The organism is Streptomyces phaeolivaceus (assembly GCF_009184865.1).
Lineage (GTDB): Bacteria > Actinomycetota > Actinomycetes > Streptomycetales > Streptomycetaceae > Streptomyces > Streptomyces phaeolivaceus.
Genome location: NZ_CP045096.1, coordinates 9,410,762 through 9,524,238, shown reverse-complemented (window position 1 = coordinate 9,524,238; position 113,477 = coordinate 9,410,762). Strand labels below are relative to the sequence as shown.

General features: G+C 72.3%; 96 protein-coding genes, 7 pseudogenes and 1 riboswitch (2 of these 104 running past the window's edge). Of the genes and pseudogenes, 49 read left to right on the top strand and 54 right to left on the bottom strand.

Features of this window, described 5'->3' with window-relative positions; all coding sequences use genetic code 11:
- The 3 genes from F9278_RS43370 to F9278_RS43360 form a co-directional block, all read right to left on the bottom strand.
- Positions 1-147 carry the 5' portion of an ABC transporter permease subunit gene (locus F9278_RS43370; RefSeq protein ID WP_226967386.1) on the bottom strand. 1,323 nt of this gene lie to the left of the window's left edge, so 147 of the gene's 1,470 nt are visible here — the first part of the coding sequence; its start codon is at positions 145-147; its stop codon lies off the left edge, out of view.
- Positions 148-446: 299 nt separating this feature from the next.
- On the bottom strand, positions 447-1,940 hold the full coding sequence (locus tag F9278_RS43365) for an ABC transporter substrate-binding protein (RefSeq protein ID WP_152173218.1): 1,494 nt from the start codon (positions 1,938-1,940) through the stop codon (positions 447-449).
- A 74-nt stretch (positions 1,941-2,014) separates the two neighbouring features.
- Positions 2,015-2,569: a GNAT family N-acetyltransferase gene (locus tag F9278_RS43360; protein WP_152173217.1), complete on the bottom strand. Its 555-nt coding sequence runs from the start codon at positions 2,567-2,569 to the stop codon at positions 2,015-2,017.
- A 188-nt stretch (positions 2,570-2,757) separates the two neighbouring features.
- Here F9278_RS43360 and F9278_RS43355 point away from each other — a divergent pair, with 188 nt between their 5' ends.
- The 3 genes from F9278_RS43355 (at position 2,758) to F9278_RS43345 (ending at position 4,720) form a co-directional block, all read left to right on the top strand.
- Positions 2,758-3,780, top strand: coding sequence for a Ppx/GppA phosphatase family protein (locus tag F9278_RS43355; RefSeq protein ID WP_152173216.1), 1,023 nt, complete (start codon positions 2,758-2,760; stop codon positions 3,778-3,780).
- 167 nt (positions 3,781-3,947) lie between these two features.
- Positions 3,948-4,430: an STAS domain-containing protein gene (locus F9278_RS43350; RefSeq protein ID WP_152173215.1), complete on the top strand. Its 483-nt coding sequence runs from the start codon at positions 3,948-3,950 to the stop codon at positions 4,428-4,430.
- Between the two features lie 98 nt (positions 4,431-4,528).
- Positions 4,529-4,720 carry a hypothetical protein gene (locus F9278_RS43345; protein WP_152173214.1) on the top strand — a complete coding sequence of 64 codons (192 nt, stop codon included), beginning with the start codon at positions 4,529-4,531 and terminating at the stop codon, positions 4,718-4,720.
- 35 nt (positions 4,721-4,755) lie between these two features.
- On the opposite strand, the gene F9278_RS43340 is transcribed toward F9278_RS43345, so the two are convergent.
- Positions 4,756-5,967, bottom strand: a complete 1,212-nt coding sequence (locus F9278_RS43340) for an RNA-guided endonuclease InsQ/TnpB family protein (protein WP_152174496.1) — start codon at positions 5,965-5,967, stop codon at positions 4,756-4,758.
- Positions 5,968-6,459: 492 nt separating this feature from the next.
- Positions 6,460-6,894, bottom strand: coding sequence for a protease inhibitor (locus F9278_RS43335; protein WP_193241903.1), 435 nt, complete (start codon positions 6,892-6,894; stop codon positions 6,460-6,462).
- Between the two features lie 621 nt (positions 6,895-7,515).
- Here F9278_RS43335 and F9278_RS43330 point away from each other — a divergent pair.
- A pseudogene (locus tag F9278_RS43330) lies at positions 7,516-8,448 on the top strand (purine-cytosine permease family protein); the annotation flags it as partial.
- Between the two features lie 118 nt (positions 8,449-8,566).
- A complete protein-coding gene (locus F9278_RS43325; RefSeq protein WP_152173212.1) occupies positions 8,567-9,742 on the top strand; it encodes an alpha-hydroxy-acid oxidizing protein in 1,176 nt (391 codons plus the stop codon).
- Between the two features lie 192 nt (positions 9,743-9,934).
- On the opposite strand, the gene F9278_RS43320 is transcribed toward F9278_RS43325, so the two are convergent.
- From F9278_RS43320 to F9278_RS43300, 5 genes are all read right to left on the bottom strand, one after another.
- On the bottom strand, positions 9,935-11,770 hold the full coding sequence (locus F9278_RS43320) for an RICIN domain-containing protein (protein ID WP_152173211.1): 1,836 nt from the start codon (positions 11,768-11,770) through the stop codon (positions 9,935-9,937).
- A 553-nt stretch (positions 11,771-12,323) separates the two neighbouring features.
- Positions 12,324-12,701 (bottom strand): toxin Doc, encoded by a 378-nt coding sequence (locus F9278_RS43315; protein ID WP_152173210.1) that lies wholly within the window; start codon positions 12,699-12,701, stop codon positions 12,324-12,326.
- 3 nt (positions 12,702-12,704) lie between these two features.
- The gene (locus F9278_RS43310) at positions 12,705-12,950 is read right to left on the bottom strand and encodes a hypothetical protein (RefSeq protein WP_152173209.1); all 246 of its coding nucleotides are present in this window, start codon (positions 12,948-12,950) and stop codon (positions 12,705-12,707) included.
- A gap of 83 nt (positions 12,951-13,033) precedes the next feature.
- On the bottom strand, positions 13,034-15,277 hold the full coding sequence (locus F9278_RS43305; protein ID WP_152173208.1) for a glycoside hydrolase family 9 protein: 2,244 nt from the start codon (positions 15,275-15,277) through the stop codon (positions 13,034-13,036).
- Positions 15,278-15,487: 210 nt separating this feature from the next.
- The gene (locus tag F9278_RS43300; RefSeq protein ID WP_152173207.1) at positions 15,488-18,577 is read right to left on the bottom strand and encodes a glycoside hydrolase family 2 TIM barrel-domain containing protein; all 3,090 of its coding nucleotides are present in this window, start codon (positions 18,575-18,577) and stop codon (positions 15,488-15,490) included.
- A gap of 260 nt (positions 18,578-18,837) precedes the next feature.
- Between F9278_RS43300 and F9278_RS43295 the strand changes: the two genes are divergently transcribed.
- Together F9278_RS43295 and F9278_RS43290 are read left to right on the top strand one after the other, a co-directional pair.
- Positions 18,838-21,252 (top strand): SpoIIE family protein phosphatase, encoded by a 2,415-nt coding sequence (locus F9278_RS43295; RefSeq protein WP_152173206.1) that lies wholly within the window; start codon positions 18,838-18,840, stop codon positions 21,250-21,252.
- Between the two features lie 171 nt (positions 21,253-21,423).
- Complete coding sequence (locus F9278_RS43290) at positions 21,424-22,683, top strand: SLC13 family permease (protein ID WP_152173205.1); 1,260 nt, start codon at positions 21,424-21,426, stop codon at positions 22,681-22,683.
- Positions 22,684-22,698: 15 nt separating this feature from the next.
- On the opposite strand, the gene F9278_RS43285 is transcribed toward F9278_RS43290, so the two are convergent.
- On the bottom strand, positions 22,699-23,109 hold the full coding sequence (locus F9278_RS43285) for a cupin domain-containing protein (RefSeq protein WP_152173204.1): 411 nt from the start codon (positions 23,107-23,109) through the stop codon (positions 22,699-22,701).
- A gap of 62 nt (positions 23,110-23,171) precedes the next feature.
- Positions 23,172-24,068, bottom strand: a complete 897-nt coding sequence (locus F9278_RS43280) for an alpha/beta hydrolase (RefSeq protein ID WP_152173203.1) — start codon at positions 24,066-24,068, stop codon at positions 23,172-23,174.
- Between the two features lie 119 nt (positions 24,069-24,187).
- On the opposite strand from F9278_RS43280, the gene F9278_RS43275 reads away from it, so the two are divergent.
- Positions 24,188-25,222: a helix-turn-helix domain-containing protein gene (locus F9278_RS43275; RefSeq protein ID WP_152173202.1), complete on the top strand. Its 1,035-nt coding sequence runs from the start codon at positions 24,188-24,190 to the stop codon at positions 25,220-25,222.
- Positions 25,223-25,258: 36 nt separating this feature from the next.
- Here F9278_RS43275 and F9278_RS43270 read toward each other — a convergent pair whose 3' ends face one another.
- A complete protein-coding gene (locus F9278_RS43270) occupies positions 25,259-26,176 on the bottom strand; it encodes a helix-turn-helix domain-containing protein (RefSeq protein WP_152173201.1) in 918 nt (305 codons plus the stop codon).
- Positions 26,177-26,240: 64 nt separating this feature from the next.
- Here F9278_RS43270 and F9278_RS43265 point away from each other — a divergent pair, with 64 nt between their 5' ends.
- Positions 26,241-27,065 (top strand): phytanoyl-CoA dioxygenase family protein, encoded by an 825-nt coding sequence (locus F9278_RS43265; protein ID WP_152173200.1) that lies wholly within the window; start codon positions 26,241-26,243, stop codon positions 27,063-27,065.
- 40 nt (positions 27,066-27,105) lie between these two features.
- Here the strand turns inward: F9278_RS43265 and F9278_RS43260 are convergent, their stop codons facing one another.
- The 3 genes from F9278_RS43260 to F9278_RS43250 all read right to left on the bottom strand — a co-directional run bounded on the left by F9278_RS43260 (position 27,106) and on the right by F9278_RS43250 (position 30,302).
- The gene (locus F9278_RS43260) at positions 27,106-27,780 is read right to left on the bottom strand and encodes a response regulator transcription factor (protein ID WP_152173199.1); all 675 of its coding nucleotides are present in this window, start codon (positions 27,778-27,780) and stop codon (positions 27,106-27,108) included.
- Entirely contained in the window at positions 27,777-28,982 is a 1,206-nt protein-coding gene (locus tag F9278_RS43255) for a sensor histidine kinase (protein WP_226967188.1), read from the bottom strand. Before F9278_RS43255 ends, F9278_RS43260 begins: the two co-directional genes overlap by 4 nt.
- A gap of 144 nt (positions 28,983-29,126) precedes the next feature.
- Entirely contained in the window at positions 29,127-30,302 is a 1,176-nt protein-coding gene (locus tag F9278_RS43250; protein WP_152173197.1) for an ABC transporter substrate-binding protein, read from the bottom strand.
- 260 nt (positions 30,303-30,562) lie between these two features.
- Between F9278_RS43250 and F9278_RS43245 the strand changes: the two genes are divergently transcribed.
- From F9278_RS43245 to F9278_RS43225, 5 genes and pseudogenes are all read left to right on the top strand, one after another.
- Positions 30,563-33,325, top strand: coding sequence for an ATP-binding protein (locus F9278_RS43245; RefSeq protein WP_226967187.1), 2,763 nt, complete (start codon positions 30,563-30,565; stop codon positions 33,323-33,325).
- A gap of 222 nt (positions 33,326-33,547) precedes the next feature.
- Positions 33,548-34,372 (top strand): alpha/beta fold hydrolase, encoded by an 825-nt coding sequence (locus F9278_RS43240; protein ID WP_152173196.1) that lies wholly within the window; start codon positions 33,548-33,550, stop codon positions 34,370-34,372.
- 81 nt (positions 34,373-34,453) lie between these two features.
- Positions 34,454-35,251 (top strand): alpha/beta hydrolase, encoded by a 798-nt coding sequence (locus F9278_RS43235; RefSeq protein WP_152173195.1) that lies wholly within the window; start codon positions 34,454-34,456, stop codon positions 35,249-35,251.
- Positions 35,252-35,312: 61 nt separating this feature from the next.
- Positions 35,313-36,104 (top strand): MBL fold metallo-hydrolase, encoded by a 792-nt coding sequence (locus tag F9278_RS43230; RefSeq protein WP_152173194.1) that lies wholly within the window; start codon positions 35,313-35,315, stop codon positions 36,102-36,104.
- 148 nt (positions 36,105-36,252) lie between these two features.
- Positions 36,253-36,735: pseudogene (locus F9278_RS43225) on the top strand (amidohydrolase family protein); the annotation flags it as partial.
- A 57-nt stretch (positions 36,736-36,792) separates the two neighbouring features.
- Here the strand turns inward: F9278_RS43225 and F9278_RS43220 are convergent.
- Positions 36,793-37,743: an LLM class flavin-dependent oxidoreductase gene (locus tag F9278_RS43220; RefSeq protein ID WP_226967385.1), complete on the bottom strand. Its 951-nt coding sequence runs from the start codon at positions 37,741-37,743 to the stop codon at positions 36,793-36,795.
- A gap of 137 nt (positions 37,744-37,880) precedes the next feature.
- Between F9278_RS43220 and F9278_RS43215 the strand changes: the two genes are divergently transcribed.
- The 3 genes from F9278_RS43215 to F9278_RS43205 all read left to right on the top strand — a co-directional run bounded on the left by F9278_RS43215 (position 37,881) and on the right by F9278_RS43205 (position 39,847).
- Positions 37,881-38,453 (top strand): MarR family winged helix-turn-helix transcriptional regulator, encoded by a 573-nt coding sequence (locus tag F9278_RS43215; protein WP_152173193.1) that lies wholly within the window; start codon positions 37,881-37,883, stop codon positions 38,451-38,453.
- A 246-nt stretch (positions 38,454-38,699) separates the two neighbouring features.
- On the top strand, positions 38,700-39,320 hold the full coding sequence (locus tag F9278_RS43210) for a LysE family transporter (RefSeq protein ID WP_193242097.1): 621 nt from the start codon (positions 38,700-38,702) through the stop codon (positions 39,318-39,320).
- A gap of 80 nt (positions 39,321-39,400) precedes the next feature.
- The gene (locus F9278_RS43205; protein WP_152173191.1) at positions 39,401-39,847 is read left to right on the top strand and encodes a nitroreductase family deazaflavin-dependent oxidoreductase; all 447 of its coding nucleotides are present in this window, start codon (positions 39,401-39,403) and stop codon (positions 39,845-39,847) included.
- A gap of 91 nt (positions 39,848-39,938) precedes the next feature.
- On the opposite strand, the gene F9278_RS43200 is transcribed toward F9278_RS43205, so the two are convergent.
- The gene (locus tag F9278_RS43200; RefSeq protein ID WP_226967384.1) at positions 39,939-40,955 is read right to left on the bottom strand and encodes a cation diffusion facilitator family transporter; all 1,017 of its coding nucleotides are present in this window, start codon (positions 40,953-40,955) and stop codon (positions 39,939-39,941) included.
- A 157-nt stretch (positions 40,956-41,112) separates the two neighbouring features.
- On the opposite strand from F9278_RS43200, the gene F9278_RS43195 reads away from it, so the two are divergent.
- The gene (locus tag F9278_RS43195) at positions 41,113-42,102 is read left to right on the top strand and encodes a glutathione S-transferase family protein (protein ID WP_152173189.1); all 990 of its coding nucleotides are present in this window, start codon (positions 41,113-41,115) and stop codon (positions 42,100-42,102) included.
- Between the two features lie 26 nt (positions 42,103-42,128).
- On the top strand, positions 42,129-42,431 hold the full coding sequence (locus F9278_RS43190; protein ID WP_152173188.1) for a DUF4235 domain-containing protein: 303 nt from the start codon (positions 42,129-42,131) through the stop codon (positions 42,429-42,431).
- Positions 42,432-42,473: 42 nt separating this feature from the next.
- On the opposite strand, the gene F9278_RS43185 is transcribed toward F9278_RS43190, so the two are convergent.
- Positions 42,474-42,866 (bottom strand): VOC family protein, encoded by a 393-nt coding sequence (locus F9278_RS43185; RefSeq protein ID WP_152173187.1) that lies wholly within the window; start codon positions 42,864-42,866, stop codon positions 42,474-42,476.
- Positions 42,867-42,938: 72 nt separating this feature from the next.
- On the bottom strand, positions 42,939-43,445 hold the full coding sequence (locus tag F9278_RS43180) for a GNAT family N-acetyltransferase (protein ID WP_226967186.1): 507 nt from the start codon (positions 43,443-43,445) through the stop codon (positions 42,939-42,941).
- Between the two features lie 146 nt (positions 43,446-43,591).
- On the opposite strand from F9278_RS43180, the gene F9278_RS43175 reads away from it, so the two are divergent.
- A complete protein-coding gene (locus F9278_RS43175) occupies positions 43,592-43,954 on the top strand; it encodes a DUF1304 domain-containing protein (protein WP_152174493.1) in 363 nt (120 codons plus the stop codon).
- Complete coding sequence (locus F9278_RS43170) at positions 43,951-44,523, top strand: TetR/AcrR family transcriptional regulator (protein ID WP_152173186.1); 573 nt, start codon at positions 43,951-43,953, stop codon at positions 44,521-44,523. Before F9278_RS43175 ends, F9278_RS43170 begins: the two co-directional genes overlap by 4 nt.
- 13 nt (positions 44,524-44,536) lie before the next feature.
- Here F9278_RS43170 and F9278_RS43165 read toward each other — a convergent pair whose 3' ends face one another.
- The 3 genes from F9278_RS43165 to F9278_RS43155 form a co-directional block, all read right to left on the bottom strand.
- Positions 44,537-45,403 carry a hypothetical protein gene (locus F9278_RS43165; RefSeq protein WP_152173185.1) on the bottom strand — a complete coding sequence of 289 codons (867 nt, stop codon included), beginning with the start codon at positions 45,401-45,403 and terminating at the stop codon, positions 44,537-44,539.
- 159 nt (positions 45,404-45,562) lie between these two features.
- A complete protein-coding gene (locus F9278_RS43160) occupies positions 45,563-46,672 on the bottom strand; it encodes an NAD(P)-dependent alcohol dehydrogenase (protein ID WP_152173184.1) in 1,110 nt (369 codons plus the stop codon).
- A gap of 32 nt (positions 46,673-46,704) precedes the next feature.
- On the bottom strand, positions 46,705-48,162 hold the full coding sequence (locus tag F9278_RS43155) for an aldehyde dehydrogenase family protein (RefSeq protein WP_152173183.1): 1,458 nt from the start codon (positions 48,160-48,162) through the stop codon (positions 46,705-46,707).
- Between the two features lie 127 nt (positions 48,163-48,289).
- On the opposite strand from F9278_RS43155, the gene F9278_RS43150 reads away from it, so the two are divergent.
- The gene (locus tag F9278_RS43150) at positions 48,290-48,718 is read left to right on the top strand and encodes a MarR family winged helix-turn-helix transcriptional regulator (RefSeq protein WP_152173182.1); all 429 of its coding nucleotides are present in this window, start codon (positions 48,290-48,292) and stop codon (positions 48,716-48,718) included.
- A gap of 159 nt (positions 48,719-48,877) precedes the next feature.
- Positions 48,878-49,282, top strand: coding sequence for an anti-sigma factor antagonist (locus F9278_RS43145; RefSeq protein ID WP_152173181.1), 405 nt, complete (start codon positions 48,878-48,880; stop codon positions 49,280-49,282).
- Positions 49,283-49,318: 36 nt separating this feature from the next.
- Here the strand turns inward: F9278_RS43145 and F9278_RS43140 are convergent, their stop codons facing one another.
- Entirely contained in the window at positions 49,319-50,272 is a 954-nt protein-coding gene (locus F9278_RS43140) for a ribose-phosphate diphosphokinase (protein WP_152173180.1), read from the bottom strand.
- A 196-nt stretch (positions 50,273-50,468) separates the two neighbouring features.
- On the opposite strand from F9278_RS43140, the gene F9278_RS43135 reads away from it, so the two are divergent.
- A complete protein-coding gene (locus tag F9278_RS43135) occupies positions 50,469-51,125 on the top strand; it encodes a DUF4230 domain-containing protein (RefSeq protein WP_152173179.1) in 657 nt (218 codons plus the stop codon).
- Between the two features lie 62 nt (positions 51,126-51,187).
- Complete coding sequence (locus F9278_RS43130) at positions 51,188-51,934, top strand: VanZ family protein (protein ID WP_152173178.1); 747 nt, start codon at positions 51,188-51,190, stop codon at positions 51,932-51,934.
- Here F9278_RS43130 and F9278_RS43125 read toward each other — a convergent pair.
- Entirely contained in the window at positions 51,915-52,151 is a 237-nt protein-coding gene (locus tag F9278_RS43125; protein WP_152173177.1) for a hypothetical protein, read from the bottom strand. The genes F9278_RS43130 and F9278_RS43125 overlap by 20 nt on opposite strands.
- A gap of 179 nt (positions 52,152-52,330) precedes the next feature.
- Between F9278_RS43125 and F9278_RS43120 the strand changes: the two genes are divergently transcribed.
- Positions 52,331-53,389 (top strand): PHP domain-containing protein, encoded by a 1,059-nt coding sequence (locus tag F9278_RS43120; protein WP_152173176.1) that lies wholly within the window; start codon positions 52,331-52,333, stop codon positions 53,387-53,389.
- A 323-nt stretch (positions 53,390-53,712) separates the two neighbouring features.
- Here F9278_RS43120 and F9278_RS43115 read toward each other — a convergent pair whose 3' ends face one another.
- The 4 genes and pseudogenes from F9278_RS43115 to F9278_RS43100 form a co-directional block, all read right to left on the bottom strand.
- Entirely contained in the window at positions 53,713-54,378 is a 666-nt protein-coding gene (locus tag F9278_RS43115; RefSeq protein ID WP_152173175.1) for a M15 family metallopeptidase, read from the bottom strand.
- A gap of 93 nt (positions 54,379-54,471) precedes the next feature.
- On the bottom strand, positions 54,472-54,756 hold the full coding sequence (locus F9278_RS43110; protein WP_152173174.1) for a hypothetical protein: 285 nt from the start codon (positions 54,754-54,756) through the stop codon (positions 54,472-54,474).
- 92 nt (positions 54,757-54,848) lie between these two features.
- Positions 54,849-55,823, bottom strand: coding sequence for a phosphotransferase family protein (locus tag F9278_RS43105; RefSeq protein WP_152174492.1), 975 nt, complete (start codon positions 55,821-55,823; stop codon positions 54,849-54,851).
- 107 nt (positions 55,824-55,930) lie between these two features.
- Positions 55,931-56,483 (bottom strand): annotated as a pseudogene (locus F9278_RS43100) (reductase); the annotation flags it as partial.
- A 313-nt stretch (positions 56,484-56,796) separates the two neighbouring features.
- On the opposite strand from F9278_RS43100, the gene F9278_RS47850 reads away from it, so the two are divergent.
- From F9278_RS47850 to F9278_RS43085, 3 genes are all read left to right on the top strand, one after another.
- Positions 56,797-57,360, top strand: coding sequence for a PAS domain S-box protein (locus tag F9278_RS47850; protein WP_226967185.1), 564 nt, complete (start codon positions 56,797-56,799; stop codon positions 57,358-57,360).
- Positions 57,330-58,586, top strand: coding sequence for an FUSC family protein (locus F9278_RS43090; RefSeq protein WP_152173173.1), 1,257 nt, complete (start codon positions 57,330-57,332; stop codon positions 58,584-58,586). The genes F9278_RS47850 and F9278_RS43090 overlap by 31 nt, the downstream gene beginning before the upstream one ends.
- A 120-nt stretch (positions 58,587-58,706) precedes the next feature.
- A complete protein-coding gene (locus F9278_RS43085) occupies positions 58,707-59,960 on the top strand; it encodes a lactonase family protein (protein ID WP_152173172.1) in 1,254 nt (417 codons plus the stop codon).
- Here F9278_RS43085 and F9278_RS43080 read toward each other — a convergent pair.
- The gene (locus F9278_RS43080; protein WP_152173171.1) at positions 59,928-60,653 is read right to left on the bottom strand and encodes a DUF2470 domain-containing protein; all 726 of its coding nucleotides are present in this window, start codon (positions 60,651-60,653) and stop codon (positions 59,928-59,930) included. The genes F9278_RS43085 and F9278_RS43080 overlap by 33 nt on opposite strands.
- 154 nt (positions 60,654-60,807) lie before the next feature.
- Complete coding sequence (locus F9278_RS43075) at positions 60,808-61,416, bottom strand: TetR/AcrR family transcriptional regulator (protein ID WP_152173170.1); 609 nt, start codon at positions 61,414-61,416, stop codon at positions 60,808-60,810.
- 116 nt (positions 61,417-61,532) lie between these two features.
- On the opposite strand from F9278_RS43075, the gene F9278_RS43070 reads away from it, so the two are divergent.
- Positions 61,533-63,035, top strand: coding sequence for a cytochrome P450 (locus F9278_RS43070; protein WP_152173169.1), 1,503 nt, complete (start codon positions 61,533-61,535; stop codon positions 63,033-63,035).
- Here the strand turns inward: F9278_RS43070 and F9278_RS43065 are convergent.
- The 11 genes from F9278_RS43065 to F9278_RS43015 all read right to left on the bottom strand — a co-directional run bounded on the left by F9278_RS43065 (position 63,003) and on the right by F9278_RS43015 (position 74,256).
- Positions 63,003-63,842 (bottom strand): pentapeptide repeat-containing protein, encoded by an 840-nt coding sequence (locus F9278_RS43065; protein ID WP_193241902.1) that lies wholly within the window; start codon positions 63,840-63,842, stop codon positions 63,003-63,005. The two genes, F9278_RS43070 and F9278_RS43065, sit on opposite strands and share 33 nt — an antisense overlap.
- 36 nt (positions 63,843-63,878) lie before the next feature.
- Positions 63,879-64,397 (bottom strand): GNAT family N-acetyltransferase, encoded by a 519-nt coding sequence (locus F9278_RS43060; protein WP_152173168.1) that lies wholly within the window; start codon positions 64,395-64,397, stop codon positions 63,879-63,881.
- Positions 64,394-65,146 (bottom strand): PIG-L deacetylase family protein, encoded by a 753-nt coding sequence (locus F9278_RS43055; protein ID WP_152173167.1) that lies wholly within the window; start codon positions 65,144-65,146, stop codon positions 64,394-64,396. Before F9278_RS43055 ends, F9278_RS43060 begins: the two co-directional genes overlap by 4 nt.
- Before the next feature lie 40 nt (positions 65,147-65,186).
- Positions 65,187-66,488, bottom strand: a complete 1,302-nt coding sequence (locus F9278_RS43050; RefSeq protein ID WP_152174490.1) for an alpha/beta fold hydrolase — start codon at positions 66,486-66,488, stop codon at positions 65,187-65,189.
- 132 nt (positions 66,489-66,620) lie between these two features.
- The gene (locus tag F9278_RS43045) at positions 66,621-67,652 is read right to left on the bottom strand and encodes a LacI family DNA-binding transcriptional regulator (RefSeq protein ID WP_152173166.1); all 1,032 of its coding nucleotides are present in this window, start codon (positions 67,650-67,652) and stop codon (positions 66,621-66,623) included.
- A gap of 113 nt (positions 67,653-67,765) precedes the next feature.
- Positions 67,766-69,190 carry a BNR repeat-containing protein gene (locus tag F9278_RS43040; RefSeq protein WP_152173165.1) on the bottom strand — a complete coding sequence of 475 codons (1,425 nt, stop codon included), beginning with the start codon at positions 69,188-69,190 and terminating at the stop codon, positions 67,766-67,768.
- Between the two features lie 59 nt (positions 69,191-69,249).
- Positions 69,250-69,570, bottom strand: a complete 321-nt coding sequence (locus F9278_RS43035; RefSeq protein WP_152173164.1) for an L-rhamnose mutarotase — start codon at positions 69,568-69,570, stop codon at positions 69,250-69,252.
- 17 nt (positions 69,571-69,587) lie between these two features.
- The gene (gene rhaS, locus F9278_RS43030) at positions 69,588-70,670 is read right to left on the bottom strand and encodes a rhamnose ABC transporter substrate-binding protein (RefSeq protein WP_152173163.1); all 1,083 of its coding nucleotides are present in this window, start codon (positions 70,668-70,670) and stop codon (positions 69,588-69,590) included.
- Between the two features lie 64 nt (positions 70,671-70,734).
- Positions 70,735-71,709 (bottom strand): ABC transporter permease, encoded by a 975-nt coding sequence (locus tag F9278_RS43025; protein ID WP_152173162.1) that lies wholly within the window; start codon positions 71,707-71,709, stop codon positions 70,735-70,737.
- The gene (locus F9278_RS43020; protein WP_152173161.1) at positions 71,702-72,742 is read right to left on the bottom strand and encodes an ABC transporter permease; all 1,041 of its coding nucleotides are present in this window, start codon (positions 72,740-72,742) and stop codon (positions 71,702-71,704) included. Before F9278_RS43020 ends, F9278_RS43025 begins: the two co-directional genes overlap by 8 nt.
- A complete protein-coding gene (locus tag F9278_RS43015; protein ID WP_152173160.1) occupies positions 72,739-74,256 on the bottom strand; it encodes a sugar ABC transporter ATP-binding protein in 1,518 nt (505 codons plus the stop codon). Before F9278_RS43015 ends, F9278_RS43020 begins: the two co-directional genes overlap by 4 nt.
- Positions 74,257-74,514: 258 nt before the next feature.
- Here F9278_RS43015 and rhaI point away from each other — a divergent pair, with 258 nt between their 5' ends.
- From rhaI to F9278_RS42960, 10 genes and pseudogenes are all read left to right on the top strand, one after another.
- A complete protein-coding gene (gene rhaI, locus F9278_RS43010; protein WP_152173159.1) occupies positions 74,515-75,684 on the top strand; it encodes an L-rhamnose isomerase in 1,170 nt (389 codons plus the stop codon).
- A 276-nt stretch (positions 75,685-75,960) separates the two neighbouring features.
- Positions 75,961-78,000 carry a bifunctional aldolase/short-chain dehydrogenase gene (locus tag F9278_RS43005; protein WP_152173158.1) on the top strand — a complete coding sequence of 680 codons (2,040 nt, stop codon included), beginning with the start codon at positions 75,961-75,963 and terminating at the stop codon, positions 77,998-78,000.
- 38 nt (positions 78,001-78,038) lie between these two features.
- Complete coding sequence (locus F9278_RS43000) at positions 78,039-79,478, top strand: rhamnulokinase (protein ID WP_152174489.1); 1,440 nt, start codon at positions 78,039-78,041, stop codon at positions 79,476-79,478.
- A gap of 88 nt (positions 79,479-79,566) precedes the next feature.
- A complete protein-coding gene (locus F9278_RS42995) occupies positions 79,567-80,322 on the top strand; it encodes a (Fe-S)-binding protein (RefSeq protein WP_152173157.1) in 756 nt (251 codons plus the stop codon).
- Entirely contained in the window at positions 80,319-81,797 is a 1,479-nt protein-coding gene (locus F9278_RS42990) for a LutB/LldF family L-lactate oxidation iron-sulfur protein (RefSeq protein ID WP_193241901.1), read from the top strand. Before F9278_RS42995 ends, F9278_RS42990 begins: the two co-directional genes overlap by 4 nt.
- Positions 81,794-82,486 carry a LutC/YkgG family protein gene (locus F9278_RS42985; protein ID WP_152173156.1) on the top strand — a complete coding sequence of 231 codons (693 nt, stop codon included), beginning with the start codon at positions 81,794-81,796 and terminating at the stop codon, positions 82,484-82,486. The genes F9278_RS42990 and F9278_RS42985 overlap by 4 nt, the downstream gene beginning before the upstream one ends.
- 209 nt (positions 82,487-82,695) lie before the next feature.
- Entirely contained in the window at positions 82,696-83,139 is a 444-nt protein-coding gene (locus tag F9278_RS42980) for a Fur family transcriptional regulator (RefSeq protein WP_152173155.1), read from the top strand.
- 31 nt (positions 83,140-83,170) lie between these two features.
- Complete coding sequence (gene katG / locus F9278_RS42975; RefSeq protein WP_152173154.1) at positions 83,171-85,384, top strand: catalase/peroxidase HPI; 2,214 nt, start codon at positions 83,171-83,173, stop codon at positions 85,382-85,384.
- A gap of 170 nt (positions 85,385-85,554) precedes the next feature.
- Positions 85,555-86,496: pseudogene (locus tag F9278_RS42965) on the top strand (2-hydroxyacid dehydrogenase); the annotation flags it as partial.
- A gap of 120 nt (positions 86,497-86,616) precedes the next feature.
- Positions 86,617-87,003, top strand: a pseudogene (locus F9278_RS42960) (alcohol dehydrogenase catalytic domain-containing protein); the annotation flags it as partial.
- An 814-nt stretch (positions 87,004-87,817) separates the two neighbouring features.
- Here F9278_RS42960 and F9278_RS42945 read toward each other — a convergent pair.
- Complete coding sequence (locus F9278_RS42945) at positions 87,818-88,993, bottom strand: FAD-dependent monooxygenase (protein ID WP_152173152.1); 1,176 nt, start codon at positions 88,991-88,993, stop codon at positions 87,818-87,820.
- A gap of 92 nt (positions 88,994-89,085) precedes the next feature.
- Complete coding sequence (locus F9278_RS42940; protein ID WP_152174486.1) at positions 89,086-89,952, bottom strand: AraC family transcriptional regulator; 867 nt, start codon at positions 89,950-89,952, stop codon at positions 89,086-89,088.
- A gap of 163 nt (positions 89,953-90,115) precedes the next feature.
- Here F9278_RS42940 and F9278_RS42935 point away from each other — a divergent pair.
- The 3 genes and pseudogenes from F9278_RS42935 to F9278_RS42925 all read left to right on the top strand — a co-directional run.
- A pseudogene (locus F9278_RS42935) lies at positions 90,116-90,643 on the top strand (sugar phosphate isomerase/epimerase family protein); the annotation flags it as partial.
- A pseudogene (locus F9278_RS42930) lies at positions 90,639-91,349 on the top strand (gamma-glutamyl-gamma-aminobutyrate hydrolase family protein); the annotation flags it as partial. The pseudogenes F9278_RS42935 and F9278_RS42930, both read left to right, overlap by 5 nt.
- 102 nt (positions 91,350-91,451) lie before the next feature.
- Positions 91,452-92,867 carry a M1 family metallopeptidase gene (locus F9278_RS42925; RefSeq protein WP_152173151.1) on the top strand — a complete coding sequence of 472 codons (1,416 nt, stop codon included), beginning with the start codon at positions 91,452-91,454 and terminating at the stop codon, positions 92,865-92,867.
- A 141-nt stretch (positions 92,868-93,008) separates the two neighbouring features.
- On the opposite strand, the gene cobN is transcribed toward F9278_RS42925, so the two are convergent.
- Entirely contained in the window at positions 93,009-96,635 is a 3,627-nt protein-coding gene (gene cobN / locus F9278_RS42920) for a cobaltochelatase subunit CobN (protein WP_152173150.1), read from the bottom strand.
- Positions 96,636-96,728: 93 nt separating this feature from the next.
- Positions 96,729-96,804, bottom strand: a riboswitch (cobalamin riboswitch).
- 289 nt (positions 96,805-97,093) lie between these two features.
- Here cobN and cobG point away from each other — a divergent pair.
- The 3 genes from cobG to F9278_RS42900 are packed head-to-tail and all read left to right on the top strand — an operon-like array spanning position 97,094 to position 100,667.
- Positions 97,094-98,425 carry a precorrin-3B synthase gene (cobG, locus tag F9278_RS42910; protein WP_226967184.1) on the top strand — a complete coding sequence of 444 codons (1,332 nt, stop codon included), beginning with the start codon at positions 97,094-97,096 and terminating at the stop codon, positions 98,423-98,425.
- A gap of 14 nt (positions 98,426-98,439) precedes the next feature.
- Positions 98,440-99,135 (top strand): precorrin-8X methylmutase, encoded by a 696-nt coding sequence (locus F9278_RS42905; RefSeq protein ID WP_226967383.1) that lies wholly within the window; start codon positions 98,440-98,442, stop codon positions 99,133-99,135.
- A gap of 41 nt (positions 99,136-99,176) precedes the next feature.
- Positions 99,177-100,667, top strand: coding sequence for a precorrin-2 C(20)-methyltransferase (locus tag F9278_RS42900; RefSeq protein ID WP_152174482.1), 1,491 nt, complete (start codon positions 99,177-99,179; stop codon positions 100,665-100,667).
- On the opposite strand, the gene F9278_RS42895 is transcribed toward F9278_RS42900, so the two are convergent.
- Positions 100,652-101,422: a cobalt-precorrin-6A reductase gene (locus F9278_RS42895; RefSeq protein ID WP_152173148.1), complete on the bottom strand. Its 771-nt coding sequence runs from the start codon at positions 101,420-101,422 to the stop codon at positions 100,652-100,654. The genes F9278_RS42900 and F9278_RS42895 overlap by 16 nt on opposite strands.
- An 18-nt stretch (positions 101,423-101,440) precedes the next feature.
- Here F9278_RS42895 and F9278_RS42890 point away from each other — a divergent pair, with 18 nt between their 5' ends.
- Positions 101,441-102,631 (top strand): cobalt-precorrin-5B (C(1))-methyltransferase, encoded by a 1,191-nt coding sequence (locus tag F9278_RS42890; RefSeq protein ID WP_152173147.1) that lies wholly within the window; start codon positions 101,441-101,443, stop codon positions 102,629-102,631.
- 2 nt (positions 102,632-102,633) lie between these two features.
- On the opposite strand, the gene F9278_RS42885 is transcribed toward F9278_RS42890, so the two are convergent.
- The 7 genes from F9278_RS42885 to F9278_RS47845 all read right to left on the bottom strand — a co-directional run bounded on the left by F9278_RS42885 (position 102,634) and on the right by F9278_RS47845 (position 109,136).
- The gene (locus F9278_RS42885; protein ID WP_152173146.1) at positions 102,634-103,647 is read right to left on the bottom strand and encodes an ABC transporter substrate-binding protein; all 1,014 of its coding nucleotides are present in this window, start codon (positions 103,645-103,647) and stop codon (positions 102,634-102,636) included.
- Between the two features lie 8 nt (positions 103,648-103,655).
- Positions 103,656-104,426: an ABC transporter ATP-binding protein gene (locus F9278_RS42880; protein ID WP_152173145.1), complete on the bottom strand. Its 771-nt coding sequence runs from the start codon at positions 104,424-104,426 to the stop codon at positions 103,656-103,658.
- A 2-nt stretch (positions 104,427-104,428) separates the two neighbouring features.
- Positions 104,429-105,478, bottom strand: a complete 1,050-nt coding sequence (locus F9278_RS42875) for a FecCD family ABC transporter permease (protein ID WP_152173144.1) — start codon at positions 105,476-105,478, stop codon at positions 104,429-104,431.
- A 407-nt stretch (positions 105,479-105,885) separates the two neighbouring features.
- On the bottom strand, positions 105,886-106,635 hold the full coding sequence (gene cobM / locus F9278_RS42870) for a precorrin-4 C(11)-methyltransferase (protein ID WP_152173143.1): 750 nt from the start codon (positions 106,633-106,635) through the stop codon (positions 105,886-105,888).
- Positions 106,632-107,939 carry a precorrin-6y C5,15-methyltransferase (decarboxylating) subunit CbiE gene (gene cbiE / locus F9278_RS42865; protein WP_152173142.1) on the bottom strand — a complete coding sequence of 436 codons (1,308 nt, stop codon included), beginning with the start codon at positions 107,937-107,939 and terminating at the stop codon, positions 106,632-106,634. The genes cobM and cbiE overlap by 4 nt, the downstream gene beginning before the upstream one ends.
- 139 nt (positions 107,940-108,078) lie before the next feature.
- Positions 108,079-108,750 carry a cinnamyl alcohol dehydrogenase gene (locus F9278_RS42860; RefSeq protein WP_152173141.1) on the bottom strand — a complete coding sequence of 224 codons (672 nt, stop codon included), beginning with the start codon at positions 108,748-108,750 and terminating at the stop codon, positions 108,079-108,081.
- A gap of 212 nt (positions 108,751-108,962) precedes the next feature.
- Positions 108,963-109,136 carry a hypothetical protein gene (locus tag F9278_RS47845; RefSeq protein ID WP_226967183.1) on the bottom strand — a complete coding sequence of 58 codons (174 nt, stop codon included), beginning with the start codon at positions 109,134-109,136 and terminating at the stop codon, positions 108,963-108,965.
- Between F9278_RS47845 and F9278_RS42855 the strand changes: the two genes are divergently transcribed.
- Both F9278_RS42855 and F9278_RS42850 read left to right on the top strand, forming a co-directional pair.
- Positions 109,135-111,303: a glycosyl hydrolase family 95 catalytic domain-containing protein gene (locus F9278_RS42855; RefSeq protein ID WP_226967182.1), complete on the top strand. Its 2,169-nt coding sequence runs from the start codon at positions 109,135-109,137 to the stop codon at positions 111,301-111,303. The genes F9278_RS47845 and F9278_RS42855 overlap by 2 nt on opposite strands.
- Before the next feature lie 99 nt (positions 111,304-111,402).
- Positions 111,403-113,337, top strand: a complete 1,935-nt coding sequence (locus F9278_RS42850) for a glycoside hydrolase family 97 protein (protein ID WP_193242095.1) — start codon at positions 111,403-111,405, stop codon at positions 113,335-113,337.
- On the opposite strand, the gene F9278_RS42845 is transcribed toward F9278_RS42850, so the two are convergent.
- A protein-coding gene (locus tag F9278_RS42845; protein ID WP_152173140.1) for an ABC transporter ATP-binding protein crosses the window boundary here: on the bottom strand, positions 113,328-113,477 show its end. The gene runs 648 nt beyond the window's last position; only the last 150 of its 798 coding nucleotides appear in the window; its start codon lies off the right edge, out of view; it ends in the stop codon at positions 113,328-113,330. The genes F9278_RS42850 and F9278_RS42845 overlap by 10 nt on opposite strands.

The following is a 113,477-nucleotide window of genomic DNA, read 5'->3' as shown; positions in this document are numbered from 1 at the left end:
GGTGAGGAACTCGGGCAGCGCGGCGAGCATCGCGGCCAGGCTGCCGCCGCCTCGGCGGTCGTCGAGGCGGCGGTGCGCGCCGAGCCACAGGGTGCGGGCGCAGACGGCCGCGGCCGTTGCCGCCGCGACGACGAGCGCGGCGGCCATCAGCAGCACGGAGACGCCGAGGGCGTGGACGACGGACGGGGTGACCTCGGAGCCGGAGATCCACGACCGGCCCGCGTCACCGCGCGCCAGCCCGCCGAACCACTCCCCGAGGAGCTTCAACGGGCCGGCGTCGAGGCCGAGTTCGTCCCGTACGGCCGCCAGGACCTCGGGGGTGGGGTCGCGTTCGGCGGAGCGTGCCTTGAGGACGGTGAGCGCCGGGTCGGTGCGCGACAGCCACGGCAGGAGGCCGATGCCGCACAGCAGCGCGGCGGCGAGCAGGGCCCGCCAGAGTGCCCGTATCAGCGCCGGGTCCCCGTTCCTACCAGCGTGCGCTCGTACGGGTCGAGGATCACGCCCTGGACGGAGTCGGCGACGCCGGTGATGATCTTCTGGTGGACCAGCGGGACGGTGGCGTCGGTGCCGAGGATGGCCGCCTCGGCGTTCATGGCTGCCTGCTGCCGCTTCACGGTGTCGGACTCCTTCGCGGCGGCGGCGACGGCCTGGTCGACCTTCTTGTCGCAGAGCAGGGCGAGGTTGTAGCTGCCGTCACAGGTGAAGTCGCTGGCCATGATGGAGACGGGGTCTCCGGTGTCGAGCAGGGAGTTGCGGGCGCCGACGATCGCGTCGAACTTGCCGGCGAGGGCGTCGCTCTCCAGCCGTGAGTACTCGCGGACCTCCAGCTTCACCTCGAACCCGGCCTTCTGGAGCTGCTGTTGCAGCACCTGGGCGACCTCGGGCAGTTCGGGCCGGTTGTCGTAGGTGGCGATGGTGATCGAGGTGCCGTCGGCGTCGGCGGCCCTCGCGCGGCCGGTCGGCTCGACGCGCTTGCCCGCCGCCCAGGTCACGGCGGGTCCGAAGATGCCCACGCCGGCGTCGGCGTAGCCCTCGTAGACGTCCTTGGCGAGGACGGAGCCGTCGACGGCCTCGCGGGCGGCGGCCCGGAGCTTCGGGTCCTTGAACGCGCCGGTCCTGGTGTTGAGCAGGAGGCTGGTGGTGCGGGTGGTGGCCGTCTCGCGCCGGGCGCCCTTGTCGAGGGTGGGCGCCTGTGACACGGGGACGGCCTCGGCCATGTCGACCTGGTCGGTGCGCAGGGCGTTGGTGCGGGCGGAGCCGTCGGCGATGAACTTGGCGTCGATGCCGCTGGCCTGGGCGCGCCCGCCCCAGTAGCCGTCGAAGCGGTCCAGGGTGGCGGCGGTGGTGCCGGTGACCTTGGTGACCTCGAACGGGCCGGTGGCCGTGCCGACCGGGTTCACGCGCTTGCCGCCGTAGGCCTTGGCGGACAGGATCGCGAGGCCGGGGCTGGTGAGCCGCAGCGGCAGGGCGGGGTCCGGGTCCTCGGTGGTGACGCGCACCTGGCGGTCGTCCTTCGCCTTGGCGGTGAGCTCGATGCCGGAGAGCGCGGCGGTGACGGGCTCGGCCTCGGTGGCCTCGGTGAGGGCGGCGGCGACGGTGGCCGGGGTGACGTCCGTGCCGTCCTGGAACGTGGCCTCGCGCAAGGTGAAAAGCCAGTTCCGGTCGTTCTCACGGGTCCAGGACTCGGCGAGCGCGGGGGCCGCGACACCGTTGGCGTCGAGCTTGGTGAGGCCCTCGGTGACCCCGAGCCTGCTGAGGAGGGTGGCGTCGGCGCCGTAGGGGGAGAAGTTCTCGGCGGGCGGGAACGCGAGGGCCACGCGCAGCCGGGAGCCGTCGGCCGACTTGCCGTCGGAGGTCTCTCCGTTCGAGGCGAAGCAGCCGGTCAGCACGGGAGCGAGGAGCAGGCCGGCGACGACGCGACGGCGGCGGGGAGGGCGCATGGTCCTTGGTTCTCTGTGAGGGACAGGGGGGGTGTGGTCGGTGGCGCGCGACACACCCTACATGAGAATGATTATCATCTGACTGGTGAGGGGTGGGCGTGCTGCGGCACCGGGACCTCGAAGTGCACGACACGTTCCCCGCCCTGCTCGCGCTCGTCGCACACCACCATGCCCTGGGAGCGCCAGAAGTCCTCGGCGCCGGGCACCGCGGGGTCGGTGTGCAGATAGACGGAGCGGTAACCGCCGTCGGCCGCCGCGAAGTCCAGCAGGTCGGCGACCATCCGGCGGGCCAGTCCGCGCCGCCGGTGCTCGGCACGCACATAGACGCGGCGCAGCTGCGCGGTCCCCCCGGAGGGGTAACGCTCCGCCAGCCAGCGGGGGTTGGGGGGATGGGCCGGACCCCGGGAGTCCAGCGCGCCGGTGGCGACGACCACACCGTCCCGCCGGTCGACGGCGACCAGGAGGACATGCCGCTCGGGGGCGACGTACGCGCCGTGGAGGTCGATGATGTCGCCGTGCCAGCGCGGCACATAGCCGGTGCCGAAGTCCCGGTAGACGGTGTCGAGCATCACCGTCCGGGCACCGTCGAGGTCGTCGGGGCCTGCCACCCTGATGTCGTAGTACTGCACCTGCACATCATAAGCAATAAGTCTGATCATTCGACCGGCCGGTCGACCGGCCCGCTTCGCCGGGGTGGTTCGCCGGGGTCCACCGGGGTCGTGGACTACAGCGCGCGGGCGGCCGGTATACGACCGTGCGCCACCGACCGCCGTGCGATATACGCGTGTTGGCGCGCACACCGGGTACTCCGTCGGTCATGCGGATGAGCGTGGTGGATGTGGGATCGAACACCGTTCGGCTCGTGGTGGCGGACGCCGAGGGGGGTGTACCGCTGCCGGTGCACACCGCCAAGTGGCGCCTGCGGTTGTCCGAACAGGTGACACACGGGGGCGAGGTGCCCGACGAGTCCGTACGGCGGTTGTGCGACGCGGTCGCCGCGGCGGCGCGCACGGCGGAGAGATGGGGGGCGTCGACGCCGCTGGCGTTCGCGACCGCCGTGGTGCGGTCCGCGCCGAACTGCCGGGAGGTGCTGCGGACCGTGCGCGCGGAGACCGGGATACCGATCTGCACCCTGCCCGGCGAGGTGGAGGCCGAGCTGACCTTCCTCGGGGCGCGGCGATGGATGGGCTGGCGGTCGGGTCCGCTCGCGCTGCTGGACATCGGGGGCGGCTCGCTGGAGGTGGCGTTCGGCCGGGGCCGGCTGCCGGACTTCGTGGCCTCGCTGCCGCTGGGCGCCAACCGGCTGACCCATGAGTTCTTCCAGGGGCAGGACCCGCCGTCGCCGGACAGCGTCAAGGCGCTGCGGCGCAAGGTCCGCCATCAGCTCCGGGACGTCTCCGCGCGCATCCGCTGGGAGGGGCCCCGCACCGCCGTGGCCACCTCGCGCACCTTCCAGCAGCTCTCCCGGCTGTGCGGATCGGCGCCGGGCCGTCACGGGCCGTTCGTGGAGCGGGAGTTGCGGTGCGCGGATCTGGGCCTCGCCGTCAGCCGCCTCGCCACCCTCCCCGCGGCCGAGCGGTCCGCCCTGCCGGGCATCTCCGCGCCGCGGGCGAACCAGAGCCTCGCCGGGGCGCTGGTCGGGCACACCACGATGAAGCTCACCGGTCTGAAGTCCGTGACGATCTGCCCGTGGGCGATCCGCGAGGGCGTCCTGCTGCGGCACATCGAGGACGGCCCGGCCTGGTGGGCGGAGGTGACGCGGGACATCGAGGACACCGGGCCGGCCGGCGGGAGCCCACCGGGCGCCGTGCCCCTGCGCATCGCCGCGCCGGCCCACTGAACCGAGCACTCCGGCTCGCCCATCCAGCACCATGTCAAGAGACAGCCCGGAATTTCACCTTTTCGAGTGTCGTGGATCTTGCGCCGGGCGCGAAAGGGATGGCCGGCCGCACGCCGGGGTAGCTAACGGGATCGAATGCGCCCTACCCCTGACAAGGCGGAGCCGCCATGACTCCGGACGCCCATGACCGCACCGCCCCTCGGCCCGAGGACGCGGCCACCGGAACCGGGTCCCGGTCCGGATCCGGACCGGTGGCGGAGAACCCGTACGCCCGCACCCGCCGGACCGGCCCGTTCACCGTGATCGAGGTCTCGGGGGAGATCGACATGGCGTCGGCGGATCTCGTGGCCGAGCATCTGACGGCCGCCGTCGACGGGTCCGCCGAGCCGGATCTCCTCGTCGACCTGCGCCATGTCGCCTTCTTCGACTGCTCGGGGCTGCGCGTGCTGTGCCGCGCGGAGGCCGCGGCCAGGGCGCGCGGCGGCCGGCTGCGCCTGGTGTCCGACCAGCCCCGGATGCGGCGACTGCTGCGCGCCGCCCGGCTGCTGGGCCGTTTCCCGCCGCTCCCGGATCTTCCGCCCGCCGCTCCGCCGACTCCCCCGCCATCGGGCCCGCCGCCCCTGCCTCCGCGAGGGCCAAGTCTCAAGTAGCAGTTGAATGAAACGATTGAAGGACCTGCGGCAGGCGCACAGCCGTTCCGGCGACACCGGGACGGAATCCGAGCGACACGGAAGTGGAGACGCGCGAAGTGAAGTTCCTTCTCGAAGTCGACCTGGACAGCACGGACTGGGACGAGGGCACCACCGTCCAGGAGTTGGAGCGCATCCTGCGCTACTGGGGCGGCAATCTCCGGCACTGCGAGATCACCCCCGGGGACGGTCAGCCCCTGTACGACTCCGGCCATCAGGAGGTCGGACGCTGGACCGTCACCACCGATTGACTCCTCCCCTCCCTGAAGGGAAGGGGATTCCTGGCTCAGGCCGCCTCCTGGAGCAGCGCTCCAGGAGGTCTTCCGCCATCAGCACCAGACGGGTTGAGACCAGCCCGGACGAGCATGACGCGTGCGGAGTTCTTGTCCCGTGGGGACACGTTTCCGCACGCGGTGCAGGTGTAGGTGCGCTCACCCAGCGGCAGTGCGTGCTTGGCTCTCGCGTCGCACTGCGCGCAGTCCATCGTGGTGTGCGCGGGGTGGACGAGGCGGATGTCCCGCCCGTGTTTGCGGCCCATCTCGATCAGATCGGCCTTGGTGGCGCCGATGGCGGCGTCGGCGGCCTTGCGGGCCATGGTGGACTTGGCCAGGAACTTCGGGCGGAAGTCCTCGACGGCGATGGCGTCGTGGTCGGTCACGACGCGTTTGGCCCACTTGCGGGCGGTATCCTGGCGCTGCCTGGCGACCTTCTTGTGCGCCTTCGCCCGCAGTTTCTTCGCCTCGCGGTAGCCCTTCGACCCGGGCTTGCCCTTGTTCGGCCTGCGGCGGGCCATCATCCGGTCGTACCGGGTCAGCTGCGCCTTCGCCTTCCTGCCGTGCCCGGCGTGGGGCAGGTCGTGCGCGTCTGACGTGGTGGTCGCGGTCTCCCTCACGCCCCAGTCGACGCCGAGTACACGGCCGGTCTCCGGCAGGGGCTGGACCTGGGCGGGGACGACGAACGAGCCGTGCCAGTGCCCGAGGCTGTCCTGGTACACGCGCACCGAGGACGGCTCGGCGGGCAGGTCCCGTGACCACACCACTGTCAGGACGATGCCGCCCGCCAGGTGCAGCCGGCCGTCCTTCAACCGGAACCCGCGCCGCGTGTAGTTGAGGGTCGCCAGCGCCTCGCGCTTCTGCTTGTACGTGGGCATCCCCGCCCGGCGCGTCATGGGCAGGCGCGCTTCAATGTCCTTGTGCGCTATGGCGCGGGAGCGGCCGAAGTCGCGGATGACCTGCTGCTGGACAACCGAGGAGCCCGCACGCAGCCACGGCGTACGGGCGCGGGCCTCGGTCAGCATCCGGTCGAGCTGAGCCGGGCCGCACGTGGCCTTCTCGCCGGTGGCCTTGTTGTGCAGGTGTACGGCCCTGGACTTGGCGACGCATTCGTTCCACAGCCAGCGGCAGCGGTCCCACTCCGCCGCCAGCGCGGTGCGGGCAGTGGACGACACACGCAGCCGGTACGTGTACCGGGCATGCCCGGCCTCCGCAGCCGCCGTCACCCGCGTCGTCTCGCCCCCCCTCACGGCCCCCTCACGGCCCCCGGCCGGGACACCGTGCCGTCCCGAACCCTGCGAAGGACCATACGTACGACAGCCGCACAAACGCACCCGATCCCCCAGCCACCACCCCGACCAGCGACCACAGGAACACACGTTCGCATCACCTCGCGATGCCGACAGCGGTACGGGCGCTCCGCGCCCTGAACAGGATGCGGCGACGCTCCGCGTCGCGACTCCCCGATGCGATTCCTCCCCGGCGTGAACGCCGGGGCCTCCTCGCAAGAAACAGGTGAACGCCCGAAGGCCCCCGGCAGTTGATGCCGGGGGCCGGCCCTCGGCCCCACTCCGCTCGGCCGGCCCCCGGACGGGGATCGCATGGCACACCGCGACAGGGCTCGCGCTCCCCAGCCACGGGCCCTCGCTCATCACTCACGGGGCCACGCGACCCCGGCCTGTTCGGCCGCCACAAGGCGGCCTCGTCTCAGGGAACGCTCAGAAGGCGTACAGGACGCTCGCGCCCGAGTCCTTCAGACACTCGTTGGCGAAGACGCGCTCGTACGCGATGCGCTTGCCCTGCCAGACACCGTGCACGGTGACGGTCACCGGGTCGTACTGCTTGCTGCACATCGCCCCGGCTCTGCCGCTCAGCGCGTCGAAGTCGCCGCCGCTGTCGCGGAGTTCGGCGCAGGCGTCGAAGGGCGCCGGGTGTGTGCCGGAGGCCTTGGGCGCACAGGTCAGGGTGACCGCGCGCTCGGGGGTGACGGTGGCCGGGTTCTCGCCGTGCCCCACGGTCAGGACCAGGGCCGAGGGGGCGTAGAGCCCGGTCACGGAGGGCTCGGGAGCGGCGAACGCGGACCCCGTGAGGGGACCGCAGACGGCGGTGGCCGCCAGGGTGAGAGTCGCTGCCAGGCGCGCGGTCTTCGGCATGGTGTGCATCCTTCCGCTCTGCGGGAGTGCCCGGACGGCCCCGTCACATCGGTCGCGTGTACGAAGCCGGCCCGGACGGTGCCGGATCGGCGAGCGCGAGTCTGCCGGGTCCTGGGGCGGAACACACATCCACCCCACAGGTTTCAGTAACTTTGAGTATTGAATCAGTGGCTAGAAGTTACAGGAGTCGACCTCGTGAACCCTGATTCTGAGCGGTTCCCGATCGCCCCATGATCACGAATGGCCGGATCTCCATGGCTGAGCAATCGGCCTGAAACATTCCGCTTCCCCTGCGCGATGGTGGACGATTCATCCACTCCGACCCCGGAAAATGGACGAAGCACCCCCTGGTGTCCACTCGACGGGCGCCCTTACCGTCGCCTCACCCCCTGAGGACGGCTTCCGCTCCTGTCGCCCACCCGGCGGCACACCGGCCCCCTCCCGCCCCTCGCGCCACGACACGCACCGCCGCCGGTCCCCCGCCGGAGCCTCCATGCCCGAGACGTCCCCGACCACCGCACCCTCCCCGCCGACCCGCCCGCGCCCCCGTCCCTCACGGAGGTCGAGGCGCACGGCGTCGAGCGCATCCCCGACGCGGACCGCACCGCGAAACCGCTGGACCTGTTCCGGCCGGCGTTCGGCGGCGCGGCGCTGATCGTGCTGTCGAACCCGGTGTCCTTCGGCGCGTTCCTCGGCGACTGGTCGCGCTACATCCCGGCGAGCACCCCGCGCCGCAAGGTGATCGGGGCCGCGTTCCTCTCCCAGATCGCGACGCTGCTGCCGTTCCTGTTCGGGCTGACGACCGCGAGCATCATCGCGGCGAAGGCCCCGGAGTACGTCGATCCGGCGGCCCCCGACTTCGTCGGCGGGCTGCTGGCGATCTCGCCGGGCTGGTTCTTCCTGCCGTTGTGTCTGATCGCGCTGATCGGCGGCATGTCGACCGGTACGACGGCGCTGTACGGCACCGGCCTGGACTTCTCGTCGGTGTTCCCCCGGCTGAGCCGGGTGCGGGCGACGGTGTTCGTGGGCGCGCTGTCGATCGCGTTCATCTTCGTCGGCCGTTTCGGCCTCGACCTCGTCCAGTCCATCCCCACCTTCGCCACGATGATCATCACCTGTACCACGCCGTGGATGGCCGTGATGATCCTGGGCTTCTGGACCCGGCGCGGCTGGTACGACCCCGAGGCCCGCCAGGTCTTCAACCGCCGTCAGCGCGGCGGACGGTACTGGTTCGCGCACGGCTGGAACTGGCGCGGGATGACCGCGTGGTGGGTCTCGGCGCTGCTCGGTGTGCTCTTCACCAACATCCCCGGCCAGTTCGTGGGCCCGCTCGGCGACCTGGCGGGCGGCGTCGACATCAGCCTCCCGCTCTCCCTGGTCGTGTCGGCGGTCCTGTTCCTCACCCTGCTCCGTCTGTTCCCCGAACCACGCGCGGTGTACGGCCCCGAGGGCGCCCGGCTGGTCCGTACGGCCGATGTGCCGGTACCGCCGATCACCGGGCCGGGGGCGCCGACGGACACACCGGCGCCGGCCCTGGCCACGGACGGCGGCTGAGGACCCCGGCCCCTCTTCCGGCCGATCACGCGCGCACGACGGTGGACTGTGCCCGCCCGGCTCGTCAGGATCGTCGGCGACGCGGCGTGTTCTCGACGGCGAGGGGCAGGACGGACGAATGGCCAAGCACTGGGCGGACTTCCAGTACGAGATCTACCTGGGCGGGATGGGCGGCGCGGTGCCCCGGCTGCCCACCGATCTGACCCGGCTGGAGGAGCTGGCCGAACACCGGCTCGGTGCGGGGCCCGTCGGCTATGTGGCGGGCGGCGCCGGGGACGGCGGCACGGCCCGCGCGAACCGGGCCGCGCTGGCAAGGCACCGCATCGTGCCCCGGCTGCTCCGGGACGTCGGCGAACGCGATCTGTCCGTCGAGGTGTTGGGCCGTTCGCTGCCCGCGCCGGTCGCGCTCGCCCCGGTCGGTGTGCTCTCGATCGTGCACCCGGAGGCGGAGTCGGCGGCGGCACGGGCAGCCGCCGCGCAGGGCGTGCCGTACATCCTGTCCTCGGCGTCCAGTACGCCCATGGAGCAGATCGCGGAGGTGCTGGGCGACGCGGAGCGCTGGTTCCAGCTGTACTGGGCGAAGGACCGCGAGGTCACCCGGAGCTTCCTGGAACGGGCCAGGAACTCCGGGTACTCCGTGCTCGTCGTCACCCTCGACACCCCGCTGCTGGGCTGGCGGCCACGCGATCTGGAGCGGGCGTACCTTCCGTTCCTGCACGGTGTCGGCACCGCCAACTACTTCTCCGACCCGGCGTTCCTGGCGGGGCTCGCGAAGCCGGTGCACGAGGATCCGAACGCGGCCGTGCTGCACTTCGCGGGCATGTTCGGGGACCCGGGGAAGACCTGGCCGGATCTGGCGTTCCTGCGCGAACACTGGGACGGGCCGATCGTGTTGAAGGGGATCCAGCATCCGGACGACGCCCGGCTCGCGGCGGACGCGGGGATGGACGGGGTGGTCGTGTCCAACCACGGGGGACGGCAGGTGGCCGGGGCGGTGGGGGCCGCCGATGTGCTGCCGGGGGTCGTGCGGGCCGTGGGAGATCGGCTGGCGGTGCTGTTCGACAGCGGGGTGCGCAGCGGGGACGACGTGTTCAAGGCGCTGGCGCTCGGGGCCCGTGCGGTGCTGCTGGGGCGGCCGTACGTCTACGGCCTCGCCCTCGACGGCCAGGCCGGCGTCGAACACGTCATCCGCTGCCTGCTGGCCGAACTCGACCTCACGCTCGCCCTGTCGGGACACCGGACGCCGGCGTCGGTGGGCCGCGACAGCCTGTACGCCGGCGACGGCGACGCGTGACGGCCTGACAGGTGGGTGGTCGGGTGCGGTCCGGTGGGGCTTCTCGCGCGGTTCCCCGCGCCCCTGAAAAAGCGGGGGCTGCGCCCCCCTGCTTTTTCGGGCCGAAGAGCACGGGGCGCAGCCCCGGCTCTTCAGGGGCGCGGGGAACCGCGCGACCAGTCCCCACCTACCCGCACCCGACCACGCACCCCGCTACAGGCCCAGGTTCGTCAAAAGGCCCGCCACGTCGAGGGACGTCAGCGGCAGTTCCGGCTCCTCCTCGGCCACTTCCTCTGATTCGTCCCCCACGGAGAGGATCGAACCCCTCTGTTCCGCCTCAGCCTCGGGGGTCACCTCCGGCTGGGGGGAGCTGGACTTCTCCGGGCCGGGGGCCGGAGAGGCTCCGTCGGTCTCCGGCTCCGGCTTGCGGGAGACCGGTTCCGTCTCCGGCGTGGGCGCCTCGGAGCCGGAGACGGAGAGGGACTCGGGGCTGGCGGTCACACCGTCGGTGAGCCAGCGCTGGGTGGTGGAGTTGTCCCGGACCTTGACGACGACGTCCGCGTCGGGCTCCCTGGCGACGGGGGCCATGGCGAGCCCCTCGCCCCACCGGGGCAGCAACTCGCCCTGGACGGTGAAGTCGTAGCGCACGTCGTCCCCGCGCTCGGAGTCCTCGTCGGCGCACTTGCCGAGGACGACGACTCCGGCGTCGACCTGGGAGTCCAGGCAGAGTTCGGGGTTGGCGACGCTGCGGAGCAGACCGTCCTCCTCGTAGGACCACTTCTGGGTCCAGCCGGAGTCGCACTCGGCGAGTTCGGTCGAGGCGCCCTTGACGGCCTTGCCGCCCTGGATGTCGATGCACAGGTCGGCGGCCTGGTTGCGCAGCCGCGTCTGCTGGGGTGCCGTGGGCCGTCCGGCCGAGGCGGGCGGGGTCGGTGAAGCCGTGTCGGTGGTGGTGTCGTTGCCGGTGTCCGGCGCGGTGGCGACGCCCCCGGTGGCGCTGGTGGAGGCGGTCGGGTCGGCGCCGCTGCCGTCGTCGGAGAGGAACGCGGCGCCCAGGATGGCCGCGAGCAGGGCGCCCGAGGAGACGCCGACGGTGATCAGGGCTCGGGGGTTGCGCGCTCCGGCGGTGATCCGGCGGCGCTGCGCGGGGATCTGGGAGAGCAGACGGTGCCGGCCGCCGCTCCCCGGGCGTCTCGAACTCGCCTTCTGCGGCATCCGGCCGGGCCGGGAGTCGAGATAGCGCCGGGCGCCCCAGCCGAGCACGGCCTCGGCGATGACGCCGCCGAGTCCGCCCTCGAAATGGCTGAGCTGCTCGGCGGCGTAACGGCAGTAGCGGCACTCCAGCAGATGCTGCTGGACATCCGGCAGCAGGGCGCCGCCGCGGCGAATCGGTACGTCCAGCAGCCGGTTGTAGAAGCGGCAGTCCTTGGACGGCGCGAGTTCCCGATGCGCGCGGACGCAGCCCTCGCGGAATTTGTCGCGCGCCTGCTCCAGGGTGGCCACCGCGCTGTCCGTGTCAAGCCCCAGCAGACCGGTGGGTATGGTTATCGTTTCGGCTTCTACTTCGGTGTGCCACAGCAGGCACTGGGCTACCGCCGGCAGGGCCTGGAAAGAGCGCTCGACGAGCTTGCGATTTTCGGGCGTCATGGACTTCGCCGCCCGCATCCCGCGTCCGCCGGCGGGCTTCCTCAGGTCGGGCAGCACACCGGAGACGCCCCCTTCCGCGGACCATTCCTTGACGGTGTCGCGCGCGGCCACCAGCAGTCGGGGCCGCAGCGCGACGCCCGACTCCCCCCGCATCAGCCCGTCGAGCACCCGGTGGAAGGCGGTCGCGGTCACCATCGAGGCAACCTGGGACTGGGTCGCGAGGCAGATGACGGCGTAGTCGTACGTCGGCTGCCAGTGCCGTGCCATCAGCAGGGCCACGGGGTCGCCTGTGCTGCCTTCCGGCCAGCCGCGCAGCCGGGCGGCGAGAGTCTCGTCGGACTCTCCGGGCACCGGACCGGGAGCGGGCGGATAGGTCGGGCGAGGAGGGTGGGGGGTGTGCACAGAGCGGGTTCCTTCCAAGGCGCAAGATGGCACACGGAGTTGTGGCCGCCGAAAAGGGCCCTGGATTGGTGCGTACCTTTTTGGCGGGCGCCGGGAAAGCGGTCGGGGGCCGAACCGCACGATGACCGTCTTCCTTGAGCCTTTTGGGCCCTTCGGCGACCGGAAGAGCCAAATAGCCTTTCCGGCCGGGCCATTGCCCATGCGCAGGAAGTTCACCCTTGCACAAGTTACTCATGGCTAACAAGGCACTTGGGCAACATCCGCATCACTAAAAGCAGGTCAGATGACCGGTATCAATGCTTCCGCTTCGCAGAACGAAGCCTTCCGCTTCCCGATCGCTCAAGGCTTCAAGCACCCCGTGTGAACCGTACGCACACCCTGGTGTCCCGCGCACGCTCCCGTCGCGCCGAGGGTTCGTTGTTCACTGAGGGCGGCCACCTCGGAAGGCCCCGCGCGGAACGGCGGCTCTCCCGCGCGAAACGGGCCGCCGACCTTGATCCTCCCGCCCTCGGTCGGTGGCCCCCGGGGGGGCGGGCCCACCGTTTTCGGCCAGTCAGATCTGCCAGGACCGCAGCCGGTCCGCCGCCCCGTAGACATCGGTCGTCCCGGAGAGCAGATCGCGCGCGAGATCCACGAGCGCCCCGTACGGCGGGTCGATGCCGACACCGCTGACGAACATGTACGCCACCGCCGTCGCGCAGGCGAAACGGGCGTTGGCGGCCGGCAGGGGCTTGAGCACCGCGAGGGTGTGCAGCAGCGCGGCGGCCCGCCAGGCCGGGTCGGAGTCGACACCGAGGCGCGGCGGGTCCACGCGGTGCCGGGCGACGGCGGCGACGAGCGCGGAGAAGTCGTTGATGGTGGGCTGCTCGGGCATGACCTCTTCATGCCGCTGGAGCAGCCAGGGCACGTCGATATGGATGACGGATGCCATCGGTCAGACGGCCCGCCCCTTCACCTTGGCGGCGGGTTCGTCGTCCGGGAACGCGGCGGCGAACTCGTCGGCGTGCGCGGTGAAGAAGCGGCGGAACGCCTCCGCGCCCTCCTTGAGCGCCCGGTGTCGCACTATGTCGGCCGCGGCGGCCTCGCGCACGAGCGCCTTCATCGACGTACCGCGCTCCTTGGCTATCTGCCGCAGGTCCTCTAGCTCGCGGTCGCTGAACTCCACATTCAGAGCTGGCATGGTCCAACGGTACCGCGCGGGTACTTACCCGTAAATAGTCGCAGGTCACGGGGTGTACCGCGCGGTACCGACGGGTGCGGGAATCAGATCTGGTCCGCCACGAACGACGCCATACGGGCCAGCGCCGCGTTCCAGTTGATCGTGTGTTCGTTGGTCGACCAGGACTGGATGTCGTCGATGTAGCAGAACTGGCCGACGCAGCCCTGGAGTTTGCTCTGTGCGTAGGGGTCCTGGATGGAGGAGTTCGGGCCGCCGGCGAGGGTGCCGACCGGCGGGTTGGGCTGGTTCGGGTCGAGCTGGTGGGCGTACCAGCGGCTGTGCTGGTTGCGGGCGTCGACCTCGCCGTATCCGGTGACGTAGGAGATGTTCAGGGCGTTGCGGCCGAAGAGGTAGTCCATGCTCTGCAGCGCGCCCTCGCGGTACTTCGACGCCCCGCTGATGTCGTACGCCGTGGCGATGACGACCGCGTTGTTGAGGATCTGGTGGTTGGAGCCCCAGTCGTAGAGGTTGCCGCCCGGTGCGTACGGCATGCCGTACGGGTGGGCCTTGAGGGTGGCCAGGTAGCTGTCGGCGGCCTTGATCACGGACTGGCGGACCTTGTCGCGGCCGGGCAGTTTGCTCGGCACGGTCGCGAGGTCGAGGCGTCCCGCGGCGGCGGTGCGGGCCCAGTCGAAGCCGACGGGGCCGAAGATGTCGGCGGTGTGCACGGGTGAGGCGAGGACGTACTCCTGGAAGGCCTTCTCACCGGTGGTCAGATAGAGCTGGGCCGCCGCCCAGTAGAACTCGTCGGTGACGTTGTTGTCGGAGTAGGTGCCGCCGCCGACGCCGTCGCTCTCGGAGGCGTACACGGCCGGGTGCTCCTTGGCCGCCGTCCAGGCCGTGCGGGCCGCGGTGAGGGCCTTGGCGGCGAAGGCGGGGTCGTGGGGGCGGTAGAGGCGGGCCGCCTGGGCGGCGGTCGCGGCCAGGTTCAGGGTGGCGGCGGTGCTCGGCGGGTGCAGTTCGCGCTTCTGCGGGTCGTCGGCGGGCATCAGGGGCAGGCCGGTCCACTGCTCGTCATGGATCTTGTGGTGGGCCATGCCCGCGAGCGGCTTGCCCTGCGGCACCTGCATCCGCAGCAGGAAGTCCAGCTCCCAGCGCACCTCGTCGAGGAGGTCGGGGACCTTGTTGCCGCTCTCCGGGATGTCGAGCGAGCCGTCGCCGAGCTTCCCGGACTTCCCGGTGCGGGCGTACAGGTCGCGCTCGTAGGTGCTCAGCACCTCCCAGGTGGAGATGCCGCCGTTGACGACGTACTTGCCGTGGTCGCCGGCGTCGTACCAGCCGCCGGTCACATCGAGCCGGTAGTCGCAGACACCGGGCTGGCAGGGCACATTTCCGTCGCCCTGGTTGGGCGCGACGTCGACATGGCCCGCGGCGCGGCCGTAGCCGGGGCGCAGGTCGTCGCTGATCGGGGTGCCGCTGCGCTGGGTGTAGTAGTACTTCAGCGAGTCGAGCCGGAGGCGCTCGTAGGCGGCCGGGTCGATGTCGAACGGGCGGCTGGTCTCGCCGTCCACGACCAGCGTGAGACCGGTGCCGCGCTTACGGTACGCGCCGAAGTCGAGCGAGTGGACGTTCTGCCCGGAGGAGGCGTCGAGGCCTCGCGGGACGGTCTGCCCGTGCGCGACCACCGCGCCGGAGGAACTCCTCAGCTGCCAGGGCAGTTTCGCCGTGGCGTCGGTGACCAGCGTGGCGTTCTTCGGCCCGGCGGGCAGATAGGCGACCTGGTTGACGCGCACCCGGGGCCCGGTGTCGGGTTCGTACACCTCCGGCGGCACGCCGCCGAGCAGTGAGATGTCGTCCATGCAGAAGGTGAACGGGTTGGCGTTGCCGCCCACTTGGAAGCCGACCTGGCCCTGTGCGGTGTCGACGGGCGAGGTGAAGGTGTAGGAGTACGAGTCGCCCGAGACGTTCAGCTGCGGGCTGACCTCGAAGTAGGTGTCGTACGGGGCCACCGACAGACCGACGATCGCCCGCAGGATGTTGCCCTGGGGTGTGCCGGAGGCGGAGAAGCTGAACCGGTACGACTCGCCCTTGACGAGGGTGATGTCGTTCTGGCCGACGGCGGCGTCCCAGCGGTTGGTGGTGCCGCCGGGGATCTCGGCGCACAGGCGGCCGTCGGTGAGGCCGGCGGTGACATTGCCGGTCGTCCACCAGGGGGCGGTGGTGGTGTCGAAGCCGCCGTTCTCGACCTGTTCGACCTCCTCGGCCTGGGCCGGGCCGGTGGGCAGCGCGGTGAGCGCCGCCGCCAGGAGGCCCGTCAGGGCGAGCAGGGTGGTTCTGCGTCGTTTCACGTCTGGCTCCTCGGGGAGGTGGGGGCTGGCGTGATGTGGGAGCGCTCCCAGGCAGGGATGTCGGTCATGCTGTTAGAGACATGACAGCCCGTCAACGGTCCGGACAGGACTGGTTTCCCGCGCGCTGTCCGCCGGGGGTCCAGTCCGGTGTCCAGTCCGGTGTCCAGTCCGGTGTCCAGTCCGGACCGAAGGGGCGCCTTCTCGCGCGCGTCAGACCGCGAGAACGTCCAGCCTGCTGATCCGTACCGCGCCGCGTGTCTCGCCCGGATGGCGGCTGGTCAGCGTGAGTCGGATCCGGCTGCCGCGCACCGGGGCGAAGGTGATCGCCGTGGGGGTGTCGGAGGCGGTGGCCCAGTCGGTCTTCACGCCCTCGGCCGGGACGTACCGTCCGCCGTCCCACACCTCGACCGCGACGGTCTCGGGCAGGGTGTGCCCGGCGTCGACGGTGAAGGAGACCTCGACCCGGTCCACCGTCCCGGGCCTCCCCCAGTCGACCGACACCCAGTCCTCGGGCCGCGCCCCGCCGAACACCGGCAGCAGGGCGGTGGCCGCCTTGAGGAAGCCGTTGGACCAGCCGGTGGCGGGGTCGCCGTCGAGCATGGCGGCGGGCAGGGTGTCCGGGCGGCCGGAGTAACTGGCGTCGGCGTAGGGGTGGTTGACGATGGGCGGGTGGTCCGGCTCGAACGCGGTGGCCGGAGTGGTCGACGTGTCGCGCGCCGGCGTGGCCCGGACGCCCACCTTCCCGGTCCGCAGTCCCGCCACCCGGGCCGTCACCTTCACCGGCCCCGGCTCGGTCCCGGCGCGGACGATCGCGAGCGCCTTGCCTCCGAAGGCCGTCCGGGTGGCGGCCTGGTAGCGCTCGGCGCTCTCCTCGCGGCCGTTGTCGAGCCCGGCGAGGGAGCCGCCCCGTACGTCGAAGGCGATCGGATGCTCGGCGTCGGGCACCACCACGCCCCGGGCGTCGACGATCTCGGCGGTGACGAAGACCAGCGAACGTCCGTCCGCCGCCAGGGACTTGCGGTCGGCCGTGAGACGTACGGCGTGCGGCCGGCCGGACGTGCGCAGGACGTCGGTGGCGACGGTCCTGCCGTTCCGGCGCGCCACGGCCTTCAACTCGCCCGGCGCGTAGGGCACTTTCCAGGTGAGGTGGAGCTTGCCCGCGCTGCCGTTGGGGCTGGTGTAACTGCCGGGGTAGGGGCCGTCGGTGAAGGTCTTGTCGTCGCCGGTGGCCTCGGTGGTCTCCAGGTAGGGGCGGCCGTCGAGGGTCTTCTTCTCGTCGAACCTCCTTGTCCCGAGGGACTTTCCGTTGAGGAACAGCTCGACGGTGGCGACGTTGGAGTAGGCCCACACCTCCACGGTGTCGCCCTCGGTGTGGTTCCAGGTCATCGGCAGCAGATGGACCATGGGCTCGTCGATCCACTGGCTCCGGAAGAGGTGGTACATGTCCTTCGGGAAACCGGCCGTGTCGACGGCGCCGAAGAAGGACGCCTTCACCGGGAAGACGTCGTACGGGGTGGGCTCGCCGATGTAGTCGATGCCGGACCAGAGGAACTGCCCGGCGAACCACTTCCGGTCGCGGTCCTTCTTGTGTCCGTACTCGCCGCTCATGGTCCAGGAGGCGAGGTTGTTGTCGTACGAGGAGACGCCCCGTCTGCCGGGGGTGTGGTTCTCGCCGGTGTTGAGGCGCTCCGGCTCCTGGTAGACGCCTCGGGTCGAGGTCTCCGAGGAGGACTCCGACTCGAAGAGGAACAGGTGCGGGTAGCGGGCGTGCAGGGCGTCCACGGACTTGGCGGTGTTGTAGTTGAGGCCGAGGCCGTCGAGCTTGGCGAGGATCAGATCGCCGGGGGTGCCGGGGGCGGGGACGCTGCGATGGCGGTGGGAGCCGATGACGATGGGGCGGGTGTCGTCGGAGGCCTTGACGGCGGCGATCAGCCGGTCCGCCATGGCGAGGCCGGCGGTGGAGGTGAACTCGGAGACCTCGTTGCCGATGGACCACATGAGGACGGCGGGCGAGTTGCGGGCCGCGAGCACCATCTCGGTGACGTCCCGGTCGGCCCACTCGTCGAAGAAACGGCCGTAGTCGTAGCGGGTCTTGGGGCTCCGCCAGCAGTCGAAGGCCTCGACCGTCATCACGATGCCCAGTTCCTCGCAGACCTCGATCATCTCCGGGGAGGGCGGGTTGTGGGAGGTGCGGAAGGCGTTGACGCCCATCGACTTCATGATCGTCATCTGGCGGCGGATCGCGTCGGCGCTGACGGCGGCGCCGAGCGCGCCCAGGTCGTGGTGGAGGTCGACGCCCCTGATCTTGTGGGCGGTGCCGTTGAGGTGGAAGCCCTCTTCGGGGTCGAAGCGGAAGGAGCGGATGCCGAAGGGGGTGCGGTGGATGTCGGTGGTGGTGCCGCCGACGCGCAGCTCGGTCCTGAGGGTGTAGCGGTGCGGGTCCGCGAAGTCCCACAACCTCGGTTCGCGGACGGTCAGTTCATGGGTCTCGGTCGCGGTGCCGGTGACGGCGACCGCGGAGGACGTCCGGGCGACCGTACGGCCGCGGGCGTCGACGATCCGGGAGACGACCTCGACGTCCGCCGTGCCTTCGGAGGCGTTGACGACGCGGGTGCGGACGCGGACGAGGGCGCGCTCCTCGGTGAGGTCCGGTGTGGTGACGTGGGTGCCCCAACGCGGCACGTGCACGGGGTCGGTGACGACGAGGCGGGCCTCGCGGTAGATGCCGCTGCCGGAGTACCAGCGGCTGCTGGGCAGCCGGTTCTGGACCTTGACCGCGATGACGTTCGCGGTGGCGCCGTCGGTGTGCAGCAGGTCGGTGAGGTCGAAGGCGAAGCCGGTGTAGCCGTAGGGGTGGCGGCCGACCTCGGTGCCGTTGCAGTGGACGTACGAGTCCATGTAGACGCCGTCGAACTCCACCGAGATCCGCTTCCCGGCGAGGGCGGGCGGCAGGGTGAACGTGGTGCGGTACCAGCCGAGGCCGCCGGGGAAGAAGCCGGTGCCGCTGGTGGTGCCGTGCCGGGTGGTCGGGGCGAGTTCGATGGACCAGTCGTGCGGGACCGCGACCCGGCGCCACGCGGAGTCGTCGTAGCCGGGCTTCGAGGCGTCGGCGTACTCGCCGGTCGGGTCGGTGATGCCGCCCGGGTCGACGAGGGCGAAGCGCCAGCCGTCGCGGAGCGGGAGGGTCCGGCCGGTGGACGCGGGTCGCGCCCGGGGCGCGGCGGCCGCGGTGCCCGCCGGCGCTCCCACCATCGGGGCGGAGGTGCCCGCGAGGAGTAAGGATCTGCGGGTGACGGTCATGGTGTTCCCTTCGTCGAACGTGCGGGTGAACGTTCCGGGAGCCGTGGCGCACAAGGCCCCACAAGCCATCACAAGGGATCGTGACCAACCAGAATCTGACGACACTCCCCAGGGGCGTCAAGTGCCCCTCGTGCCACTCGACGAACAGGGGTGCGACAAATCCCGCAGGCGTGCGGTTTCCCGTCCGCTTTACCGGCGGAGCGCATAGGGTGGAATTCACCCGTAAGCCCGTTCGGTCCGGCGAAATGGAACTCGCGACGATGAGGAGCCGCAAGGTAACGCACGGTGATGCCCCTGCGTATGCCCTGGACGGTGCCGCCACGGCGCGGGCGGCCATGGACGGCGACGGCACGATCGTCGAATGGAACGAGGGCGCGCGCCGTCTGCTGGGCTGGCCCGCGGCGGAGGTCGTGGGACGCCCCGCCGAGGAGCTGCTCGCCCCGGGGGGCGCTTTCCTGCCGCCCTCGCCGGGCAGCCGCAGCTGGAACGGCACGCTCGCGCTGCGTCACCGCGACGGTCGTACGGTGACCGCGTGGCTGCTCGCCCACCACCGGGGCATGAAGGACGGCGACGGCGGCGGCAGCTGGCTGGTTCTGTGTCCGCTGGACGATCCCGGCCCGCTGGTGCGGGACGATCCGCTCGCGGCGGCCGTCATGGTCCAGTCGCCGTGCGCGATGGCCGTCTTCGACGACCGGCTCAGACTGCGCGGCATCAACGCCGTGATGGCCGACGCCGTGGGCATGCCCGAGGACAACCTCCGGGGCCTGCACATGTCCGAGATCCTGGGCGGTCGCCAGGGCGAGAAGCTGGAGCAGCATCTGCGCGAGGTGCTCGCCCTCGGCCGCCGCAGGGATGTGCAGACCTTCCTGCGGGCCGCCGACGAGGACCGCGCGCACGCCTGGTCGGCGGCGATCGCCCCGATCACGGACGACTCCGGGGTACCGATCGGGGTCTGTGTCACCGGGCACGACATCACCGAGCAGTACCTCGCACGGCAGCGCCTGCAGCTGGTGAACGAGGCGAGCATCCGTATCGGCACCACCCTCGACGTGCGGCGCACCGCGCAGGAGCTGGCCGATGTGTGCGTCCCGGTCCTCGCCGACTTCGTCAGCGTCGACCTCATGCAGTCCCTGGACCACGGCGACGAACCGCACGAGGGCCCGCTCTCCGCGCCCTTCACCCTGCGCCGCGCCGCCCACCGGTCGGTCACCCCGGGCTGCCCCGAGGCGGTCGTCGAGGTGGGCCGCACCGACGTCTACCCGGCCACCTCCCCGCAGGCGGCGTCCCTGGTGGTCGGCCACACCATCGTGGCGACGGACCCGGCCAACACCCTCGTGGACTGGCTGGCCTGGGACCCCATACGCAGCTCACGGGTCAAGGAGCTGGGCGTCCACACCACCATGTCGGTGCCGATCCGGGCCCGGGGCACCACCCTCGGCGTGGCCGTCCTCACCCGCTTCAAGCGGACCGACCCGTACACCGCCGACGACGAGCTGCTCGCCGAGGAGGTGACGGCCAGGGCCGCCGTCTGCATCGACAACGCCCGCCGCTACTCCCGCGAACGCGAGACCGCGCTCGCCCTCCAGCGCAGCCTGCTCCCGCAGACCCTCCCCCGGATGCCCGCCCTGGAGGCCGCCTCCCGGTACCTTCCGGCGGCGCAGGCCGGGGTCGGCGGTGACTGGTTCGACGTGATCCCGCTCTCCGGGATGCGGGTCGCCATGGTCGTCGGCGACGTCGTCGGCCACGGCGTCCAGGCCTCCGCCACCATGGGCCGGCTGCGGACCGCCGTCCGCACCCTCGCCGACGTCGACCTCGCCCCCGACGAACTGCTCACCCACCTCGACGACCTCGTCGTACGGCTGTCCGCGGAGGCCGGCAGCGAGGGCGTCACCGGTGAGGTGGGCGCCACCTGCCTGTACGCCGTGTACGACCCGGTGACCCGCCGCTGCACCTTCGCCCGTGCCGGGCATCCGCCGCCCGTCGTGCTGGACCCGGACGGACGGCCGATGGAGGTGGAAGTGCCGTCGGGACAGCCCCTGGGCCTCGGCGGACTGCCCTTCGAGTCCGCCGAACTGGAACTGCCCGAGGGCACCCTCATCGCCCTCTACACCGACGGTCTGATCGAGACCCGGGACCGGGACATCGACGCCGGTCAGGAACTGCTCGCCGAGGCGCTCTCCGGCCGTACGGGCCCACTGGACGACATCTGCCAGCAGGTCGTCCAGTCCCTGCTGCCCGCGAACGGCGCCCCCGACGACGTGGCGCTGCTGCTGGCCCGGACCCGGGGGCTCAGGGCGGAGCGGGTCGCGACCTGGTCGATACCCGCCGACCCCGCGTTCGTCGCCCGCACCCGCCAGTACGTGCTGACGCAGATGGCGCTCTGGGGCATCAGCGAGTCGGCGTTCACGGCCGAGCTGGTGGTGAGCGAGCTGGTCACCAACGCCATCCGGCACGGCGCCCCGCCGATCCAGCTGCGCCTGATCCACGACGACACCACGCTGATCTGCGAGGTGTCCGACGGCAGCGGCACCGCCCCGCATCTGCGCCGTGCCAAGACCTTCGACGAGGGCGGACGCGGACTGCTGCTGGTGGCCCAGCTGACCCAGCGGTGGGGCAGCCGGCACACCGAGGACGGCAAGACGATCTGGGCGGAGCTGACGCTGTCGGAGGAGTGAGCCGGCGGTGGGAGAGCGGTGAGAGCGGAGTGAGAAGGGCCTCACCGGTGGGCTGACAGGTGCCGGACGGGTGTTCGTGGTGTGTTCCCGGGCAGCTGTAGGGTGCACCAGTCGTGCCGCCCCTCCCCTCCCCCTCGCTCCCCCAGCTCCGAGAACCGTGAAAGTCCTGCCGTGAACACCGCCCTCGCCGAGGTCCTCTCCGTCGTCCTGCTCGTCGTCGTCCTCGGCAGCGCGGTCGCCCGCCCCTTCGGACTGCCGGAGGCGGTGGTCGCCGTACCGGCGGCCGGGATCGTCGTCGCCACCGGTGCCGTCTCCTGGGAGCACGCCCGTGCGGAGGCCGAGCTGCTCGGCCCGGTGCTCGGATTCCTCGCCGCCGTGCTGGTGCTGGCCAAGCTCTGCGACGACGAGGGGCTCTTCCGGGCGTGCGGGGCGTGGATGGCGCGCGCGTCGGCGGGGAGCCCCCGTCGGCTGCTGGGCTCGACGTTCGCGCTGGCCTCCGGGATCACGGCGGTGCTCAGCCTGGACGCGACGGTGGTGCTGCTCACCCCGGTGGTGTTCGCGACGGTGGCCCGGCTGGGCGCCCGCCCCAAGCCGCATGTGTACGCCACCGCGCATCTGTCGAACACGGCCTCGCTGCTGCTGCCCGTCTCCAACCTCACCAACCTGCTGGCGTTCACCGCGAGCGGGCTGAGCTTCACCCGGTTCGCGCTGCTGATGGCGGCGCCCTGGGCGGTGGCCGTGGCCGCCGAGTACGTGGTGTTCCGGCGGTTCTTCGCGGCCGATCTGGACGCCGGGGCACCCGCGCCGAAGGAGACGGTGGAGGCGCCCGAGCTGCCGATGTTCGCGCTGGTCACGGTCGTGTGCACGCTCGCCGGGTTCGTCCTGACGTCCGTGCTCGGCATCGAGCCCGTGTGGGCGGCGCTGGCCGGGGCCGTGGTCCTCGCGGTCCGCGCGCTCGTCCGTCGCACCACGGGCCCGGTCGCCCTTCTCCGCTCCGTCTCCCTGCCCTTCCTCGCGTTCGTGCTGGCGCTGGGCATCGTGGTGCGCGCGGTGGTCGACAACGGCCTCGCCGACGCGCTGGGCCGGGTGATGCCGTCCGGCACCGGCCTGCTCGCCCTCCTCGGCGTCGCCGTCCTCGCCGCCGTGCTCTCCAACGTCATCAACAACCTGCCCGCGGTCCTCGTCCTGGTCCCGCTGGCCGCCCCGCTCGGCACCGGCGCCGTCCTCGCCGTCCTCCTCGGCGTCAACATCGGCCCGAACCTCACCTACGCCGGTTCCCTGGCCACCCTGCTGTGGCGCCGCATCGTCCACCACCACGAACACGATGTGCACCTGGGCGACTTCACCCGCCTCGGCCTCCTCACCGTCCCGGCGGCGCTGCTGTCGTCGGTGGTGGCACTGTGGCTGTCGCTGCTCGTGTTCGGCGGCTGAGACGGGCGGGTCCGGTCAGCCCCCGGCCCGCCTCTCCAGACGGCTGCCCCGAGGGAGGGTGACGGACAGGATGTCGCTGGGGCCGTCCAGCTCCATCCGGTGCAGACGTCCGCGCGGCACGATGGCGGCCGTACCGGCCGTCAGCCTGATCTCCTCCTCGTCCCCCGGCTGCCGCTCGGGGTCCCCCGGCCTGCTCTCCGGACCGAGGTAGAGGCGTATCCCACCCGTGAGACAGGAGACGACCTCCTCCGCCTCGGGGTGGACCTCCCAGTGGTCGGCGTGGACGTCGGCGTCGGTCCGCGCGTGGAAGGCCATCACCTGCCAGCCGTCCCGCCCGGGGTCGAAGACGGGCGGCACGGCGTGGGCGGCGCCGTCCCGCTGAAGGTGGATGAAGGAGGAGAAGAGGTCGATCGGGGTGACGGTCATGTCGGGATGTCCTTCCTGCGGTGCTGTTCGGTCGGGCGGGGGCGTCGCGCTCACTCGGCGGCTCACTCGGCCAGGGCGCGGCGCAGGGCCGCGCCCAGTTCGGCGATCTGGCGCTGGGAGATCTCGGCGGAGAGGATCGCGTGCGAGCCGTGGAACGTGCCGGGCCACTGGTGCAGTTCGACCGAGACGCCCGACTGGAGCAGGCGCAGGGCGTGGACGATGTCCTCGTCCCGGTTCGGGCAGAACTCGGCGGTGGCGACATAGGCGGGCGGCAGCCCGGAGAGATCGGTGGCGCGGGCCGGGGCGGCGTACGGGCCGGCCGGCCGGGAGCCCAGGTAGTGCCCCCAGGCCGCGGTGAGTTTGTCGCGGGTCAGCCAGGGCGTGTCGGTGAAGTTCCGCGCCGACCAGGTCTCCTGGCGGTCGTCCAGCCCCGGCTGGTTGAGCAGTTGGAAGCGGATCGACGGCCCCCGCTCGTCGCGGGCGCGCAGCGCCGTCCCGGCCGCGATGCCCGCGCCCGCGCTGTGGCCGCCGACCGCGATCCGCTCCGGGTCGAGGCCGAGTTCGGCCGCGTGGTCGGCCGCCCAGGTCAGTACGGCGTAGGCGTCGTCCAGGGCGGCCGGGAACGGGTTCTCGGGGGCGAGACGGTACTCCACCGAGATCACGACCGCGCCGGACGCGTCCGCGAGCCGGGCGGCCCACGGGTGCTCGGTGTCCAGGTCGCCCATGACGCCTCCGCCGCCGTGCAGCCAGACGACGGCGCCCTGGGACCGGTGCGGGCGGTAGATCCGCACCGGCACGTCCGGATCGGCGGGCACCGTGCGGTCCTCGACGTCCATGCGCGAGGTGTCCGGTGCCGGGACCGCGGCGGCGAGTTCGGCGAACCGCTTGCGCTCGACGACCGGGTCGGTGAGGTCGGCGCGGGGGAACAGGGCGACGAATGCTTCGAGTTCGGGATCCATGCCGGCCATCCTCACGGTCGCGGTCCCCCGAGGTCATCCGCCGACTGTCGGGCTCACGGCCCGGATCGCGCGCCGATCGGCGCCCCTCCCGGCGGCCGTGGACGCCCTATCCTCCAGACATGGAGGCACTGGCCGCACGGCTGTCGCACCTGGACGCGCAGGCCGAGGGCGCGATCCGCGTCGTCATGTTCTACGACACGCTGATGCGCCGCCGGGTGGATCTCCCCGCGCTCGCCCGTGCCTCGGCGGGCCTCGCCGCCTGCGTGACCGGGCTCCGGCTGCACGGCACGGGACGGGCGATCCGTATGGCGCCCGACGGCAGGGAGACACCCGGCGCGCCCCCGGCCATGTCCTCGTCGCTGCCGATCACCCTCGACGGGGAGGAGATCGGTGTGGTGTGGCTGGAGCGGCCCGAAGCGCCCGGCGCGCTCGACGAGTTGCTGCTCGATCGGCTCGCCATCGCCGCCGCCGCGGTCGTCGAGCGGTACGGGCCGGCCCGCACCACCATGGCCGACCCCGCCCTCGTCGAGCTGGTGATCAGCGGTGACAGCGACGAGGCGGCCCGGAGCCGGGCGTCGCGGCTGCTGGGCTTCGCCGCCGGGCGTCCGGTCCAAGTCGTCGCCGTGCGGACGGAGTTACCGCTCGACCGGGTCGGCGGACTGATCTGTCCGGCGCGTCCGGTGAAGGCCGCGCCGCTCGGCGACCTGGGTGTCCTCCTGGCCACCGCCGTGGACCGGGCCCGGTTCCCGGCGGGTGTCCGCGCGGGTCTCGGTGCCGCCGCGCGACCGGACCGTGCCTGGCAGGAGGCCCGCACCGCGCTCCGCTTCACCACCCCGCGCCGGCCGGTCCTCGCGTACGCCGAGCTGGGGGCGCTGGCGCTGCTCGCGCAGGTGCCCGAGGACGCGGCCCGGGACAACGCCGATGTGGCCGCGATCGCCAAGGTGACCTGCAACCCGGAGGACCTGGACACCCTGGACGTCTACTTCGCGACCGGCTCCCTGCGCCGGGCCGCCGAAATCCTCCATCTGCACCACAGCAGCGTGGCCCGCCGACTCGAACAGATCGGCAGGACCCTGGGCTTCGAACTCACGGACCCGGGTGGGGTGCTGCGGGCCCAACTCGCGCTCGCCGCTTGGCGGTTGCTGGAGGAGTGAGGCACGCCCTCCCCGGTGCGGGGGCGGCGGCGGCGGTCAGCCGTCGTCGCGCAGCCCCTGCCGGTACTCCCCCGGCGGCACCCCGTACCGCTGTCGGAACACCCGGCTGAAGTGGAACGGGCTGCCGAAGCCGGAGGCGGTGGCGACCCGTTCCACGGGCAGGTCGGTGGCTTCCAGGAGGCGGGCGGCGTGGTGGAGGCGGGCGTGGCGCAGGGCGCGCATCGGGGAGTGGCCGAGCTGCTCGGTGAAGAGGTGCGCGAATCGGGACGGGGAGAGGGCGACGCGCTCGGCGAGGGAGCGGACGGTGTGCGGGGCGCCGGGATCGGCGGCGATCAGGTCCTCGGCGCGGCGGATCCTCGGGTCCGCGCCCGACCGGCGTGGCTCGGAGCGGGCGGCGGTGAGCAGCACGACCTCCTCCAGGGAGCAGAGCGCGAGTTCCCGGGCGGCCGTGCCGTGCGCGACGGCCACTTCGGTGTCCTCGGGGGCCGTCGGGGGCACCGGCGGTGTGCCCTCGCCCGTCCAGCGGGCGTCGGCGAGCATTCGGTGGAAGGCCGTGTCGACGCGTGCGCGGATGCCGTCGGGGGCCGAGGGCACGGCGTACAGGCGGTCGCCGGTCCCGTACGGGCGCAGCCAGGACGTCCAGGAGGGGCGCGGCTGGCAGTGCACCCACCAGAACGCCCAGTGCCGGGCGCCGGGCCCGACCGTGTAGTGGTGCGGCGTGTCCGGGCCCAGGACGACCAGGTCGCCGGGGGCGGCCAGTGTCTCGGCGACGCCCTGCCGCAGCAGTCCCGTGCCGCCCGTGGTCCAGGTGAACAGCCAGCTGTCGGCGCCGCGCGGCCGGTGCACGGCGTACGGCGGGCGCTGGTCGAAGCGGCCGATGATGACCTGGCCGGGCGGGGGTGAGGGGTCCTCGGGCGCAGCAGTCCCAGGCAGGTCGTCAGCACGCACAGGCATCCTCCCGAAAGGCGGTCGGACCTAGCGTGGAGTACATCGGTCCACGGTGAGAAGGGACGCGCGGATGGCAGTCACAGGCAAGTCGGAGTCCGGGGCGAGGGGCAGGATGTCGGCGGAGTTCGAGGAGAACGGGTTTCTGGTGGTGCGGGGGCTGTTCTCCCCCGTCGAGATCGAGGAGTTGTGCGACCGGTTCGCGGCCCTTCAGGCCGGTGGTCCGGTGCCGGGGCACTTCCAGCCCCGCCCCGCCGCGCCGGGCGAACCGGCCGACCCGCTGCACGTCCACCCCCGGGTGATGCACCCGCACCGCATCGACGCGCTCTCGCTGCGGGTGCTCCTCGACGCCCGGCTGCGGGACGTCCTCGAAGGGCTGCTCGGGGAGGAGGTGCTGGCCGCGCAGAGCATGTTCTACTTCAAGCCGCCGGGCGCCCGGGGGCAGGCGCTGCACCAGGACAACTTCTATCTGCGGGTCGAGCCGGGCACCTGTGTCGCCGCGTGGATCGCCTGCGATGTGATCGACCGGGACAACGGCGGTCTGGAGGTCGTGCCGGGCACGCACCGCATGGATCTGTTCTGCCCGGAGGAGGCGGACGAGCAGGTGTCGTTCGTCCGGGAGTACGTCCCGCCGCCGCCCGGACTGACCACCGTGCCCGTCGACATGCGGCCGGGCGACGTCCTCTTCTTCAACGGCAGCCTCGTGCACGGCTCCCAGCCCAACCGCACCACCGACCGCTTCCGCCGCTCCTTCATCGGCCACTACGTGGGCCGTTCCACGGAACGCATCGGCCACTACTACGAGACGCTGACGATGAGCGGCACCCCCGTGGCCCTGGCGGAGAGCGAGGGGGCGGGCCCGTGCGGCACCGAGTTCGAGCCGACGGGCGCCCACTGAGCGAGCCCTTCGCCTCGACGGAGCCCCGGTTCAGCCCGGTTCAGCCCAGTTCGAGCAGCCCCCGCCGGACCGCCTCGGACACCGTGCTCGCCCGGTTCTCGGTGCCGAGCTTGCGGTAGACGCGGACCAGATGGGTCTTGATCGTGGCCTCGGTGAGATGGAGGGCGGCGGCGATGGCCCGGTTGCTGTGGCCCAGCGCCAGCAGCCGTACGACCTCGATCTCACGGTCGGTCAGGGCGCCGCCCGGATCGGCCAGATGCCCGGCGAGATGTCCGGCGGCCTCGGGCGCGAGCCCCATCCCGCCGGCCGCCGCGGCACGCACGGCGCGGAAGAGTTCCTCGGGCGGGCCGGCCTTGAGGATGTAGCCGCGGGCGCCGGCCTCCATCGCCCGTACGACGTCCCCCTGGGTGCCGGAGCCGGTGAGGACGACGACCCGGCTGCCGGGGGTGTCGGCGATGATCCGGCGGGTCGCGTCGAGGCCGTTGACGCGGGTGCCGGGGGCGGTGTCGTCGGTCAGCCGGAGGTCCATCAGCACCACGTCGGGGCCCAGTCGCGCGGCGAGGCGGACGGCCTCCTCGCCGTCGCCGGTCTCGCCGACCACCTCGAAGCCGGGTTCGCCGGTGAGCAGGGCGCGCAGTCCGGCGCGTACGACCATGTGGTCGTCCACGATCAGGACGCGCAGCGCGGGGGTGGCGGGGGCGTCGGGGTCGGTCACCGGCCGACCGCCGGGCCGGCCAGGGCGAGGGTGTCCACGGGGAGGCTGGCGCGGGCCAGGGTGCCTCGGCCGGGGGCGCTTCGGACGGTGAGCGAGCCGCCGAGGGCGCGCAGCCGGTCCCGGCCGGCGGCGAGGCCGAGCCCCCGGTCGCCCCGGCGGGCGGTGGTGCGCCCCGCGTCGAAGCCCACGCCGTCGTCGCGCACCTCTACGCGGACGGTCGCGCGGTCGCGGTGGTCGAGGGTGACCCAGACATGGCGGGCGCGGGCGTGCTCCCGGGCGTTGGCCAGCAGGCCCTGGGCGACGCGGAGCAGGGCGGCGGCCCGGTCCCGGGACAGGTCGCCCGGCTCGCCCTCGGTCCGGAACAGCACCCGGGTGGGTGTGGTCGTGTCGCGGGCGCAGAGGGCGCGCAGCGCGGTGGTGAGGTCGCCGTGCTCCAGGGCGGGCGGGGTGAGGTCGCCGATGATGGTGCGGGTCTCGGCGAGATGCGCGCCGAGCGCGTCCACGACCGTGCGGACCTGGGTCCTGGCGAGGTCGGGGCGGCGGTCCCAGTCCCGGTCGGCGGCCTGGAGGAGCATCCGGCTGCCGGCGAGTTCCTGGGCGAGGGTGTCGTGCAGGTCGCGGGCGATGCGGGCGCGCTCGGCGAGCCGGCCGGCCTCGCGCTGGCCGCGCGCCAACTCGGCTCGGGTGCGCCGGAGTTCGCCGAGGAGCCGCTGCTGGGCGCGGTAGAGGGCGACGGTGGCCCAGAGCGCGGCGGTGGGCGGGACGACCAGTTCGGGGTGGAGGGGCGCGGAGGTCCGGGCGATCACCACGACGAGCAGCACGGTGATCCCGCCGACGGCGGCGACCGCCGCAGGGCCGGTGAACATGCGCAGGGCGAGGATGGCCAGCGGCAGGGCCAGCCAGGTGTAGGCGGTGGCGACGGACGCGGGCATCCCCCAGGAGATCGCGCACCACAGGGCCAGCAGGGCGGCGAGCCACAGGGGCCTGCCCCGGCTCCCCAGCCGGTCCCAGAGGGCGAGTCCGCCGACGTATCCGCCCGACAGCAGGGTGATGAGCGGGACCAGTTCCCAGCACAGCGTGGAGTTGACGTCGACGAGGCGGAGCACCCCGCCCACGACGACGGTCAGGAACACCAGGTCGGGCAGCCGCCGGAGCGACAGCGAACCTCGGCGTACGAAGGCGGGGGCGGCGATGGCGGGCACGGCGGCGATTCCCTCTGCGACGGTCCGGACGGGCACGGGCTGGCTGGCACGGGGCCGGCGGGGCCAGCCGAGTGTAGACAGTGGCACGTGTGACCGAGGTAAGGGGACGTGAGGGAGTGCGCCGTGCCCGTCCGGTGCGCGCTGCTACCGCCCGGGGTGCAGGCCGAGGACGCCCGGTGTCGGGTCGCCCTTGACCTCGCCGAAGTAGAGGGCGAAGGTCTGCTTCCAGCGCTCGACCTGGGCGCGGTCCTCCATGAACCGGGGGAAGCCGTCGAGGTGGGCGTTCCGGTAGGTCCACACGGGCTTCAGCCCGCCGGCGGGGGTGACGTCCGTGCGGACGGACCAGCCGTTGAAGGAGCCCTGCTGGCGTTCGGTGGACAGCGCCCAGTTGAGGTACAGCTTGCCGGCGGTGGGGTTGGCGGCCTTCCTGAGGATCGCGGCACGCTGGCCCCAGGCAATGAAGGGGTGTCCGTCGGCCACGGCGAAGCGGGTCGCGGCGGTCGGGGGCGCGGTCAGTGTGCCGGAGCCGCCGACGCCGATGGCCTTCCGCTTGGCGTTGACGGCGACGCCCGGGGTGTGCGAGCCCCGGTTGAACTGCGGCTGCTGGGCGGCGAACTCGGCGATCCAGTCCCAGCCGTAGGCCTCCTGGTAGAGGGAGAAGAGGTACAGCACCGCGTCGTCGTCGTGCGGGTAGGAGGAGGCGATGGCGTCCTTCCAGCGCGGGTCGACCAGCTCGCGGGGCGACTTGGGCGCGTTCCCGGCGACGGCGTCGACGCCGTACATGTAGCTGAAGGCGATGACCTGGACGGCCGTCCAGGCGCCCTGCGGGTCGCGGAAGTCCTTGTACAGCTTGGAGAATCCGGCGGGCCTGTAGTGCAGCAGCCTGCCCTGGCTCTTCCAGCGGGTGAAGTCCTGGAGCGTCTGGAGCTGGACGACGTCGGGGACGAGGGTGCCGGTGGCGAGCTGGTTGTCGACGCGGACGTCGTGGTACTTGCTGTAGTCCACGACCATCGTCAGGTCGATGTCGGGGAAGCGGGCGCGGAACGCCTGGACGGTGAAGTCCTGTTGGGTGGCGGTGTCGCCGCCCGCGTAGATGACGAGCCTGCCGCCCTCGGCGACCGCGTCGCGGTACAGCTCGTCGAGGGAGCGGGTCTCCTCGGCACCCGCCTGCGCGCTCGTTCCCGGACTCCGGTCCGCCGTACGGGAGTTCGACGCCGACGCGGTGGCGGCGGCGTGCGCGGTGCCGGTCGCGGCGAGGCCGCCGAGCGCGGCGCCCGCCCCGGTGGTGAGGATGCGTCGCCTGCTGAAGCTGCTGGCCATGTGGGGGAAGGTCCTTTCAGGGCTGACTCGTACGGCGGTGCCGCTGCGGCGGCACCGTAAGTCTGTGAGCGACGGGGGCCGCGGCGCGTCGCCCGTAGGCCGTCGACGCGTTCAACCGTTCGGTTGAACGCGTGCCTCATCCGTCACGGACGGATCACCCTGTACCGCTCTCGCCCGATGCCCGCGTACGGCGGGCCGCGCGCTGATTGAATGAGGAGGCTTCACCAAAACCTCATACGGCCTACACAGGAGGCCCCCGGTTGAAGGGCGTCGTCGTGGTTCTCAAGGGGCGGGTCAGGGAGCGGGAACGGCTCGACCGGCTGGTGGCGGAGGTACGGCAGGGGCTGAGCGGGGTTGTGCTGCTGCGGGGCGACGCCGGGATCGGCAAGACGGTGCTGCTCGATCACGCGGGCCGGGGGGCCGCCGATCTGCGGGTGTTACGGGTGGCGGGCGTGGAGTCGGAGTCGGGATTCCCGTTCGCCGCGCTGCACCGGCTGCTGGTGCCGTTCCTGGACGGCCTGAAGGAACCCGGTGCGCTGCCGCCGTCGCAGCACGAGGCGCTGAGGGTGGCGTGCGGGCTGGCCGACGGGCCGCCCGCCGACCGGTTCCTGGTGGGGCTCGCGACGCTGACCCTGCTCGCCGAGGCCGCGAAACGACGGCCGGTGCTGGCCTGCGTGGACGACGCGCAGTGGCTCGACGAGGAGTCGCTCGGCGTGCTCGCCTTCGTGGGGCGGCGGGTGCACGCCGAGGGCGTCGGGCTGCTGTTCGCGGCCCGCACCGGGTTCGAGGCGCCCGCAGGTCTGCCGGTCACCGAGATCACCGGCCTGGAGGAGCCGTTCGCCCTGGAACTGCTGCGGGAGGCCGTCACCGGGCCGCTGGACGCCCGGGTGGCCGCGCGGATCGTGGCCGCGACCGCCGGGAATCCGCTCGCCCTTGCCGACCTGGGCCAGGAGCTGACCGCCGACCAGTTCTCCGGCTCCCTCGCGCTGCCCGAGCCGCTGCCCGTGGGCGGCCGGCTGGAGGCGCACTATCTGCGGCGGGTGCGCGAACTGCCGGCGGCGGCCCAGACCTGGCTGCTGCTGGCGGCGGCGGTGCCCGGCGGCGACCTCGGCTATGTCACCGGCGCGGCGCGGCGGCTCGGTGCCGGCCCCGAGGACTCGGGTCCGGCCGAGGCGGCGGGGCTGGTGGTGCTGCGCACGGCCGTCGAGTTCCGGCATCCGCTGGTGCGGTCGGCGGTGTACGGCGGTGCCACCAGCGTGGAGCGGCGGCGGGCGCACCGGGCGCTGGCCGAGGTGACGGACCGGCCCGCCGACTCCGACCGGCGGGCCTGGCATCTGGCGGCGGCCGTCCTCGGGCCGGACGAGGAGGTGGCGGCCGAGGTGGAGCGCTCGGCCGACCGGGCGGGCGCGCGGGGCGGCCACGCGGCCCGCGCCACGTTCCTCGGCAGATCCGCGGAGCTGACCCCGGGAGAGGTCGCGCGGGCCGGCCGGCTGCTGGCGGCGGCGGAGGCCGCGCTGGCGGCCGGGGCGCCGCTCCAGGCGGAGTCGCTGCTCGACGCCATCGACGTGGGCCTGCTCGGCGACGTCGGCCGGGGCCGGGCCCTGCTGGTGCGCTCCCACGCGGTGACGCTCCTCGGCGACGCGGACTCGTTCGCGAGGGCGCCCGCGCTGTGTCTGCGCGCCGCGCGGGCCCTCGCCGAGGGCGCTCCGGAGCTGGCCCGGGAGGCCCTGCTGCGGGCGGTGGAGGGCGCGATCACCTCGGAGCACCTGATGCGGGACGCCACCGTCGCCGACATCGCGCGCGCCGTGGACGACCTGCTGCCCCGCGGCGCGCCCGCGACCGGCGTCGATCTGGTGCTGCGCGCCTTCGCCGTCCTCGTCACCGACGGCTACGAGCGGGCCGTGCCCGCGATGCGGCGGGCCCACACGATGCTGCTGGACCCGCGGACGCCGGACGAGGACGTGCTCCGCGCCTATCTGCCCACCATCACGCTGTCGATGATGCTGTGGGACGAGGAGGTCCAGCGGGCGGTCATGCGCCGGGCCGCCGACGTGGCCCGCGCCACCGGTTCGCTGCCGCAGCTGGACACCGCCCTGTACTGCTCGGTGATGCACGAGACCAACCTCGGCGAGCTGGCCCTCGCGGACGAACTGCACGCCCAGGGCCTCCAGATCCGGGCGGCGATCGGCGCCACCGACGACACCTGGGCCATCTACCGCCACCCCGAACTGCTCGCCTGGCACGCGGACACCGACGGGCTGGAGGATGTCCTGCGGGGCTCCATGGAGGCCGGTACCTGGCTGGGCAACGGCGCGGTGGAGTCCATCGCCCGGATCGGCATGGCGGTCCTCGCGCTCGGCTCCGGGGACTACTCCCGTGCCCGGACGATCACCCAGGAGCTGACCGGCCACGACACGTTCGCCTACCACTCCCGGCTCCTGCCCCACCTGGTCGAGGCCGCCGTGCGCTGCGGCGACCGGGTCCTCGCCACGACGGCCCTGAAGACCCTGGAGTCCCGGGCGACGGCGACCGGCACCGCGTGGGCGCGCGGTCTGCTGGCGCGCTGCCGGGCCCTGCTCGCGCCCGCGGGCGACGCCGACCCGCTGTACCGCGAGGCGATCGCCCTGCTCTCCGGCGGCGGCGCCCGCGCCGACCTGGCCGTGGCCCATCTGCTGTACGGCGAGTGGCTGCGCCGCCGCAAGCGCCGCAGGGACGCCCGGGAGCAGCTGCGTACGGCGCTGGCGATGTTCGACACCATGCGGGCCAGGGGCTACGCGACGCGCGCCGCGCAGGAACTGGCCGCGACCGGTGAGCATCCGCGGCGCGGCCCGGCGGGGACGGGCGGCGCGCTGACCCCGCAGGAGCTGACCATCGCCCGGCTCGCCAGGGACGGCGCGACCAACGCCGAGATCGCCGCCCGGCTGTTCATCAGCGCGAGCACGGTCGACTACCACCTGCGGAAGATCTTCCGGAAGCTCGACGTCACCTCGCGCCGGCAGCTGTCGCGGATCCCGGAGCTGTGAGCCGCTGTGGCGGGGCGGGGAGCCCCGGCTTAGCGTCGAACCACGGCCCGGGTCACGGCCCGGGACACGGCCCGGGACCGTGGGGCGACCACGCGCGGCGCTCACAGGTCACGACCGGGCGTCACGAGCGCGCGTCGCGACTACGCGTTCCACAGGATTCGGGGGCGGTCCGGCCCGTCGGAGGATGCACGGGTCGGAACCGCCCGCAGACGGGAGCACCCCATGCCGTACGTCACCGCAGCCGACGGGGCACAGATCTTTTACAAGGACTGGGGTCAGGGACGCCCGGTCGTGCTGAGCCACGGCTGGCCCCTGAGCTCGGACAGCTGGGAGGCGCAGCAGCTGTTCCTCGCCACCCACGGTTTCCGTGTCGTCGCGCACGACCGGCGCGGACACGGCCGTTCCACCCAGACCTGGCACGGCAACGAGATGAACACCTACGCCGACGACCTGGCCACCCTGATCGACACCCTCGATCTGCGGGACGTCACGCTCGTCGGGTTCTCCACCGGCGGCGGCGAGGTGGCCCGCTACATCGGCAGGCACGGCACCGGCCGGGTCGCGCAGTTGGTGCTGGTCTCCGCCGTACCGCCGTTCATGCTCAGGACCGACGACAACCCCGGCGGTGTGCCCGTCGAGGTGTTCGACTCGATCCGCGCCGGATCGCTGGCCGACCGGTCGCAGCTGTACCGGGACCTCGCCGACGGCCCGTTCTTCGGGAACAACCGGCCCGGCGCGGATGTGTCGCAGGGCGTCCGGGACGCGTTCTGGCTGCAGGGCCTGCAGTCGGGGCACCGCAACGCCTACGAATGCGTCGCCGCGTTCTCCGCCACCGACTTCCGTGCCGACCTCGACGCCGTGGACGTGCCCGCGCTGGTCGTCCACGGCGACGACGACCAGGTCGTGCCGTTCGAGGTGGGCGGCAAGGCGTCGGCGGCGCGGATCAAGAACGCGACGCTGAAGGTCTATCCGGGAGCCCCGCACGGCATCACGGACACGCACAAGGAGCAACTCGGCGCGGATCTGCTGGAGTTCCTCAACTCCTGAGCCCGCACACCTCGCAGGTCCCGCAGGCCCCGCACGCCCGCACGTCCTGTTCACCTCGTTCCCGTTCCTGGAAGGAAAACGATGAGCAGTCCCGACACGATCGTCCTGATCCACGGTTTCTGGGTGACACCCCGGAGTTGGGAGCACTGGGTCGCCCACTACGAGAAGCGCGGCTACCGGGTCCTCGCCCCGGCCTACCCGGGCTTCGAGGTGGAGGTCGAGTCGCTGAACGCCGACACCACCCCGATCGAGAAGGTGACGGTCCCGCAGATCGTCGACAGCCTGGTGTCCCTGGTCCAGGGCCTCGACAGGCCGCCGGTCCTCATCGGTCACTCCGCGGGCGGCGTCTTCGTCCAGCTCCTGCTGGACCGGGCGCTCGGCGCGGCGGGCGTGGCGATCAACTCGGCGCCCACCGAGGGTGTCGCCGTACTGCCGCTGACCCAGATCAAGTCGGCGTTCCCGGTGCTGAAGAACCCGGCGAACCGGCATCGCGCGGTCGGTCTGACCTTCGACCAGTGGCACTACGCCTTCACCAACACCTTCCCGGAGGAGGAGTCGAGGGCACTGTACGAGCGGTACGCGATCCCGGCGTCCGGCAGCATCTTCTGGGACAGCGCCCTGGCCACCCTGCGCCCCGGCCACCAGAGCACCTATGTGAACTACCACAACGAGGACCGGCCGCCGCTGTTGTTCGTGTCGGGCGAGAAGGACCATCTGATGCCGCCCAAGGTGCAGCAGTCCAACGCCAAGCACTACAAGGCGCACACGGTCACCGAGGTCAAGGAGTACCCGGGGATGCCGCATCTGCTGCCCGCCGCGCCCGGCTGGGAGGCGGTCGCGGACGACGCCCTCGACTGGGCGGTCTCGCACGCGCGCTGACTCCCGTACCCGGGGCGGCCGTCGCCACGGCCGCCCCGGGCCTTTTCCGGAAGGAATCCCGATGACCGGCGTCCGCGTCACGCACATCGGCGGCCCCACCGCCCTGATCGAGATCGATGGCCTGCGGCTGCTCACCGACCCGACGTTCGATCCGCCGGGCCGCCGCTACGCCTTCGGCTGGGGCACCTCGTCCCGCAAGACGGCCGGGCCCGCGTTCCCGGCGGCCGAACTGCCCCCGGTGGACGCGGTGCTGCTCACCCACGACCATCACGGCGACAATCTCGACGACGCCGGCCGCGCCCTGCTGCCAGGCGTGAGGACGGTGCTCACCACCCCGGCCGGGGCGCGGCGGCTCGGCGGCAACGCCCACGGGCTGGCGCCCTGGGACACCTGGAAGCTGTCCTCCCCCGACGGCACGACCGTCGAGGTCACCGCCACCCCCGCCCGGCACGGCCCGCCGCTGTCCCGCCCGGTCGTCGGCGAGGTGACCGGCTTCGCCCTCTCCTGGCCCGGCCAGTCGCACGGCGTGCTGTGGATCTCCGGCGACACGGTCCTCTTCGACGGTGTACGGGAGGTGGGCCGCCGTCTGACCGTGGGCACCGCGCTGCTGCACCTCGGCGGCGTCGGCTTCCCGATCACCGGCCCGCTCCGCTACACGATGACCGCCGCCGGGGCCGTGGAGGTCTGCCGGCTGCTGCGGCCCCGTACGGTCGTGCCGGTGCACTACGAAGGGTGGAGTCACTTCCGTGAGGCCCGTACGGCGGCCGAGCGGACGCTCTCCGAGGCGCCGGCCGAGGTACGGGACGTGTTCCGCTGGCTGCCGAGGGGGACGGCGACGGAACTCAGCGTGTGAGGGGCGTGCGGATCGGCCCCTCGCCGCCCGCCGCCAGCAGGTCCAGGGCCCGTGCCCAGTGGAACTCCCCGCGCCCGCCGCCCTCTTCTTCCTCTCCGGCCTCTCCGGCCTCTCCGGCCTCTCCGGCCTCTCCGGCGTACGGGTCGCCTTCATCGGTGCCGACAGCCTCGCCCGGCTGGCCGCGCACGGCTACGGCGTCAACATGAACCCGGCGATCAAGTGGACGATCTCCGATCTGATGGCGGAGGTCGTGGGCGCGGAGCGGTCGGCGTACCAGTGGCCCGCGCGTTCGGCCTTCGACGCGGGTGTGGCGGTGTGCGCCAGTTCGGACGCGCCGATCACCGAGCCGGACTGGCGGCAGGGTGTCGCCGGGATGCTGCTGCGCGAGTCGAAGGCCAGCGGCCGGGTCAACGGCCCCGAACAGCGTGTGGAACTCGCCGAGGCGCTGCGGGCGTACACGATCAACCCGGCGCGGCAGGACTTCGCCGAGGAGTGGAAGGGGGCCGTGGAGGTGGGCAAGGTGGCCGACCTCTGCGTCCTGGACCGGCCGCTGCTGGACCTCGACGCGCACGACATCACCGGCATCCAGGTGGACATGACCGTGTTCGACGGCGGCATCGTCTTCGAGCGCCGAGCCGGCACTTGCGAAGGGGCCGACGCCGGCGACGGCGTCGGCCTCCCCGTGCCGTCACCGTGCCGTCAGCCCGTGAGCGCCTCCACCCGTCGCATGACGTCCTTGCAGAAGGCGCCCACGCCGCCGGGGCCGTCGATGAACTGGTTGGGCTTGACGCAGAAGGTCGTGAAGCCCTGTTCCAGCTGTTCCGGTATCGAGGCGAGGGCGGCGCCGAGGTCCGCCGGGGAGTGGTCGTCGGGGAGGACCGCCTGGGTGCCGCCGATCATCTCCGGTTCGGCGGCGTCCCGTCCGGCGGCGGCCATCGCCTCGTGGAGCGTCTTGAGGTCGTCGGGGGTGGGCCTGCCGGGGGGGGAAGCCGTGGCCGTACCGGACCGGCCGGCGCAGTACGGGGCCGTGCAGGCGCTGGCCGCCGAACCACAGCCTCGGGCCCCCGGGGCGGTACGCCTTCGGCTCGAAGTAGACGTCCCGGAACGGGTAGTGCTCGCTGTCGTGGGAGATCGGGGACGGCCCCCAGGCCCTGGCCCAGACCGCCAGGTGCTCGTCGAGCAGCCGGCCGCGCCTGCCGAAGAGCACGCCGAGCGCGTCGTACTCGTCCGCGCTCCAGCTGACCGTGGGCTGTACCAGCAGCCGTCCCTCGGTGAGCAGATCGAGGGTGCCGAGTTCACGGGCCATCAGCAGGGGGTGGCGCAGCGGGGCGAGGACGGCCGCGGCGGCCAGCCGCAGGCGCTCGGTGACGGAGGCGATGGAGGCGAGCAGCAGCAGGGAGTGGGCCAGGGGGTGTACGGGTCCTGATTGCCGGGGAGGGCGTAGTCGCGGGGGTTGCCCATGATGCCGTCGGCGGCGGCGTCGGGGCCGAGCACGATGTGTTCGCCGACCACGACGGGGTCGAACCCGGCGTCCTCGGCCTCGCGTGCCCACCGTACGGCGGCGGGCAGGTCGGCCCGGCCGCCGGTGAGGGTCCAGTTCTCGCTGAGGACCAGCAGCACGCGGGGGGGTGGTGCTCATGGTCCAGTCCCTCTCCTCCGTACAATTTGATCCCGAATGACCGAACCATCGGTCCGCACCGAACCATCGGTCCGCACCGAACCATCGGTCCGGACCGCACCGTCGACCCGACCGCACCATCTATCCGAGGAGCACCCGTGCCCGGCCAGCGATCCATCACCGAAGCCGAGAAGCTCACCGCGGCGAAACTGGGGGACTTCCCGATCCGCCGGGAGCAGATGGCGGCCGTGGCGAACATCTACCGGGCCGCGTCGGCGGTGCGGCAGCACCTGGAGAACTCGGTGCTGCGCGCCTCCGACCTGACCTGGACGGCCTTCGTGGTGCTGTGGGTGGTGTGGGTGTGGGGCGAGTCCGAGACCCGGCACGTGGCCGAGGAGGCGGGTATCTCCAAGGGCACGCTGACGGGTGTGGCCCGGACGCTGGAGTCGCGCGGCCTGGTCCGGCGGGCCGACCATCCGACGGACGGACGGCTGGTGCTGCTGGCCCTCACCGACAAGGGCGAGGAGTTGATGCGGCGGGTACTCCCCGCGTTCAACGAGGAGGAGGCCTTCGTCACCGGACAGCTCGACGACGCGCAGTGCCGAAGCCTCGCCGAGGGGCTGCGCAGTGTCGTGCTCCAGGTCGAGGAGCACGGTGAGGAGCGCCGCCGCACCCTGCTGAACGGCGCCGATCCCGCGCCCCGCCGCAGCGGCCGGCGTCCGAAGGCCTGACATCACCCGCACGCTTTTCGTTTGAGTTCAAACAACACGTGCGGGCGCGGAACCATGGTCAAGAGCCGGCGGTGATCCGCACCCGCCGGGGCCGCCGGTAATTCGCTTGCCGGGGCCGGGCGCCCGGCCCCAGGATCTGCCCATGCTCATCGACCACGCCTCCCTGCCGCTGACCCCCGCCACCGCCTCGCCGGTGCGGGGGCAGCAGCGGTCCGGCCGACCGTGGGGACCGACACCGCCCCGGTCATGACGGCCGCGCTCGTCGCGGGGCTCCTCGCCGGCTATGGCATCGCCATCCCCGTCGGAGCGGTCGCGACCTATCTCGTCTCCCTCACCGCCCGTACGTCCCTGCGGACCGGAGCCTGCGCCGCGCTCGGCGTCGCGACGGCCGACGGACTGTACGCCCTGCTCGCCGCCCTCGGCGGCACGGCCCTCGCCGCCGCGCTGCAACCGGTACTGACGCCCCTGCGCTGGGCCTCCGCCCTGGTGCTCCTCGCCCTCGCGGTCCGGGGCGCGGTCACGGCCCTGCGCCGGTACCGCGCCCGGAGTCTCACCACCCGCGCCCAGCGCGACCCGGTGGGCCCGGCCCGCGCCTACGCCACCCTGCTGGGGATCACCCTCCTCAACCCCACCACGGTCGTCTACTTCGCCGCGCTCGTGCTCGGCAGCCGCGCCACCGAGGCCGTGAGCGCCCTGGAACAAGGCGTGTTCGTCCTCGCCGCGTTCCTGGCCTCCGCCAGCTGGCAACTGCTCCTCGCGGGCGGCGGCGCCCTGCTCGGGCGGGCCCTGACCGGACACCGGGGGCGGCTCGTCACGGGCCTGGTGTCCAGCGCCGTGATCGCGGTGCTCGCGGTGCTGATGCTGTAGCCGCGTGAGGATTGATTCCGGCAGCGACCGGTGTTGAATGCGGAGGACAGTTCGGAACGCGACAGCAAGGGACGGTTGCCATGCCACTTGAGGGCGAATACGTACCCAGCCCGACCCAGTGGGTGCGCGAGCAGGTCGAGTTGTACGAGAGCTCGGGCGGCACGCAGGGAACGACACTGCTGGACACCGGTATGCCGGTCATCGTGCTCACCACACGCGGCGCGAAGAGCGGGAAGATCCGCAAGACACCGCTGATGCGCGTGGAGCACGACGGGCGGTACGCGGTCGTGGCCTCGCAGGGCGGCGCGCCCAAGCACCCCGTCTGGTACCACAACATCAAGTCCGACCCGCGTGTGGAACTGCAGGACGGACCCGCGCGGCAGGACCTGACCGCGCGCGAGATCACCGGCGACGAGAAGGCCGAGTGGTGGGAGCGCGCGGTCGCCGCGTACCCGCCGTACGCCGACTACCAGAAGAAGACCGACCGGGAGATTCCCGTCTTCGTGCTGGAGTCGGCCGAGGGGTGACGGCCCGCCGGAGATAGCGCAGGTCACAGGCGCGGGAGAGTCCGGGGAAAAATCTGCGACGTGTCGCGCGCGCGCACCGGGCACCCGAGCCTCAGGCCCCGCCGCGTTCCCCCGTCGCGGCGGGGCTTTCCCCTGCCCGCCGCCCCGCCCGCTCCCCCGGCCCCGTCTTCTCCGTCACGTCGAGGAAGATCTGCTCGGCCTCGGGGACGACATGGGCGATCGAGGCCTTGATACGGACGGCGACCGTCTCGACCTCCTCGCTGTCCAGCCCGGGGACGAGGTCGACCCGGGCGGCCACGAGGGTGGAGTCCAGGCCGAGTTGCATGGTGAGCAGGGCCTCGACGGTGTCGATCTCGGGCTGTGCCTCCAGCAGCGTGCGAATCCTCCGGTCGGCCTCGGGGTCGGCGGCGACCCCGACGAGCTGTTCGCGGGTGTCCCGGCCGAGCCGGTAGGCGACGTACACGAGCAGCGCCCCGATCGCGAAGGAGGCGGACGCCTCCCAGATCACCCGGCCGGTCGCCATGTGCAGGGCCATCCCGGCGATCGCGAGGGCCACACCGAGCACCGCCGTGCCGTCCTCGGCGACGACCGTGCGCAGCGCCGGGTCCTTCGGTCCTTCGGCGCCGCCGCCCTGCGTCCGCACCTGATGCAGCGCCCGCAGCAGTGAGGCGCCCTCGGAGAGAAGGGCGACGCCGAGGACGGCGATACCGGCGAGATAGCCGTCGTAGGACTCCCCGCCGCCGCCCGTCAGGGCGTGGACGGCCTGGTAGAAGGAGAAGCAGCCGCCCATCACGAAGATGCCGACGGCGGCCAGCAGGGACCAGAAGAAGCGTTCCTTGCCGTAGCCGAAGGGGTGCCGGGCGTCGGCGGGGCGGCGGCTGCGGCGCAGCGCGGCGAGGAGGAAGACCTCGTTCACGCTGTCGGCGACCGAGTGGGCGGCCTCCGAGAGGAGGGCGGGCGATCCGGCGAGGAGCCCGCCGACGGTCTTGGCGGCGGCGATCACGAGGTTGGCGGCGAGGGCGACGAGGACGGTGACCCGGGTCCTGCGGTCCTGCCGTGCCTTGCTCTCCTCGTGGGCCCCCGGCCCCTCGTGCGCTGCCTCGTGCACCGCCCCGCCGCGGTCGTCCGTCGTCTCGGTGTCTGTCGCTGTCCGGGTCACCTTCGCCGATTGCCCCGACCGGTCGCGCTCACACCGTGGGCGTCGCGGAAATCGGGGAACCCTCCACAGGGCAGACGTAACCGGACGGATCGGGAGGGCAGGCGGTATGAGTGTCGGCGAGGGGAACTCGGCGTACGGACGGAAGGCGTTCAAGCGGTCCAGGAGCCATTTCGCGGACCGGATCACCGTCGACGGCCGCGACGGCTGGCCGGTGGAGCCGGGCCGCTACCGGCTGGTGGTCAGCCGGGCCTGCCCCTGGGCGAGCCGGGCGGTGATCTCACGGCGGCTGCTGGGCCTGGAGGACGCCCTGTCGATGGCCGTCGCCGACCCGATCCAGGACGACCGCAGCTGGCGGTTCACCCTGGACCCGGACGGCCGCGACCCGGTGCTCGGCATCCGCTTCCTGAAGGAGGCGTACGACGCGCGGGAGAGCGACTACCCCGGCGGGGTCAGTGTTCCGGCGGTGGTGGACGTGCCGAGCGGCGAGCTGGTCACCAACGACCATCAGCGGCTCACCCTCGACCTGGCCACCGAGTGGACGGACCTGCACCGCGCGGGCGCGCCCGACCTGTATCCCGAGGCCCTGCGCGACGAGATCGACGCGGTGATGGCCGAGGTCTACCAGGACGTCAACAACGGGGTGTACCGGGCGGGCTTCGCCACCGGGCAGGAGGAGTACGAGGAGGCCTGCGCCGGGGTGTTCCGGCGGCTGGAGGCGCTGTCGGAGCGGCTGGCGCGGCAGCGCTATCTCGTCGGGGAGACGGTCACGGAGGCGGACATCCGGCTCTTCACCACGCTGGTGCGTTTCGACCCCGTCTACCACGGCCACTTCAAGTGCAACCGCTGGAAGCTGGCCGAGGACCGGGTGCTGTGGGCGTACGCCCGTGATCTCTTCCAGACCCCGGGATTCGGTGACACCGTCGACTTCGACCACATCAAACAGCACTACTACCAGGTGCACACGGGCATCAACCCGACCGCGATCGTGCCGCTCGGGCCCGATCTGGCGGGCTGGCTCACCCCGCACGGCCGGGAGGAGCTGGGCGGCAGCCCGTTCGGCGACGGCACGCCGCCGGGGCCGGTCGGCACCACGTGAAGCACTACGTGAAGGAGGAGGACCCCATGTCCAAGAAGAAGAAGCTGAAGCTCCCCCTCGCCTATCAGCCCCTGGGCTTCGCCCTCGGCTGGGTGAGCGGCGCGGTGGCGACGGCCGCGTTCCGCAAGACCTGGAAGCTGATCCGGGACGAGGACGACGCGCCCGACGCGCTGGACCGGGACCGCGGCTGGGGCGAGGTGCTGCTCGCGGCGGCCGTCCAGGGCGCGATCTTCGCCGTCGTCCGCAGCGCGGTGGACCGCACGGGCGCGAAGGCCATCGAACGGTCCACCGGGGTGTGGCCGGCCGCCGAGAAGGGCGGCCGGGACTGACGTTCACGGAACCGACGTCCAGGGGCTGCGGGGGCGGCCCGGCTAGCCCTGCTTGGGAGCCGTGGGGTGTTCGCGGCGCAGGGTGAAGGAGTGGCCGGCCGGGTCGGAGTAGCCGCGCTCCTCGAACGGTCCGCTCGGTTCCTTGGTGTCGACCGGGCGTCCGCCGAGGGAGACGATGCGCCGCTCGGCCTCGTCGAGGTCGTCGACGTAGAAGTCCAGATGGGCCTGGAGGGAGTTCTCGGGGCGGGGCCAGCTGGGCGGGGTGGCGTTGACGTCCCGGCGGAAGGCCATCCGGGCACCGCAGGCGCCCTCGATCTCGACGCGGTTGGCGGTCGCGTCCGTCTCCCGCGCGTCGAGCAGTTCCCTGTAGAACACCGCGAGTCTCTCCGGCTCGGCGCAGTCCAGCACCACGAGGCCCGCCTGTACCAGTGCCATGTCTCCTCCGTACGGATACCGGGCTCGGGGGAAGGTCCGCCGCCGCCCATACGCTCCCCGGGTACCCACCGGCTACAGGTTCAGCCGCAGCGTGAGCGCCTGGGGGCGGAACGCCTCCCGCTCGTAGAACCGGATGCCGTCCGCGTTGGCCGCCGAGGCCGTCACCTCGGCGTGCACCGCGCCCTGTTCGCGCGCCCAGGCCAGGAAGGTGTCCACGAGCCGGGCGCCGACCCGGGCGCGGCGGTGCTCGGGCCGGACGTACAGCGCCATCAGGGTGGCCGATCCGACGGGCCGCAGGGCGGAGGGCCCGGACAGCGAGCCCGACAGATGGCCCACCACCTCGTCGCCGTGCAGTGCGGCCAGCAGCAGCCGGCCGGGGTCCTGGAGGGCGGCCGTGAAGGCCTCGGCGCCGTGGCGGCGAGGCCAGTCCACGTTCAGGCTCGGGTCCCGCTCCCCGCCGTCCTCGGCGAACAGCAGGGAACTGGAGACGACGATCCCCGGCACTTCCTCGGCACGGGCCCGCCGCACGATCACCTCTCGCTCGTTCATGGCTTGCTCACGCGTGGCTTGCTCACTCATGGACCGGAACCTAGCGGCAGGGTCTGACAACCCGTCGGCGGCGATCACCGGCCACCGGGTGGACTTCCTGGACAGTCGTCCAGCTATAGTGGACACATGTCCAAGACATGGGCGTGGCATCGAGTGAACGACGGAGTCTGTTGACCATGGAGATCCTGGCGAACGTGCTGGTCGCGCTGGTGGCCCTGCTGCACGCGTACATCCTGGTGATGGAGATGTTCCTGTGGCAGAAGAAGCCGGGGATGGGCTTCCACGGGTTCGACGCGGAGATGGCCCGGCGGACCGCCCCGATGGCCGCCAACCAGGGGCTCTACAACGGCTTCCTCGCCGCCGGTCTGGTGTGGGGCCTGATCGCCGGGGACCCGACCGGCTACCGGGTGCAGATCTTCTTCCTCGCCTGTGTGATCGTCGCCGGTGTGTACGGTGCCGCCACCGCCAACCGCCGCATCCTGGTAGCCCAGGCGCTGCCCGGCGCGCTCGCCCTGGCCGCCGTCCTCGTCGCCGGATGACCCCGGAGGACCCCCGGGCCGCCGAGGACCCCCGGGCCGCCCGGACCCGGGCCAGGCTGCGGGAGGCCCTGCTGGACGAGTGCTCCCGGCATCCGCTGCACGAGATCGGTGTGGCCGCGCTCGTCCGCCGGGCGGGGGTCGGCCGGGCCACCTTCTATGTGCACTACCCGGACCTGGAGGCGCTGGCCGTCGACGCCTGCGCCGATGTCGTACGGGAGGCCGTGGAGGCGCTGCACGCCTGGCGCGGGCGCCCCGACCCGGTGAAGGCGCCGGCCGCGCTGCCGGAGTTCTTCGCCGGGCTCGCCCCGCACGCGGCCCTGTACCGCACGCTGCTGGCGCCCGGCGGCGGCGGACCGCTCGGCCGGGTCCTGCACCGGGACCTGCGCGCCTACAGCCTGCGGGAACGCGAGCTGGCGGGGGCCGCCGACGCCCCGCTGGTGGCGTCCGCCGTGGCGGCCACCTTCGCGGGGGTCCTCGCCGACTGGCTGCACGGCCTCCTCGACGGCACCCCGCAGGAGATCGCCGACCAGGCGTGGCAGCTGCTGGTGGCACTCCACCGCAGCCGCTGAGCGCCGCCTCGGCTCAGGCGCAGCCCATGCCCTTCGCCACCTCGGGCCAGACCTCGACGGCGTCGGGGGTGCGGACGTACGCCTTCGACGGGTCGCCGTCGATCAGCCACAGCGCCCGGTCCCCGTGGCGGTATCCGGTGTCGCGCGCGTGCACGGGCATGGGGACGTCGCCGTCGTAGGCGGAGGTGAGCATGCCGTCCGGCAGGACGCCCTCGGGGTCGCGTCCGTAGAGGCGGCCCTTCCCGGCCGCGTCGGCGCCCGTGGACAGGAAGTGGGCCCGCTGCCAGTCGCAGTGCTCCGCACCCTCGGAGCTGTGCACCACGGTGATCGGCACCCGGTCGCCGTCGCGGTCGGTCCAGATCTCGTACCACCGGCCGTCCGTGAAGCTCGCCGGCAGCTCGGCCGGATCACAGGAGGCGCTGCTCTCCGGCCCCCAACCGGGCCTGTTCTCCCGGTCCTCGGCGACGATCACGGCGACCTTGGTCCGACCGTCGACGTCGTACGAGAAGAGGACCCGGTCCTTCTCCTCACGCTCCCGGCGGTAGCCCTCCCCGGGCACGTCGGGCACCTCGATGTCGAAGTACGCCTCCAGGCCCTCCTCGGGAGTGTCGCCGCCGTCGCTCTCGCTCCAGCCGCCCGGCCCGCCGCCGCCGGCGTAGATTTCACCGTCGCACTCCAGCGCCCGGCCGGCCGCGCCCGACTCGGTTCTGAGCGCCTCGACGCCGTCCTCGTCGACCTCCCGGTGCGGCACGTACAGCGGCCCGGCGTACGGCGTCGCCGGTGCCGTGCCGGTCACCACGAGGTCGCCCCCGCTCCCGGTCCCGCACCCCACCGCCGCGACGGCCGTCAGGATCGCCGTCGTCGCGAGTCCTCCGCGCATGCGCACCCCCGTGTTCGTTCACGCGCTCCGTGTCCCTCCCTCCTTCGACGTCGGAGGGACTCGTTGGGTTCGACAGGTCTGTGCGTGACCTGGTTGTCCAGGTCACCCACGGAGCCGAGGTCACGTGGGGAGTGAGGTGACCCGGAGGGAGATGGCTTGTCAGAACGTCAGCACGGGCTTGATGGCCTTGCCTCCGCTCATGTCGGCGACCGCCTGGCCGATGTCCTCGAACGCGTACCGGCTGATCAGCCGGTCGAGCGGCAGCTTGCCCTCCTTGACCAGCTGGACCAGGACCGGGATGGCGGTCTGGATCTCGTTGTCGCCGAGGGTGAGGCCGACGACGCGCTTGCCGCCGAGCATGCCGTTGACGTCGAGGGAGACCTCCGCGCCGAACGGCGGGGCGCCGACGATGACGAGGGTGCCGCGCGCGGCGAGGGCGTCGACGCCCTTGCGGAGCACGAAGACGCTGCCGGTGGTCTCGACGATCCCGTCGGCGCCCCGGCCGCCGGTGATCTCCATGATCGCCTCGGTGAGGTCGGCGACCTCGCCGCCGTTCACCGTGTGCGTGGCACCCAGTTCCTTCGCCAGTTCCAGGCGCTCGGCGACCTTGTCGACGGCGATGACCGTGGTCGCGGGGGTGAGGGCGGCGGCCATCACGGCGGAGAGGCCGACGGCTCCGGCGCCGAGGACGACGATCGTGCTGCCCGCGCGGGGCTCCAGCACGTTCCAGACGGCGCCCACACCGGTCTGGACACCGCAGCCGAGCGGGGCGATGGAGTCCAGCGGTACGTCGGGGTCGACCTTGACGAGGCCGCGCTCGTCGACGAGGGCCCGCTCGGCGAAGGAGGACTGGCCGAAGAAGTGGCCGCCGAGGTCCTCGCCGTCGCGGCTGATGGTGCTGGTGCCGTCGGCTCGCCGGCCGCCGAGCAGGTTCAGCGGCAGCCACGTGGCGCAGTACGCCGGGTGCCCGTCACGACAGTTGGGGCAGGCGCCGCAGGAGGTGAAGGACAGGACGACGTGGTCGCCGGGCGCCACGGAGGTGACCCCGGGGCCGACGGCCTCGACGACACCGGCGCCCTCGTGGCCGAGCACACCGGGCAGCGGGAAGGGCAGCCCGCCGCTCGCGACGCCCAGATCGGTGTGGCACAGCCCGGCGGCGACCATCCGGACCAGCGCCTCGCCCGGCCCCGGCCGGTCGAGGACGACCTCGGAGAGGGTGAAGGGCGCGCCCCCGGACTCGACCACTGCGGCACGTGTGGTGGTGGACATGCTGATTGCTCCTTTGATCCCAGGGGGCGTGCTCAGTCGAGCGAGACGACGACGGACTTGACCTTGGTGTAGGACTCCAGGGCCTCGGGCCCGTACTCGCGGCCGAAGCCGGAGGCCTTCACACCGCCGAAGGGCACGGCGGGGTCGAGCATCGGCCAGTCGTTGACCCAGACGATGCCGGCCTGGAGGCGGTCGGCGACGCGGTGCGCGCGCGTGAGGTTGGTGGTCTGGATGCCGGAGGCCAGGCCGTACGGCGTGGAGTTGGCCAGTTCGACGGCCTCGTCCTCGGAGTCGAAGGGCTGCACGGTGAGGACCGGCCCGAAGACCTCCTCCTGGACGACCCGGGAGTCGTTGGTGAGGTCGGCGATGACGGTGGGCTTGTAGTAGTAGCCGCCGTTCAGGTCCAGACGCTCGCCGCCGCAGACGATCCGGCCGCCCTCCTTGCGGGCCAGCTCGACGTACTCCTCGACCTTCTTCAGGTGCCGCTCGCCCGCCATCGGGCCGATGACGGTCTCCGGCTGCCGGGGGTCGCCGAGGGGCACGCCGGGCACGGCCTCGGCGAGGATGCCGAGGACGGTCTCGTAGACGGGGCGGGCGACCAGGAGACGGGGGCCGCCCATGCAGAACTGGCCGGTGTTGAAGACGAAGCCCTTGATGATGGCGCCGATGGCCTTCTCGATGTCGGCGTCCTCGAAGACGACGTGCGCCGCGTTGCCGCCCAGCTCCATCGTGACCTGCTTCAGGCCCTCGCCGGCGACGGCCGCCGCGTGCCGGCCGGTGGCGGTGGAACCGGTGAAGGCGATCTTGTCGACGCCGGGGTTGCGCAGCAGCGCCTCGCCCGCGACCGGGCCCGTGCCGGTGACCACGTTGTAGACGCCGTCCGGGACACCGGCCTCCTTGAGGAGGCCCGCCATGTAGAGGGCGCTGAGCGGGGTCTCCTCGGCCGGCTTGTGCACGACCGTGTTGCCGGCCGCGAGCGCCGGGGCGATCTTGGAACCGGCCAGGATCAGCGGGAAGTTGAACGGGGTGATCGCGCCGACCACACCGATCGGGCCACGCCTGGTGTACGCGAGGCGGTTGTTCGGGACGTCGCGGGCGGCGCCGTCCAGGGACCAGGCGAGGGAGGCGTAGTACTCGTAGTCGTTGGCCGCGTTCGTCACGTCGACGGCGTGCGCCAGCATGATGGGCTTGCCGACGTCACGGCTCTCGATGGCCGCGATCTCGTCGGCGTTCTCCCTGATCAGCTCGGCCACGCGGTGCAGAACGCGACCGCGCTCGCGACCGCCCAGTCCGGACCAGGTGCCGCTGTCGAACGCCTCGCGCGCGGCGCGCACGGCGGCGTCCACGTCGGCGGCGCCCGCCTCCGCGACCGTCGTGACCACCTGGCCCGTGGACGGGTCGATCACGTCGGTCCGCGCCCCGTCGGTCGCCTCGACCCACTGTCCACCGATGAACAGCCGTCCGGGCCCGCTCTCGAAGGTGGTCGTCATTGCCCACTCCTCAGCCTTGTTCCAGCCGTGATCATGCCTTGATCACCCAGTCTTCAACCAACAGGATTCCTGTTGGTTCGCAGTTTCATTACACACAGGTTTCCTGTCAATGCCTTACGCTGACCCCATGGTCGGCACCAAGGCACCCCCCTCCCTTCTCTACATGGTCAAGCAGGTCGAGCTCGTTGTCCGCTCGCGGCTGGACGAGCTGGTCAGGCCGGCCGGGATCACGGCCCTGCAGTACACGTCCCTGACGGTGCTGGAGCGGCACGACGGGCTCTCGGCGGCACAGCTGGCCCGCGACTCCTTCGTCACGGCCCAGTCCGTCGCGGACCTCGTCCGCAGCCTGGAGAACCGCGGGCTCGTCCGCCGGGAGCGCAACCCGCGCAACCGGCGCGAGCTGCTGATCCTGCTCACCGGCGAAGGGCGCGAGCTGCTCGCCCGCTACGCGGAACCCATGCGTGACCTGGAGGAACGCATGATCAGCGACCTGACCGCGCACCAGGCCGACCAGTTCCGGCAGGCGCTGTCGAAGACGTGGCACGCGCTGTCGTAGGGGGCGCCGCGCAAAACTCCGCACGGATTGGCGGAGAAATCGAAGACATATGTCAATCGAACATGCTGAAATTCATCCTGACGAGGGTAACTTGCAGGGCGGGGAAGGCTTTTGCCCTACGCCTTGCCCTCACAGAGTCCGGTTGGAGGCGATGCCGTCGTGTCGAGCGACCCCACTCCGCCCGCGACCGGGTACCTGCGCGTCCGCGCGGACCGCGGCCGTACCGTGCTCGAACTGCACGGCGAGATCGACATCGCGGCGGCCGTGGAGATCATTCCGCACCTCGACGCGGAGACCGGCCGTCACGGTGCCCGGATCGTGATCGACCTGCGGCATGTCGAGTTCTTCGACTGCTCGGGCCTGCGGCTGCTGTACCGGGCCCGGCAGCGGGTGCTCGACCGCGACGGCGAACTGCGTCTGGTCTGCACCCATCCGCTCACCCTGCGCGTCCTCAAGGTCACCGGCCTGGCCCGGCTGCTGCCACCCGCCCCGTCGCTGGAAGCGGCCCTGGCGCAGCCGGACACGGCGCTGGAGCGGCCCGAGGCCGCGTCCGGCACGTTATGACCCGGACCCGGACGACGACCCGCGTTCCTCGGCCCGCTACTCGCGCGACGGCGCGTCGAACAGGGCGCTGACGGACTCGCCGTTGTGGATACGGCGCACGGCCTCCGCGAGCGCGGGGGCGATGGACAGGATCCTCAGCTTCTCCGTCCGTTCCTCCAGCGGGACGGGCACCGTGTTGGTGCAGACGATCTCCAGGATGTCGGGCTGCGCGCTCAGCCGCTTCAGGGCCCCGGCCGCGAACAGCCCGTGGGTGCACGCCACCCGGATCGAACGCGGCCCCAACTCCCGCAGCCGATCGAGGAGTTCCAGAACCGTACTGCCCTTGGCGATCTCGTCGTCCAGGACGATCACATCCCGTCCGGCGACCTCGCCGATCACCGAGTTGATGCTCACCCGGTCGTCCGCGAACCGCTGTTTGGCGCCCGCCGCGACCTGCGCCCCGATCATCCGCGCGAACGCCGCCGCCTCCTTGGCGTTGCCCAGGTCGGGTGAGACCACCGTCGTACGGGAGAGGTCGTAGCGCCGGAAGTGCGCGGCCAGCTCGCGCAGCGCGTGCAGATGATCGACCGGCACCGAGAAGAAGCCGTGTACCTGGGGTGAGTGCAGGGTCATGGCGAGGACACGGCCCGCGCCCGCCGCCACCATCAGATCGGCGACCAGCCGGCCGCCGATGGAGATCCGCGGCGCGTCCTTCTTGTCGGAGCGGGCGTACGAGTAGTGCGGCATGACCACGGTGATCCGGCCCGCCGAGGCGCCGCGCGCCGCGTCGCACATCAGCAGCAGCTCGACGAGATGCTCCTGCACCGGCGCGACCAGCGGCTGGACCAGGAAGACGTCCTTCTCACGGCAGTTGGCCTGGAGCTGCACCTCCAGACAGTCGTTCGCGAAGCGGCTCACCCGGGACGGGCTCAGCGGCACCCCGAGGTGGGCGCAGACCTCCTCCGCCAGTTCGGGATGGGCGCTGCCGGTGAAGACGGCGATGTCACGCACGGTCGGCTCCTCGTATGAACATGATCATTACGGGTGGCGCGGCTCATGCTACTGGCCGCCCGGCGTACGCCCCTTCGGTACGGCCACCCGGACGGGCCGCACCCCCGAAATACGGCTAACTGCGGACAATCACCAACTCCGCGTTCCCCCAGGGTCTTTGAGGGCATTCGTTGAAGGAGGAAGGAGGGCCGTCGACATGACGACGTCCATCAAGCGCACGCGTGTGCCCGGCTGGGCCAAGCTGCTCACCGCCGTGGTCATCCTCATCGTGGTGCTGCTGGCCGCCTTGCGGATGCTGGTCTTCGGGGGGCTGGACGACGTGTTCGGCACCGAGGAGCACGACCGCTCGGGGCCGACACTGCTGAAGTCCATCCAGGACATGAGCCGTTACGACGCCGCCTCGGGCAACTTCCAGGTGGTCGTCGACCTGGAGAAGGACGCCAAGTACCTGCCGGACGCGATCCGCGGCACCCGCACGCTGTACGTCGGCGCGGGCACCGTCGACGCCTATGTCGACCTCGGCAAGGTCGGCGAGAACGATGTGAAGGTCAACGAGGACCGCACATCGGCCACGATCGATCTGCCGCGCGCCCAGCTCGGCAAGCCCGCCCTCGACACGGAGCACTCCTACGCCGTCTCCAAGCAGCGCGGGCTGCTCGACCGGCTCGGCGACCTGTTCTCCGACAACCCGGGCGGCGAGCAGGCCGTGCAGCGTCTCGCCGTCAAGCACATCGGCGACGCCGCGAAGGACAGCAAGCTCACGGACCGCGCCGAGGCCAACACCACCGACATGCTCGAAGGGCTGCTGAAGTCCCTCGGCTTCAAGGAGGTGAAGGTGACTTTCTCGTCCTGAGGGGAAGGCGGTTCCGGTCCGGAAGAAGTTGACATCGAGGGAAGTCGCAACTGGAGGGTTGCATGGCCCGCACCACGTCCGGTTCCCGCACCACGGCACGTTCCCGTCCCGCAAGCACCGGCCGCGGTTCCACCGCGGTCGCGCGCGATCGTTACTCTCTCGCGTGGCCGCTGCGGCTGCTGGCGATGGCACTGGCCTTCGTGGCCATGGTGGCGTTCGGCGTGGTGCTGGCCGGGCTCACCCTCCAGCCGTCCCCGGCGTCGGAGGCGCTCACCCACAGCAACCTCAGCCCCGGCAGTTCGCTGGAGCTGTACTGGCACCACCCGGACCCGCGTGACGCGCTGAAGCAGGTCGGTGGCAACATCCTGCTGGGCGTCCCGTTCGGCATCCTGCTGCCGGTGCTGGCGCCCGGCACACGCGGTCTGCTGCGGGTACCCGCGCTGACCGCGCTGATGATGCTGCTGGTGGAGCTGGTGCAGGGCGCGCTCGTCACCGGCCGCGCGTTCGACATCGACGACGTCATCCTCAACACGTCGGGGGCACTGCTGGGCTATCTGCTGCTCGGCCGGCGCCTCGGCCGGACGGTCCACGCACGGGCCCCGCACGAGCCGAAGGCCGCACCCGCGGGCCGCAAGGCAGTCGCTCGCAAGGCACCTGGCCGGAAGACTCCCGCCCAGCGGAAGACACCGGCTCAGCCCAAGGCCGCCGCCCCGTCGAAGGCGTCGGCCAAGGCGAAGGGGTCGCGCGGCGCGTGGCTCCAGCGCCTGCGGGTGAGCCGCCGCAAGGGGGCTAGTGCAGCTTCCAAGTGAATTTGTCGCCGCCCACCCAGCGGACCTGGTCGGGGTCGTCGAGGTCGTGGACGACGACCCCGTACGCCGCCGCGGCCCGCAGCACATCCGTCAACGTCTTCGCCTCGCCGACCACCTGGCCGTCGATCTCCACGATCCGGAACGGCGGTGTACCGGGCTGTACCCCGAGCACCAGGACCCGGGGGTGGGAAATGTAGGGGCTCGCGCTTTCGGTCATGTCTAGAGCGTAGAGCGGTTCCGGCGTCGGTGACCGGCCGGGGGCGGCCTGGGGTGGCCTGAGGCGGCCTGAGGCCGGTCACCGGCGCCCGTACGGCCGCCGTGCGGGTGTCCGACCGCCGTGCGGGTGTCCGGGGCCTGGGCGACGCTGGAAGCCGAAGGCCGGATGCCGGAGGTGTCATGGATCCCGTCGAGGCCCTGGACCGGATCGCCTTCCTGCTGGAGCGGGACGGCGCCCCCACCTATCGCGTACGGGCGTTCCGTACGGCCTCGGCCGTGCTCGGCGCGCTGCCGGCGGACGAGGTGGCCGAGCGGGCCGCAGCGGGCTCCCTGGAGTCCCTGAAGGGCGTGGGGCCGAAGACCGCGCGGGTGGCGCGTGAGGCGCTGGGCGGAGAGGTGCCCGACTATCTGCGGCGGCTGGAGGGGGCGGCCGAGGCCGCCCCGCTCACGGACGGGGACGCGGGCGCGCGGCTGAGGGGGCTGATCCGGGGCGACTGCCATGTCCACTCGGACTGGTCGGACGGCGGCAGCCCGATCGAGGAGATGGGCCGGACCGCCGCGCGCCTGGGCCACGAGTGGACGGTGCTCACCGATCACTCCCCCCGGCTGACCGTCGCCCGGGGCCTGTCCCCGGAGCGGCTGCGGGAGCAGCTCGACGTGGTGGCCGCGCTCAACGAGACCTGGGCGCCGTTCCGGCTGCTCACGGGCATCGAGTGCGACATCCTCGACGACGGCTCGCTGGACCAGGAGCCCGAGCTGCTGGACCGGCTCGACGTGGTGGTGGTGTCCGTGCACTCCAAGCTGCGGATGGACGCGCGGGCGATGACACGGCGGATGGTCGCCGCGGTGCGCGACCCGCACTCCGATGTGCTGGGGCACTGCACGGGGCGGCTGGTGACCGGGCGGGGGCGGCCCGAGTCGGAGTTCGACGCGGAGGCGGTGTTCGCGGCCTGCGCGGAGACGGGCACGGCCGTGGAGATCAACTCCCGGCCGGAGCGGCTGGATCCGCCCCGGCGGCTGGTGCGGGCGGCCGTGGCGGCGGGGGCGCTGTTCTCGATCGACACGGACGCGCACGCGCCGGGGCAGTTGACCTGGCAGGCGCACGGGTGTGCTCGGGCGGAGGAGTGCGGGGTGCCTGCGGAGCGCGTCGTGACCACGTGGCGGGTGGACGAGGTCCTGGAGTGGGCCCGCGATCGGGAGGTCCCGGAACGGGCGTTGAGCGCCCGGCTGGAGGAATGACCCGATGAGGACCGATGGGACCGGATGACGACCGCTGTGGACCGCCTTGCGGGACGTGACGCAGATCACCGGCAATGTCCGGATACGGAAGGAACACCCACTGATATTTTCCCGTTGAACCAGCCGTGGGTGTGGATGGGACAGTGTCCCCGGGCCTCACCTTTTGCCCACAGGGACGATCGTTCGGCTGAAGCCCTGTGGAGCGTTCCGCCGAGAGGCGACCGCCATCCGCACCCACACACAGACCGCCCCGACCGTGATTCCCCCGTCCCGGTCGGGGCTTCTCTCTTCCTTCTCTCCCGTCCGTCCGGTCGCTCCGGCACTCAGGCGCCGAGTTCGCGCGGGCCGTACAGCGCCGCCGGCGCGCCCGTCGTCAGGGCCCAGTAGCGGTCTCCGTACGACCAGTGCCACCACTCGGTGGGGTAGTTGACCAGGCCGGCCGCGGTGAGGGCGGCACCGAGCGTCTCCCGGTGGGCGCGGGCCTCGGCGGAGATGCCGTCCGCGCCCGTGTAGCAGGCGCCGGCGCTCTCCTCGGGGCTGGCGTTGACCCGCGTACCGAAGTCGAGTTCACGACCCTCGGAGTCCACCGCGGTCAGGTCCACGGCCGCGCCCGCGGAGTGCGGGGCTATCTCGGGCGGGGAGACATGGCGGCTGGCCGCCGCGCGGATCCGGTCGGCGGACCAGTCGGGGTGCGGGGCGCGCTGCTCGGCCGCGTACTCCTCGAAGTACCGGCGCTGCAGTGACGGCGGCCGGTAGCCCTCGACGAACAGCAGTCGCAGCCCGTCCGGCAGCAGTGACTGGGCCTTGACCAGCCGGTCCAGCACGCCCGCGCGGAGATGGGCGTAGGCGCCCGTGGCGTCGGCCTTGCGCCCGTCGACCAGCAGGGCACCGGCCGGGCGTGCGTCGCGTACGTCGACGAGGGGCTCGTCGGTGTCGTGGACGGGTACCGCCGCCACCCTCGGGTCGGACATCAGGATGATCTCGGTCATGGACCGATCATCTCGTGACGGCGCCTCCCCGGGTCCCACCGGGGAGGCGCCGAGTATTCAGGTGGTGCGGGCGCGCCGGAACGCGGGGGCGGGTCAGCCGGAGGGCTCGTCGGGGACGGGCTGCTCGGGGTTGACGGCGCCCGACCTCGGGGCGCCCTGCCTGCCGGTGCCCGCCTCGTCCGTGTCGGGCACGTCCGTGTCGGGTGTGTCGGTGGCCTCGTCGGGCGGGTCCCCGCCGTTCTCGTCCCGGTCGTCGCCGGTGGCGTGCCGCGGGGTCACCTCCCAAGGGTCCTCGCCCTCGTGCGCCTGCTGGTCGGGGAGGTCCCTCGGTACGGGGTCCGCGTGCTCGCCGGGACCCTCGAGCCGGTGATCGGTCACGGCGTGCTCCTTCCTGTCGTGCACCGGCGTGCGGGTACCTCGGTCCGCCCGGCTCAAACCAGGTGTTCCGCGGACCGGTCCCGTCCCGGCCGTCAGGAGAGGTCGCGCAGCTCGTCCAGGGCTTCCGTCAGCAGTGGTGCCACCTCGTCCCGCCGCCACGCGATCTGGCCCTCGTCCATCGCCCGGGGCACCACCTCGATCAGCATGATCAGGTAGAGGTAGCTGCGGTAGAGGGCGTAGCGGCGGCGGACCGAGGGTGTGAACTCGATCTCTCCGCCCGCTTCTTGATAGCCCGTCAGAAACGCGGTGTCCTGCCGGATGTCCCCGAGCAGGGCGAGGGAGACGAAGTCGGCGACCGGGTCGCCCCAGAACATGCGCTCGCCGTCGATCAGGCCGCCGACCCGCGCCGGCTCCCCGCGCTCCACGAGGATGTTGCCCTGCCACAGGTCGAAGTGGACCAGCCGGGGCACGGTCACCTCGTCGAGGGCGTCGTGCGCGAGCTTCGCCGTGCGGGCCACCTCGTCCACGGGGAGGGGCAGCCGGGCCCGGAAGCGGCGGGCGTCGTCGAGCACTCCGTCGTAGAGGGCGGTGAAGGCCGTACGCCAGTCGGCGGTGAGCGGCCCGAACACACCGGACGGGTAGCCGAAGCCGGGGCCGGTCACCCGGTGGAGCCGGGCCACCAGACCGCCCAACTCCCGCCGCAGCGAGGCCTCCTGGGCGGGCTCCAGGCCCTCCCATCCACCACCGGGGCAGTGGCTGAGCAGGATGTGCCGGCCGGTCGGCGCTCCCTCGTCGAGGGCGACTCCGGCCACCCGAGGCGCGGGGACGCCGACGGTCCCGGCGCCCCGGCAGAACTCGGCCTCGCCGCCGAGGAGTTCGCTCTCGTGGGTCATGCCGGGGGTGGTGGGCGGCGGAGGGATCTTGAGGATCAGCCGGGTGCCGTCGGTGAGGCGCAGTTCCTCGACGGTGTTGTAGGTGCCGCCGGTGAGCGGCAGCCGCTCGGCGAGGCTCTCGGGCGGCAGCCCCGCCGCCGCCAGGACACGCCGGGCCCGTTCCTCGTCGTCCACTCCGGTCCCCCTCGTCTCGTCGTACACGGCGGTGCGGGCCCACTCTGCCAGGTGGGCCCGCACCACCACAGCCCTGATCAGCCCCGGGGGAACGATCAGGCCATCGGTCATCCCGCGGCGTAGACGTCCTCCACATGGCGGCCCGCGGCGATCAGGTCGTCCAGCCACCGGGCGGCGTCCGCGCCGGGGTGCCGCCCGGCGTGGATCGTACGGAAGGCCTCGCGGACGCCGGGTGCCATGCGGGAGCCGTCGCCGCAGACGTGGACGCGGGCGCCGGCGTCCAGCAGGGCACCGATCTCGGCGGCGATCCGGTGCTGGACGAAGGCGGCGCCGTCGACCGGGGCAGCGCTGAAGGCGGGGCGCAGGGAGACGGCCCCGGCGGTCTCGGCGGCGCGGAGTTCGTCGGCGTGCAGAAGGTCCGCGTCGGGGGGCGTCGCAGCCGAAGTAGCAGACGGCGGGGGCGAGTTCGGCGCCCGCGGCGGCCCGTGCGACCCGGTCCGCGATGGCGCCGCGGAACGGGGCGAGGCCCGTACCGGCGGAGACCATGATGACCGGCGCCGGGTCGTCGTGCCCGATCCGGAATGCCTCGCGGCACGGCTGGATCCGGGCGAGGACGGTGTCGCCGGGCTTGACCGTGTTCAGGTAGCCGGAGCCGACGCCCGTGCAGCCGTCGCACCAGCACGGACCCGTGCTCCCGCATCAGCCCCATGACCTGCTGGACGGGGGTGCCGCCGGGACCGGTGGCGGAGATGTCGACGACGGGGACGGCGGCGACGGACTCGGCGAGCTCGCGGTGCGGCGCGGTGGGGGGCATGGCGCGACAACTGCCTTTCGCGGTACGGGAGTACGGGGTACTGCGTTCCAGGGTTGTCGCCGCCGGCCGCCGACTCGTGCCACCGGACTACATGATTGTGCAGGAGGAAGCCCCGGCACGGGGTTGCGTGGAGCGGCGAGAGGCGGAGGCGGGGCCGGGATGGATCTGCGGCAGGGAGACGCCGTCGTGTGGCGGAATCGGGCCATGGCCCTCTTCGACCGTCTTCCGATGCCGGTGGCCGTCTGCGATGTGTACGGCTCCGTCGTGCTGGCGAACCCCGCGATGGCCACCGAGTGGGGTACGGCTCCGGGGAGCTTGCGCGGCCGGGACGTGCTGGAGCTGTTCCGGCCTCAGGAGGCGACACGGGTCGAGCGCATCGCGCAGGCCCTGCGGCTGCGGCACCGCTCGCGCTATCCGGTGTCGGTGCGCTGGGACGCGGCCGACGGGGCGCACCGCGTCGGGGAGCTGACCGCCGACCCGATCAGCGACGGCCCCGTGGAGAGGGATCAGGATGTCGTGGTCGCGGGCGGGCGCGATGTCGTACTCGCGGTCGGGGTAGACCGTGCCGATGCCCCGCGTGGGACGGGCCCGGGTCGGCGAGGGGGCTGCCTCCGCCTCCGGCGGAATCACCCAGGTGACTACTGTCCTCGCTCAGGAGTTCGGTGGGGCGGTGGAACGGGAACAGCGCAAGGATGCGAGACGTACGTGGTGTGGGTGCCCTGATCGACGCACGGGTCCGGAAGTGGCGGCAGGATCCGGTGATCGTGCAGTCGGTGCGATCGGCCGCCGCGGCCACCGTGGCCTATGTGGTGGCGTTGCGGCTCAGCTTGGAGGCGGCACCCCTGACGGCACCGCTGACCGCGCTCCTCGTCGTACAGGTGACCCTCTACTCCACGATCACCACGGGTATCCGCCGGGTGAACGCGGTGGTCGCCGGTGTCGTCATCGCCATCGGCTTCAGCGTCCTGGTGGGCCTCACCTGGTGGAGCCTCGCGATGATCATCCTGGCCTCGCTCGCGGTGGGGCATCTGGTGCGGGTGAGCGAGTTCGTGCCCGAGGTGGCGATCAGCGCGATGCTGGTGCTCGGGGTGACCAGGGTCGGCGACACGGCGTGGGACCGGGTCCTGGAGACGCTGATCGGCGCGGTCGTCGGGCTCGCCTTCAATCTGCTGCTCGCTCCCCCGGTGTGGGTCGAGGCGGCCGGTGAGTCCATCGAGGACCTGGCCCGGCGGATGCGGCGGCTGATGATCCGTGTCGGCGAGGAGGCCGCGGGCCGCACTCCGGCGGAGGCCGCGGCGGCCCGGCTGCACGAGGCCCGCAAGCTCGACTTCGACATCGTCGAGGTGGACGCCGCCCTCCAGCAGGCCGAGGACAGCCTGAAGCTCAATCCGCGGGTACGGGAGGGGCTGCTGCACCGGGTCGTGCTGCGCACCGGGCTGGACACGCTGGATATCTGCACGGTGGTCCTGCGGGTGCTGGCCCGTACCCTCACCGATCTCGCCAGGGTACGGGAGCCGAGTCCGCTGTTCTCGGCGCGGGTGGGGGCGGCCGTCGAGCAGTTGCTCGCCGAGATCGGTGACGCCGTCGTCAGCTTCGCCGTGCTGGTCACCACCGATGTCAGCCGCAGCGCGGAGTCCGCGGAGGCCCGGCTCACCGCCGAGCTGTCGACGGCCGTCGCGACCCGCGACAAGCTGGCCCGGCTGCTCCTGGAGGACATCCAGGCCGACCCCAGCCAGTGGCAGCTGCACGGTGCCGTGCTGACGGAGGTCAACCGCATGCTCGACGAGCTGGACACCGAGCACCGCTCCCAGCGGCTCCTGGAGGAGCTCGACCGCTGCACCCGGGAACAGCGCGAGCGCTCCCCCCGGCTCACCCGCCTCCGCGACCGCGTGCGCGTCGCACGCCCCCGCCGGCGGAACCGGTCCGGCCTGGTCGGACGTGCCGAGTGACGTCCTGCCCGCGGGTTCGGCGGGGTCCCGCCGCCGTCGGGCTCGCGCCGCCTTTGCGCCGAGGTGCTCGTACCCGTCAAGGTGGTGGCGGCCGAGACGAGCGATACCCGAGGTGCATGAATGACGAGTGAGGCGGCGGCGGACCGAGGCGGCTGGAGCAGGCGCCATGTCCTGGGCCTGCTGGCGGGAGCGGCCGTACCGGCCGGTCTGGCCGGTTGCGCGGGCTCCGACGGGACGGTCGGGCCCGCCGCCTCCTCCCCCGCGCGGAACGCCCCGACGGCCCCTTCGGTGGGGGCGGAGGCCGAGGCCGGGGCGACGACCGCCTCCCCCTCCCCGACCCGCACCGGCCCCCAGCCGCTCTACATCGGCACGTACACCTCGGCCGAGGGCGGCGGCACCGGCATCGGTGTGGCGACGTACGACGCGAGGAGCGGCCGTGTCGCGGGGAAGGGCACGATCACCGGGGTCGCCGATCCGTCGTATCTCGCCGTGCACCCGGACGGGCGGACGCTGTACGCCGTGAACGAGCGCACGGACGGCGGGGTGACCGCCGTCCGGCTGTCCGACCGCGAGGTGCTCGGCACCCGGAGCAGCGGTGGCGAGGCGCCCTGTCAGCTGTCGGTGCATCCGGGCGGGCGGTGGCTGCTGAGCGCGAACTACGGCTCGGGCAGTGTCGCCGTGCACCCGATCGAGGACTCGGGGGCGCTGGGCGAGCGCACGGATCTGGTCGTGCACGACAGTCCGGCGCCGGGCCCGGGTCAGGACGGGCCGCACGCGCACCAGGTCGTCACGAGCCCCGACGGCGGTCATGTCCTCGCCGTCGATCTGGGCACCGACACGGTGTACTCCTACCGCCTGGACGAGTCCAGGGGCACGCTGTCGGAGGTCTCGCGGGCGCGCACCCGGTCCGGTGCGGGGCCGCGGCACCTCACCTTCCATCCGGGCGGGCGGTACGCCTATCTCGCCAACGAGGTCGACAACACGGTGGTCGTCTGTGCCTACGACCCCGGCAGCGGGCGGCTCACCCCGGGCGACCCGCGGTCCACGGGCACGGGGGCGGGCAGTAACTACCCGGCGCAGCTGGTCGTGACGCCGGACGGCTCGTACGCGTATCTCGCCAACCGGGGGCACGACAGCCTGACGCGTTACGCCGTCGAGGCGGACGGCGCCCGGCTGAAGCTGCTCGACACGGTGCCGGTCGGCGGGGACTTCCCGCGGCAGATCGCCCTGTCGCCGGACGGCGGTCTGCTGTTCGCGGCGCTGCAGCGGTCGAGCGCGGTCAGTGTCTTCCGGGTCGAGGCCGAAAGCGGTGAACTGCGGCGCGCGGGCGCGCCGTTCGCGTCACCCGTCGCCGTCTGTGCGCTGCCGCTGTAGGGTCCGCGGGCAGGACGCGGCGCTCGCCTGGGAGAGCAGGATGTGCATCCGCTCGGTGAGCTGCGCCATGTCGTCGGCGGGCTTGTGGAACGTCAGCCGTACGTCGCCGTTGCCGCGGGCCCGCTCGATGCGCAGGGTCAGGCCGTGCCGGTCGACGGCGAGCGGCTGGACGCGGACGGCGCCGTGCAGGCTGTCGTGCGGGACGAGCCGGGTGAGGCGCTCGACGGCGTCGGGGTGCGCGTCGGCGAGATGGGTCAGCAGCCGGGACTCGGCCGTGGCCAGGGGGTCCGGTGCGGCGGCGGCGAACTCGTCGAGGTCGACCACGACCGCGCCGGACGGCTCGCGCAGCACGATGCGGGTGGCCTTGAACTCCAGGTCGCCGTCCTTGGGCGCGAACCAGCCGGCGATCCACAGCCGGGCCCGGATACGGTTGCGCACGGGGACCGGCGCCACGTCGGCGAACTCCAGTACCGCGGAGGGCTCGCCGCGGGGCGCGCAGATCGCGGCGGCGACGAGCGTACTGTCCTCGGGGACGCACAGGATCACCCGGCCGTCCTCCGTGACGCTGTGCGCGCCGACGAACTCCTCGCGCCCGCCCTCGGCGGTCACCGCGCAGGACCACGCCGCCGCGAGCACGGAGCGGGCACGCTCCGCCGCGGCGGGCGCGGCCGTCCAGGTGTGACGGTCACCCATCCCAAACCTCCATTAGGTAAGCCTTGCCTAACCTATCGAAGATCGGGGCGTACGCCAACCACCGGCGTCCAGTCTGTGGACTTCCCGTTCGCCGCAGCGAACCGCCCGGGGTACCGAACGGGGTACCGAACGGGGTACCGACCAGGGCATCGGCTCAGGGCGCGAGCACTCCGAACAGCGCCCGCGCGCACAGCTCCCGCACCTGTTCCCGGGAGAACTCCGCACCCCGCAGCCACTCCAGGCAGACGGCCGTCGTGAACGACAGCCAGCCACGCACCGCGAGCCGCGTCTCGGGCCGCGCCTCCAGCGCCGCCGCGAACTCCGCGTCCGAGGCCAGGGCCGCCAGGATCCGCGCCTCCTGCGCGGCCAGCGCGCGCTGGTAGACCTTGCGCACGGCCTGGTCGCCGGTGGCGTCGGCGCGATGGAACGCCCGGAAGCCGTGGGCGTGTTCCTCGACGTACGCGAGGAAGGCGTCGAGGCCGTTGGCCAGCCGCTCGCGCGCCGACCGGCCCGGCGCGGGGGTCATGATCCGCAGCATCCGCTCGCTCTCGCGCTCGACGACGGCGGCGAAGAAGACCCGCTTGTTCGGGAAGTAGTGGTAGAGCAGCCCCCGGGAGACACCGGCGATCTCGGCCACCTGCTCGATCCACACATCGTCGTAGGGGCTCTCGGAGAAGAGCCGGGCGCCCACCGCGAGGAGCTGTTCGCGGCGTTCCCCGGTGCTGAGCCGACGACGCGGGCGCTCTCCCTGCCTGGCTGCCATACCGTCACCTTACTTGACGTGGGTTCAACAACGGGACGAGACTGACACCGCTATTGAACCCGAGTACAACAGCCGCGACGACCGCGGCACGGCGTGCGCACGAGGGAGATGTGGTCATGACGGCGACGACAGGGGCCACGGCTGTCAAGGGATTCCGCAGCGCGGAGCTGGGCTGGCCCGAGCTGCACCGCATCCCGCATCCGCCGTACCGGATACCCGTCGTCGGCGACGCGCTCGGCACCAATGTGCGCACGCCCGTCCAGGAGTCGGTGCGTCTGGGGCGGCGCCTCGGGCCGATCTTCCGGCGGAAGGCGTTCGGCAAGGAGGTCGTGTTCATCGGGGGTGCCGGGCTCGCGGCCGAGCTGGCGGACGAGGCGCGGTTCGCCAAGCATGTGGGCGTCGGGGTCGCCAATCTGCGCCCGGTGGCCGGGGACGGGCTGTTCACGGCGTACAACCACGAGCCCAACTGGCAGCTCGCGCACGACGTCCTGGCCCCCGGCTTCAGCCGGGACGCCATGGCCGGCTACCACCCGATGATGCTCGACGTCGCCGAGCGGCTGATGGAGCACTGGGACCGGGCGGGCGCGGCGGGCAGCGCAGTGGACGTGCCCGGCGACATGACCAAGCTGACGCTGGAGACGATCGCCCGTACCGGCTTCGGCCATGACTTCGGCTCCTTCGAGCGCACCCGGCCGCACCCGTTCGTCGCCGCGATGGTCGGCACCCTGACGTACGCGCAGCGCCGCAACATCGTCCCCGACCCGCTGCTGCCGCTGCTGCTGCGCGGTGCCGCCCGGCGCGACCGGGCGGACATGGCGTTCCTGAACGAGACGGTCGACGCGGTGGTGCGGGCGCGGCAGGCCTCCGGGGGCGGTGGCCGTGGCGCCGGGGGTGGTGACGGTGATCTGCTCGACCGGATGCTGGAGACCGCGCACCCGGAGAGCGGGGAGCGGCTGTCCGCCGAGAACGTGCGGCGGCAGGTCATCACCTTCCTGGTCGCCGGGCACGAGACCACCTCGGGCGCCCTCTCCTTCGCCCTGCACTACCTCGCCCGCTACCCGGACCTGGCCGCCCGTGCCCGCTCCGAGGTGGACCGGGTGTGGGGCGGTGCCGTGCGGCCGGACTACGAGCAGGTGGCCAGGCTGCGGTACGTGCGCCGGGTGCTGGACGAGGCGCTGCGGCTGTGGCCGACCGCGCCGGCCTTCTCCCGGGAGGCCCGGGAGGACACCGTGCTGGGCGGGGTGCATCCGATGCGGCGGGGTGCCTGGGCGCTGGTGCTGACGGCGATGCTGCACCGGGACCCGGAGGTGTGGGGCGCGGACGCGGAGCGGTTCGACCCGGACCGCTTCGACGCGGCGGCCGTACGCGCGCGGGCCCCGCACACGTTCAAGCCGTTCGGCACGGGGGCGCGGGCCTGTATCGGCCGTCAGTTCGCGCTCCACGAGGCCACGTTGGTGCTGGGGCTGCTGCTGCGCCGGTACGAGCTGAGGCCGGATCCGGCGTACCGGCTGCGGGTCGCGGAACGGCTCACCCTGATGCCGGACGGGCTGCGGCTGCACGTGGAGCGGCGGGCGGCCGGGGTGCCGTCACGTGGTCCAGTGGCCGGGGCGGGTGACTGAGGCCGGCAGGCGGGTGCCGGCGCTGCCGCGTGCGGCGTCGAGCTGGGGCTGGGTCAGGAAGAAGGCGCCGGTCAGGTCCGCGTCGGTGAGGTCGGTGTCGCGGAGGTCGGCGCCTATCAGGTCCGCGCCGCGCAGATCGGCGCCGGTCAGGTCGGCGGCTATGAGGTAGGCGCCGCGGAGGCTCGCCCTGCGGAGGTCGGCGCCCTTGAGACGGGCGCCCATCAGGTCGGCGCCCCGGTGGTTCCGTCCGCGGCCCGCGCCCGCTCGCATCAGGTCGCTGACCTTCAGCAACAGCTCGTTGACGCGTCCCCGGTACGCGGCGACGTCCAACTCCCCCAGTTCCCGGGCGGACTTCATGGTCAGCTCCTTGGTCTCGTCGCGTGTCCGGCGCAGATCGGCGTGTACCGGGCGGGCGGCGGGGAGGGTCAGCGACTCGGTCAGGTACCAGAGGAGTTCGTGGAGTTGGCGGACCACGGGGAACACGTCGAACATCCGCCGGGCGTGCTCGGGGCCGCCGGTGCGCCAGTTCTCGCCGCCGAAGGTGACCTGGGAGACCTGCTGTCCGGCGCCGAAGCAGTCGTAGACCGTACAGCCGTTGAAGCCCGCGTCCCTGAGCCGGGTGTGGATGCCGCACCCGAAGTCGTCCCGGAGGTTGCCGCACGCCTTGCCCGCCGGCTTGTCCACGGCGAAGTCCGCCGAGCGGGCGAAGGGCAGGGCGACACAGCACAGACCGAAGCAGTCGCCGCAGTCGGCGCGCAGGTCACGCAGGTCACGCAGGGTAAGGGGCTCACCTGAGGTTTGTTCCACATGGTCCACCCTAACGAGCGCCCCTGGCCCCGGCGGTCAGTCCCGTGCCAACGCCAGCCGCCAGTCGTTCGACATGCTCCAGTGCCCCTTCGGATACTCCACGGAGACCTCGCCGAGCAGGGTGAACCCGGCCTTGCGGCACACCGCGTTCGACGCGGTGTTCGCCACCCTCGGCAGCGCGTGCGCATAGCGGTGCGTCCGCGACTCCCGCGCCACCTCGACGACCGCACGTGCGGCCCGTACGGCGAGGCCCCGGCCCTGGAACTCGGGGAGGATCCCCCATCCGGTCTCCCAGACGGTCTCGCCCCGCCACTCGTGTTCCCAGTAGCCGATCGAGCCGACGGTCTCGCCGGTGTCGGCCAGCGTCACCCGGTACATCTGTCCGGCGGCCACGTCGAGATAGCGGTGGTGCCGTGCGGTCAGCTCCTCCTCGGTCTCCGGGCCGCCCAAGTGCTCGGTCATCCGGGGGCTGTTGATGCGCCGCAGGAGGCAGAAGTCGTCCTCGGACCAGGGTTCCAGCCGCACCCCGTGCCCGGGGCCCTCGGCGCCCGTCACCGGGGGAACACCTCGAAGGCGACGGCCGGTCTGCCGCCGAACCGCTCCCCCGTGGTCCGGGCGAAGCCGGTGAGGAAGTCGCGGGCGTACGTCTCGGGGTCCTCCTCGGTGAGCACCTCCAGATAGGTGCGGTGTTCCAGGAGGGAGGCGACCGCGCGGTCCAGGCCGGGCGTCGCGTCGACGGCGTGGGTGGGGCTGGACGAACCGGCGACGGCGACCCAGCGGACGCCGTCCCAGGGTTCCAGGCCCTGTTCGACGAGTTCGGGGAAGATCCAGCGGTTCCCGGCGTCCCCGGCGGCGTCCAGGGTGGCTCGGCCCACCGCCACATGGTCGGGGGTGTTCCAGGCGACCCCGCCCCAGGTGTCGCGGTGGTTGAGGGTGACGACCAGCTCGGGGCGGTGCCGGCGGATGGCCGCCGCGATGTCCCGGCGCAGGGCGGTCCCGTACTCGATGACGCCGTCCGCGTGGTCGAGGAACTCGACCACCGACACCCCCACGACGGCCGCGCTCGCCCGCTGCTCCCGCTCGCGCAGCGGGCCGCAGCGCGCGGGCTCCAGGGTGTCGATGCCGGCCTCGCCGCGGGTGGCCAGGACGTACGCGACCTCACGGCCGGCGTCGGTCCAGGCGGCGACCGCCGCCGAGCAGCCGTATTCGAGGTCGTCCGGGTGGGCCACGACGGCGAGGGCGCGTGTCCAGTCGTCGGGCAGGGGCTTCAGCTGATCCGGCTGGTCCTTCCGCGGGTCGGTCATATCGGCACAGTAGCCCCGCGCACCGACAACCGGCCCGCGTTCACTCCTCGTCGCGCGTCAGTGCGAGCAGCCGGTCCAGCACCCTCGGCCCCCCGGCCCGTACCCCGTCGTGTTCGAACTCGTCCGTGACCCAGGTGCGCAGGCCCCGGATCGCGCGGGCGGTCCGCAGGGAGTGGGCCGTGTCGACGTACATGTCGTCGTGGTAGATCGCGGCGGCGACCGGGACCTCGTTGACGGCGAGGCGGGCCGGGGCGTACAGGGGCGCCCAGTCGGTGCGGGCGGCCAGTTCCTCGGCGGTGTCGCGCAGCGGGCTCAGGGCCGGGTCGGTGTCGAAGGTCCAGGGGTGGACGGACTCGCCGGTGAAGAGGATCGGCCCGTCCCCGGTGAGCGTCTTGGCGGCGTCGAACTGCGGGAACTCGGCGCGCACCCGCTCGGCGGACCAGGCGGTGGGGCGCTCGCCCTGGTCGTAGCAGGCCTCGTGGAGCAGCGCGTACAGCGGATGCCCGGCGAACGACAGCAGGCTCCGCACGTCCTCCTGGAAGGCGTCGGACAGCGCGGGGCCCCGCGGGGTGCGGACGAAGGCGTCCTCCAGCAGAAAGTGCAGGCGGTGGCTGCCGTCGCCGCGACCGAGGAGGATGCCGAGGGACTGGAAGGCCTCGACGGTGAGCCGGTGGCCGCCGTTCAGGACGGGCTCGTGTTCGAGGAGGTGCTCGGCGATGCGACGGGCCCGTTCCACGTCCTGCGGGTAACGGGCGTAGTGGGCGGCGACCTTGCGTTCGATACGCGGGTACGCGGCGCGGTAGACGTCGTCCGCGTGGCCGTCCAGGGTCGGCAGTCCGCCGGTGATGACGGCGGTGCTCAGGCCCCCGGGGGCGGTGGACAGATAGGTGACCGCGCAGAAGCCGCCGAAGCTCTGGCCGAGGACGGCCCAGGGGGCGCCGCCGGTGACCTCGGGGCGGATGCTCTCGCAGTCGCGGACGATGGAGTCGGCGCGGAAGTGGGCGAGGTAGTCGGCCTGTTCGACGGGGCCGCCGCGCAATGGGAGGGTCTGGCGGTTGGCGGGGGTGGAGGCGCCGGTGCCGCGCTGGTCCAGGAGCAGCACCCGGTACTCCTCCAGGGCCCGGTCCAGCCAGGCCTCACGGCCGACGAAACGGTTCGCCCCGAAGCCGGGGCCGCCCTGCAGATAGACCAGCCAGGGCAGTTCGGCGTCCGCCTTGTCGCCGGCGACGACCTCGCGCGCGTAGAGCTCGATCCGCTCCCCCTTCGGGCGGTCGTGGTCGAGGGGGACGGTGAAGCGGCGGTCGGTGAGGACGACACCGGGCTGCCGGTAGCTGACGGACAACAGGGCTCCTTGGGCGGACGGATTCCAGGCCGTGGTCCAGTCCAGCACAGATTCTCCGTCCGGCCGACCCCGTGGATCAAGAAATTCCCGAGGCGGTCTACTGAACGACCGCTCAGCGCGCGACCACCGGGCTCAGCGCGCGGAGAGGCTGGAGCGCCGTACCACCAGTTCCGGCTGGAGGACGACCCGCCGGTGCTCGTGCGGGACGGGCGCGGTCTCGGCCTCGGTCTCGGTCTCCTCCAGGAGGAGTTCGGCGGCGAGGGCGCCCATGGTGACGGCGGGCTGCCGTACGGAGGTGAGGGGGACGGCCGCCGCGGCGGCGAACTCGATGTCGTCGTAGCCGACGATGGCGAGGTCGTCGGGGACGCTCACCCCGGCCGCGTACATGGCCTGGAGGACGCCGAGGGCGAGCAGGTCGTTGGCGCAGAAGACGGCGGTGGGGCGTTCGGCGAGGCCGAGGAGGCGGGCGCCCGCGTCCCGGCCGGCGGCCACGTCGAGGCGTTCGGTGGGCAGTTCGCGCAGCGCCTCGGGGCCGAGTCCCGCCTCCCGCAGGGCGTTCAGGGCGCCCGTACGGCGGTCGCGGACCTGGTTGAGACCCGCCGGTCCGCTGACGTACGCCAGGGAGCGGTGGCCCGCGTCCACCAGATGCCGTGCGGCGAGGGCGCCGCCCGCGACGTCGTCAACGGAGACGGAGCACTCGGTGGTGCCCTCGGCGACCCGGTCGACGAGGACGAAGGGGATGCCGTGGCGGCGGAACGCCTCGATGTTGCGTCCCGTCGCGTCGGCGGGGGTGAGCAGCACACCGCGCACCCGCTGTTCGGCGAAGAGCGAGAGGTACTCGGCCTCCTCGCCCGCGCTCTGCGCGCTGTTGCAGACCATCACACCGAGTCCGGCGTCGCGCGCGGCCCGCTCCGCACCGCGCGTGACGTCGACGAAGAAGGGGTTGCCCATGTCGAGCACGAGCAGCCCCATGATCCGGCTCCGCCCGGCCCGCAGCTGGCGTGCCGACTCGCTGCGGACATAGCCGAGGCGGTCGATCGCGGCCAGCACCCGGGCCCGGGTACCGGAGGCCACCGAGTCGGGCCGGTTGATGACGTTGGAGACCGTGCCGACGGAGACTCCGGCGGCTGCGGCGACGTCCTTGATACCCACCGGCTGCGACATCGGACAGGGACCTCCAGGAAGGTACGGGAGCGGCGGGCCTACGGTCACATTACCTTCGGGGCCGCCGCGGGAACGGCCCGGTCAGGTGCGCGGACACGCCGCTCGTACGGGAATCAGGCGGGCAGGGCGAAGTCGACGACGCGGAGCGCCGACGGGGTCGTACCGCTGGACTTCACCTGGTACATCACGGACAGCGCGTTGTCCTGGGCGATCCGCGTCTCGTCGATCACGACCTCCCCGAAGGCGTTGAGGCCGCTGGCGTCGAACAGCACCTTCCAGTCGGTGTAGCCGGAGGCGGCCGACGCCCCCCATATCCGGCCGAAGGGCAGGATCGCGTACGCGTTGTTGTACTTGTCCAGGGCCAGCTTGGTGCGCTGGCTGGAGCCGAGGGCGACCGGGATCTCGGTCTTCTGCCAGGTGCCGGAGGCGTTCCTGCGGACGTGGAAGGCACGGCCGTTGGCGGTGCGGTTGGTGACGTAGTTCGTGGTGCACTGGCCGAATCGGCCGGGGACGTAGCTGATGATGGCGTGCGGGCGGCCGGCCGAGTCGGTGAACTGGCTCTCCTGGTTCATCAGGGAGTGGTCCGGGTTCAGCGCGTCGACGACCAGGCCGCTGTCGGTGACGGCGACCCTGTCGGAGCCGCCGGTGGTGCCGACGACCGCGCCCGCGTTGTTGCGCCAGGTGCGGCCCAGGTCGTCCGAGTAGACGTAGCCGGTGTCGTGGTTGGTGATGCCGCCGCCGTTGCACATCACGGCGCCGTTCTGCTCGCGCCAGGTGAAGAACGAGTGCAGCCGGCCGTTCTTGTCGTAGTCGATGCCGTGCAGGTACATGTTGCGGACGGTGCTGGAGCCGTGCTCGCTGGTGTAGGTGCCGGTGGAGCTGGTCCACTCGCCGAGGTTGGTCCAGGAGGTCCCGTTGTACTCGGCGATGGCGTTGCGGCCGTTGCCCGAGACACCGACGCGGTAGCTCAGCTGGAGCTTGCCGTCGGGCATCGAGACGAACTGCGGATACGTGAACTGCGAGGTGAGCGCGAGCCCGTCGAGGGTGGACTGCGGGGCGCCGAAGCGGCTCGCGATCCAGCTGAGTCCGGCCGGGTTGTCCAGCAGTCCGGCGACCGACTTGACGTAGGTGAAGCCGTCGCTGTGCGAGTCCATGTTGAGGTGGAGGCGGCCGTCGACCTTGGAGACGCCCATGGAGATGACGTTGTGGGAGTCGTTGTAGCGCAGGGTGTGGCCGACCTTGACGGTGGACCAGGTGCTGGAGCCGAGGACGCGGCGGCCGACGACGGCGTTGCGGTCGGCGGTGTACCAGACGGCGTACTGGTAACCCTTGTAGGTCAACAGGCCGTTCTTCTGGAACGAGTTGTTGTTGACCAGGCCGTCGTAGGACACGAAGAAGAGGGCCTGGCTGTCGAGCAGGGTGTTGCCGGTCTGGCTGACGGACGGGCCGGGGTCCGCGGCACGGGCGGTCGCGGCGCCGAGGACGGGGGACACGACGGCACCGGCGAGTGCGGCACCGAGCAGGGTACGTCTCTTCATCTCGGGGACTCCATTGTCGAGCGAGGTGGGGAGGGGGAGGGTGCTGCGACGTGGGGGGTCTAGGCGAGGTGGAAGACCTCGGTGAGGGGTTTCATGGCCTCGTCGGGGCGGGCGCCGTCCAGCGACTCGAAGAACGGCGCCATCTCCGTCTGCCAGCGGGCGTTGACGTCGGTGGCCTCCATGCCGGCCAGGGCGGCTTCGAAGTCCTCGGTCTCCAAGTAGCCGACCAGCAGGCCGTCCTCGCGCAGGAAGAGCGAGTAGTTGTGCCAGCCGGTCGCCGAGAGCGCCTCAAGCATCTCGGGCCACACGGCGGCGTGCCGCTCGCGGTACTCGTCGAGGCGGTCCGCCCTGACCTTCAGCAGAAAGCACACGCGCTTCATCAACACCCCTTCGTAGTTCAGAAGTCGAACTGGTCGATGTTTTCCTTGTTGAACACGGTCGGCTTGCCGAGGCTGATCACACCGTCCTTGCCGATGGTGTACTCGCCCATGTCGCCGGCGGTGAAGGTCTCGCCCTCCTTGCCGGTGATCTGGCCGGAGACCAGCGCCACCGAGGTACGGGCGGCCAGCTCGCCGAGCTTCGCCGGGTCCCACAGCTCGAAGCCCTCGACGGTGCCGTCCTTGACGTACTTGCGCATGTCGTTGGGGGTGCCGAGGCCGGTCAGCTTGACCTTGCCCTTGTACTTGGAGCCCGACAGGTACTGGGCGGCGGCCTTGATGCCGACCGTGGTCGGGGAGATGATCCCCTTCAGGTTCGGGTACTCCTGCAGCAGGCCCTGGGTCTGCTGGAAGGACTTCTGGGCGTCGTCGTCACCGTAGGCGACCTTGACGAGCTTGATGTCCTTGTACTTGGCGTCCTTCAGCTCGTCCTTCATGAAGTCGATCCAGGTGTTCTGGTTGGTCGCGGTCTGCGCGGCCGACAGAACGGCGATCTCGCCCTTGTAGCCGATCTGTTCGGCGAGCAGCTGCACCTCGGTGCGGCCCAGGTCCTCGGCGCTGGCCTGCGAGACGAAGGCGTTGCGGCACTCCGGCTTGGTGTCGGAGTCGTAGGTGACGACCTTGATGTCGTTGCTCATGGCCTGCTTGAGCGCGGTGCACAGGGCGCCCGGGTCCTGCGCGGAGACGGCGATGGCGTCGACCTGCTGCTGGGTGAGCGTGTTGACGTAGTTGACCTGGCCGGAGGTGTCCGTGGCGCTGGACGGGCCGACCTCCTTGTAGCTGGAGCCCAGCTCCTTCAGGGCCGCCTCGCCACCCTTGTCGGCGGAGGTGAAGTACGGGTTGTTGACCTGCTTCGGCAGGAAGCCGACGGTCAGGCCCTTCTTCAGCTCGGCGTTCGGGTCGGCCTTGCCGGTGGCCGCGGCCGAGGCGGAGTCGTCCTTGACGTCGCTCTTCGTGGTGCCGCCACAGGCGGTGACGGCGAGCGCGAAGGAGGTGACGGCGGCGAGGGCCGCACAGGAACGACGGAGGGTTGCTCTGCGCATGGCGATGGAGTCCTTTACAGGGAAGGGAGAAGCGAGGGAAGAGAGAAGGGAGAAGTGGTGGACGTCAGCCGGTCGATCGGGCACGCGCGACGGCGAGTTGCCGTGCCACCCTCGGCCCGAGCACGGAGAGAACGAGCAGCACGCCGGTGACGACGATCTGCGACTGTGCCGAGACGTCCTGCAGACTCATCACGTTCTGCAGAGCGCCCAGCAGGAACACCCCGGCGATCGCGCCGCCGAGCGTCCCCTTGCCGCCGTCGAAGTCGATGCCGCCGAGGAGCACCGCGGCGATGACGGAGAGTTCGAGGCCGGTCGCGTTGTCGTAGCGGGCGCTGGCGTAGTGCAGTGCCCAGAAGATGCCGGTGAGCGAGGCCATCAGGCCGGTCACCGTGAACAGGATCAGCTTCTGCCGCTTGACGCGGATACCGGTGAAGCGCGCGGCCTCCTCACTGGCGCCGATCGCGAACAGCGAGCGCCCGAACGGGGTGGCGTGCAGGGCGATCACGGCGATGATCAGCAGCACCAGGAAGGGGATGAAGGCCTGTGGGACGAAGCTGTCGCCGATCCGGCCGGCCGCGAAGTCCAGGTACTGCGTGGGGAAGTCGGTCACCGCGTCGGAGCCGAGCACGATCTGTGCGATGCCCCGGTAGGCGGCGAGGGTGCCGATGGTGACGGCGAGGGAGGACAGGCCGAGCCGGGTGACCAGCAGGCCGTTGATCAGTCCGCAGACCACGCCGAGGAGCAGGCAGATCGGGATGATCGCCTCGATGGTGAGGCCCTGGTTCCACAGGGCGCCCATCACCGCGCCGGACAGTCCGGCGGTGGAGGCGACCGACAGATCGATCTCGCCGGAGACCACGAGGAGGGTCATCGGGAGGGCGACCAGGGCGATCGGCAGGGTGTTGCCGATGAGGAAGGACAGATTGAGCGCGTTGCCGAAGCCGTCCACGGTGGTGAAGGACAGCAGGAGCACGACGATCAGGGTGGCGCCGACCACGGTGTCCCAGCGGACCGCGCGAGAGAGCGTGGAGTCAGCCATGGCGGGCGTTCCTCTTCTTCAGGGCTGCCGCCACCCGCAGCGCGACCACACGGTCCACGGCGATGGCGAGGATGAGCAGGATGCCGTTGATGGCCAGCACCCACACCGAGCTGACGCCGAGGGCGGGCAGCACGCTGTTGATGGAGGTCAGCAGCAGCGCGCCGAGCGCCGCGCCGTAGACGCTGCCGGAGCCGCCGGTGAAGACGACACCGCCGACGACGACCGCGCTGACGACGGTGAGTTCGTAGCCGTTGCCGGTGCTGGAGTCGACGTTGCCGAAGCGGGCCAGGTAGAGCGCCCCGGCGAGGCCGGCGAGGGCGCCGCAGAAGGTGTAGGCGACCAGGATCCGCTTGCGGACCGGGATGCCGGCGAGCCGGGCGGCCTCCGGGTTGGAGCCGAGGGCGTACAGCTCGCGCCCGCTGCCGAAGTGCTTCATGTAGTACGCCGTGGCCACCAGCACCACCACCGCGATCAGCGCCAGATACGGCACCGCCGAGATGCCGCCGGAGCCGAAGTCGACGAAGCCGTCGGGGAGGGCGGACGCGGTGATCTGGCGGGAGCCGACCCAGATCGAGTCGATGCCCCGGATGATGTACAGCGTGCCCAGGGTGACGACGAGGGCGGGCACCTGGCCGAGGCTGACGAGCAGTCCGTTCAGCAGACCGAAGCCGATGCCCATCAGGACCGCGAGCGCCACGGCCACGACCGCGTTGCCGCCGCCCTGGAGATACGTACCGGCGGCGAAGGCGCTGATGCCGAGGGTGGAGCCGACGGACAGGTCGACGTTCCGGGTGATGACGACCAGGGACTGGCCGACCGCGACCAGCACGAGGATGGTCGCGTTGAGCAGCAGGTCCTTGATGCCCTGTTCGGTGAGGAACTCGCTGTTGCCGAGCTGGGTGACGACGATCATCACCAGGAAGACGACCAGGATGGCGAGTTCCCGCATCTTGAAGACGCGGTCCACGAGCCGGGTGCCGCTGGACTTGGGCACCTCGGTGACGGGAGGGGTCTGAGGGGTGGTCACCGTCATGCGGCGGCCCTCCCGGTGGCTGCGGCCATCACGGATTCCTCGGTGGCTTCGGAGCGAGGGATCTCGGCGGTGAGCCGGCCCTCGTGCATCACGAGCACGCGGTCGGCCATGCCGAGGATCTCGGGCAGGTCGGAGGAGATCATCAGTACGGCGACCCCGTCGGCGGCGAGCCGGCTGAGGAGGCGGTGCACCTCGGCCTTCGTACCGACGTCGATGCCTCGGGTGGGCTCGTCGACGATCAGCACCTTCGGGCCGGTGGCGAGCCACTTGGCGAGGACGACCTTCTGCTGGTTGCCGCCGGACAGGGTGTTCACGGTGTCGGCGATCCGGGCGTACTTGACCTGGAGCTTGACCGCCCAGTCGAGGGAGCGGCTGCGCTCGGCGCCGCGGTCGACGAGGCCGCCCTTCACGGTCGTACGGAGTCCGGTGAGGCCGATGTTGCGCTCGATGGACATGTCCATCACCAGGCCCTGGGCGCGGCGGTCCTCGGGGACCAGGGCGAGCCCGGCGGCCATGGCGGTGGACGGGGCGCCGTTGGTGAGCGCCTTGCCGTCGAGGTCGACCTCGCCCGCGTCCCAGCGGTCGATGCCGAAGACGGCCCGTGCCACCTCGGTGCGGCCGGCGCCGACGAGGCCGGCCAGGCCGACGATCTCGCCTCGGCGGACCTCGAAGGAGACATCGGTGAAGACACCCTCGCGGGTCAACCGGCGTACGCTCAGCGCGACTTCGCCCGCCTCGACGTCCTGCTTCGGGTACAGCTCGTCCAGGTCGCGGCCGACCATGCGGCGGACCAGGTCGTCCTCGGTCATGCCCTCGATCGGCTCGCTGGAGATCCAGGCGCCGTCGCGCAGGGTGGTGACCCGCTGGCAGATCTGGAAGATCTCCTCCAGCCGGTGGGAGATGAAGAGGACGGCGGAGCCCTGCTCGCGCAGGGTGCGGACGACCCCGAAGAGCCGGGCCACCTCGCTGCCGGTGAGGGCCGCCGTCGGCTCGTCCATGATCAGGACGCGGGCGTCGAAGGAGAGCGCCTTGGCGATCTCGACGATCTGCTGGTCGGCGATGGACAGGCCGCGCGCCGGGCGGTCGGGGTCGAGTTCGACACCGAGCCGCGCCATCAGGGCGAGGGTCGCCGCGTGGGTGGCCTTGTGGTCGATCCGGCCGAGGGCGCGGCGCGGCTGGCGGCCCATGAAGATGTTCTCGGCGATCGAAAGGTCGGGGAAGAGGGTGGGCTCCTGGTAGATCACGGCGATGCCCGCGTCCCGGGCGTCGGCCGGGCCGTGGAAGACCGTGGGTTCGCCGTCGAGGAGCACCTGACCGGAGTCCGGTCGGTGCACCCCGGCGAGGCTCTTGATCAGGGTCGACTTGCCCGCGCCGTTCTCCCCGGCGAGTGCGTGCACCTCGCCCGGGAACAGTTCGAGGGACACGTCCCGCAGGGCGCGTACGGCACCGAAGGACTTGGAAACGCCCTTCAACGCGAGAACGGGGGCCGGACCCGTGTCGGACCGGTGGGTCATGGGGGCTCCTCGACGACGGCCGGTGGCTAGCGGAGAAGCTGCCCCACTGCGTCGTGAAAGGTTTCAACTAGGTTGCCGGGACGTTAGGCACCAGTCGCATGTCACGTCAATGGGTTTCGGTCGAAATTCTTTCGATAGAAGTGGTCACAACCGGGTCACGGAGAACGGTATTGAGCACAGGGGTTGACAGCCCGGCGAGGCGCTCATAGTTTCCGGTGCTGAATCGTTTCAGACATCAATGCCGGTAGGAGCCCTGACGTGACCGAGCTCGCCGCGGTGAAGGCCGCCCTCAAGACACAGGCCGTCGAGACGCCGTCGTGGGCGTACGGCAACTCCGGAACCCGCTTCAAGGTGTTCGCCCAACAGGGTGTCCCCCGTGATCCATGGGAGAAGCTGGACGACGCCGGGAAGGTCCACGAGTTCACCGGCGTGGCCCCGACCGTGGCGCTCCACATCCCCTGGGACAAGGTCGAGGGCTCCGACGGATACGCGGAGCTGGCCAAGCACGCGCAGGAGCGTGGCGTGAAGCTGGGCGCCATCAACTCCAACACCTTCCAGGACGACGACTACAAGCTGGGGAGCATCTGCCATCCGGACGCGACGGTCCGGCGCAAGGCCGTCGATCATCTGCTGGAGTGCGTCGACATCATGGACGCGACCGGCTCGCGGGATCTGAAGCTGTGGTTCGCGGACGGTACGAACTATCCCGGCCAGGACGACATCCGTGAGCGGCAGGACCGGCTGGCCGAGGGGCTCGCCGAGGTGTACGCGCGGCTCGGCGACGACCAGCGGATGCTGCTGGAGTACAAGTTCTTCGAGCCGGCGTTCTACTCGACGGACGTCCCGGACTGGGGCACCGCCTACGCGCACTGCCTGAAGCTCGGGCCGAAGGCGCAGGTCGTGGTCGACACCGGGCATCACGCGCCGGGCACCAACATCGAGTTCATCGTGGCGACGCTGCTGCGGGAGGGGAAGCTCGGGGCGTTCGACTTCAACTCCCGGTTCTACGCCGACGACGACCTGATGGTCGGGGCCGCCGATCCGTTCCAGCTGTTCCGGATCATGTACGAGGTCGTGCGTGGGGGTGGGTTCACTCCCGAGGTCGCGTTCATGCTCGACCAGTGCCACAACATCGAGGCGAAGATCCCGGCGATCATCCGGTCCGTGATGAATGTGCAGGAGGCCACGGCGAAGGCGCTCCTGGTCGACCGGGGGGCGCTTGCCGTCGCTCAGCGGGACGGGGATGTGCTGGAGGCGAACGCGGTCGTGATGGACGCGTACAACACGGATGTGCGGCCGTTGCTTCGGGAGGTGCGGGAGGAGATGGGGTTGGACGCGGATCCCATGGGGGCGTATCGGCGGTCCGGGTGGGCGTCGAAGATCGTGGAGGAGCGGGTGGGAGGGGACCAGGCGGGTTGGGGGGCGTGACCGCCGCGCTGGGCTGGAGCCGATTGCCGCGTTTCGTCTGCCGAGTTCTGTCGGATGCGGAATGCGGGCCGGTTCGCGGCTGGTCGCGCGGTTCCCCGCGCCCCTGAAAAGCCGGGGCTGCGCCCCGTGCTTTTCAGGCCCGCAGGGCCTGATCCCTTAGGGGCGCGGGGAACCGCGCGAAGCCCCACTCACCCGCGCCCGACAACGCACCCCGCAACGCACCCCCACCCCCCGAGCCGCACCCCGTACCCATCTCACCGTAAGGATTGATCGCACATGGCAACCCATCCCGAAGCCGCCGCCCTTCTCGCTCGTTCCCGTCGGCTCGGTGCCGATCCGCGGAACACCAACTACGCCGGTGGCAACGCGTCCGCGAAGGGGACCGACACCGATCCCGTCACCGGGGGTGATGTGGAGCTGATGTGGGTGAAGGGGTCCGGGGGTGACCTGGGGACGCTCACCGAGGCGGGGCTCGCCGTGCTGCGGCTGGACCGGATGCGGGCGCTCGTCGAGGTGTACCCGGGGGTCGAGCGCGAGGACGAGATGGTCGCCGCGTTCGACTACTGCCTGCACGGGAAGGGCGGCGCGGCGCCGTCGATCGACACCGCGATGCACGGGCTCGTCGACGCCGCGCATGTCGATCATCTGCACCCGGACTCCGGGATCGCGCTCGCCTGCGCGGCCGACGGGGAGAAGCTGACCGCCGAGTGTTTCGGGGACAGCGTGGTGTGGGTGCCCTGGCGCCGGCCCGGGTTCCAGCTGGGCCTGGACATCGCCGCCGTGAAGCGGGAGAACCCGGGGGCCGTCGGGTGTGTGCTCGGTGGGCACGGGATCACCGCCTGGGGCGACACCGCCGAGGAGTGCGAGAAGAACTCGCTGCACATCATTCGTACGGCTGAGCGGTTCCTGGAGGAGAAGGGGAAGGCGGAGCCCTTCGGGCCCGTCGTGGCGGGATACGAGGCCCTCGAAGCCGCCGCGCGCCGGGAGCGGGCCGCCGCGCTGGCGCCGTACGTCCGGGCGATCGCCTCGCAGGACAAGGCGCAGGTCGGGCACTTCACCGACGCGGAGGTCGTCCTCGACTTCCTGGCGAGCGCGGAGCACCCGAGGCTGGCCGCGCTGGGTACCTCGTGCCCGGACCACTTCCTGCGGACCAAGGTCCGGCCGCTGGTGCTGGATCTGCCGCCGACCGCCGGGCTCGACGAGGCCATCGGCCGACTGAAGGAGCTGCACGCCGAGTACCGGGAGGAGTACGCCGCCTACTACCGGCGGCACGCCGAGCCCGACTCCCCCGCGATGCGCGGCGCCGACCCGGCGATCGTGCTGATCCCCGGCGTGGGCATGTTCAGCTTCGGCAAGGACAAGCAGACCGCGCGGGTGGCCGGCGAGTTCTACGTCAACGCGATCAACGTGATGCGGGGCGCCGAGGCGGTGTCGACGTACGCGCCGATCGAGGAGTCGGAGAAGTTCCGCATCGAGTACTGGGCGCTGGAGGAGGCCAAGCTCCAGCGGATGCCGAGGCCGAAGCCGCTGGCGACCCGGGTCGCGCTGGTGACCGGCGCGGGCAGCGGGATCGGGAAGGCCATCGCGCACCGGCTCGTCGCCGAGGGGGCGTGTGTCGTCGTCGCCGATCTCGACGCGGGGAACGCCGCCGCCGTGGCCGAGGAGCTGGGCGGGGCGGACAAGGCCGTCGCCGTGACCGTCGACGTGACGGACGAGGGGCAGATCGCCGAGGCCTTCAAGGCCGCCGCGCTGGCCTTCGGCGGGGTCGATCTGGTCGTCAACAACGCGGGGATCTCGATCTCCAAGCCGCTGCTGGAGACCTCCGCCAAGGACTGGGACCTCCAGCACGACATCATGGCCCGTGGCTCGTTCCTGGTGTCGCGTGAGGCGGCCCGGGTGATGATCGCGCAGGGGCTGGGCGGCGACATCGTCTACATCGCCTCCAAGAACGCCGTCTTCGCCGGGCCCAACAACATCGCCTACTCCGCCACCAAGGCCGACCAGGCGCACCAGGTGCGGCTGCTCGCCGCCGAGCTGGGCGAGCACGGCATCCGCGTCAACGGGATCAACCCCGACGGTGTGGTGCGCGGTTCGGGGATCTTCGCCGCCGGGTGGGGTGCCCAGCGCGCGGCGACCTACGGCATCGAGGAGGAGAAGCTCGGCGAGTTCTACGCCCAGCGGACCATCCTCAAGCGCGAGGTGCTGCCGGAGCACGTGGCGAACGCGGTGTTCGCGCTGACCGGCGGGGAACTGACCCACACCACCGGGCTGCACGTCCCGGTCGACGCCGGCGTGGCCGCCGCGTTCCTGCGATGAGCACGCAGGCGATGAGCGGAACTCCTTCGAACGGGTCCGTGAAGGCGTACGCGGCGGTCGACCTCGGCGCGTCCAGCGGTCGGGTCATGGTCGGCCGCGCGGGGCGGGACTCGCTGGAGCTGGTGGAGGCCCACCGGTTCCCGAACCGGCCCGTGCGCACGCCCGAGGGGCTGCGCTGGGACGTGCTGTCGCTGTACGCCGGGGTGCTGGACGGGCTCAAGGCCGCCGGGCAGGTCGACTCCGTCGGGATCGACAGCTGGGCCGTCGACTACGGGCTGCTGGACGCGGACGGGGCCCTGCTGGGCAATCCGGTGCACTACCGGGACGCCCGTACCGAGGGCGTCCCGGAGAAGGTGTGGGCCACCGTGCCCGCCGCCGAGCTGTACGCGGCGACCGGGTTGCAGTACGCGCCCTTCAACACGCTGTATCAGTTGACGGCCGCCCGGTCGTCCGCCCAACTGGCGTACGCCAAGCGGTTGTTGCTCATCCCCGATCTGCTGACGTACTGGCTGACCGGGGAGCAGGGCACCGAGCTGACCAATGCCTCCACGACGCAGCTGATCGATCCCCGGACGGGTGACTGGTCGTACGACGTGGCCGAACGGCTCGGCATCGATCTGGGGCTGTTCGCGCCGCTGCGGCGGCCCGGGGATCCGGCGGGGCTGCTGCGGGAACGGGTGCTGGAGGAGACCGGGCTGACCGGGCCGGTTCCGGTGACCACGGTCGGGTCGCACGACACCGCCTCGGCGGTGGCCGCCGTCCCGGCCACCGGCGGCGAGCGGTTCGCGTACATCTGCACGGGCACCTGGTCGCTGGCCGGCCTTGAGCTGGCGGCCCCGGTGCTGACCGAGGCGAGCCGGGCCGCCAACTTCACCAATGAGCTGGGGCTCGACGGCACGGTCCGCTACCTGCGGAACATCATGGGGCTGTGGCTGCTCCAGGAGTGCGTACGGGAGTGGGGGGACCCGGATCTCGGCGAGCTGCTGCGGGCCGCGGCGGGGGTGCCCGCGCTGCGGTCGGTGGTGGACGCCGGGGACTCGGCGTTCCTCGCGCCCGGCCGGATGCCGGAGCGGATCGCGCAGGCGTGCCGGGAGTCGGGGCAGCCGGTGCCCGAGACGCCCGCCGAGATCACCCGGTGCATCCTCGACTCGCTGGCCCTCGCCCACCGGCGGGCCGTCGCCGAGGCCCAGGCCCTGGCCGACCACCCGGTCGACGTCGTCCACATCGTGGGGGGCGGCACCCGCAACGCGCTGCTCTGCCAACTCACCGCCGACGCCTGCGGGCTGCCGGTGGTGGCGGGACCGGCGGAGGCGGCGGCCCTGGGCAATGTCCTCGTCCAGGCCCGTGCGCACGGCCTGGTGGGCGACCGGGCCTCGATGCGGCAACTCCTCACCCGTACCCAGCCGCTGGTGCGGTACGAGCCGCAGGGCGACCCGGCGGCCTGGCGCGCGGCTCAGGCCCGGCTCACCGCGCGGTGAGCGGAACCGTACCCGGAGGGCCTCTCGCCCTCCGCGTACGCGCGTCGTACTCTGCACTCATCCGATGATCGACCCCCAAGGAGCCGCGATGCGTGTCGCCCTGTTCCTGACCTGTGTCAACGACACGCTCTATCCGGACACCGGCCGCGCCGTGGTGAAACTGCTGACCAGGCTGGGCGTCGACGTCGACTTCCCGATGGGGCAGACCTGCTGCGGACAGGCGCACTACAACACCGGGTACCGACAGGAGGCCGAGCCGCTGGCCCGGCAGTTCTCCGATGTATTCCGGGAGTACGAGGCGATCGTGACACCGTCCGGCTCGTGCGGGGCGATGGTGCGGGAGCTGTATCCGCGGATGGGTGAGCGGGCGCGGGCGGAGGGGCGCGGGGACACCCTGGCGCGGACGCTGGCGCCGGTCGTGCCGAAGACGTACGAGCTGACCGAGTTCCTGGTGGACGTGCTGGGCGTGACGGACGTCGGCGCGTACTACCCGCACAAGGTGACCTACCACCCGACCTGTCACGGGCTGCGGAGCCTGGGGCTCGGGGAACGGCCGCGCAGGCTGCTCCAGGCCGTGAAGGGGCTGGAGTTGGTGGAGCTGCCCGGTGCCGACGAGTGCTGTGGCTTCGGCGGTACGTTCGCCGTGAAGAACGCCGATGTCTCGGCGGCGATGGGTCTGGACAAGGTGCGCAACGCCGAGTCGACGGGCGCCGAGGTGCTGTGCGCGGCCGACAACTCGTGTCTGATGCACCTCGGCGGCACGATGACCCGGCTGCGGACGGACCTGCGGCCGGTGCACATCGCGGAGATCCTGGCGAGTACGGAAGAGGAGCCGCTGAAATGAGCGGAACGTATCTCGGCATGCCGGCCTTTCCGAAGGCCGCGCACGAGGCCGTGCACAACACGACCCTGCGCGGCAATCTGCGGCACGCCACCCACACCATCCGCGCCAAACGCGCGAACGCGGTCGCGGAGATGTCCGACTGGGCGGAGCTGCGCGAGGCGGGCAAGCAGATCAAGGACCACACGCTCCGTCATCTCGACCGGTATCTCGTGCGGTTGGAGGAGTCGGTGCAGGCGGCCGGCGGCACGGTGCACTGGGCCGCCGACGCGGACGAGGCCAACCGGATCGTCACCTATCTCGTGAAGGCGACCGGGGAGAGCGAGGTCGTCAAGGTCAAGTCGATGGCCACGCAGGAGATCGGGCTGAACGAGGCGCTGGAGGCCGAGGGCATCGCCGCCTACGAGACCGATCTCGCCGAACTCATCGTGCAGTTGGGCAAGGACCGGCCCTCGCACATCCTCGTCCCCGCGATCCATCGCAACCGGGGCGAGATCCGGGACATCTTCGCGCGCGAGATGAGCGAGTGGGGGCGCCCGGCGCCGGAGGGCCTCACCGACACGCCCGCCGAACTGGCGGAGGCCGCGCGGCTGCATCTGCGGGAGAAGTTCCTGCGGGCCAAGGTCGGGATCTCCGGCGCCAACTTCATGGTCGCCGAGACCGGCACGCTGGTGGTCGTGGAGTCCGAGGGCAACGGCCGGATGTGCCTCACCCTCCCCGAGACCCTGATCTCGGTCGTCGGCATCGAGAAGATCGTGCCCACCTGGCGGGACCTGGAGGTGTTCCTGCAGACCCTCCCCCGCTCCTCGACCGCCGAGCGGATGAACCCGTACACCTCCACCTGGACGGGCACGACGGACGAGGACGGACCGCAGACCTTCCATCTGGTCCTGATCGACAACGGCCGCACCGACACACTCGCCGACGAGGTCGGCCGGCAGGCCCTGCGCTGCATCCGCTGCTCGGCGTGTCTCAACGTGTGCCCGGTGTACGAGCGTGCCGGCGGGCACGCGTACGGCTCGGTGTACCCGGGCCCGATCGGTGCCATCCTCAGCCCTCAGCTCCGGGGCACGGGAAGCGAGATCGACTCCTCCCTGCCGTACGCCTCCTCACTGTGCGGTGCCTGCTACGAGGTGTGCCCGGTCGCCATCGACATCCCGGAGGTGCTGGTGCATCTGCGGGAACGGGTCGCACAGGGCGGGCCGGTGACGGAGCGGGGCGACAAGGTCGTGCTCAAGCCCGCGAAGGGGCACGCCGCCGAGCGGGCGGCGATGCGGGCGGCCCGCTGGGCGTTCGGCCACCCCGGCGTGCTGCGCACCGGACAGCGGCTCGCGTCCCGCACCCGCCGCTTCCATCCCCGTACGCTGCCGGGCCCCGGCAGGGCCTGGAGTGCCAGCCGTGATCTTCCCGCGCTGCCCGCCGAGCCGTTCCGGGACTGGTGGCAGCGGACGAACGGCGGAAAGGAGACGGGCAAGTGAGCAGCAGGGAACTGATCCTGGGCCGGGTCCGGCGCGCCCTCGCCGACGTACGAGCCGACGAACGCGGCGACGAACGCGGCGACGAACGACGGGACGACGCTCCGTACGAGCGGGCCGTCGAGCGGGGGTATCTGCGGGAGCACGGCGGGCGCAGCGTCGCGGAGACGGTGGAGTTGCTGGCGGAGAACCTGGCCGACTACCGGGCGCTCGTGCACCGGACGGACGCGGACGGGCTCGCCGAGGTCGTCGCGGGGCTGCTGCGCGCGCACGGTTCGGCCACGGTGCTGGTGCCGTCGGGGCTGCGCGAGGAGTGGCTGTCGGCGGCGACGGACGTGACGCGGGTGCCCGATCGCGGGGAGAGCACCGCGCACGAGCTGGACCGGGTCGACAGCGTGGTCACCGGCTGCGCCCTCGCGATCGCCGAGACCGGCACCCTCGTCCTCGACGGCTCCCCCGACCAGGGCCGCCGCCGGATCACCCTCGTGCCCGACCACCACATCTGCGTCGTACGCGTCCCGGAGCAGGTCGTGTCGTCGGTCCCCCAGGCCCTCGAACTCCTCGACCCGACCCGCCCGTTGACCTGGATCTCGGGCCCGTCCGCCACCAGCGACATCGAACTGGACCGGGTGGAGGGGGTGCACGGCCCCCGCACCCTGGAGGTGGTGCTGGTGACCGGGAGCGGCGACTAGGCCGTGTACGAGAACGACCGGCGGATCGGTGACGCGATCCGCCGGGTGAGGCACCGGATCGTCGACCCCGCCCGCGCGCAGCGGGCTTTTTCGCGTTTCGGGGTCACCCGTGCCACCGGGCGGCCACGGACGGTGGTCGGCGCGGCACGACAGACTTGGTTCGTTCGTTTTCTTGAATCAGTCGTGTTTATGAGGGTAGGTTGGTCGCCATGACCGCATCCCAGCCTCCGAACACCGCCGAGGAACTGCGCGGTGTCGGCCTGCGGGTGACGGCCGCGCGCGTGGCCCTGCTGGAAACCGTCCGGGACGGCGACCACCTCGGCGTCGAAGCGATCGCCGCCGGGGTGCGCGACCGCGTGGGCCACATATCGCTCCAGGCCGTGTACGAAGCACTCAACGCGCTCACCGGCGCGGGACTCGTGCGCCGCCTCGAACCACCCGGCAGCCCCGCCCTGTACGAGGGCCGTGTCGGGGACAACCACCATCACCTCGTGTGCCGCTCGTGCGCCGTCGTGGTCGACGTCGACTGCGCGGTCGGGCACGCCCCGTGCCTGACCGCCTCCGACGACCGCGGCTTCGCGATCGACGAGGCCGAGGTCATCTACTGGGGCCTGTGCCCCTCATGCACCAAAGCCAGCAGTTCAGCACCGTGATCCACCCCCGTTTTTCGGAAGGACTCCCCCGATGACCGAGAACCACGACGCGATCGTCACAGACGCGAAGCCCGAGGAGACGGGAGGCTGCCCGGTCGCTCACGGGCGTGCCGCGCACCCCACCCAGGGCGGCGGCAACCGCCAGTGGTGGCCGGAGCGCCTCAACCTGAAGATCCTCGCCAAGGACCCCGTCGTGGCGAACCCCCTCGGTGAGTCGTTCGACTACGCCGAGGCCTTCGGCAACCTCGACCTCGCGGCGGTCAAACAGGACATCGCCGAGGTACTGACCAGCTCCCAGGACTGGTGGCCGGCCGACTTCGGCAACTACGGCCCGCTGATGATCCGTATGGCCTGGCACAGCGCCGGCACGTACCGCATCAGCGACGGCCGCGGCGGTGGCGGCCGGGGTCAGCAGCGCTTCGCGCCGCTGAACAGCTGGCCGGACAACGGCAACCTGGACAAGGCCCGCCGTCTGCTGTGGCCGGTGAAGAAGAAGTACGGCCAGTCCCTCTCCTGGGCCGACCTCATGATCCTCACCGGCAATGTCGCGCTGGAGTCGATGGGCTTCGAGACCTTCGGCTTCGGCGGCGGCCGTGCCGACGTCTGGGAGGCCGACGAGGACGTGTACTGGGGTCCCGAGAAGGTCTGGCTGGACGACCAGCGCTACACCGGCGACCGTGAGCTGGAGAACCCGCTCGGCGCCGTGCAGATGGGTCTGATCTACGTCAACCCCGAGGGCCCCAACGGCAACCCGGACCCGCTGGCCGCGGCCCGCGACATCCGTGAGACGTTCCGCCGTATGGCGATGAACGACGAGGAGACCGTCGCCCTCATCGCCGGTGGCCACACCTTCGGCAAGACCCACGGCGCGGGCCCGGCCGAGTCGGTCGGCGACGACCCCGAGGCCGCCTCGATCGAGCAGCAGGGCCTGGGCTGGAAGTCCACCTACGGCACCGGCAAGGGCGGCGACGCGATCACGTCCGGCCTGGAGGTCACCTGGACCACCAAGCCCACCCAGTGGAGCAACGACTTCTTCGACATCCTCTTCGGCTACGAGTGGGAGCTGACCCAGAGCCCCGCCGGCGCCAACCAGTGGGTGGCCAAGGACTCCGAGGCGATCATCCCCGACGCCCACAGCGACTCCAAGAAGCGCCCCACGATGCTCACCACCGACCTCTCGCTGCGCTTCGACCCGATCTACGGTCCGATCTCGAAGCGCTTCCACGAGAACCCGGCGGAGTTCGCGGACGCGTTCGCCCGCGCCTGGTACAAGCTGACCCACCGTGACCTGGGCCCGAAGTCCCTGTACCTCGGCCCGGAGGTCCCCGCCGAGACGATGCTGTGGCAGGACCCGCTGCCGCAGGCCGAGGGCGAGGCCATCGACGCCGCCGATGTGGCGGCCCTGAAGGCCAAGCTCCTCGACTCGGGCCTCACGGTCTCGCAGCTCGTCTCCACCGCGTGGGCCTCGGCGTCCACCTTCCGCGGCAGCGACAAGCGCGGCGGTGCCAACGGCGCCCGTATCCGTCTGGAGCCGCAGCGCGGCTGGGAGGTCAACAACCCCGACGACCTCGCCCAGGTCCTGCGCGTCCTGGAGGGCGTGCGGGGGGAGTTCAACTCCGGTGCCAAGAAGGTATCCCTGGCCGACCTGATCGTCCTCGGCGGTGCCGCCGCGGTCGAGAAGGCCGCCAAGGACGCCGGTGTCGCCGTGGAGGTCCCCTTCACGCCGGGCCGTGTCGACGCGACCGAGGAGCACACCGACCCGGAGTCGTTCGCCGCGCTGGAGCCGACCTCGGACGGCTTCCGCAACTACCTGGGCAAGGGCAACCGCCTCCCGGCCGAGTACCTGCTGCTCGACCGCGCCAACCTGCTCACCCTGAGCGCCCCCGAGCTGACCGTCCTCGTCGGTGGTCTGCGCGTCCTCGGCGCCAACCAGGGCGGCTCGGCGCACGGCGTCTTCACCGACACCCCGGGCAGGCTCACCAACGACTTCTTCGTCAACCTGCTCGACCTGGGCACGGAGTGGAAGTCGACCTCCTCGGACCAGACCACGTTCGAGGGCCGTGACGCCGCCACGGGCGAGCTGAAGTGGACCGGCACCCGTGCCGACCTGGTCTTCGGCTCCAACTCCGAGCTGCGCGCCCTCGCCGAGGTCTACGCGAGCGACGACGCCAAGGAGAAGTTCGTGAAGGACTTCGTCGCGGCCTGGACCAAGGTCTCCGACCTGGACCGCTTCGACCTGGTCTGATCCTCCGGCAAGCCGCGTCCGGGTCGGCCCTTCGGGACCGGCCCGGACGTTCGTCATGCCGCGCCTCTGTCGTGCCGCGCCTGTGTCATGCCGGGCGGGCGTCCTCCGGGGCGCCGATCCAGCGGCTCGCCTCGACGTCGGCGGAGGTGTCCCGCAGCCGGGTGGGGGCGATGACCAGTTCCTCGACGACCGTGCGCGGCGGGAGCGTGGGCCCCGGCGGCGGCCTCGACCGGCTGACCGGCCGGGTGGAGGCGGTGCGCTGGGACGGGCCCGGCAAACCCGAACCGGCCGAGCCGCGCGCCCTCGCCCCCGGAGCGAGCGGCATCCTCCGTCTGGGCAACGACCGGGTGGACGCCGCGCTGCTCGACGCCGCCGGGGCGTCGCTGAAGGTCGTCGCGCTGGCCAGCACGGGTTTCGACGCCGTGGACCGGGAGGCCGCCGCCGAGCGCGGGGTCGTGGTCACCCACACCCCCGGCGTCCTCGCCGAGACCACCGCCGATCTGACGTTCGCGCTCGTCCTGATGGCCCGCCGCCTGCTCGGCGCCTCCGACGACGCGCTCACCGCGGGCCGGTGGGACGTGCCCCGCATGGGCGACTACCTGGGCCTGGACGTGTACGGCGCCACGCTCGGCATCGTCGGGTACGGCCAGATCGGGCGCGCGGTGGCCCGCCGCGCCCATGGCTTCGGCATGCGGGTGCCGCACCACAGCCGGTCCGCGCACGAGGACACGCTCTCCACACGGGTGGATCTGCCCACCCTGCTCGCCGAGTCCGACGTGGTCTCCCTCAACCTCCCCCTGACCCCCGAGACCCGTCATCTCATCGGCGCGGCCGAGCTGGCGGCCATGAAGCCGACCGCCACCCTGATCAACACCGCGCGCGGCGGTGTCGTCGACGAGGACGCCCTGCTCAAGGCGGTGCGCGACGGGACCATCCACTCCGCCGGGCTGGACGTCTTCGAACGCGAGCCGATGGGCGCCGAGTTGTCGCCGCTGGTCGGCGAGCCCAACGTGGTGGCGCTCCCCCACGTCGGCTCGGCCACCGAGGCCACCCGGGCCGCCATGGTGGACCTCGCGGTCGACAACATCCTCGACGTCCTCGCGGGCGGCCCGGCGCGGACCCCGCTGCCGGGCGGTGCCGCACACCCCGGGACTCCCGCTTCCGACGCCACCCCCCGGCCCGGCACGTCCAGCCACACCCGCCGATCCCGGCCGACCTCTCAAGGAGCCCCCATGCACGCGTGTGTTGTCCACGGAGCCGGCGACCTCCGGGTCGAGGAGCGGCCGTACGACGGTCCCGCGCCCGGCGAGATCGCGGTCGCCGTCGCGCTCGGCGGGATCCGCGGTTCCGATCTGCACTACTACCACCGGGTCCGGGTGGGCGACTTCGCGGTGAGCGAGCCGATGGTGCTCGGCCATGAGGTGGTCGGCCATGTCGCCGCCCTCGGGGACGGGGTGGAGGGGCCGGACGCCCCGGCGGTCGGCGCGGCCGTCGCGATCCATCCGGCCACGCCCTGCGGGGTGTGCCCCGAGTGCGTACGCGGCTCGCGCAACGTCTGCGCGCACACCCGCTATCTGGGCAGCGCGGCCCACACCCCGCATGTGCAGGGCGGGTTCGCGGCCTCGCCCGCCACCGGCACCACGGGCAGCCCCTCGCCGTCCAGTCCGGTGCCGTGCGGATTGAGCCGGGGGCAGCCCAGCCGGGCCGCCGCCGTCACCGACTCCTCGGCGGTGCGCGGCAGTTCGGCCGCGCCGTCCTCGTCGGTGAGGGTGCCCCGGATGTGGCCGGTCATCGAGGAGAACCGCGCCGGTGTACGGGCCAGGGCGTCGAGATCGTGCCGCGTCCAGTCCCAGATCTCCACCTCGAACCCGGCCTCGTGGATCCGCCCGTGCCCGCTCCTCGATCGGCAGGTCCCGGTGGACCATCTCGGCACAGACGGCCAACGTGTACATCGCGCCTCCGTCAAGTGGCTGGGGCCGCTGGTGTTCCACGCCGCCGCGAAGGACGCGACGCTGTGCCCCGGCGCGGACATCCGGGGTGTCCTGGACACATCGTTCACCCGGGTGCCGGCTTCCGACCCCGGCAAGGTCCCCACCGGTTACGGCTTCTGGTGCAACGCCTGGCCCGAGAACCCGGCGTGGAAGTTCGTGGCCGTCGGTGAGGGCAACGACGTCCCGTTCCGGACCGAGTTCCTGCGCGCCCTCGCCGAGATCGACCCGGACACGGCCGTCAACATCGAGCACGAGGACGCGGCCTACTCCCGGACGGACGGGCTGGCCCTGGCGGCGAAGAACCTGCACGCGGCGTCGGCGGCCGTCTGACGGACAGCGCGCCACGCCCGCACCCCGGCCCCGCGCCCACCCTCCGGTGGACGCGGGGCCCGAGGCCGTGCCGACCCACGCGGGCGCACCCGCTCACCACCCCGGTGTCGGTCTACGACGCCCGCTCCTCCACCGCGTCGATCCCCCACGCGTACGCGTGCGGGCCGAACCCGTTCTCCGCCGCCCGCGCGGCCAGGCGGGCGTTCCGTGCGTGTGCCTCCGGCCCGTCCGGGAGGTGGTAGTCCTCGCCGGCCCGCGCCGAACCGGCCTGTACCCGGGTGGCGGTGGCCAGCCGTCGGCGTACGTACCGCTCCAGCGCCTCGGGTACGTCGGCCGGTGCCGCGCCCGTGAGGCAGTCGCCGAGGACGGCCGCGTCGACCAGGGCCTGGGCGGCACCCTGGGCGTGGAACGGCACCATCGCGTGGGCGCTGTCGCCGAGCAGGGTGACGCGGCCGATGTTCCAGCGGTCGAGCGGGGCGCGGGTGTGGATGCCGTAGCGGAGCACCGTCCCCGTCCGGGCGAGGAGGGCGCGCACCCGGGGGTCCCATCCGTCGAACGCGCGCAGGTGTTCGCCCGGCTCCGCACGGGCGGTCCACGACTCCTGTGCCGTCGCGGTCCCGACGACGCCGACGACGTTGAGCAGTTCCCGGCGCCGCACCCAGTAGTGCACGAAGTGCCGTCCCGGGCCGAGCCAGAGCCCGTACTCCGGAAGATCGAGGCCGGCGACCTCGTCGGCGGGCAGCAGGGCCCGGTAGGCGGCGGTCCCCGAGTACAGGGCCTCGTCGGCGCCGAACAGCCGGCGGCGGGCCGGAGACCGTACTCCGTCCGCGGCGACGACGAGGTCCGCCTCCAGGGTCTCCCCGCCGTCCGTGGTCACCCGCGCGCCCGCGTCGTCCTGCCCGATGCCCACGACCACGGTGTTCAGCCGCACCGAGCCGGGCGGCACCGCGGCGGCCAGGACCTCGTGCAGATCGGCCCGGTGGACCTGGAGATACGGCGCGCCGAACGCGTCCTCGGCCTCGTGCCCCAGCGCGTAGTGGCAGATCTCGCTCCCGTCGGACCAGGTGCGGAAGCTCAGCCGGGCCGGCCGGGCGGACCGGGCGCCGACCGCGTCGAGCAGGCCGAGGCCGCGCAGGACGCGGGTGGCGTTGGGCGCGAGCTGGATGCCCGCGCCGATCTCGGTGAACCGTGGCGCCTGCTCGACGAGGGTCACCTCGCACCCGGCGCGCCGCAGACTCAGTGTCGCGGCCAGTCCCCCGATGCCCGCCCCCACGACGATCGCCCGCATGCCCCCACCTCAGGTCGATGTCGTTCCACGCTACCGGCGGACCGGGAGGAGGGGCAGGCGCGCGACGACGTGAAGTCGCCGCGCGCCGGCGCTCAGAGCGCGGTCCGCTCCACCGGGATCCACAGCTCGGCGTCCGCCCGCGCCGCGTCGGGCGACAGCCGGGTGCGCAGGACCTCGGGTCCCGGTCGGCTGCGGTACGGGTTGGACGGGAACCACTGGGTGAAGACGTCCCGCCACAGATACTGCAACGCCTGCGGGAACGGCCCGGAGTTCTCGAAGACGGCCCAGGTCCCGGCGGGGACGGTCAGCTCGTCCATGTCCTCGGGGGTGGGCGCGCCGGTCACGGCCCCGTGGAAGTAGTCGAGTTCGGTCCCCTCGGCCCGGCTCTCGTCCAGGTTGTCGCTGATCGACACGATCCCCTTCGGTTCCTGGTCGGACAGGGCCTCGATCCGGTCGAGCGTCTCCCGTCCGATGCCTCGGACGAAGTCGGCGATCGCCGGGTTCATCCCCTCGTGCACGAGGGGGACACGGGTCTTCCTCCCGACCACCCGGAACTCCTCCTTCTCCACGACGCGGTATCGCATGGTGCTGCTCCCTTCGACGACGAGACGGAAGGACATCCGGGGCTGGGAGCGCAGGCTCGCGCCGGTCCGCCGGGCCTCCCCGGGGCCGACGCCGTGCAGGGCGCGGAAGGCCCGCGCGAACGCCTCCCCCGAGCCGTAGCCGTAGCGCACCGCGATCTCCAGCAGGGTCCGCTCGCCGGCCAGCACCTCGGCGCCGGCGACGGTGAGCCGTCTGCGGCGGACGTACTCCGACAGCGGCATGCCCGCGAGCGCGGAGAACAGCCGCCGCAGGTGGTACTCCGACGTGACCGCGATCCGTGCCAGGTCGGCCGTCTCGATCGGCTGATCGAGACGGCGTTCGATGTGCTCCATGGCCTGGTTGAGCCGTTCCAGCACTCCGGTCTCCTTCCTTTCGGCCACCACGCTAGGAAGCGGACAGCCTGCCGCACCCGACATCCTGTGCCCGCTCCGGTCGGGTGGGCGGGCGAACGACCGGAGCGGACTGATCTGTCGAGATCTCCCGGATCGTCCCTGCCCCTCTCCCCGAAGGACACACGTCATGGCAACGGCGCCAACCCCGCTCCGCACCACCGCGGGCAATCTGTGCCTGGGCTCCGCCCCCGACTCCTGGGGCGTCTGGTTCCCCGAGGACGAGCACCAGGTCCCGTACACCCGCTTCCTCGACGAGCCGGCCGAGGCCGGGTACCGGTGGCTGGAGCTGGGCCCGTACGGCTACCTCCCCACCGACCCGGCCGTCCTCGCCGAGGAACTCGCCGTGCGCGGCCTCCAGGTCTCCGGCGGCACCGCGTTCGGCGCGCTGCACCGGCCCGAGGCGTGGGACGAGACGCTCGCCCATGTCCGACAGGTCGCCGCGCTCACGGCCGCCGCGGGCGCCCACCATCTGGTCCTCATCCCGCCGATGTACCGCGACGAGAAGACCGGCGCGTTCACCGAGCCGCCCGAGCTGACCGCCGGGCAGTGGGCGGGCTTCGGCAAGGCCGCCGACCGACTCGGCCGGCTGCTGCTCGACGAGTACGACGTACGGCTCGTCGTCCACCCGCACGCCGACAGCCACCTCCGGACCCAACGCCCGCGCGCTCGTCGAGGCGGTCTGGCGGGCGGGCGGTGAACCGGCCTCCCTCCATCCGGCCCCCGGAGACGTGGCCGCGCGCCTCGCCCGCTTCGACGGCGTGCCGCTGCCCGGCGGCGGGGACCTCGCCCCGCACCGCTACGGCGCCACCGACACCCACGCCAGCGTCCACGACGTGGACGAGACGCAGGACACCTTCGACCTCGAAGTCGCCCGCGCCGCCCTGGAATCGGGCATCCCGCCGCTCGCGATCTGCCGGGGCCTCCAGGTCGTCAACGTCGCCTTCGGCGGCACCCTGGAACAGGACATGGGCGGCCCCGAGCACGAACACCGCCACCTCGTGCACCCGGTGGCGCTCCGCCGCGGAACCCTGCTGGAGCGGGCCACCGGTGCCCAGAAGGTGGAGGCGTCCTGCTACCACCACCAGCGGGTCGACCGCCTCGGCACGGGCCTGGAGGTCACCGCCCGCGCCGCCGACGGCACGGTGGAGGGACTCGAACTCCCGGACGCCCCCGGCTGGTTCACGGCCGTCCAGTGGCACCCCGAGGACACCGCCGCGGAGGACCCCGCGCACCAGGCCCTCTTCGACGCCCTGGTGCTGCACAGCCAGATCCGCATGATCCGCATGATCCGCATGATCTGGATGATCTGGATGATCTGGATGATCTGGAGACGCACTTTGAAGGGGTGCCCGCGTACCTGAGGTCGCACAGCCGCGTGGCTTTACCTGAACGAGGGGAAACCGACCTGACGGCTGGTTAGTGTGAGGATCGTTTCCTCACACGCCACCCCCCAAGGAGCGCACGTGAACCACCCCCGCAGACGTCCCGCCGTGCTCGGCCGAGGTGCCGTCGTCGCCACCGTGCCCGTAGCCGTGGCGGCGCTGCTCACGGCTGCCGGACCCGCCACCGCGGCGGGAACCGTGGGCGCCTCCGGCGTCGGCGACCCCTACTTCCCGTTCGCCGGCAACGGCGGCTACCACGTGGACCACTACGGCCTGACGCTCGGCTACGACCCGGCGAGCCGTCACCTCACCGGCACGGCGGTCCTCGTCGCCCGCGCCACCCAGAAGCTGACCCGCTTCGACCTCGACTTCAAGGGCCTGAAGATCACCGGTCTGACGGTCGACCGGGACAAGGCGGCGTACAAGCGCAGCGGGCAGGAACTCGTCGTCACGCCGAGCCGCGCCCTGCGCAAGGGTCAGACCTTCCGCATCACCGTCCGCTACAACGGAAAGCCCGGCCCGGTCACCGACCCCGACGGCTCCCTCGACGGCTGGGTCCCCACCGACGACGGCGCGTTCGTCGCCGGCGAGCCCCAGGGCGCCATGACCTGGTTCCCGGCCAACAACCATCCCCTCGACAAGGCGTCGTACGACTTCACGATCACCGTCCCCAAGGGCCGCACCGCCGTCGCCAACGGCGTCCTGCTCGGGCAGAGCACCAAGAACGGCAGAACCACCTTCCGCTGGCGCCAGAAGGAGCCGATGGCGGCCTACCTCGCCACCGCGACCGTAGGGAAGTTCAAGGTCAAGCAGTACACGACCCGAGGCGGCGTCAAGGTCTACGACGCCGTCGACCCACGTGAGGCCTCCGCCGCGGCGCCCGTGCTGAAGAAACTGCCGTCCGTGCTGGACTGGGAGAGTAAACTGTTCGGGCCGTATCCGTACCGTGCCGCCGGCTCCATCGTCGACCGAGCGCCGAGCGTCGGCTACGCCCTGGAGACCCAGACCCGGCCCGTCTACAGCAGCGCCCCCGACCTGAGCACCCTCGTCCACGAGAGCGCCCACCAGTGGTTCGGCAACTCCGTGTCGCTCACCTCCTGGAAGGACATCTGGCTCAACGAGGGCTTCGCCACCTACACCGAGTGGCTCTACGACGAACAGCACGGCGGCGAAAGCGCCCAGAAGACCTTCGACTCCCTGTACGCCCGACCCGCGAGCGACAGCCTGTGGGAGTTCCCGCCCGCCGACCCCGGCAGCGGCGCCCACATCTTCAGCGACCCCGTCTACGCACGCGGCGCGATGACCCTGCACGTGCTGCGCACCGCCGTCGGCGACCGCGACTTCTTCCGCATCCTGCGCGCCTGGGCGAAGCAGCACCGCTACGGCCACGGCACCACCGCCCAGTTCGAGCGGCTGGCGGAGCAGGAGTCGGGGGTGCGCCTCGACAAACTGTTCAAGACCTGGCTGCACACCAAGGGCAAGCCCGGTCACCCATAGCCGAACGGGCCCTCGGAAACGGCCCTCGGAACCGACGAGTTCCCACCCTGTCGTACGAGGACGGGCAGGGAACAGCCGGTGCGGGCCGCCCGGGACGGACACCGGATCGGGCCGTCTGCGACGGCCCGATCCGCGCCGCCGTCAGTCCTCGCCGCCCTCCAGGTCCCCTTCCGCCTCCAGGTACACCTGACGCAGGCCCTCCAGCACCGTCGGGTCCGGCTTCTCCCACATGCCGCGCGACTCCGCCTCCAGCAGCCGCTCGGCGATGCCGTGCAGGGCCCAGGGGTTGGCCTGCTGGAGGAACTCGCGGTTGGTCTCGTCGAGGACGTAGGTCTCGGTGAGCTTGTCGTACATCCAGTCGGCGATCACGCCCGTCGTGGCGTCGTAGCCGAACAAGTAGTCCACCGTCGCGGCGAGTTCGAAGGCGCCCTTGTAGCCGTGGCGGCGCATCGCCTCGATCCACTTCGGGTTGACGACGCGGGCCCGGAAGACCCGGGACGTCTCCTCCACCAGCGTGCGGGTGCGGACCGTTTCCGGGCGGGTGGAGTCGCCGATGTACGCCTCGGGGGCCGTGCCGCGCAGGGCACGGACGGTGGCCACCATGCCGCCGTGGTACTGGAAGTAGTCGTCGGAGTCGGCGATGTCGTGCTCACGGGTGTCCGTGTTCTTCGCGGCCACCTCGATCCGCTTGTACGCGGTCTCCATCTCCTCGCGCGCCGGACGGCCGTCGAGTTCCCGGCCGTAGGCGTAGCCGCCCCACACCGTGTAGACCTCGGCGAGGTCGGCGTCGGTGCGCCAGTCGCGGGAGTCGATCAGCTGGAGGAGGCCCGCTCCGTACGTGCCGGGGCGGGAGCCGAAGATGCGGGTGGTGGCCCGGCGTTCGTCGCCGTGGTCCGCGAGGTCCGCCTGGACGTGGGCCCGTACGTGGTTGGCCTCGGCCGGTTCGTCGAGGGACGCGGCCAGCCGTACGGCGTCGTCGAGCAGCCCGATGGTGTGCGGGAACGCGTCCCGGAAGAAGCCCGAGATACGCAGGGTGACGTCCACCCGGGGACGGCCCAACTCCTCGGCGGGGATGGCCTCCAGGCCGGTCACCCGGCGGGAGGCGTCGTCCCAGACCGGGCGGACGCCGAGCAGGGCGAGCGCCTCCGCCACGTCGTCGCCCGCCGTGCGCATCGCGCTCGTGCCCCACAGCGAGAGGCCGACGGAGGTGGGCCATTCGCCGTTGTCGGCGCGGTAGCGCTCCAGGAGGGAGTCCGCGAGGGCCTGGCCGGTCTCCCAGGCGAGGCGGGAGGGGACGGCCTTGGGGTCGACGGAGTAGAAGTTGCGGCCGGTCGGCAGGACGTTGACCAGGCCCCGGAGCGGGGAGCCCGAGGGGCCCGCCGGGACGAAGCCGCCGTTGAGGGCGTGGACGGTGTGGTGGAGTTCGGCGGTGGTGGCCCGGAGGCGGGGGACGACCTCGCGGGCGGCGAACTCCAGGATGGCGGTGACCTGTTCGCCGTGCTCGTCGGGTACGGAGTCCGGGTCCCAGCCGAGTTCCTCCATCCGCTCGACCAGCGCGCGGGCCTTGGCCTCCGCCTCGTCGGCGGTCGTACGGGTCGCGGCGGACTCGTCGAGGCCGAGGGCCTCGCGCAGGCCGGGCAGGGCCTGGGTGCCGCCCCAGATCTGGCGGGCGCGCAGGATGGCGAGGACCAGGTTGACCCGGTCGGCGCCGCCGGGCGGGGTGCCGAGGACATGCAGTCCGTCGCGGATCTGGGCGTCCTTGACCTCGCACAACCAGCCGTCGACGTGCAGGAGGAAGTCGTCGAAGCCGTCGTCCTCGGGGCGGTCGTTCAGGCCGAGGTCGTGGTCGAGCTTGGCGGCCTGGATGAGGGTCCAGATCTGGGCGCGGATCGCCGGGAGCTTCGCCGGGTCCATCGAGCTGATCTGGGCGTATTCGTCGAGGAGTTGCTCCAGGCGCGCGATGTCGCCGTAGGAGTCCGCGCGGGCCATCGGCGGGACCAGGTGGTCGACGAGGGTGGCGTGGACGCGGCGCTTGGCCTGGGTGCCCTCGCCCGGGTCGTTGACCAGGAACGGGTAGACGAGCGGCAGGTCGCCGAGGGCGGCGTCGGGGCCGCAGGCCGCCGAGAGGCCCGCGTTCTTGCCGGGGAGCCACTCCAGGTTGCCGTGCTTGCCGAGGTGGATCATCGCGTCGGCGCCGAAACCGCCGTCGTCCGTGCGGGCGGCGATCCAGCGGTAGGCCGCCAAGTAGTGGTGGGACGGCGGGAGATCGGGGTCGTGATAGATCGCGATCGGGTTCTCGCCGAAGCCGCGCGGCGGCTGGATGAGGATCAGCAGATTCCCGAAGCGCAGGGCCGCGAGGACGATGTCGCCCTCCGGGTTGGCGCTGCGGTCCACGAACATCTCACCGGGCGCCGGTCCCCAGTGCTCCTCGACGGCGGTGCGCAGCTGTTCGGGAAGCGTCGCGAACCAGCGGCGGTAGTCCGCCGCCGGGATACGCACCGGGTTGCGGGCCAACTGCTCCTCGGTCAGCCAGTCCTGGTCGTGCCCGCCCGCCTCGATGAGCGCGCGGATCAGCTCGTCGCCGTCGCCGGAGGCGAGGCCGGGGACGTCCGTGTCGCCGAAGTCGTAGCCCTCCTCACGGAGTCGGCGCAGGAGCGCCACGGCGCTGGCGGGGGTGTCCAGGCCGACCGCGTTGCCGATGCGGGAGTGCTTGGTCGGGTAGGCGGAGAGGACGAGGGCGAGGCGCTTGTCGGCGTTGGCGATGTGGCGGAGTCGCGCGTGGCGTACGGCGATTCCGGCGACGCGGGCCGCGCGCTCGGGGTCGGCGACATAGGCCGGGAGGCCGTCCTCGTCGATCTCCTTGAAGGAGAACGGGACGGTGATCAGGCGGCCGTCGAACTCGGGGACGGCGATCTGGCTGGCCGCGTCGAGCGGGGAGACGCCCTCGTCGTTCTCCTCCCAGTTGGCGCGCGAGCCGGTGAGGCACAGCGCCTGGAGGATCGGTACGTCGAGGCCGGTCAGGGCGCCCGCGTCCCAGGACTCGTCGTCGCCGCCGGCCGAGGCCTCGGCGGGCTTGGTGCCGCCCGCGGCGAGGACGGTGGTGACGATGGCGTCGGCGGCGCGCAGTTCCTCGATCAGCTCGGGCTCGGGGGCGCGCAGCGAGGCCACGTACAGCGGGAGCGCCCGGGAGCCGGTGTCCTCGATCGCCTCGCACAGGGCGTTCACGAAGGCGGTGTTGCCGCTCATGTGATGGGCCCGGTAGTAGAGGACGGCGACGGTCGGGCCGTCGGTGTCCCTCGCTTCCCGGGGCAGTGGGCCCCAGGAGGGGGCGGGCGCGGGGGCGTCGAAGCCGTGGCCGGTGAGCAGGACCGTGTCGGAGAGGAAGCGCGCCAGCTGCTCCAGGTTGGCGGGGCCGCCGTGCGCGAGATAGGCGTGCGCCTCGGCGGCGATACCGACCGGGACCGTGGAGGCGGCCATCAGCTGGGCGTCGGGGGCCTGTTCACCGGTGAGGACGACGACCGGGCGGCCGTCGGCGAGCAGCAGGTCGAGGCCCTCCTGCCAGGCGCGGATGCCGCCGAGGAGCCGTACGACGACCAGGCCGGCGCCGTCGAGGAGGGCCGGGAGGTCGTCCAGCGCGAGGCGGGAGGGGTTGGCGAAGCGGTACGGGACCGGGCCGTCGGCCGCGCGGGCGCTGAGCAGGTCGGTGTCGGAGGTCGACAGGAGCAGGATGTGGGGCTGCGCGGAGCGCTCCCCGGACGATGGCTGCATGCGGCTGCTGGCCTTCCTCGGGGTCCGCGCCCCGGGCGGTGTACGGATCTTCGGTCTTCCCGGCTCGGGCGGGACCGAGGGATACGGGAAAGGGAGTTCCTGACTCGCCCGCCCCTCCTGGGACGGACTCACAGTGGCGGGACCGCGCCGGACTCACACCGGCTTCCTCCCTCTAGGGTCTGCTGTCACGTTCCCGTCTGCTCCGCGACGTCTGGCACGCACTCTCGCCGCACCGGGCACAAGCCCAAGTACGTCCAGTACGAGGTCTTGCGCCCGGCACGCCGAAAGCACGCACCAGACGCCGCGGAGCCGCCCTTCGGGCGACGACGGGAATGTGACGGCAGCACCTAGCGCCTTCGTGGCGTCGGCGGACCGGATGATCCACCAAGCAGCATAGTAAGGGTCGCCTCAAAAGGGCGGGGGGTACGTCCGTAGTACCGGTAGGTATGCTCGCGGCCATGTCCTCCGCGTCTCCCCTTCCCTCATCGTCCCAGGCCACAGTGGCCCCACGGGACCGGGGCGACGCCTGCCCGGGGACGTTGCGGCTGCACGCGGCGGACGACGGGCCGCTGGCCCGGGTCCGGGTCCCCGGTGGGGTGCTGACCGTGCGCCAGGCCGAGGCGCTCGCGGAGGCGGCCCGGCGGCTCGGCGACGGTGATCTTCACCTCACCTCGCGCGGCAATGTCCAGCTGCGGGGGCTGGCCGACGGCTGCGGGGGCGCGCTCGCCGAGTCCCTGGACGCGGCCGGACTGCTGCCCTCCGCCGGGCACGAACGGGTGCGCAACATCGTGGCCTCTCCCCTGTCCGGCCTCGACGGGCGGGGCCTGCGGGACGTACGGCCCTGGCTGACGGCCCTCGACACGGCGCTGTGCGCGAGCGCGGCGGCCCCGGAGTTGTCGGGCCGGTTCCTGTTCGCGCTCGACGACGGGCGCGGGGATGTGGCCGGACTCGACGCCGATGTGACCGTCCGGGCGGCCGAGGACGGCGGCGCGCTGCTGAGCCTCGGCACGGCCGACGAGGTCCTGTCGGTGCCCGCCGAGGACGCGGCCCGTGCCGCGCTGACGGCCGCCGAGACCTTTCTGACGGCGGCCCGGGAGAGCGGGGCCCGGGTCTGGCGTGTGACGGAACTCCCACGGCGGGGCGGGCTGCCCGGCCTGGTCCGCGACCGGCTGACCGCCGACGGGATCGCTGTCGGGAGCCGGACCGTCCCGGGGACGGCCCCGGCCGGAGCCGAGGGGCCGCCGCCCGGCGCCGTCGGTGACGCCCTCTCCGTACATGTCCCGCTCGGGCGCCTCACCGGCCTCCAGTGGCGGGAGTTGACCGCGCTCGCGGCCACCACCGCCGGCCGGGAACTGCGGTTGACCCCCTGGCGGGGAGTCGTCGTCCCGGTCCCGGGCCTGGGCGAGGAACGGACGGGCAAGGAACGGGCGGGCGAGGCGCTCGCCCGGCTCTCGGTGACCGGCCTGGTCACCGATCCCGCTTCTCCCTGGCTGCGCGTGGGCGCCTGCATCGGGCGGCCCGGCTGCGCGAAGTCCCTGGCGGACGTACGGGCGGACGCGACCACGAGCCTGACGGCGGCCGGGCGCGCGGGCCTCCCCCTGTACTGGTCCGGCTGCGAGCGGCGCTGCGGCCACCCGCGCGGCGAACGGATCGACGTGGTGGCCGTGCCGGGCGGCGGCTACGACCTGACCCGCACCAGCACCAGCACCAGCACCGCGCACGAACCCCGCACCACACACATGGCCGACCCCGGTCGGCTCGCCACCGCCCTGGCGGCGATCACCTCATGAGCCGCACGAACCTCATGACCCTTGTGAACAACACCCGTACGAAGACGACCGAGAGCAGCGAGAAGACCACCGTGACCACGTACGACTACCAGTACGAGAAGGACGGCCCGGCGATCTACCGGCAGTCCTTCGCCACCATCCGCGCGGAGGCGGACCTCGCGGCGCTGCCCGCCGATGTCAGCCAGGTCGCGGTCCGGATGATCCACGCCTGCGGAATGGTCGACCTCGTACGGGACCTGGTGTACACGCCCGACGCGGTGGCCCGCGCCCGTGCGGCCCTGCGCGCCGGGGCGCCCATCTTCACGGATGTGCGGATGGTGGCCAGCGGGGTGACCCGCAAGCGGCTGCCCGCCGACAACGACGTGCTGTGCACGCTCTCCGACCCGGCCGTCCCCGAGCTGGCGGCGAAGCTGGGCACCACCCGCAGCGCCGCCGCCCTGGAGCTGTGGCGGGACCGGCTGGAGGGCTCGGTCGTGGCCGTCGGCAACGCGCCGACCGCGCTGTTCCGGCTGCTGGAGATGATCGACGAGGGCGCGCCCCGGCCCGCCGTCGTCATCGGGGTGCCGGTCGGGTTCGTCGGCGCAGCCGAGTCCAAGGACGCGCTGGCCGCGCATCCGTCGGGCCTGGACCACATCGTCGTACGCGGCCGTCGCGGCGGAAGTGCCATCGCCGCCGCCGCGCTCAACGCGATCGCGAGTGAGGAAGAGTGAACGGCGGGACAGTGAACGGCGGGACAGTGGGCGAGAAGCCGGTGCGCGGCAAGCTGTACGGGGTGGGGCTCGGCCCCGGTGACCCGTCCCTGATGACCGTGCGGGCCGTCGAGGTGATCTCCGGGGCGGATGTGATCGCGTATCACTGTGCCCGGCACGGCCGTTCCATCGCCCGCTCGATCGCGGCGAAGCATCTGCGCGCCGACCAGATCGAGGAGCGGCTGATGTATCCGCTGACGACGGAGACCACCGATCATCCGGGCGGCTACAAGGGCGCGATGGAGGAGTTCTACGCGCAGGCGTCGGCCCGGCTGGCGGCGCATCTCGACGCGGGGCGCACGGTCGCGGTCCTCGCGGAGGGCGACCCGCTCTTCTACGGCTCGTACATGCATATGCACAAGCGGCTCGTGGACCGCTACGACACCGAGGTCGTCCCCGGGGTCACGTCCGTGTCCGCCGCCGCGGCCCGTCTCGGCACCCCGCTCGTCGAGGGCGAGGAGGTGCTGACGATCCTGCCGGGCACCCTGCCCGAGGAGGAGCTGACCGCACGCCTCGCCGCGACGGACGTGGCCGTGGTGATGAAGCTGGGGCGGACCTTCACCAAGGTGCGGAGCGCGCTGGAGGGGGCGGGGCGGCTCGACGAGGCCCGCTATGTCGAGCGGGCCACCATGGCCGGGGAGCGGATCGCCGAACTGGCGGACGTGGACGCGGAGTCGGTGCCGTACTTCGCGGTGGCCGTGCTGCCCAGCCAGGTCGACGCCGAACGGCCCGAGGCGCGGGAGCGGGGTGAGGTCGTGGTGGTCGGTACCGGTCCGGCCGGTCCGCTGTGGCTGACGCCCGAGTCGCGGGGCGCGCTGGCCGCCGCCGACGACCTGGTCGGCTACACCACCTATCTGGACCGGGTGCCGCGGCGGGCGGGGCAGGTCCGGCACGGCTCGGACAACCGGGTCGAGTCGGAGCGCGCCGAGTTCGCCCTCGATCTGGCCCGGCGCGGGCGGCGGGTCGCGGTCGTCTCCGGCGGCGACCCGGGGGTCTTCGCCATGGCGACGGCCGTGCTGGAGGTCGCCGCGCAGGAGGAGTACGCGGACGTCCCGGTGCGGGTGCTGCCGGGGGTGACCGCCGCCAATGCCGCCGCCGCCCGTGCGGGCGCCCCCCTCGGCCACGACTACGCCACGCTCTCCCTCTCCGACCGGCTCAAGCCCTGGGAGGTCATCGCCGAGCGGCTGCGCGCGGCGGCCTCGGCGGACCTGGTGCTGGCCCTGTACAACCCCGGGTCGCGCAGCCGCACCTGGCAGGTGGGCAAGGCGCGTGACCTGCTGTTGGAGCACCGGGCGCCGGAGACCCCGGTCGTGGTCGCGCGGGACGTGGGCGGCTCCGACGAGCGCGTACGGATCGTCCGGCTGGCCAACCTGGACCCCGCCGAGGTCGACATGCGCACGATCCTGCTGATCGGTTCCTCGCAGACCCGGGTGGTACGGCGCGGCGACGGCGAGGAGATCGTCTGGACGCCGCGGCGCTATCCGGAGGGGTGAGCGGGGCGGGGCCGGGCGGTGAGCAGCTCCTCGACCCAGTGGGCCGCCGCCTGCGGGTCCGGCACCACGGTGACGCCCTCGGGGACGGGTGGTCTGCGTACGACGACTACGGGCACCCCGGCCTCCCTCGCGGCGGTCAGCTTCGGCGCGGTGGCGGCTCCCCCGCTGTCCTTCGTGACGAGGACGTCCACGCGGTGGCGGCGGAGCAGTTCCCGTTCCCCCGCGAGGGTGAAGGGGCCCCGGTCGAGCAGCACCTCCATCCGGGCCGGGTGCGGGGCCTCGGGCGCGTCGACGGACCGTACGAGGAACCACAGGTCGTCCAGGGCGGCGAAGGCGGCCAGACCCATCCGTCCGGTGGTGAGGAACACGCGTCGGCCCAGCGTGGGCAGCAGGCGCGCGGCCTCGTCCAGTGAGCCGACGTCGTGCCAGTGGTCGCCGGGGGCCGGGGCCCAGCCGGGGCGGCGCAGCGCGAGCAGGGGAACATGGGAGGTGGCGGCAGCCCGTGCCGCGTGGAAACTCATGGTCCCGGCGAAAGGATGGGTGGCGTCGATGAGCGCGTCCACCCCGTGCTCGCGCAGCCAGGCGGTCAGCCCCTCGGCCCCGCCGAAGCCGCCGACGCGCACCTCGCCCGGGGGCAGCCGGGGGCTGGCGACCCGTCCGGCGAGGGAGCTGGTCAGCCGCAGGCCGGGGGTGCCGTGCAGCAGCTCGGCGAGGCGGCGGGCCTCCGTGGTTCCGCCGAGTATCAGTACGTGCATGGAAGTACGGGTCCGTTCATGAGCGGTACGGCGAAAGACGGCGGTGAGCCGAAAGACGGCGGTGAGCCGAAGGACGGCGGTGGCGCGCAGGGTGCCGGCGAGGCCAAGGGTGGTCGTGCCGCCCAACTCAAGCACACAGGTCTGCGGCACGGCTGGACGACCGGTGCCTGTGCGACCGCCGCGACGACGGCCGCGTACACCGCGCTGCTGACCGGCGAGTTCCCGGACCCGGTGACCATCACCCTGCCGAAGGGACAGACCCCGTCCTTCGCGCTCGCGGCCGAGAAGCTGACCGCCGAGAGCGCGATGGCGGGCATCGTGAAGGACGCGGGCGACGACCCGGACGTCACGCACGGCGCGCTGGTCCGGTCCACGGTGCGGCGGCTGCCCGCCGGGGCCGGGGTGGTGTTCCGGGCGGGCCCGGGTGTCGGGACAATCACCCGTCCGGGCCTGCCCCTGCCGGTCGGCGAACCGGCGGTGAACCCGGTCCCCCGGCAGATGATGCGGGACCATGTCGCCGAGGTCGCCGCCCGGCACGGCGGCACCGGCGATGTCGAGATCACCCTCTCCGTCGACCACGGCGAGGAGATCGCCCGCTCCACCTGGAACCCGCGGCTGGGCATCCTCGGCGGTCTGTCCATCCTCGGGACGACAGGGATCGTCGTCCCGTACTCCTGCTCGGCGTGGATCGACTCCATCCGGCGGGGCGTGGACGTGGCGCGGGCGGCCGGGCGCACGCATCTCGCCGGGTGCACGGGGTCGACGTCCGAGAAGACCGTCGTCGCCGAGTACGAACTGCCCGAGGACGCGCTGCTCGACATGGGCGACTTCGCGGGCGCGGTCCTCAAGTACGTGCGCCGCCACCCCGTCGACCGGCTGACCATCTGCGGCGGCTTCGCCAAGCTGTCCAAGCTGGCCGCCGGGCATCTCGATCTGCACTCCGCGCGCTCCCAGGTCGACAAGGGCTTCCTCGCCGAGCTGGCCCGGCGCGGCGGCGCGGACGAGGCCCTGGCCGCCGAGGTCGCGGGCGCCAACACCGGGCTCGCCGCGCTCCAGCTGTGCGCGGCGGCCGGGGTGCCGCTCGGCGATCTGGTGGCGACCGTGGCCCGTGACGAGGCCCTGGCCGTGCTGCGGGGCGCGCCCGTCGCGGTCGACGTCATCTGCGTCGACCGCGCGGGCACGGTCGTGGGCCGCAGCGCGATCCGTTAGACCTAGCTCTCCGAGACGGTCTTCAGGTAGGTGCCGAGGCGGGCGATGGCCGAGGGGTTGCGGGGGCTCTCGACCAGGTCGACGTAGTCGAGGACGAAGATCCGCTTGTTCTTGATCGCGGAGACGCCCCGCAGCGGGGCGTAGGAGAGCAGGAACTTCTTCTTCTGCTCGGCGGTGACGTCCCCGTAGTCGCAGATCACGATGACATCGGGGTCCCGCTGGACGACGCTCTCCCAGCCGACGGTGGTCCAGGAGTCCTCGACGTCGTGCATGACGTTGACGCCACCGGCCTCGGTGATGATCTGCTCGGGCGCGGCGAAGCGACCCGAGGTGAAGGGCTGGTCCTGGCCGCTGTCGTAGAGGAAGACCCTGGGGCTCTTGGCGGGCGCCTCGCTCCTGACGTCGGCGATCTGCTTCCTGAAGTCGGCGATCAGGGTGGCCGCCCGCTTCTCGACGCCGAACAGCTTTCCGAGGTTGGTGAGGTCGGTGTACAGCGCGTCCAGGGGCGGCATGATGCCGCGCGAGGTCTCGCTACGGCCGTTGCGGCAGGACTCGGTGAGGATGTACGAGGGGACGCCGAGCTTCTTCAGGGCGTCGGGGGTGAAGCCGGCGTCCTCGCGGAAGCCGTAGTTCCAGCCGGCGAAGACGAGGTCGGCGTTGGCGTCGAGGACGTTCTCCTTGGTGAGCTGGTCCTTGGACAGCCACTTGACCTTGTCGTAGCCGTCCTTCCAGGGCACCCCGCTCAGATCGCCCTTGTCGTCGGGCATGGCGAACCCGGCCATACGGTCCTCCAGGCCGAGCGCAAACATCAGCTCGGTGATGCCGACGTCGTTGGTGACGACGCGTTCGGGGGCCTTGTCGAAGGTGATCTTCTGACCGCAGTTGGTGAGGGTGACCGCCTTCTCGGCGGAGCCGGACGTGGACTTGGCGTCCTTCGCCGATTCGACGTTCGCGCCGCATCCGGTGGCGGTGACGGTCGCGGCGAGGCAGAGGGCGGCGGCGAGCAGCTTGCGCATGGGGTCCTTCAGAGGGTGGTGGGCGGGAGCAGGTCGAACAGGAGTTGGACGGCGCCGGTCTCCGGGTGCCGTACGGGATGGGCGCGGACCCCGAACACCTCGGCCAGCAGATCGGGGTGGAGGACGTCGTGGGGCGGGCCCGAGGCGACGATCCGGCCGCCCGCGATCACGTACAGGACGTCGCAGTGCGCGGCGGCGAGGTTGAGGTCGTGCAGGGCGGCCAGCACCGTCACCCCGCTGTCGCGGACCAGGGACAGCACATCCAACTGGTGGGCGATGTCGAGGTGGTTGGTGGGTTCGTCGAGGACGAGCACCTTCGGCTGCTGGGCGAGGGCGCGGGCGAGCAGGACGCGCTGCTTCTCGCCGCCGGACAGCGCCAGGAACCCCCGGTCGGCGAGATGCTCCACGCCGGTGCGGGCCATGGCCCGCGCGCAGATCTCCGCGTCGGAGGCGGCCGTACGCTCCCGGTGCGGCAGCCGTCCCATGGCGACCACCTCGGCGACGGTGAAGTCGAACTCGGCGGACGACTCCTGCGGCAGCGCGGCCAGCAGCCGGGCGGCGGCCCGGGACGGCATGGCGTGCGCGTCCTCCCCGTCCAGCCGCACGGTGCCGGCGGCCGGGCGCAGCGCCCGGTACACACAGCGCAGCAGGGTCGACTTGCCGCTGCCGTTGGGGCCGACGAGCCCGACGAACGCCCCGCTGGCGGCGGTGAGCCGGATGTCGTCGACGAGTCGGGCCCCGGCGGTCTCGATCGTCACCGCGTCGATGTCGAGTCGCATGGTCAGCGGCCTCCGAACGCGTAGCCGCCGCGCCGCATCAGCACGAGGAAGGCGGGCACGCCCACCACGGCGGTGATGACTCCGACGGGCAGTTCGGCGGGGGCGAGCAGCAGCCGGGACAGGACGTCCGCCCAGACCAGCAGGACGGCGCCGACCAGCGGGGCGACCGCGAGCACCCGGCGGTGGTCGGCGCCGACCAGCATCCGGACGACGTGCGGCACCATCAGCCCGACGAACCCGATGGCCCCGCTGACCGCGACGACCGTCCCGGTCACGGCGGCGGTGACGAGGAACAGCTCCCGGCGCAGGCGCTCCGGTCGGACGCCGAGCGCGGCCGAGGTCTCGTCGCCCATGGCGAGGGCGTTGAGCGACTCGGCCCGCCGCCGCAGCCAGGCCCAGCCCGCGACGACGGTCACGGCGACCAGCGGTACCTGCGCCCAGGTGGCTCCGCCGAGGCTCCCGAGCAGCCACATCAGCGCCGACCGGGCCGCCTCGCCCCGGGCCGCGCCGAACACCATGACCGTGGTGACCGCCTCGAAGCCGTACGCCAGTGCCGTACCGGTGAGGACCAGCCGCAGCGGGGACAGTCCGTGGGGTGAGCGGGCCACGGCGTACACCAGGGCCATGGCGGCGAGGGCCGAGAGGAACGCGGACGCGGACAGCGCCCAGACGCCGAGTCCGGCGAACGCGCCGAGCAGGATGACCGCGTTCGCGCCCACGGCGGCGCCCGAGGAGATACCGAGGACGAAGGGGTCGCCGAGCGCGTTCCGCACGATCGCCTGGACGGCCACGCCGACGGCCGCGAGCCCGGCGCCGACGATCGCGCCGAGCACGACGCGGGGCAGCCGGATCTCCCAGACGATGGTGTACGAGGCGGCGTCGGCGGCGTGCACGGTGCCGCCGGTGAGGCCGGCCCACAGGAAGCCGAGGACGTCCGGCCAGGCGATCCCGGCGGCGCCCAGGCCGGTGCCGCCGACGAGCGACAGCAGCAGGAGCAGGGTGAGGCCGAGGACGAGTGGGGGCAGGGGTATGCGGCTGGGGCTGCGGCGCACGGTCGGGGCGGTCCTTCACCTGGGGCCGCCTGGTCGGACATCGGTCAGGAGCGGCCCGTACGGCATGCCGGCCGTGCGGTCCCCTCTCGCAGTCCACGGCGAGCGTTCAACGGGTCGCACCACCCCTGGGCGATCGGGCTCGCACGACGGGTCGTTCTCGGCCGTCGCACACACCGTTGCGGGTCAGCGCCGGGTTCTCACCGGACTTCTCCCACGGGCAGCGAAGGGGAGCCTAACAAATGCGGTTTCGTTGTGCGGGTGCGGGTGCGGGTGCGTGGGGGCTGGTCGCGCGGTTCCCCGCGCCCCTCAAAAAGCAGGGGCCGCGCCCCGTGCTTTTTGCTTTCAGGGGCGCGGGGAACCGCGCGAGAAGCCCCCACGCACCCGCACCCGACAACGCACCCCACCACTCAGCAGCCATGCCGCTCCCGCTCAGGCGAGTACAGGTGGCTGTCCCGGAACTGCCGCGCACCGAGCGTGCGGCCGACCATGATGACCGCCGTGCGCAGCACACCCGCCGCCTTCACCTGCCCGGCGATCTCGTCCAACGTCCCCCGGAGGATGGCCTCCTCGGGCCGGGACGCGTACGCGACGACCGCGGCGGGGCAGTCGGCGCCGTAGTGCGGGAGGAGTTCCTCGACGACCCGGTCGACGTACCGCGCGGCGAGGTGCAGCACGATCAGCGCCCCGCTGCGGCCGAGCGTGGCCAGATCCTCGCCGTCCGGCATGGCCGTGGCCTGCTGGGCGATGCGTGTGAGGATGACGGTCTGCCCGACCGTCGGCACGGTCAGCTCCCGCTTCAGCGCGGCAGCCGCCGCCGCGAACGCGGGCACCCCCGGCACCACCTCGTACGGCACTCCCGCCGCGTCCAGCCGCCGCATCTGCTCGGCGACCGCGCTGAACACGGACGGGTCCCCGGAGTGCAGCCGGGCCACGTCGTGGCCCTCCTCGTGCGCGCGGACCAGTTCGGCGGTGATCCGGTCCAGGTCGAGCTGGGCGGTGTCCACCAGCCGCGCGTCCGGCGGGCATTCGGCGAGGAGTTCGCGGGGGACGAGGCTGCCGGCGTACAGGCAGACCTGGCAGGCGGCGAGCGTACGGGCGCCACGGACCGTGATCAGGTCGGCGGCGCCGGGGCCGGCGCCGATGAAGTACACGGTCATTTCTCTGCTCCCGAAGCGGTGTCGAAGGGGTCGCCGACATGGAAGGTGTCGCCGGTGGTTTTCCGTACGGCCCACTGGGTCACCGGCATCGCCTGTCGCCACCCGGTGAAGCCGCCCACGGGCACGGCCCGCGCGACCGCGAGCCGGATCAGTTCGCCGCCGTGGCGGCGGTGGGCGTCGGCGAGCACCGCCTCGGACTCCAGTGTCACGGTGTTGGCGACCAGCCGGCCGCCGACCGGTAGCGCATGCCAGCAACTGTCGAGCAGGCCCGGCACGGTGAGGCCGCCGCCGATGAACACGGCGTCCGGCGGCGGCGGTTCGGTGAGCTCGGCCAGGGCTGCGGGCGCGGCCCCGGTGACGACCCGTAGGCCGGGGACGCCGAGCCGGTCGGCGTTGCGGGTGATGCGTGCGGCGCGCACGGGGTCGCGTTCGACGGTGATCGCCCGGCAGGAGGGGTGGGTGCGCATCCATTCGACGGCGATCGAGCCCGAGCCGCCGCCGATGTCCCACAGCAGTTCGCCGGGGGCGGGGGCGAGCGCGGCCAGGGTGGCGGCGCGGACGTACCGCTTGGTGAGCTGTCCGTCGTGTTCGTACGCCTCGTCGGGCAGGCCGGGGACGGCGCCGAGCCGCAGGGTGTCGGGGGCCCGTCGGCAGTCGACGGCGACGATGTTGAGGGGGTCGCCGGGCGGGTCCGTCCGCGCGGCCCAGTCGTCGGCGGTGGTCGGGTCGGTGGTCCGTTCGCGGTCGCCGCCGAGCTGTTCCAGGACGCGCAGTCGGCTCGGTCCGAAGCCCCGGTCCCGGAGCAGGGCGGCGACCTCGGCGGGCGTACCGGCGTCCGCGCCGAGGACGAGGAGCCGTCGGCCTTCGTGCAGGGCGGCGGCGAGGCGGGCGGTGGGTCTGCCGACGAGGGTGACGACCTCGGTGTCCTCCAGCGGCCAGCCGAGGCGGGCGGCGGCGTAGGAGACGGAGGAGGGGTGCGGCAGGACGCGCAGCCGGTCGCCGGCCTCCTCGGCGAGGGCGCGGCCGATGCCGTAGAACATGGGGTCGCCGCTGGCCAGGACGGCGATGCGGCGGCCGGTGTGCGCGGCGAGGAGGGCGGGGACGGCGGGGCGCAGGGGCGAGGGCCAGGTGATCCGCTCGCCCGTGCACTCCGGGGGCAGCAGGTCGAGCTGCCGGGGACCGCCGATGAGGACCTCGGCGTCGCGCAGGACCGCGCGGGAGGCGTCGGGGACGCCTCGCCAGCCGTCGGCGCCGAGCCCGACGACGGTGACGGCGTACGGCGGTCCTGGTGGTGCGGGGGTCACTGCGCGGTACCTCGGTGGTTCGGGGGCGGTGCCCCGGGCGGCTCTCGGGGGCGACAGAGGCGCACTCTACTGGGCGGTGACCTGCGTGTCCGTGCCCGGGTTCACCTCCCGTGGCCCTGGGTCCCGGCGTCGGGCGAGGTCAGCGCGTCCAGTAGGCGATGTTGCGGAAGCGGGCCTCGGCGCGGCCGGAGCCGTGGTGGTAGACGCCGTTCTTGAAGTAGCGGGTGGCGGGGCCCCGGTCGGCGACGGTGAGGACGAGGGAGTCGTCGAGGTAGACCTTGATGGTGCCGGTCCCGCTGCTCGCCTGGTGGGCGATCTTCACGTTGAACCAGGTGTCGTAGGCGTCGCTCTTGAGGACCGTGCCGTCGTAGCGGCGTACGGTGCCGCCGCCCGCGTTGTACACGTTGAGCATGATGTCGGTGGCCGGGGTGCCGGAGGGGCGCCGGGTGCGGAGGGTCTGGACGAAGGACGCGCCGTCGGTGCCGGCCGGGAGGTAGACGTCGGCGTCCCACATGTGACCGCCGGTGCTGTAGTCGTTCTTCCAGCGCATCTCGGTGCGCGGGTCGGTGGTGCTGCCCTCCTCGAACGGCTCGTCGCTGGAGTACACCCACATGCGATGGACGCCTCCGCTGTCGCCGTGCCGGTCGCCGAGGTCGAGGTTCCAGGGCTTCTGCCAGCTGTAGGTGAACGAGGTCCGCGTCCAGCCGTCGGTCGGATCGGCGGCGGGGGCAGCGGCGGCGGCTGGGGCGGCGGCGACCGTGCCGCCGACCAGGAGGCCCGCTCCGGCCTGTAGGACCGTGCGTCTCTTCATCGGAATGTCCTCCCTGACAGGAAACATCGGATGGGTGAAAACGTCTGGACCATGTTGCCAAAGTGAGCATGGAGGCCAATTCCGCTCCCCCATAGCCTAATTCAGGCCCTCATTGGGCCGGATCTCGCCACCGCCCTCACCATTGACAGGCACACGAGCCCTGCCTAGGTTCGCCGATACACCCGATGTATCGATACCGCTATCGATGACCCTCAGGTCTGGAGGACGATGATGACCTCGCAGTCGGGGAGGCACTTACCCCTGCCCCGCCGCACAGTGCTGGGTACCGCGCTGGGCGGAGCGGCAGCGGCGGCCGTCCCCGGGACGGCCCACGCCGACGCGGCGGCCTCCGGCGGCAGATGCCCCTGGAGACTCCGCGACACCATGACCACGGCCCGCTCCTGGGAGCGGTTCCTGCGCGGCCAGGATCTGCGCTGGAGCCGGCTGCCGACCCGCTGGTACGAGGGCCCGTTCCTCGGTGACGGGCTGCTCGGCAGCATGGTGTACCAGGAGCCGGGCGCCAACCGGATCCGCTTCACCGTCCAGCACGGACGTGTCCAGGACCACCGGCCCGAGTTCGGCAGCGGCTGGGGCACCTGCCGGCTGCCGGTCGGGCATCTCACGCTCGACCCGGTCGGCACCATCACCGCCGTCGACTGGCGGCTGAGCCTGTGGAACGCCGAACTCACCGGCACCGTCACCACCACCGCCGGCACCCTCACCCTCTCCGCCCTGATCCACGACGAGGTCCTGGCCGCCCGGGTGACGGCCGACGGCGGCGAACGGATCGTGTGGACCTTCCACCCCGAGGAGGCCATCAGTCCCCGGAAGATCAGCGAGGCCCCGCCCGCCGGATACACCCCCCATCCGCCCCGGACGACCCGGACCACCGCCGACGGCACCGAACAGGTGCTCCAGCCCCTCATCGGCGGCCAGACCGCCACCGCCTACCGCCGCGCCGGAGAGGGCGAGGGCAAGGGCGACAGCGGCGAGCTGCTGCTCAGCGTGGGGCACAGCGCGCCCTCGACCACCGCCGCCGAGGCCGACTCGCTACGCCGTCTCCGGCGCGCCGGGTCGTACGACGCGCTCCGCCGACGGCATCGCCGCTGGTGGCACGCCTTCTACCCGAAGAGCTTCGTGTCGTTCCCCGACGAGCGGCTGCAGAGCTTCCACTGGATCCAGCTCTACAAGGTCGCCTCCGCCACCCGCGCGGGCGGCCCCGTGATGGCCACCTGCGGGCCCTGGCTGGAGCCGACGCCCTGGCCCGCCGTCTGGTGGAACCTCAACATCCAGCTGGAGTACTGGCTCGTCCACGGCTCCAACCACCTGGAGCTGGACTCGCTCGCCACCACCGTGCGGCAGAGCCAGGAGCAGCTGATCGCCAATGTGCCCGCCGCCTACCGTACGGACAGCTCCGGGGTCGGCCGCAGCTCCGACATGTTCGCCAACCGGGGCGTGGGCCGGCCGGGCCAGGCCACCGAGGTCGGCAACCTCACCTGGGCCCTGCACAACGTCTGGCTGACCTACCGGCACTCCATGGACAAGCCCCTGCTGCGCGACACGGTCTTCCCCGTGCTGCGCCGGGCGATCAACTACTACCTGCGCTTCCTCACCCCGGGCGGCGACGGCAAGCTGCATCTGCCGAGCACGCTCTCCCCCGAGTACCCGGTCGTGCCCCCGCAGGACACCAACTACGACCTCGCCCTCATCCGCTGGGGCTGCCAGACCCTCATCGAGTCGGCCGAACTGCTCGGTGTGGACGACGAGTTGATCCCGCGCTGGCAGGAGGTACTGGCCCGGCTCACCCCGTACCCGGTGGACGACACCGGCTACATGATCGGCGCCGACACCCCGTACGCGCAGTCCCACCGGCACTACTCGCATCTGCTGATGATCTATCCGCTGTATCTCGTCAACTGGGAACAGCCGGAGAACCGCGAGCTGATCACGAAGTCGGTCGTCCGCTGGCACGCGCTCCCGAGCGCGCACCGGGGCTACAGCTACACGGGCGCCGCGTCGATGTACGCGATGACCGGTGACGGTGACACCGCGATCGGCTGTCTGCGCAAGTTCTTCGACCCCAGCACCCGTTACCCCTGCCAGGCCAACACCCATTACACCGAGGCCGGTCCGGTCATCGAGACACCGCTGTCGGCCTCGCAGTCGCTGCACGACATGTTCTGCCAGAGCTGGGGCGGGGTGATCCGGGTCTTCCCGGCCGTCCCGACCGCTTGGGCGGACGTCACCCTGCACGACTTCCGCACCCAGGGCGCCTTCCTGGTCAGCGCCGTCCGCGAGGGCGGGGCCACCCGGTTCATCCGGATCAGAAGCCTGGCGGGTGAGCCGCTGAGGCTCGGGCACGGGCTCTCCGGCCGGCTCACCGTGCTCCTCGACGACGGCACCCCGGCCCGCACCCACGACCTGGGCGACGGCACCCTCTCCATCGACCTCCCCAAGGGCCGTGAGGTGCTCGTCCACTCCGGTGCCCGGCCCGACCTCGTCATCGCCCCCGTCGCCGTCAGCGAACCGGGCGCCGCCTGGGGACTGCCGTAGCCCCCCTCGCCCACCCCGCACCACAGGAAGGTTCCCATGGCAGTTCCGATCAGGACGACCAGGACGATCAGGACGATCAGGACGACCAGGACGGCCACGATGGTCAGGACCACGGTCGCCGGGCTCTGCGCCGGGCTGGTGGCCACCCTTCTCACGACCGTGCCCGCACGGGCCGAACCGCACGACCGCGCCTGGTCGGCGTCCGTGTCGGCGTCCGTGTCGGCGTCCGAGTCGGCGTCCGAGTCGGCGTCCGTGTCGGCGTCCGCGCACGCGCCCCGCGCGCGGGTGTCCCTGGACGCCGACACCGGCGCCCTGAGTCTCACGGTGTCCCGCGACGGCCGTACGGTCCTCGAAGCGTCGCCCGTCGGCATCGTCACCGAACAGGCCGATCTGTCACAGAGGTTGCGCTTCCTGCACCGCAGGGACCGGACGATCGACGAGCGGTACCGGACGAAAGCCGGCAAGCGGCTGGAGCGCCGGGTGCGGATGGACGAGAGCCGGCTGTCGTTCGCGACCGCCGCCGGCGCCCGCCTCGACCTCGTCGTCCGCGCCTCGGCGGACGGTGTCGCCTACCGCTACGTCCTGCCCGCCGGCCAAGGCGATGTGCTGGGCGAGACCTCCGCGTTCAACCTCCCGGCGGACGCGAGCGCGTGGCTGGGCACCTACCGGGCCGACAACGAGGGGCAGTTCGTCCAGTACACGGCCGCGGGCGCGCCCACCGGCGCGTACTCGGACCAGGCGCTGTTCCGCACCGACGGCGGCTACACCCTGCTCGCCGAGTCCGATCTCACCGGCGCCTACTCCGGCGCCCGGCTCACCCATGAACAGGGCTCGGGCACCTACCGGATCAAGCTCGCCGACGACCGGGTCACGGCCGACGGCCCGCTCGCCACCCCCTGGCGGGCCATGGTCACCGGCGATCTCGCCACCGTCACCCGCTCCACCTTCACCGATGACCTGGCCCCCGCCTCCAAGGTCCGCGACCGTTCCTGGATCCGGCCCGGCACCGCCCTGTGGACCTGGCTCGCGGGCGGCCGACCGGCCGGTCAGAGCCTCACCGCGCAGAAGGCGTACGTCGACTACGCGGCCGAACGCGGCTGGCCGTACGAGGCGGTCGACGCGGGCTGGTACTTCAGGTCCGACGCCTGGGACACCACCGACCCGGAATGGCAGACCAACAGCTGGATGCCCGAACTCGTGGAGTACGCGCGGGCCAAGGGCGTCGGCATCATCGTCTGGATCCATCAGCGTGACCTCGACACCGCCGAGGAGCGCGCCCGGTGGCTGCCCACGCTGGAACGCTGGGGCGTCAAGGGCGTCAAGATCGACTTCATGGACTCGGAGGCCCAGGCCACGCTGAAGTGGTACGACGCGATCCTCCCCGAGACCGCCGACCACCATCTCCTGGTCAACTTCCACGGTTCCACGATCCCCAAGGGCATCCAGCGCACCTGGCCGCACGTCATGACCCTGGAGGGCGTCGCGGGCGAGGAGAAGCGCACCAACACCGCCGCCCATCTCACCACCCTGCCGTTCACCCGCAACGTCATCGGCTCCATGGACTTCACCCCCGGCGCCTTCCAGCGCGTCGGACTGCGCCCCAACTCCGACGCGGCCGAGGTCGGGCTCACCGTCGCCTACGAGTCGGGGCTCCAGATGTTCGCGGGCACCCCCGAGTCGTACGACGCCCGGCCGCTCGCCCGCGCCTACTTCGACCAGGTCCCCGCCGCCTGGGACGACACCCGGCTGCTCGCCGGACAGCCCGGCCAGGAGGCGGTGCTCGCCCGCCGCAGCGGTGACCGCTGGTTCCTGGGCGGGGTGTACGCGGGAGCGGCCCGTACGGCGGAAGTACCCCTGTCGCTCGGGTCGGGCAAGTGGCTGGTCGAGACGGTCCGGGACGGCGCCGAGGGGCTCGTCCAGGACCGGCGGGTGCTGCGCGGCGGCGACACGTTCACCGTCGACGTCACCGCCAACGGCGGCTTCGCCGGCCTCGCCTGCCCCTGGCGTCCGGGGGTCACCACCTGCTACCGCTGAGCCTCCTCCGTGGGGTCGTCGGCCAGCGGCCGGGCCGCGTAGATGATACGGACGACGCCGTCGGCGTGCCGTTCCGTGTGACCGCGAACGCCGAACACGTCCCGCAGGAGATCCGGCGTCAGGACCTCCAGCACCGGGCC

Excerpts from the sequence above, each read along its gene's own strand:
- F9278_RS43365 (WP_152173218.1), bottom strand. The coding sequence starts at position 1,940 with ATGCGCCCTCCCCGCCGCCGTCGCGTCGTCGCCGGCCTGCTCCTCGCT.
- F9278_RS43355 (WP_152173216.1), top strand. The coding sequence starts at position 2,758 with ATGCGGATGAGCGTGGTGGATGTGGGATCGAACACCGTTCGGCTCGTG.
- F9278_RS43350 (WP_152173215.1), top strand. The coding sequence starts at position 3,948 with ATGACTCCGGACGCCCATGACCGCACCGCCCCTCGGCCCGAGGACGCG.
- F9278_RS43335 (WP_193241903.1), bottom strand. The coding sequence starts at position 6,894 with ATGCCGAAGACCGCGCGCCTGGCAGCGACTCTCACCCTGGCGGCCACC.
- F9278_RS43325 (WP_152173212.1), top strand. The coding sequence starts at position 8,567 with ATGGCCAAGCACTGGGCGGACTTCCAGTACGAGATCTACCTGGGCGGG.
- F9278_RS43315 (WP_152173210.1), bottom strand. The coding sequence starts at position 12,701 with ATGGCATCCGTCATCCATATCGACGTGCCCTGGCTGCTCCAGCGGCAT.
- F9278_RS43310 (WP_152173209.1), bottom strand. The coding sequence starts at position 12,950 with ATGCCAGCTCTGAATGTGGAGTTCAGCGACCGCGAGCTAGAGGACCTG.
- F9278_RS43300 (WP_152173207.1), bottom strand. The coding sequence starts at position 18,577 with ATGACCGTCACCCGCAGATCCTTACTCCTCGCGGGCACCTCCGCCCCG.
- F9278_RS43295 (WP_152173206.1), top strand. The coding sequence starts at position 18,838 with ATGAGGAGCCGCAAGGTAACGCACGGTGATGCCCCTGCGTATGCCCTG.
- F9278_RS43285 (WP_152173204.1), bottom strand. The coding sequence starts at position 23,109 with ATGACCGTCACCCCGATCGACCTCTTCTCCTCCTTCATCCACCTTCAG.
- F9278_RS43280 (WP_152173203.1), bottom strand. The coding sequence starts at position 24,068 with ATGGATCCCGAACTCGAAGCATTCGTCGCCCTGTTCCCCCGCGCCGAC.
- F9278_RS43275 (WP_152173202.1), top strand. The coding sequence starts at position 24,188 with ATGGAGGCACTGGCCGCACGGCTGTCGCACCTGGACGCGCAGGCCGAG.
- F9278_RS43270 (WP_152173201.1), bottom strand. The coding sequence starts at position 26,176 with ATGCCTGTGCGTGCTGACGACCTGCCTGGGACTGCTGCGCCCGAGGAC.
- F9278_RS43265 (WP_152173200.1), top strand. The coding sequence starts at position 26,241 with ATGGCAGTCACAGGCAAGTCGGAGTCCGGGGCGAGGGGCAGGATGTCG.
- F9278_RS43250 (WP_152173197.1), bottom strand. The coding sequence starts at position 30,302 with ATGGCCAGCAGCTTCAGCAGGCGACGCATCCTCACCACCGGGGCGGGC.
- F9278_RS43240 (WP_152173196.1), top strand. The coding sequence starts at position 33,548 with ATGCCGTACGTCACCGCAGCCGACGGGGCACAGATCTTTTACAAGGAC.
- F9278_RS43235 (WP_152173195.1), top strand. The coding sequence starts at position 34,454 with ATGAGCAGTCCCGACACGATCGTCCTGATCCACGGTTTCTGGGTGACA.
- F9278_RS43230 (WP_152173194.1), top strand. The coding sequence starts at position 35,313 with ATGACCGGCGTCCGCGTCACGCACATCGGCGGCCCCACCGCCCTGATC.
- F9278_RS43220 (WP_226967385.1), bottom strand. The coding sequence starts at position 37,743 with ATGAGCACCACCCCCCCGCGTGCTGCTGGTCCTCAGCGAGAACTGGAC.
- F9278_RS43210 (WP_193242097.1), top strand. The coding sequence starts at position 38,700 with ATGACGGCCGCGCTCGTCGCGGGGCTCCTCGCCGGCTATGGCATCGCC.
- F9278_RS43205 (WP_152173191.1), top strand. The coding sequence starts at position 39,401 with ATGCCACTTGAGGGCGAATACGTACCCAGCCCGACCCAGTGGGTGCGC.
- F9278_RS43195 (WP_152173189.1), top strand. The coding sequence starts at position 41,113 with ATGAGTGTCGGCGAGGGGAACTCGGCGTACGGACGGAAGGCGTTCAAG.
- F9278_RS43190 (WP_152173188.1), top strand. The coding sequence starts at position 42,129 with ATGTCCAAGAAGAAGAAGCTGAAGCTCCCCCTCGCCTATCAGCCCCTG.
- F9278_RS43185 (WP_152173187.1), bottom strand. The coding sequence starts at position 42,866 with ATGGCACTGGTACAGGCGGGCCTCGTGGTGCTGGACTGCGCCGAGCCG.
- F9278_RS43180 (WP_226967186.1), bottom strand. The coding sequence starts at position 43,445 with ATGAGTGAGCAAGCCACGCGTGAGCAAGCCATGAACGAGCGAGAGGTG.
- F9278_RS43175 (WP_152174493.1), top strand. The coding sequence starts at position 43,592 with ATGGAGATCCTGGCGAACGTGCTGGTCGCGCTGGTGGCCCTGCTGCAC.
- F9278_RS43170 (WP_152173186.1), top strand. The coding sequence starts at position 43,951 with ATGACCCCGGAGGACCCCCGGGCCGCCGAGGACCCCCGGGCCGCCCGG.
- F9278_RS43165 (WP_152173185.1), bottom strand. The coding sequence starts at position 45,403 with ATGCGCGGAGGACTCGCGACGACGGCGATCCTGACGGCCGTCGCGGCG.
- F9278_RS43160 (WP_152173184.1), bottom strand. The coding sequence starts at position 46,672 with ATGTCCACCACCACACGTGCCGCAGTGGTCGAGTCCGGGGGCGCGCCC.
- F9278_RS43155 (WP_152173183.1), bottom strand. The coding sequence starts at position 48,162 with ATGACGACCACCTTCGAGAGCGGGCCCGGACGGCTGTTCATCGGTGGA.
- F9278_RS43150 (WP_152173182.1), top strand. The coding sequence starts at position 48,290 with ATGGTCGGCACCAAGGCACCCCCCTCCCTTCTCTACATGGTCAAGCAG.
- F9278_RS43135 (WP_152173179.1), top strand. The coding sequence starts at position 50,469 with ATGACGACGTCCATCAAGCGCACGCGTGTGCCCGGCTGGGCCAAGCTG.
- F9278_RS43130 (WP_152173178.1), top strand. The coding sequence starts at position 51,188 with ATGGCCCGCACCACGTCCGGTTCCCGCACCACGGCACGTTCCCGTCCC.
- F9278_RS43125 (WP_152173177.1), bottom strand. The coding sequence starts at position 52,151 with ATGACCGAAAGCGCGAGCCCCTACATTTCCCACCCCCGGGTCCTGGTG.
- F9278_RS43120 (WP_152173176.1), top strand. The coding sequence starts at position 52,331 with ATGGATCCCGTCGAGGCCCTGGACCGGATCGCCTTCCTGCTGGAGCGG.
- F9278_RS43115 (WP_152173175.1), bottom strand. The coding sequence starts at position 54,378 with ATGACCGAGATCATCCTGATGTCCGACCCGAGGGTGGCGGCGGTACCC.
- F9278_RS47850 (WP_226967185.1), top strand. The coding sequence starts at position 56,797 with ATGGATCTGCGGCAGGGAGACGCCGTCGTGTGGCGGAATCGGGCCATG.
- F9278_RS43090 (WP_152173173.1), top strand. The coding sequence starts at position 57,330 with ATGCGAGACGTACGTGGTGTGGGTGCCCTGATCGACGCACGGGTCCGG.
- F9278_RS43085 (WP_152173172.1), top strand. The coding sequence starts at position 58,707 with ATGACGAGTGAGGCGGCGGCGGACCGAGGCGGCTGGAGCAGGCGCCAT.
- F9278_RS43080 (WP_152173171.1), bottom strand. The coding sequence starts at position 60,653 with ATGGGTGACCGTCACACCTGGACGGCCGCGCCCGCCGCGGCGGAGCGT.
- F9278_RS43075 (WP_152173170.1), bottom strand. The coding sequence starts at position 61,416 with ATGGCAGCCAGGCAGGGAGAGCGCCCGCGTCGTCGGCTCAGCACCGGG.
- F9278_RS43070 (WP_152173169.1), top strand. The coding sequence starts at position 61,533 with ATGACGGCGACGACAGGGGCCACGGCTGTCAAGGGATTCCGCAGCGCG.
- F9278_RS43055 (WP_152173167.1), bottom strand. The coding sequence starts at position 65,146 with ATGACCGACCCGCGGAAGGACCAGCCGGATCAGCTGAAGCCCCTGCCC.
- F9278_RS43045 (WP_152173166.1), bottom strand. The coding sequence starts at position 67,652 with ATGTCGCAGCCGGTGGGTATCAAGGACGTCGCCGCAGCCGCCGGAGTC.
- F9278_RS43040 (WP_152173165.1), bottom strand. The coding sequence starts at position 69,190 with ATGAAGAGACGTACCCTGCTCGGTGCCGCACTCGCCGGTGCCGTCGTG.
- F9278_RS43035 (WP_152173164.1), bottom strand. The coding sequence starts at position 69,570 with ATGAAGCGCGTGTGCTTTCTGCTGAAGGTCAGGGCGGACCGCCTCGAC.
- rhaS (WP_152173163.1), bottom strand. The coding sequence starts at position 70,670 with ATGCGCAGAGCAACCCTCCGTCGTTCCTGTGCGGCCCTCGCCGCCGTC.
- F9278_RS43025 (WP_152173162.1), bottom strand. The coding sequence starts at position 71,709 with ATGGCTGACTCCACGCTCTCTCGCGCGGTCCGCTGGGACACCGTGGTC.
- F9278_RS43020 (WP_152173161.1), bottom strand. The coding sequence starts at position 72,742 with ATGACGGTGACCACCCCTCAGACCCCTCCCGTCACCGAGGTGCCCAAG.
- F9278_RS43015 (WP_152173160.1), bottom strand. The coding sequence starts at position 74,256 with ATGACCCACCGGTCCGACACGGGTCCGGCCCCCGTTCTCGCGTTGAAG.
- F9278_RS43005 (WP_152173158.1), top strand. The coding sequence starts at position 75,961 with ATGGCAACCCATCCCGAAGCCGCCGCCCTTCTCGCTCGTTCCCGTCGG.
- F9278_RS42995 (WP_152173157.1), top strand. The coding sequence starts at position 79,567 with ATGCGTGTCGCCCTGTTCCTGACCTGTGTCAACGACACGCTCTATCCG.
- F9278_RS42990 (WP_193241901.1), top strand. The coding sequence starts at position 80,319 with ATGAGCGGAACGTATCTCGGCATGCCGGCCTTTCCGAAGGCCGCGCAC.
- F9278_RS42980 (WP_152173155.1), top strand. The coding sequence starts at position 82,696 with ATGACCGCATCCCAGCCTCCGAACACCGCCGAGGAACTGCGCGGTGTC.
- katG (WP_152173154.1), top strand. The coding sequence starts at position 83,171 with ATGACCGAGAACCACGACGCGATCGTCACAGACGCGAAGCCCGAGGAG.
- F9278_RS42945 (WP_152173152.1), bottom strand. The coding sequence starts at position 88,993 with ATGCGGGCGATCGTCGTGGGGGCGGGCATCGGGGGACTGGCCGCGACA.
- cobN (WP_152173150.1), bottom strand. The coding sequence starts at position 96,635 with ATGCAGCCATCGTCCGGGGAGCGCTCCGCGCAGCCCCACATCCTGCTC.
- cobG (WP_226967184.1), top strand. The coding sequence starts at position 97,094 with ATGTCCTCCGCGTCTCCCCTTCCCTCATCGTCCCAGGCCACAGTGGCC.
- F9278_RS42905 (WP_226967383.1), top strand. The coding sequence starts at position 98,440 with ATGACCCTTGTGAACAACACCCGTACGAAGACGACCGAGAGCAGCGAG.
- F9278_RS42895 (WP_152173148.1), bottom strand. The coding sequence starts at position 101,422 with ATGCACGTACTGATACTCGGCGGAACCACGGAGGCCCGCCGCCTCGCC.
- F9278_RS42890 (WP_152173147.1), top strand. The coding sequence starts at position 101,441 with ATGAGCGGTACGGCGAAAGACGGCGGTGAGCCGAAAGACGGCGGTGAG.
- F9278_RS42885 (WP_152173146.1), bottom strand. The coding sequence starts at position 103,647 with ATGCGCAAGCTGCTCGCCGCCGCCCTCTGCCTCGCCGCGACCGTCACC.
- F9278_RS42880 (WP_152173145.1), bottom strand. The coding sequence starts at position 104,426 with ATGCGACTCGACATCGACGCGGTGACGATCGAGACCGCCGGGGCCCGA.
- cobM (WP_152173143.1), bottom strand. The coding sequence starts at position 106,635 with ATGACCGTGTACTTCATCGGCGCCGGCCCCGGCGCCGCCGACCTGATC.
- F9278_RS42860 (WP_152173141.1), bottom strand. The coding sequence starts at position 108,750 with ATGAAGAGACGCACGGTCCTACAGGCCGGAGCGGGCCTCCTGGTCGGC.
- F9278_RS42855 (WP_226967182.1), top strand. The coding sequence starts at position 109,135 with ATGACCACGGCCCGCTCCTGGGAGCGGTTCCTGCGCGGCCAGGATCTG.
- F9278_RS47845 (WP_226967183.1), bottom strand. The coding sequence starts at position 109,136 with ATGGTGTCGCGGAGTCTCCAGGGGCATCTGCCGCCGGAGGCCGCCGCG.
- F9278_RS42850 (WP_193242095.1), top strand. The coding sequence starts at position 111,403 with ATGGTCAGGACCACGGTCGCCGGGCTCTGCGCCGGGCTGGTGGCCACC.